Raw genomic sequence first — 115343 nt, 5'->3', positions numbered from 1 at the left:
TCGCTATTAGGCAGGGTATTTGCCTCGGGCGAGGTGATTATGACCAACGACGTTTATCGTCATACCAAACGCGGCGGTTTTCCTGCCGGACACCCGCGTATTAACAATTACTTAGGCGTACCTATTGTTAGCGGCGATCAATTGATTGGCATGTTCGCCATTGCCAACAGTAAGCAGCCACTTAATCAGGCGTTGCTCGACTGGCTTCAACCGTTTACCGACACCTGCGCGCTATTGATCAATCTCTACCGGCAAATGGCCGAACGCGAACAGGTAACGAGCGACCTAGCCAGCGCCCGCGATCTTGCTGAAAAAGCCAATCAAGCTAAAAGCGAATTTCTGTCATCGATGAGCCACGAGCTACGCACCCCGCTCAATGCCATTATTGGTTTTTCCCAACTGCTCGGTAAGGCGCGCCGCGATCCTCTCAGCGACAAGCAGCAGCGCCAAGTGGGCCAAATAGAAAAAAGCGGCCAGCACCTGCTCAGTTTAATCAATGAAGTGCTGGATTTAGCTCGAATTGAAGCGGGTCATGTACAGTTTTCAATTGAGCCTATATTGATGCAGAACGTGCTTGATGACGTGTGCAGTACGCTTGAAGCGACAATCGAAGCAGCGGGGATTACGCTCACCTCCATGCCGTTCTCAGAACCGTGGTACGTAGCCGCTGACTACACGCGCACGAAGCAGGTACTACTCAACCTGCTTTCTAATGCCATCAAATACAACCACCAGCACGGCACGATCAGGATTGCAGCCGAACCGCTTGATGATGAGCTGCGCATCAGCATTATCGATTCGGGCACTGGCATAGCCATCGAGCGTCAACACGAGCTTTTTGAACCATTCAATCGCTTAGATGCAGAACATGGTTCTATCGAGGGCACCGGCATCGGCCTCGCTATTACGCGCGAGCTGGTAGAACGTATGCAAGGGCGCATTGGTATGACTAGCCATTCCGACGTCGGCTCAACGTTCTGGTTTACACTGCCGATAACCGAACGAGACGCCTCAGAAGAACAGCCCTCTGCCTTTCAGAATGCAGGCGCCAACGCCAGCCACCAGCATCAATTTCAGCTGCTTTATATTGAAGACAACCCGGCTAACCAGCGGCTGATGGACGACATTATTGAAGAGTTCAGCCATATACGCCTTCAAACCGTTGTCAGCGCTGAGCTAGGGCTTGAAATAATGCGCCACGCTCCGCCCGATTTAGTGCTAATGGATATCCATTTACCCGGCATGAACGGCTTTCAAGCGCTAGATATCATGCAGAAAGATCCGCAGCTTAAGCATATTAAAGTTATTGCATTATCCGCTAATGCCATGGAGCGCGACCGTAGTTATGGCCTAGCCGCAGGCTTCAACGACTATTTAACCAAACCGATTGATATAGAAAAACTGACGCTCACACTTAATCATTTTCTTTATACTGCCGCTACTAAGCCCTGGAAGGCACCATGACACTCGTTCATAAACATCTACTCATCGTAGATGACAGCAGCGTTAATGTTGAGCTACTGCTTGACCTGCTGGATGAGCATGGCTTTGAAAATACGCATGGTATCAGTGACCCACGCCTAGTACTTGCGCACTGTCAGCAACAGCTTCCTGATCTCATTTTACTTGATATCCGCATGCCGCATTTGGATGGCTATGCAGTGATTAATCAATTGCACGAGCACTTTGCCCACCGCATGCCGCCGGTAATCGTGTTAACTGCTCAAGTTGACGATCAAACGCGTCATCGCGCATTAAACCTAGGCGTGCGAGACTTTATTACCAAGCCGCTTAAGCACGACGAGGTACTGCAGCGGATCCGCAACACGCTCAGCCTTGAACAGCGCTACCAAGTACGCGACCAGCAGGCGGAAACGCTTGAGCGGATGGTCGCAAAGCGCACCAAAGAACTCAACCGCCAATCGCTTACCGACCCTACTACTCAGCTCCCTAATCGCCGCGCCCTAACTCAGCGACTCAGAGAAGCATCAATGGGCGGGGGCGATACGGGGCTATTATTTGTAGCCGTTGACCAGCTTGACGACGTTGTACGGCTGCATGGTTACAGTGTTGCTGACCAGCTAATGATGCATATTAGCCACCAGCTTGCCGACTGCCTCGAGCAAGGCAGCGAGCTAGGCTTATGGGGTGGCAGCGAGCTACTGGTGATCGTGAACAGTAGCGAACCGGCGTGCCTTCAACAGCTTGCAGAACGCCTATTGGGTTGCTTTGAGTATGATCAGTCTTTCAACCACTTATTAATACCGCTGAATGCGCGTATTGGCATTAGCTGTTCGCAGGCCCGCTTTAAAACGGAGCGGCTTGTACGCATGGCCGCACTGGCGCTACCCCAGAAAGACTACCCTCCTATCCAGCATTACTGCGAAGCGCTGGAAGCCCAGCAACGCCACCGCTTGTACCTGCAGCAAGCGCTGCGCGGCGCCCCTCAGCGCGGCGAGATGTCACTGCTCTTTCAGCCGAAAATTGCATTAACCACCCAGCAAATTATCGGCGCTGAAGCTCTATTGCGCTGGCACCATCCTGAACTAGGTCATATTTCACCGGCAGACTTTATTCCGCTCGCTGAAGCCAGCGGTGATATCCTCGCGATTGGCGAGTGGGTACTTGAAGAAACCATGCAGTACATAGTGGCATGGCGCGCACGCGACCTGTTAAGCGACGATTTTCATATTGCGGTCAATGTGGCGGCTAGGCAGCTGGCGCGCAAAGATTTTACCGAGCGCCTGCTAGCGCAGCTGGCCAAACACGATATCCCCGAGCGTTTTATCGCGCTGGAGGTGACCGAATCAGGCTTAATGAGTGACATACACAACGCCAAAGCGCAGCTTTCGAAACTCTCAGAGGTCAATATTGCCGTTGCTATCGACGACTTTGGTACGGGATATTCATCGCTGGCCTACATTAAGACCTTGCCCTTCTCAACATTAAAAATTGATCGCGCTTTTGTGATGGACTTGGCCACCAGTGAGAAGGATCGCCTATTAGCGCGCACTATCACGCAGCTTGCCCACAGCGTGGGCTGCGACGTGGTAGCAGAAGGCATTGAAACGGCAGATCAAGCGGCGTATTTGCGTGCTATGGGCTGTGAAGCCGCACAGGGTTACTTTTACGCCCGCCCGCTACCTGCTAAAGAATTTGTCACCTGGTGTTCCGAATGGAAGCCGCCTTTTTCCACTACTGACACGGAGACCGTTAATGGCTCATGACTTGCTGGACCGCCTACGCGAACGACTGGAAGAACTCAACCGCTCGGAGCGCAAAGTCGCGAATGTCATTCTTGAAGATCCTACGCTAGCGACCAGTCTTAGCATCGCAAGCTTAGCTCAGTCAGCCAGCGTCAGTGAGCCTACGGTTAATCGTTTTTGCCGCAACTTTGGTGCCAAAGGCTATCCCGATTTCAAAATCAAGCTCGCTCAGAGCCTTGCAGGCGGTACACCTTATGTCACCCGTGCAGTCGAGCCCGGCGACTCTGCGACCCAGTACACGCATAAGATTTTTGGCGCCACGATTGCAGCGCTCGATGAAGCCCAGCGCGAGATCGACATCACCGCCGTTGAGCGCATGGTTGACTATCTCACCCAGGCTAAGCAAATTCATTTTTTTGGTTTAGGTGCTTCTGGCGCAGTTGCCCAAGATGCGCAGCACAAGTTCTTCCGCTTTAACCTGCCGGTAATGGCCTACATAGACGTGCTCATGCAGCGCATGGTGGCTGCTGCCTGCCATACTGGTGACGTGGTGGTGATTATTTCCTACACCGGACGCACTCGGGAACTGGTCGACATTGCTCGCCTGGCCCGCGAAGCAGGGGCAGTCGTTCTTGGCATTACGGCCCCCAAATCGCCGCTGGCTCAAGAATGCACGGCCACACTGGACGTCGCTACCCCAGAGGACACCGACCACTACATGCCGATGACCTCGCGGGTTATTCAATTAACGCTGATTGACGCACTAGCCACCGGCGTGACGTTAAGGCGTGGGGAAGACTTTTTGCCACATCTCAAAAAAATCAAAGACAGCCTGCGAGACACCCGCTTTCCAATCGAAAAAGCGGCCAAATAAAAGTGAGCGGTGGCCGTTATCAGCTCACAGCGACGGTAACGGTAATTTCAACTTTCAGCTCATCGGCCGGCATCGGTGCACACACGCAAGTGCGGGCCGGTGCGTAACCTTCTGGCACCCAGGCATCCCACACGTCGTTCATGGCGGCAAAGTCACTGCCCTCTTTTAGATAAATGGTGGCGCTCAGCAGCTGCTCACGGCTGCTCTTAATCTCTTTCAACAGTGCGTCTACACGCGCCAGCATGCTTTCTGTTTGGGCCGTAATATCGCCATTGCGAACCTCGGGGCCACATACTTGGCCACACAGATATGCAACACCCTGGTGAATAACGGCACGGCTCATGCGGGCTTTCGTATCGTGACGCTGAATAGTCATAGTGCAAACTCCTAACCGGTTGAAAAAAATCAGTTTAAACCGATGCGCTTGTCATTGACCATGGTTTATTACCCAAGATGGTCCGTCGGCACCGGCCGATGCTCAAAGACACGTCGCAGCACAAAGCTGGTATGCGCGCCCGTCACGCCCTCAATACGGTTAATCACGTGCAGCAGCAGGTGCTGATAATCGTCCATATCGCGCACTAATAACTTGAGCTGAAAGTCAGCGGCTTGACCGGTAATGATCAAACATTCAATGACGTTAGGAACCTCACGGATGTGGCGTTCGAAGTTATCAAAGCGTTCAGGCGTGTGTTGGTCCATGGAAATATGTAAGAGCGCCATTAGCTGGTAGCCAAGCTGACGCGCATCGACTTCTGCGCGATACTGGCGTATCAAACCGTTTTCTTCCAGCGCACGCACCCGGCGTAAACAGGGCGAGGGCGAAAGTCCGATACGATCGGCTAATTCCTGATTACTGATACGCCCCTCCTGCTGAACAATATTTAATATATGTCGGTCAAAACGATCCAGAGCAAGCGGCGTCACGGCCATAACCAGCATCTCCTGCCAAATAAGCATTATTTAAAGATATAAGCTGCCAATTATCCTCTCTACGTACACATCTTCGCAACAAACTATCGGCGCAGATCATTTACACTGTGTATGCTGCCAAAAGCAGTCACGACGTCAGTGCGGCTTTTCAGTACCCCCGTGATGCTTAGCACTGATGAACAACGGCTTACGTTACCCGCAGCCGATATCCATTTAACGGTTACTTTCAGGAAGATCACTATGTCTGCTTTCGATCATCGCAAATATCGCCCTGCCCCCCGCGTTCCCGCCTTCAATCGCCAATGGCCAGATCGTGATCTTGACCATGCGCCGATTTGGGTGAGTGAAGATCTACGCGACGGGAACCAGGCGCTGCTTGAACCGATGACCGTTGAGCAGAAGCAACGCCTCTGGCACCAGATCGTAAAAGTAGGCATCAAAGAGGTCATGGTAGGTTTTCCTTCGGCTAGCCAGCCCGACTACGACTTCGTGCGCTGGCTAATCGATGAAGACCAAATTCCTGACGATGTCACTATTGCGGTACTGGTTCAGTGTCGTGAACACTTAATTGAAAAGACGTTTGCTTCACTGGTGGGCGCAAAACGCGCCATTGTTCACCTGTATAATTCGACCTCGACTATTCAGCGCGAACGCGTATTTGAAATGGATCGCGCGGGCATTGTCGATATCGCCGTTCAGGGAGCTACGTGGGTTAAAACCTATGCCGATCGCTACCCTGATATTCAGTGGTGTTTTGAATATACCCCGGAAAGCTTCTCCAGCACTGAGATCGATTTCTCGCTGGCGATCTGCGAAGCGGTAATGGATGTATGGCAGCCAACGCCTGATAACAAGTGCATTCTCAATCTTCCCACCACGGTGGAGGTGGCGGGCCCTCATCACCATGCCGATCAGATTGAGTATTTCTGCCAGAACATCAGTCGTCGCGACAGCGTGATCATATCTGTACATACCCACAATGACCGCGGCGGTGCAGCGGCCTCCGCCGAGCTCGCCCTGCTAGCCGGTGCTGAACGTGTAGAAGGCACGCTGTTGGGTAACGGCGAGCGCACGGGCAACATGGATATCGTCACGCTGGCGATGAACCTTTACAGCCAGGGCATTGACCCCGAGCTTGACTTGTCTAACCCTGATGAAATCATTCAGGTAGTCAACGAATGTACGGGCATTGCGATACACCCACGCCACCCCTGGGTGGGTGAGATGGTTTACACCGCCTTTTCAGGCAGTCATCAGGATGCGATCCGCAAATCCTTAAAGCACCAAAAGCCCGACGAGCCGTGGCAAGTGGCCTACCTGCCCATCGACCCCCACGACATTGGCCGCGATTATCAGGCGGTCATTCGCGTCAACAGCCAGTCAGGTAAAGGCGGCATGGCGTTCCTGCTTGAGCGCGATTATGGCATTAACCTGCCACGCTGGATGATGTTGGCCTTGGCTCCCTATGTGCAGCAGGAAAGTGAACAGCGCGCCAGTGAGCTATCAAGCGCCATGATTCGCCAAGTAATGTTCAATCAATTCACCCAGGAAGCGCCGCTCTCGCTGGGCGATTATCGCCTTTCTAAAGGCCAACAAGAAGGCATTGAAGTCACGCTGCGCGAGGGTGACAAGCCGCTACGCCTTTCTGGCAAAGGCAATGGTGCCATGTCGGCCTTCACCGATGCGTGGCAAACCCACTCGGGTAGCAGCGTGAGTATTCTTGATTACAGCGAACACTCGCTGGGCGCCAGCAGTGAGGCTAACGCCATTGCCTTTGTACAACTGAATATCGATGGTCAGCGGGTCTGCGCCGTTGCCGAAGATAGCGATACGGTCAGCGCCTCGCTGAAAGCACTGATTTCAGGTATCAATCTAGCGGCTAATCCAGCCAATACGGCCGCCTCTCATAAAGCTGAGCGTGAATTGGCTTAGTTATTTTTCACCTGCAGGCGTTAGCGCCATGCTCTATATCAGCCGTTGCATATATAGCGGTATGCGCATGCTAAACTTAGCCATCTAACAGTTTAGGTGGCTAAGGAGGCAGTATGGGGCAGGCAATCGTAAACATGCTGCTGGTGGCACTGGGCGGTGCCGTTGGCGGCATGGGGCGTTTTGCTATTTCCAGCTTTCTCGCTAAGCATTTAGGCAGCGCTTTTCCATGGGGCACACTGGCCGTCAATCTGAGTGGCTCAATCGCCGCTGGCTGGCTACTCGGCACGCTTGGCTTGCCGGACGCTGCAGCCGACAACTCGCTATGGCTGGTCGTCGTGGTCGGCGTACTGGGCGGCTATACCACGGTATCCTCTTTTAGTCTGCAAACGCTTGAGCTTTGGCAGCGCGGCAACGTAGCTCAAGCCGCCGTTAATATTGTGGCTACAGTGCTACTGGGGTTAGTCGGGGTGTACGTCGGCTGGCAGCTAGCCGGAGGCAGCATATGAATGCCATGCTGATGTGCTATTTAGCGGTTGGGCTAGGCTGTGGCCTTGGCTGTGCGTTGCGCTACGCTGTTTCACTCAGCGCGCTGGCCACCTTGGGCAGTTACTTTCCGCTGGGTACACTGGTGGTTAATGTTGCGGGTTCTTGGTTAATCGGCTGGCTGGCAGCGACCGCTACTCGGCGTTCACATGGACGTATTGCACGCTGGCAACCCTTTCTTATTGCGGGTTTTTGCGGCGGATTCACAACCTTTTCACTGTTCAGTTTGGAAACCCTTCATCTTATCCAAACACACCATGTTACGTTGGCCTTGCTTTATGTAGCGGTGAGCGTTCCGCTTTGGCTCGGGGCGGCGCTACTGGGCGAGCGTATGGCATCACAAGGGCGCCGCTCGTAATGCGCGACCAGATGGAAAGGCACCAGTCCTGGCTATATCTGTTATTTATTGGCTTAGGATTAGCACTTGGCATCGCCACGCCAAACACGGCCAGGCCCCTTGAGCCACTGCTGTGGCCCTTGCTGGGAACACTGCTTTACGCCACCTTCACGCAAATCCCGCTGCTGCACATTTCCCGCAGTATAAAAGATAAGCGCTTTATGACAGCGCTGATGATCGGTAATTTTGTTGCTATTCCCGCTTTTTTAGCCCTTATCGTGATGTGGATTCCGCTCTCTCCCGCCGTGCTGGCGGGCATGCTGCTGGTGCTACTGGTGCCCTGCACCGATTGGTTTATTACCTTCACACATATAGGCAAGGGCGATACCGCTAAAGCGGTCGCCGCCACGCCGCTGTTGCTGCTGGTGCAAATGATCGCATTGCCTGCGTATCTGTGGCTTTTTTTAGGCCGTGAGTGGTTCCAGCTAGCACTTTCTAAACCGCTGCTCAGTGCCTTTTTCGGTCTTATCCTCCTACCGTTAGTGCTAGCCTGGCTAACCGGGCATATCTCCCAGCGCCACCCTATCGCCAAACGTGCCGTTCAATATCTTGGGCTGCTGCCGGTGCCGCTTCTGGCGCTCGTGGTGTTTATTATCGCGGCCTCGCAGATTAATACGGTGATTGGACTAAGCTCAGTGCTATTGCAGGTTGTGTTTATTTTTATAGGCTTTTTAACCTTTGCGGCACTGCTGGGTAAAGGGCTTGGCCGCCTATTTAGACTGCCAATCGCGAGCGCCAGAACGCTGGTCTTTAGCTTCGGTACGCGCAACTCTTTTGTCATGCTACCTATCGCGCTGTCGCTGCCTAATGCTTGGCAGGCCGCGGTCGTGGTAATTGTATTTCAATCGTTGGTAGAACTGTTTGGCATGGTGGCCTACCTACGCTGGGTGCCTAGTAAACTGTTGCCGGACACCAAATAGCGGGCATAAAAAAACCAGCCAACGCATACGAAGGCCGGCTTAAAAAGAATGCTTTAACGCAGTATTAAAATGGGAATGCGGCTGCCACGCAGCATGGCCGTTGTGGTGCTGCCTATCAACAAATGTCGAAGGCGTGAATGGCCGTAGGCGCCCATGACGAGCAGATCAATGCCGTGCTCTTTTTCATAGCCCTGCAGGGTTTTATTCACTTCACCCGGGCGGATCGCCCCTTGCGCTTCATGGCCCGCGTCACGCAGCGTAGCCTGCGCCCAGGTTAACTGAGCGCGATTTTCTGCGGTGTCTGCGCCAACAATCAAAATATGGCAGGCAATGCCGTTAAATAGCGGACTTTTCGCCAGCATCTCGATACCCTTACGAGCCGTTTTGCTGCCGTCAAACGCCATCAATATCTTTTCGGGCCGCTGATAGGTTTTCGGCACCATCAGAATTGGTCGGTGCATTTCACGCACTACTTGCTCCAGATTAGCGCCTAAGTGCCCGCTCGCAGAATGGCCCGCTGCGCCGCATTTACCTATCACGAGTAGGCGCATCTCTTGTTCCAGGCCGACGAGAGTGTCGACCAGCGTACCGTTCAACTGCCGAGTAACGGGCTCCGCCGCGCCACCGTCAATCGCCCGCGCTTTGGCGCTCGCTAACATTTGTTGACCCAGCTCACGATTCACTTTAGCGCGCTGCTCATCAACCGCCGAAAGCTCTTCCAGCAATCGCTCGCGGTCGCCAAGATGTAAATTACCTGAGAAATCCTTGCTGCCGGTCACCGGGGAATGATTGTCGACTACGTGTAGCAGGTTCAAAGGCGATGCCAGCGCTTGGCTCGCCCAAACGGCATAGTCGCAAACGCCCTCGGAAAACGACGAGCCGTCAATGGCGGCCATTACTTGATCAGTCATTGTGTTCTCCCTGTTGGCTTAGTGGCCGCCCATCAGCTGCTCAACGGCTACCGGATCGTTGTGAATAGCATAGCGGTCAACGACGGTTGCACTTGCTTCAGACAACCCAACAAGCGCGACGTCTGTACCCTCTCGGCGAAACTTAATGACAACCCGATCAAGCGCCTGCACAGCGGTCACATCCCAAAAATGCGCTCTAGAAAGATCAATCGTAACGCTATCAATGCTTTCCTTGAGATCGAATGCATTTGTAAAACGCTCTGAAGAAGCAAAGAACACCTGGCCCACGACCTGATACTCGCGCGACCTGCCGACCTTCGTTTCTTTGGAACCGACATACAGAATATTGCCGACTTTATTAGCAAAGAACAGCGCAGCCAGCAGTACGCCCACAAATACGCCGATAGCTAGATTATGCGTACTGACCGTAACGGCAACGGTCGCCAGCATAACGATATTGGTGCTTATCGGATTCTTGCTAAGATCGCGAATCGATTCCCAGCTAAAGGTTCCGATAGAGACCATAATCATGACCGCGACTAACGCGGCCATGGGAATTTGCGAGACCCAGTCGGCTAGAAATACCACCATCATTAACAGCACAACGCCAGCAATCAGCGTAGACAGCCGAGTCCGACCGCCGGATTTAATGTTAATCACCGACTGACCAATCATCGCACAGCCGGCCATTCCGCCCATCAAGCCGGCACCAATATTGGCTAGCCCTTGCCCCTTACACTCGCGATTTTTATTACTTGGCGTATCGGTCAAATCATCGACAATAGTGGCGGTCATCATCGACTCCAATAAGCCCACCACGCTCAGCATTAGCGCGTAAGGTAAAATAATCCACAGCGTGTCTAGCGTTAGCGGCACGTCTGGCCACAGGAATATGGGCAAGGTGTCCGGCAGTTCACCCATATCACCAACGCTGCGAATATCCATGCCAGTCAGCATATAAACGATGGTAAGTACCACAATACATACCAGCGGAGACGGGATTGCTTTGCCGATCATCGGCAAGTAAGGGAACAGATAGATAATGCCCAAGCCCGCGGCAGTCATGACGTAGACATGCCACGTCACGTTAGTCAGCTCAGGCAGCTGCGCCATAAAAATGAGAATGGCCAGCGCGTTGACGAACCCGGTGACCACCGAGCGCGATACAAAGCGCATTAGATCGGCAAGCTTTAGGTAGCCTGCCACAATTTGCAGCACGCCGGTTAGCAGCGTTGCCGCCAGCAGATATTCAAGCCCATGCTCTTTCACCAGCGTTACCATTAAAAGCGCCATGGCGCCGGTAGCCGCTGAAATCATCCCCGGCCGACCGCCGGCAAATGCAATCACCACCGCGATACAGAAAGAAGCGTAAAGACCCACTTTAGGATCGACGCCGGCAATAATGGAAAAAGCAATTGCCTCAGGAATAAGCGCGAGAGCGACCACGATGCCCGAAAGCGTGTCGCCTTTGATATTGGAAAACCATTCTTGCTTACGAAAAAGAGCCATGGGAGTCCACCGTTGAAATACTAGATAAGCCGATCCGCTGGCCGAAGTGACGCCGCAATATGCGCACAACAAACGTCGCTCGCTGGGGTTACAACGTCATTAACGACGGAATCGAATACTGAAACCCGCCCATTAGGCGGAAAAAAAACAATAGCTTGCCGCAACGCCGTAACAGCAAGATTTGCCGGGGCGTATCGCATGGGGAGGGAAACCTAGGGCGGAGTCATCAGCCCTGATGTAGGTAGCGCCAATACTATCTTTAGGCGGGTCATGTTTGAGCGGGTCATTACCGTTATGCCTGGCTGCTAAGAAAACGCCTATCCCCTGTCCATGGTACTTGTGGGTGCCTGTGGATAGACCGCGAAATCTTACCAGCAATTCCCACTCACTGCACCCAAGGCAAACATTGGCGAGCAAGCAGCGCCACCGACTTCCTCGCCCAAGCGCTAGTGGAGTATGTTAGCGCTAGCTAATGTCGTTAAAACGATAACGCAATAAGTACAGCGCGTTGAGCGTAACCAGAACAGTTGCCCCGGTGTCAGCCATAACGGCAATCCACATACCGGTGATACCCAGCGCGGTAGAGACTAGAAAAAATGCTTTAAAACCCAGTGCTAGCACCACATTGGTTTTGACATTACGCATGGTCGCCCGTGAGAGTGAGATCATTTCAGCAATCCCTCTTACACGGTTTTTAAGCAGCGCCGCATCGGCGGTTTCAAGCGCCACATCGGTGCCACTGCCCATGGCAATGCCCACCTCAGCCGCGGCGAGCGCCGGCGCATCGTTAATACCATCGCCTACTTTACCGACCGGCCCCAGCCCTTGGGCCTGCCACTGACGCACTCGCTGAGCCTTATCTTCAGGCATCAGCTCGCCTTCGGCCTCAATTCCCAGCTGCTCACCGATGGCGGCCACCGTGCGGGCATTGTCACCACTGAGCATAACGACAGACACGCCCAGGCGCTCTAACGCTTGAAGGCCGCTGCGTGCATCTTCGCGAGGCTCGTCACGCAAGGCGATTAAGCCTAAGGGCTGCTCATTCTCCAGCAGTACGGCAAGACTTTTGCCCTGGGTTTCCAGCGCCTCAATACGCGCATCCCAACCACTGGGGCGGGCAGCAAAGCGCTGCAGATAGCGCGGGCTAACCAGCATTAATTCTCGCCCTTCTACCTGCCCGGCAACGCCCTGCCCTGATAGGGCATGCCCCGCCTGAACTGCGGGCACCTGTACACCTTGATGCCGAGCATAGTTACCAATCGCAACGGCGAGCGGATGGCTCGACCCTTGCTCAAGCGCGGCGGCTAGGCGTAGAACATCGGCACCACTACTGTCAGCCTCAAGCCCTTCCACATCCGTGACAGTGGGCATTCCTGCGGTAAGCGTGCCGGTTTTATCCAACGCCACCCGCTTGAGCTTGCCTAGCTGTTCCAGTACCGCGCCGCCTTTCATTAGTAGGCCGTTTCTTGCGCCCACCGACAGCCCCGCAGCAATCGCCGCAGGCGTCGAAATCACCAGCGCGCACGGGCAAGCTATTAGCAGCAGGGCTAGCGCACGATAAATAGACTCTGACCAGAGCATCGACGAGACAAGCGGCGGCACAATCGCAACCAGCAGCGCCACGGCAACGACAGCGGGCATATAGAAAAAGGCAAAGCGATCAATAAAGCGCGCGACCGGCGCTTTAGCCGCCTGAGCTTCTTCCACTAGCTTAATCACGCGGGCGATAGTGTTATTTTCAGCGCTGCGGGTTACCTCAACTTCTAGCACGCCATCAAGGTTTACGGTGCCGGCAAACACTGACTCGCCCTGCTCCCGCTCTCGCGGCATCGACTCTCCATTCACCGGCGACTCATCGATATGCGAACGGCCATCGACAATTGTTCCATCGCAGGGCAGCCGGTCGCCAGGGCGGACTTGCACCCGCTGGCCGGGCACAAGAGAGGCAGCGGAGACCTCACGCGCTTCACCTTGCTCTAATAGGCGCGCGGTAGAAGGGGTCAGCTTTGAGAGCGCAGAAATACTGCGCCGCGCCTGGGCAGCGGCAACACCCTCCAGCATCTCGCCCACCGCAAACAAAAACACCACTACTGCGGCTTCGGCGGCGGCGTTGATCGCCAATGCCCCCAGCGCGGCAATGCTCATTAGCATTTCAATAGTGAAAGGATTGCCTAATCTGAGCGCTTGCCACGCGCGCTGCACAATCGGCACAAGGCCAACAACGGTCGCGGCGACAAAGGGCCATGTGCCTAAATCAGGCCACACAAACTTCAGCACCCAAGCCAGCGTCAGCAAGGCACCACTAACGATCACTAAACGCCCTTTGGGCGACTGCCACCAAGGAGTAGCTTCCCCAGCGTCATGAGCCGCACTCGTTTCGTCAATAATGCGGTAGCCCAAGGCCGTAATCGTAGACTCAATCTCTTGGCGCAATAAAACGTCGCCGTCTTGAGCGGTCAACTGAACCGATCCCGCCACGGCGCTCGCTGAGACCGACTCAACGTAACGTAAGCGCTTTAACGCTGACTCCACTTTACGCTCGCAGCCACCGCAGTCCATGCCTTGCACGCGTAAGGTGAACGGTTGATTTTTAGCTAGTGGAATGTCGCTCATCGCATGGTGCTCCAGATTCGTCTATCTTAAGAGCTTAATACCTATAGCGACTAGAGGGTCAAGCAATGGCAGATCAAAATCCACCACCAGCGAATGCAGAGCAATATATTGGTATTGGTGAGCTGGCACGCCAGTCAGGCTGTAAGCCCGAAACGGTGCGCTATTACGAAGGTATCGGGCTGCTGCCTTCAGCGCCTCGTAATGAAGGCAATCAGCGCCGCTATACAGCCACCGCCATCCGCCGGCTGACGTTCATTCGTCACGCCCGTGACTTTGGTTTTTCAGTTGAGGCGGTACGCGAGTTATTACAAATGGCAGACCACCCCACGATGCCATGCGAAGAAGTGGACACCCTGGCAAAGCGCCACTTAGCCGAGGTTGAGGCGCGGCTCGCGAGACTGACCGCGGTACGCGATGAGCTCACTCGCATGATTCATCAGTGCGAAGGAGGCAATATTGGCCATTGCCATATTATTGATGTACTCAGCGACCACCGCCTATGCCACCAAGCGGGACCACACGGCGGTGCCGATGTTTTACGCTAACGCTTAACTAGCCCAGCCATACATCCAAAAACAGCATAATGACGAGGCCCATTGCCAATCCAAAGGTGGCTTTTTTCTGATGGCCGCAACGGTGCGTTTCAGGAATGATTTCATGGCTGATGACGTACAGCATAGCGCCGGCGGCAAACGCTAGGCCCCAGGGCAGCAGAATTTGAGAAACGCTGATGATACTCGCGCCGAAAAGGCCGCCAATGGGCTCGATTAGACCGGTCAGCGCGGCAATCGACCAGGAGCGCCACTTCGAGTAACCCTCCCCCATTAAGGCAACCGCGACGGCAAGGCCTTCCGGCATATTTTGGAGCCCAATACCGATGGCCAGCGGCATACCGCCTTCCAGCCCATTAGCACCAAAACCAACCCCTACCGCCATACCTTCTGGCAAGTTGTGGATAGTAATAGCGAATACAAACAGCCAGACCCGGCGCAGCGATGCAGCTTCTGGCCCTTCTCGACCTTGGGCAAAATGCTCGTGAGGTAAATGCTCGTTCAGCAGCGCGATAGCGCCCATACCGAGCAAGATAGCAATACAGACAATCGCCGCCGGCACCGGGCCGCCGGAGTAGTAGATCTCGGCAGCATCCAGTGCGGGAATAATCAGCGAAAAGAACGACGCCGCCAGCATAACCCCGGCGGCAAAGCCCAACGCCAGGTCACGAAAGCCGCGACTAGGCGTTTTGCCAAGCAACACCGGTAGTGCCCCTACGGCGGTTAAAAGGCCGGCGACTAAACTACCTAAAAATCCTAACAACAACGTATTTTCCATGGACAGCACAAGCCCGGTGAGCGATCAATAAAGAAGTAGACGCGCACAATACGTTGTCGTTTAACGCAGTACCACCGTTATAGTTAACACAGCGCCACAACTCGTTAGCGCAGAGTAGTCTTACGCAAATACGGCAGCACGGCACTAAACTCACCAAACTTCTGCTTGGCATCTTCATCCGAAACGCTCGGCGGAATAATGACATCTTGGCCCACGGTCCAATCGGCTGGCGTAGCAACACCGTGTTTAGCTGTGGCCTGCAATGCATCTAGCGCACGCAGAATTTCTGCGAAGTTACGCCCCACTGACATCGGATAAGTCATTGACAGCTTTAGCTGCTTATCCGGACCAATGATAAATACTGAGCGCACCGTGGCGCTATCTGCTGGCGTACGGCCATCGGGCAAATAGGCTTCTGCGGGCAGCATATCGAACAGTTTGGAAACATTTAGGCTGTCGTCAGCGATGATCGGAAAACCGACTTTACTGCCGCTGTAGGTCTCAATATCTGTCGCCCAACGCTTATGATCTTCAACGCCATCCACCGAGACACCGATTACTTTCGTAGCGCGCTTTTCCCACTCAGCGCTTAGCTGCGCAACGGCGCCAAACTCGGTGGTGCACACTGGCGTAAAATCTTTAGGGTGTGAAAACAAGATCGCCCAGCTGTCGCCAATCCACTCATGGAAGCTGATCGGGCCTTGGCTAGAGTCCGCTTTAAAATCCGGGACAACTGCATTGATACGTAATGACATGCGCTACTCCTTAGTAGACATTTAGCTTAGGGGTATTTAGCACCTTAATTCTTTATAGATCTTTCAACACACCTAATATAGAACATTTAGCGCTAAGACAGTCAATATCTTTACAGGGTTCCTGATGTTTTCGACTAGCGCGCATACCTCGGCTCTCAATCACCGTATCCAGCATAGAAAAACGGTGCTCGAAAGCACCGTCATTACAAACACCACACATGTAACCGTCTGTTTATTTGGTTATTTTTTACTTTTATCTTCAGTTTTAATGCGCTTTAACCAGCGCTGTTTGGCATACTGGCGCAGGTTATCGACGTGGTCGGTCTCATCCACAATGTCCCGGCCGAGGATCGTTTCAATAATATCCTCTAAGGTAATCAAACCGACAAAGGTGCCGTGCTCATCGTAAACCACGCGCATGTGCAGGTGATCTTTCAACATCGATGTAAATACTTGCTCTACATTCTGCGATACATCCACGCTGCCAATCGGGTGCATCAGTTCGCGCATGGTTTTAGTGTCATCGGCATGGTACATGTCTGATTTATGCACATAGCCAAAGGCCTGCTCGCCGTTATCCATCACCGGGAAGCGGGTAAACGGCGCTTTACCATACTGCTCGTCAAACACTTCAACCGTCATGTTCGGCAGCACCGTTTGACACACCGTGCGCGGGGTCATGGCGTTGTTTACAACAATATCGTGCAAGTTAAGCACATTAATAATGGTGCGCGACTCGTCCGCATCCAGAACATTTTCTTCAAGACCTACCCGAGCCAGCACTTTAATTTCATCGCGCAGATCAACGTCGTGCTCTGACTTACCTAGCCGGCGCGTAATCTGCTCCGACATCCATATAAAGGGTAGCAAGCAGAGAATCATCGGCTTCAAAAAGCGCGGCAGAAAAGGCGATAAACCACGCCAGTAAGTCGCGCCAATAGTCTTCGGAATGATCTCCGAAAGCACCAAAATCAGCATCGTCATCACCGCAGACACCAGGGCGATTGAGGCTTCACCGAACACCACCGCGGCCTGGGCACCCACCGCCGTTGCGCCAACGGTATGGGCAATCGTGTTGAGCGTCAAAATAGCCGCCAGTGGCCGGTCAATATTCGTTTTTAGCTTCGTCAGCGAGGCGTGTAATTTCGGATTATCTTCTTTTAGCTTAGCGATATGGCTAGGCGTAATAGAGAGTAGCGCTGCTTCAAGGATGGAACATAGAAAAGAGAGAGCAATCGAAAGCGTGGCAATCGAGATCAGGAGGAACATGGGGGCCTAAAGCAAGGGGTTGTCTGGCGTTTATAAGACCAACATATTAGGAAGTCAACGATTATTTAGCGAGGCTCTGAAATGCTCAGGCCATCCCGTCATTTTCATTAAACATGCTAACATCTAACCCTGCTTAACTCGGCCCCATACCCCTGCCTCAAAGGAACCCCGTTGATGCTTGAAGCGCCAGCCCCATTGCCAGCAATGATGTCGTTAATGTGTTTATTGAGCGCTGGCAGCACACCATCGGGACCGAAAAGCTAACTATCAGCTATTTCTTGCACAGCTTTGCACACTGCTTGAGCTGCCCACGCCCGAGCCCGCCTGCAAAGACAACAGTGAGAACGCCTACACCTTTGAGCGCCGGGTGGATATTCAAAACCCCGATGGCAGCGAAAACCGCGGTATTATTGATTTATATAAACGCGGCGCCTTTGTGCTGGAAGCCAAGCAAACCGGCAAAGGGCTTGAAACCAAAGGGTGGGATAAAGCCATGCAGGCGGCCTACAACCAAGCCGACCAGTACGTGCGCGCCCTACCCGCTAAAGAAGGCCGCCCCGCCTAGATAGCCAACATATTTCTATTATCTCGCAATTTAAAGTGATGCATATTTTTCACTCAGAAAGAGCTTTGGCGGTTCGAAAAATCACCTCAATCCCCTTCGCAAGCTTATCGTAGTCGGTCCATTCCTCAGGCGCATGAGAGATGCCATCGCGGCTCGGAACGAAGATCAATCCCGTCTGCGTGATCTTCGACAAGATCATAGCGTCATGCCCTGCACCACTGGGCATCCAACGCCACTTTATTCCACTAGCATCGGCATCTTTAGTGAACTGTTTCTGAATCTCTTCGGCCATTGGCGTGGACGGAATGGTTATCTTCTCGTTGATCACGAATATAAGACCGCTATCAGAAAGTTGCTTCAACTCTGTGCGAAGCTTGTCCTTGATCTCGGCAACGTTTTCCGCCTGCGGAGACCGGATATCGACGCTGAAAGTGACACTGTTAGGAATGACATTCGCACCACCTGGTTGAGCCACTATACGCCCGACAGTGCCGACAGCTGCTTGATCAACCTCTGCAACGATACCAGGAACCCGAGCGATAACAGTTGCTGCCCCGACCATCGCATCTTTTCGGGCATTCATGGGAGTTGTTCCCGCATGGCCCGCCGCGCCGGTCACGGTCACCTCTATCTGCGACAGCGAGACAACCTCTGTGACGATGCCAATGTCTTCCTGATTTTGCTCAAGAACCGGCCCCTGCTCGATATGCAGCTCCAGAAAGGCGTGAAGGGAACCTGCGGAAAGCACCACCTCACCAGACCTTGAAGGATCTAACCCAAAGTCCGACATCGCCTGCGCGACGGAGATTCCATTTTGATCTTTCAGTTCATGCAATTCCTGCTGTTTGACCTGCCCCGTCAGAAGCCGAGACCCCAACAGTCCGCTACCGAAACGGCCACCTTCCTCCTCAATCATCGCAATAATTTCGACAGGCCGTTCAGGTTTTATGCCAAGTTCTTGAAAAACAAAAGCGGTCTCAAGTCCGGCGACCACCCCAGCCGGGCCATCAAAGCTACCGCCGTTCGGAACAGAATCGAAGTGCGACCCCACTAACACAGGCGGAAGATCTGGTTTTTTACCTTCAATCCGTCCAAAAATATTTCCAACGGCATCTTCTCTCGTCTTAAGCCCTGCCTCTTTCATTTTACTCAGTAGATAATCGCGGACATCCCTATGCTCTGCACTGTAGGTAAGTCGAGTAGTTCCCTTACCAGGTATCGAGGTGAATTGCGCTATACATTCGATCATATCCTGGACTCGGGATTCATTAATGTGCTGCTGTGTCATTAGATCAATCCTGTGAAAATACCTGCTATAACAACGGACACCATAGTCACCGTAACGAATCCGGCGACCAGCATAGAAGGCATCATATGTGCAGAAAGTGCTGCGCGCTCCTTCTCATCGTCGGTAAGTGTGTTGACTACTTCATTAGTAATAACGTAGTCCGCGGGGAACCCATAAAGCGCTGTCAGTGAGCAGGCAAAGGCCATAGCTGGCGTCATCCCAAAAATTTTGCCCGCAATGTATGAAAAAATATACATGCCAACGATGCCGATAATAATCGCCCCAAACATGGGCCCTGCGAGATCAAGCAACATTTCAGGTGTTGCCCGATTAAGGCCACCGAAAATAAACAGCATCAACACCATGATGATAAAGCCGAAAGAGTTTGCCGACTGCAGAGGCTGGCGTTCGAGAAAGCCAAATGAAGATGCGAGTACGCCACCAATCAGACAAAGTACAAAGGGGCTGATATCGAAAAAAGGTTGAAGCAGTTGAGCTACACCCCACGCCAGAAAGGCAACAACCCCTAGCCGGAAAAGCTTGAAGTAAACCGTGTTATAAGCAGGCGGCAGCTTTTGAAAGAGGCGCGGCATCGGATTTTCATTCGATGTCGAACTGGTTGCAGCATCATTGACTGTCCATTGACCGGCGCGATAAAGGCTGAGAACGCGACGCCCTTCTCGTTGTAGCATCATCGACGTTAGAGGATAGCCGATGAACCCCTGCATCACGTATATCAGGATAGCAAGCACCGCAAGGCTTTCGAGACCGGCCTCAGAAGCCGCCTGCGACATGATCAGTGAGGACACAATGCCGCCGGTTAGTGGAGGAGTTGCTACAATTACTGTTTGGTAATCAAGGAAAAGCCGTCCCACAGTGAATAGAATTGCTGCTATGCCGGCGATACCGGAAAGCGCAATGACGACCGTTCGCCACTGGCGCTTCAATTCATCGATCGACAGCAACGTTCCCATATTGGTAATTAGCAGATATATAGCGAGATAAACTACGGGTGTTGGAATGCCCGCAATCTCAACTATATTTTCGGGAAAAAAAGTCCAATAACCGATCAAAAATAAGACGGCGCATACAAAAACGGAAGGCAGCTTGGATTTGGTACGTAAAGCGACAACATCGCCAATGTAAAGAATGAACACAAGTATTGCGAAGGCTGCTAGTTGTGGCATGAGAACCCCTCCTCTCGGTTTGAACGCAGCCCGCTGAGTAGCCTTCAACTTGTAATATGCTGCGCGCTAAAACTCAATATAGATCCACATGGATTTATATTGCAAGAGTATGGTGGTATGAGGTGGTATTAATACTGTTGAAAGGGGTATCAAGGATGACTGACAAAGGGTTTTCAATGCTTGAGGAGGTCTTCTCCTCGGATCTGTGCTACCTGATGGCGATGAGTCACATAGTACTGGCTAATAACCAAGTGACGAGCCGCTTCATCGAAAAAAACTACGATATGCCAGTAAATGCGTGGTCAACGCTTTATGCAGTCACTTATTTCCCAGGCATTCTGGCAAAAGACGTACAGATTCTCTTCCCGCGACCACAGAACTCAATCAGCCGAGCTATCAAACTTCTTGAAAATCGTTGCCTGATCAAACGCGAAGTCGATAATAATGACACGCGGGCGAAGCAGCTCTTTCCTACCACCGAAGGCGTCGCCTTGCTTTCAGAGATCAAAAATAAGGTGGTTCGGCGCCAAGAAGAGGTATTTGGCGCGCTAACAGACTTAGAACGAAAAACGTTTCTGAGCCTCTGCCGAAAGATCATTAATAGTGGCGCGTTGAATGACTCCTCAGCGCTCGAAGTATTTTAGGATCGGCCCAGAATAGAGCTAAATCACAACTGCGTAAGCGCCGGCGATATTAAACAGCGTTTTACGGCTGACGTGTATGGCGCACTGGGTCAGCTCCGACACATCGTTTGGCCCTGGCGAAAGCAATAGCCACGCGCATTAACACAAGCTTTAAGCCAAGCGAAAAGCAGCTTATTAAAGCCTCTCTCGCGGGAAAATGCGTTCCCTCTACCAGCATGTCACCGTGGGTGGGCATTTTTGTATCCGTTAATGTACAGATAATAAAAACGCCTCCTGGCTTATATGCTCAGAAGGCGTTCAGCTTACTGCTTTTCTGGAGTTAGCTAGAGCTTAAGCAAACACTTCGGTCCATTCGCTGCGTTTGGCCAGCAGGTTACGCGCAAGCTCCTGGGCGCCTTCCAAGCTATGGCTAGCGGCCCAGCCGCACTGCATTTCGTTGCAGGCGGGTACGTCGGTCGCGACGAGAACATCGTTCAGCGTTTGTTCGATGATGGCCAGCACGCCGTCGTAATCATCGTGATTAATCATCGCGATATAAAAGCCGGTTTGGCAGCCCATCGGGCTGATATCGACCACTTTATCCGTGTGATTGCGTGATAGCTCGGCCATCAAGTGCTCAAGGGAGTGCAGCGCGGGCATCTCCATGTGCTCTTTATTAGGCTGGCAGATCCGCAAATCGTATTTATGGATACGGTCGCCGTTCTGGCCTTCTTTGATATCCGCTAGGCGCACGTATGGGGCTTTCACCTTGGTGTGATCCAGGTTAAAGCTCTCGACGTTCATTTTTTTCTCAGTCATTTTGGCTCCTTTGCAGCGTTGCTGTTAGGCCTAATCTACACGCTAAAATTAAACCTTCGGCGCGTCAAAATTCAAGGGTTCATCGGTATATACGCACACGTTGGCATCTTCAATATCGCCATCCGGCGATTCAACGTGCTTAGCAAAGAAATCCTGAATCTCTTTACGCTGACAGTGGGCTTCAAACTCTTCACGGCTGGCCCAAATTTCATGAAAAACGATCGGGTAGCCAGTGCCCTGAGCGAAGGGATTGTCGATCTGACGCGTCACTGTGTAGTGAATGCAGGCGTCTTCACGGTGCGTGTTCGGCTCTAATGATTGAAGCGCTTTAAATACCGCTTCTTCTTTGCCCGGCTTAGGCTTGAAGCCAGCAACGCAGTAAATTTTCTCTGACATGTTCGTATCCTAAGACAATAATTGGGCGTCATTATGCGACTTGTTGAAGCGGGTTACCAACCTAACCAATAAGTCGATCAGCCAGTGTTTCTAAATCAGTGACTGTCATATCCGGCTCTATTCCCCATGGGTCGAAAGGCGCATCGGAGCGGCGGCGGATCCAGGCACTGCGCAACCCCGCATGGGTTGCTCCAATCACGTCAAACGGATTACTGGAAATCAGCCACGTTTGCTCGAGCCTGGTTTCTAAACGGCTACGCAAATGCGCATACACGGCGGGGTCGGGCTTAAAGCGCTTCACCTCGTCGGCACTAATGACATCGTCCATGTGGTTCTCAACGCCTGCGCGGGTGAGCAGTTTAGATACGGCGTCTGCAGTGCCGTTCGAAAATGCCACACAGCGGATGCCCGCACCGCGAAGTTGATCCAACGCTGGCACTACATCGTCGAAAGCGGGCAACTCTCCATATACGGCCATTAGGTGATCGTGGTCATTATCAGAAAGACCGGTATGCAGCGCACGATCAACGAACACTAGCGCTTCGCGCGTACATTCGGAGAACGGCACATAGGCCCCCATCAGGCCATGGCGAAAGCTGTATTCAAGCTGTTTGTCGCGCCAACGGCGGGCAAACTCATCTACTTTAGCAGCATCCTTCAAGCGCCTTTCTAGCTCAACTGTGACTCCCTGGGTATCGATCAGCGTGCCGTATACATCAAAGGCTAATACCGGTTGCATCGTTGGCTACTCCTTCACTATCGAATGGCTTACCTTACGGCTGAATTCAACATTAAGAGTATTAAGCATAGCCGCCCCCTTCAAAAATAAAAACGCCGCAGCGCTGGGCTGCGGCGTTTAAGCGGCTAAAGCAGGTTATCAAACCGTAAACGCAGCTTCTTGTTTGCCGGTTTTAAGATCACCTGAGCGCGTAAGCTCATCGGTAACGCGGTCGATGGCGCGCTTGGCACGACCAATCATCTCGTCTACTTCGCCACGGTTAATGGTTAGCGGCGGCGCAAAGCCAAGAATATCCCCTTGCGGCATCGCCCGAGCTATCAGGTTCTCTTCCATGGCAGCAGCGGCAACGCGCGGGCCGACTTTGAGCGCTGGCTCGAAATGCAGGCGCTGGCTAGCATCAGGCGAGAACTCTAGCGCGGCCATTAGGCCAACACCGCGCACGTCACCCAGCAACGGGTGGCCTTCGAAGTTAGCTTTTAGCTGTTGCTGAAAATAAGCGCCAGTTTCAGCGGCGTTACCCACCAAGTTCTCACGCTCGATGATATCCAGATTGGCAAGCGCGGCAGCACAGCCTAACGCATGGCCAGAGTAGGTCCAGCCGTGGCCGATCGGGCCGTATTCACCGGTGCCCTGTTCAAGCACTTGCCACACTTTCTCACCGACAATCACGCCAGAAAGCGGCTGATAGGCGCTAGTCAAGCCCTTAGCGATAGTGACTAGATCCGGCTTCATGTTGTAGTGATGGCTGCCAAAGTCAGAGCCGGTACGGCCAAAGCCACACACCACTTCATCGGCAATCAACAGCACGTCGTACTTATTCAACACGGTTTGAATCGCATCCCAATAACCTTCCGGCGGCGGTACGATCCCACCCGTACCCAGTACCGGCTCGCCGATAAAGGCAGCGACGGTATTCGGGCCTTCTTCCAGAATCATTGCTTCTAGCTTGTCAGCACAGTAGGCCGAAAATTCTAGCTCCGTCATGCCGTGCTGTTCGGCGGCGCGCAGATAGTAATGCGGCGCTTCGGTGTGCCGAATCGTGTCAATCGGTAAATCGAAGTGATCATGAAACGCTTTCAGGCCAGTCAACGAACCCGATGCGATACCCGAACCATGGTAGCCACGCATGCGCGAGATGACTTTTTTCTTCTGTGGGCGACCCAACACGTTGTTGTAGTAACGCACAATTTTAAGCTGGGTTTCGTTGGCATCGCTTCCGGACATACCGTAGTAAACCTTGGACATGTTCATGCCCGCGATTTTAATAATGCGCTCGGAAAGCTCGATCTGAGGCTCGTTAGAGTGGCCCACGTAGGTGTGATAGTAAGAAAGCTCTAAAGCCTGCTTATAGATCGCTTCGGCAACTTCGGTGCGGCCATAGCCAATGTTCACGCAGTAGAGGCCCGCAAAGCCGTCGATAAACTCGCGGCCATCTTTATCGACAATATTGATGCCTTTACCGCCGGTAATCACACGGCCCGGCAAATCACCGTGAGCAAAGTCACGCAGGTGGGTAGACGCATGGAAGGTAACTTTACGGTCGCGTTCGATTAAATCCTGATGCAAGCTCATAGCGTTCTCTCTGTACAGTAAGCCTCCCCGCATGACGGGGAAGGTATTTTTAAATTGTTTTCAACTTGGCGACTAGCTGCCAGACGCTGAACCCAGCGCGCCTAGGCAGTAATATTTCGTTTCCAGATATTCATCGATACCCGTGGCGCCGCCTTCGCGCCCTAGGCCTGACTGTTTTACACCGCCAAAGGGCACCGGCGGGCCGGTCATTTTTACTGAATTAACGCTGACCATGCCGTACTCCAGCGCCCGCATCAGCTTCCATATACGGCGTATATCATGGGTGTAGACATAGGCGGCAAGCCCGTACTCAGTGTCGTTGGCCATTTCAATGACTTCATCGTCCGTGCTGTAGGCGGTAATGCCTGCCACGGGGGCAAAGTTTTCTTCTCGCCACACCTTCATCTTCGCCGTGACGCCGGTTAGCAGTACCGGCATAAAGAAGTTCTCACCTGGCGCTTTGCTTTGATCACCGCCAATCATGGTGGCGCCTTTAGAAACAGCGTCATCAACAATCGCAGCGGCTTTTTCCACCGCCTGACGGTGAATTAGTGGGCCAAGATCTATCTCGCCGTGCAGGCCATTGCCTACGGTGAGTGCCGCCATACGCTGGCTGAACTGCTCTACGAACTCATCATGGATCGACTCGTGTACCAGAATGCGGTTGGCCGCCAGGCAGTCTTGCCCTGCCGTTTGGAACTTGGCGTCAATCGCCGCGTAGGCAGCCTGCTTTGGATCCATATCTGGACCAACAATAAACGGTGCGTTGCCACCCAGCTCCAAAGAAAGCCGCTTAACGGTATGCGCACTCTGTTCGATCAACAGCCGCCCCACCCGAGTGGAACCGGTGAATGAGAGCGCGCGAATACGTGACTCGGCGCAGAGGATTTTCGAGACTTCCGCAGGGTCACCCAGTACAACGTTAAAAATGCCGGCCGGAATCCCCGCGCGCTCAGCCAGCTCCGCCAACGCCAGCGCCGAGAACGGCGTTTCATTGGCAGGCTTGACGATCACAGGGCAGCCAGCCGCCAGCGCCGCCGCGGCTTTACGCGTAATCATCGCCAGCGGAAAGTTCCAGGGCGTAATCATCGCCACGATGCCGACAGGCTCTTTAATAGTGCCCAACGACGCATTCGGAATATGGCTGGGGATGGTTTCACCGTAGGTGCGCTTGCCCTCTTCAGCAAACCAGCGCACAAAGCTTGCGCCGTACTCGACCTCACCGCGAGCATCGGGCAAAGGCTTGCCCTGCTCCAGCGTCATGATCGTAGCAAGGTCTTCACGGTTGGCTTGAATCAGGTCATACCAAGCTAGCAAACGCTCGCAGCGCTCGTCGGCACGTAGCGCCCGCCACTGCACGAAAGCAGCGTCAGCAGCATCAACAGCGGCCGTAATCTGCGCGGCTTCAAGCAGTGGGATATGGCCAATAGTGTCATTGGTAGCAGGGTCATAAACCGCTTCTTCTCGACCGCCTTCGCCGTGGGTCCATTTACCGTTCACATAGGCGTACTGCCGAAACAGTCGCGAATCTTCCAGACGCTTGGCGAGCGTGGTCGATAGTGTGGTCATGGAAACCTCTCCTCATGCAGCCTGGCTAACCGAGCACTGCAATAGCTGTGTGGCATTGTCAGCAAGCGCTCATCAGCCTTGCCATCGAATGCATAGAGGTTAACGGAGAGTAGCCGCGAAGTGTTTTTGAAAACCAAGGCTTATCACGCGACTTTTTTTGTCAACGGGCGCTTAACAGAGGTTTTTTTTGGTGGTTCGCAATAAAAGTAAGCGCTTTATTAAATGACACCGTCAGTATCGATCCCAATAGGCGCGTGTTTGACGGTTTTAGTCACAATATACGTAAAATAGCGTTCTATACCTGCTTCAGACACTAGCCACTTATCCATCAGACGCTGATAACTATCGATGGTTCGGGCTTCAAACTTCACTAGGTAATCCACACCGCCGCCAACCGCCACGCATTCCGTTACGTCTGGCGTCTCCATTACCAGCGCTTCAAAGCGAGCAAAGCTTTCAGCGTTATGCTGCTTCAGTTCGATTTGAACCCATACCGGGTTGCGAGGCCCCTGCACCTCGCTATTGATACGCGCGCTGTAGCCTTCAATAATGCCAGCCTTTTCAAGGCGCTTTACGCGTTCCCAGCAGGGGCTGATCGAGAGATTAATCGCCTCGGCCAGCTTCGACTTAGTGATTCGCCCGTCTTGGGAGAGAATGTCGAGAATTTTCAGGTCAAAACGATCAAGTTTCATCATGCCGGGCGTTACGCCTCCAGGCGTTCAACAACATCGGCAATCACCGCCAGGGTGTCCCCCATATTGATTAACGAAGGCGCACGACGCGCCATTAAGATACCGTCGCGCTCTGCTTTATAAGCAACCGGATCAGTGCCGCTGCGGGTCATATCGTATACGTACGCAATCGTTTGGCCGTTCTTAACGTCATCCCCTAATGCGACCAACAGCTCTAACACACCGGAGTGCTGACTCTGTACGTAGCAGCTAGCATCGGGCATATCCAGGTAGACCTGCCCTTCTGCCGGCATATCAACCGTGCCTTCTACCAGGCCATAGTGAATTAAGAAATTACGCACGCCGCGCTCGGCAATCGCCATGCTTTGGGGCGTAGACGTACCGCCGCCGCCAAGCTCAGTGGCCACAAACACTTTGCCTTGTCGCTCGCAGGCGGTGTCGAAAAGTTTTTCCGCATCCAGCTCAAACATCACCATTGCGTACGGAGCGCCGAAGGCTTTTGCGCCTTCCAAAGCGGACTGCTGCTGGGCCTTATTATCCAGCACGTGAGAGGCGCCAAACGGTAGAATATCCAGCGTGCGGCCGCCGGAGTGCAGATCAAGCACTACGTCCGCCATCGGCACCAGTACGCGCGTGAAGTAGTCGGCAATTTGCGGCGTAACGCTACCGTTAGGGTCGCCGGGAAAGCTGCGATTCAGGTTACCTTTGTCCATCGGGGAAGTGCGCTTACCCGCCATGACCGCGGGCGTGTTCATGCACGGAACGATAATCACGCGACCCGTTACGTCTTGCGCCTGCAACGATGAAGAGAGCTTCAGCAGCGAGGTAATGCCTTCGTACTCATCGCCGTGGTTGCCACCGGTCAGCAGCGCCGTCGGGCCATCACCATTTTTCACCACAGTGATGGGGATCATCACCGCGCCCCAAGCGGACTCATCGGTGGAAATCGGGAGCTTTAAAAAACCGTGCTGTACGCCATCGGCATCAAAATCAACGGTGGCGGCAATAGGGCTTGGTCGCATCGTCATGAAAAATTCCTTTAGGTGGCGGGGTACAATTTATTTAACCGCGACGCTCATTAATAATTACTTCACAAATAGCTGGCGCGGAAAATTGGCCAGCGTTTCACAACCATCGTCGGTAATTAAAATACTCTCGGTAATTTCTAGACCCCAGTCCTCTACCCAAAGCCCCGGCATAAAGTGAAATGTCATGCCGGGCTGCAGGATAGTGTCATCCGAGGGGCGCAGGCTCATGGTGCGCTCGCCCCAATCAGGCGGATACGAGATACCGATGGGATAACCACAGCGGGCGCCGCCGCGGTCAAAGCCGTATTTATCCATCGCAGCCCCCAGCGCCATGGCGATATCTGCGGTGCGGTTACCCGGTTTAGCGACGGCGAGACCTTTCTCAATGCCTTCTAACAGCGCCGATTCAGCGCGGATAAAATCGGTGGGCGGTGTACCCAAAAATACCGTGCGTGACATAGGCGCGTGGTAGCGTTTAAACACCCCGGCAATCTCGAAGAAGGTGCCTTCGCCTTTACGAAAGGGTGTGTCATCCCAGGTTAAATGAGGCGCCGCGGCGTCTTTGCCGGTGGGCAGCATAGGAACAATGGCGGGATAATCACCGCCAAATACTTTGCCGTTTTCATCCACAAAGCCTTCAATGCCGACGCGATAAATCTCTGACACCAGTTTGCTTTTCGGCAGGCCAGGCTCTATGACTTCTAAAATACGTGAGTGCATGCCTTCCACAATCTTGGCGGCAATGCGCATGTAAGCCACTTCCTGGGGCGATTTTATCGCTCGGCACCAGTTCACCAGCGCATTGGCATCCATAAAGCGCGCGTGAGGAAGCTCTTTGAGCAGACTTAAATAGGCCTTGGCGGAGAAGTAGTAGTTATCCATCTCCATACCCACTACACCCAGATGCCAGCCGCGATCAGGCATGATCGACTGCGCCAAATACTCCATGGGGTGCATATCCGGATTTTGTACATAGTAATCCGGGTAGTAAGTAATGTTGTCAGGATCGATCCAGCAGGTACGCAGGGCGCCGTTAGCATCCATGCGCCGCCCGAACCATACAGGCTCGCCCTCAAGGCCCACCAGCACACACTGATGCACATAAAACGACCAGCCGTCGTAGCCGGTCAGCCAAGCCATATTAGAAGGGTCACTGACGATTAATACGTCAATACCACGACTGGCCATTTCGGCGCGCACTTTCCACAGGCGACTAGCGTACTCTTCGCGCGCGAAAGGCAGGGAAACCTGAGTCATCGGGCAACTCGCCATTAAAGATCACCAAGAACCAGCGCTGGGCCTAAAAAGGCATGCAACGCTGAGCCACAGGATCGACCTGACTACCGCCGCAGCAGCCCCGCCAATGTCGTCTTGACCCGATACTAGCACCCACCCTTGGTTGGCGGTCAAAGGCTTTATGACAAAAAGTGCATATGATCACATTATTCGTACTCTTCGCACTCTTCGGACTATGCGCACTCTTCGGACTATGCGAGCTTGCAACGGTATTGATCGCTCACCATGATAGCCTGAGTCATCACATGCTTAGATAACGGGAGACGAGATGAAAATTGTCGTACACATTGATGAGGCTGCGCAGTGGCAAGCAGCGCTTTCTGAAGCGTTACCCCAGGCCACCGTACTGACCAGCGAGGCGCCAGCGGAAGAGCGCAAACACGCAGACTACCTCGCCATTTGGAAAGCGCCTGCTCATTTACTGCAGGAGCAGACCCAGCTCAAAGGCATCATTAATTTAGGCGCGGGAGTGGACCATCTGCTTAAAACGCCCGGGCTTCCCAGCAACGTACCGATTGTAAAGCTGCGCGATGCAGGCATGGGCGACCTGATCGCGGACTATGCGCTGTATGGCGTGCTGCATTTCTATCGCAGCATGGACCGCTACGCAGAGCAGCAGCAAAGCGCTACGTGGCAACCACAAGGGGTCGTGGAAAAATCTCAGTGGCCCGTGGGGGTGTTAGGTCTCGGCGCGATTGGTAGCTTCGTCGCCAGCGCGCTACAGCAGGCAGGTTTTCCGGTACTGGGCTGGAGCCGTTCGCCCAAAAAAATCAGCGGCGTGCACTGTTTTCACGACGATGACGGGCTAACTGAGCTGCTTGGCCAGGTGCAAAGCCTCATCACTATTTTGCCTGACACCGCCGCCACGAAAAACATTCTCAACGCCGAGCGGCTGGCCCTGCTACCCAAAGGGGCCAGCATTATTAACCCCGGCCGCGGCAGCTTGATTGATGAACAGGCACTGCTCGAAGCGCTGGGGCACGCTGGCCAGCCGGGCCACATCCGGGGGGCACTCCTGGACGTGTTCCACGAAGAACCGCTGCCCGCCACTAATCCGCTTTGGCAGCATCCTAACGTTATCATCACGCCTCATATGGCGGGTCCTACGCCGCTTAACGATGCTATCGATCAGGTGATTTCCTATTTACATGCCTTTGAAGCGGGCGATCACCTTACAACGGTTAATCCTGATGCGGGCTACTGACGCAAGCCCCCAGCCCCGATATACTGGCGCTCGATGAACCAAGTACTAGCGAAAGGCTCTTAAGACGGTACGTTTTTTTGGAGGAAGGGCCTTTGGTCAATGTCTTAGCACGATCCGCTGCCCAACGGTTGGCAGGAGCGACACTCAGCCTGATGGGGCTTTTTTCAAGCGCTGTGGCGCTAGCGCAAAACGAGCCAACATTTAAGGATCCGCAGCCCTTTGAAGCCCAGTACCGGCTTGAAGTTCGCGGCTGGCCTGGCGCCACTATTACGCATCGGCTGTCTAACGAAGGTAGTCATTGGTTAAGCGATATGCGCTTTTCGATTGCCGTCGTGCGCGGCCAGGAACTCAGTCGCTTTTCACTCCGCGACGACACCACTCACTCACTGCTTTATAGCAGCAGCTATTCCCTGCTGGGCATGGGCGATAGCTATCAGCTAAACGAGAGTGATATACCCACCTTGGACCGTCAAACGGCGCTGTTTGACCTGTCAAGACGTGCGGGTCACGAAAACTGCACCAAAAGCACGCCCTGCGAGATTGAGTTTGTGGATAACAAAGGGCGCGATGAGCATTTTCAGTACTATGTTGAGAAGCAACTCATTACCGAACCTACTAGCATGGGATTACCTGACGGTGAGTTTGAGGCACTGGAGGTCTCTCTGATTGATATTGAGAAGCCTGATCGCCTTCTAAAACTTAGCTTTCACCCTGACTGGCCCGGCCTGATTCTCTCAGCCGTATACCAAAAAGAGGGTAGCCGCGAAACACAGCTGACATTAACTAACTTCAATCCAAATGGGGGCACGGCACCCTAAATGCTTTCGGGTTTACTGATTGTTTTACTCCCGCTGATACTGGGCTACCTGGTTCCGGTTCGTTCTACCCGCGTACAGAGCCAAATAAACCGGGCCGTTAGCGGCTCGGTTTATTTGATTCTGCTGTTTATGGGTATTAGCTTGGCGGGTCTTGAAAATCTCATCAGCCAGCTTTCTCGCTTAGGCGGCAATGCGCTGCTGCTGTTTAGCATTACCACGCTATTTAACCTATCGGCGCTTTGGTGGCTATCGCAGCGCTTGCCTCTGCATACCGCTAATTCACTGGTGGTAAAAAATGCCCCCACCAGCAAGCTAGCGGCGATGCAGGGCTCGCTATGGCTGGTCGCGGTGGTGGCCGGTGGCGTTACCGCTGGCCTATTGGCAGGCCCCTACGTTGGCGAAACGCTGTTCAACACCGCTGATTTACTCGCCGAGTGGGTGCTCTATGTGCTGCTGATATTGATTGGCTGTCAGCTGCGCAATTCCGGCATGCCGCTAAAACAGATACTGCTTAACAAGATGGGGCTGGCGATTGCCGTTACGCTAGCGCTCAGCTCATTGCTAGCCGGCTTAGTCGCCGCCCCGCTGCTGTCGCTGAGTTGGAATGAAGGCCTTGCCATGGCATCAGGCTTTGGCTGGTATTCACTTTCCGCCATTCTTATCGGTGACCAGCTAGGCCCGCTAATGGGCGGCGTGGCGTTTTTCAACGACCTCACTCGCGAGCTTCTCGCCTTTATCTTGATTCCGCTGGTGATTCATCGCCACACCGCACTTGCTATCGGCTACGGCGGTGCAACCTCGATGGACTTCACGCTGCCCGTGATCCAGCAGCACGGCGGCGTAGCCTGCGTGCCCATTGCCGTGGTCAGCGGGTTTATCCTCTCGCTGCTCTCCCCACCGCTTATTCTGTTCTTTCTTTCGCTCTCGGGTTAGCTATTCAAGCAATAGAGCAGCCGCGCGCGTTCTAAGTGTTTGCGCATTTCCTCTACGGCAGCCGCCTTATCCCCCTGCTCGATACAGTCAATAATTTTGGCGTGCTCAAGCAAAGTAATGTCCTCGTTGCCTTCCCAGTGCAGCAAACTAGCATGAAAGCGCGCTAGCCAACCCAGCATGGATTGGCTAGTTGCTATAAAAATCGGATTACGAGTAATTCCGGCAATGGCGGTATGAAACGCCATATCGATCTCGATAAAGGCTTGAGCATCTCCATTTAAATGCCCGCATTGTTGCTCTAACAACTCTCTCAAATGAGCAATGTCTGCCACAGAGGCCTGTCCTATCGCCTTCTCCACCATACCCAGCTCAAAGAATGTGCGCGCCTCTTTCAGTTGTTCAAGCGACTGAGACGAGCTAGCGAGCATATGACGAGCGGTTAAATCAATCTGCGACATCAGTCCCATCGCCGTCGGCTGCAGTACTTTAGGGCGCTGGCCGTGATTAATTTCGACAAGCCCAATACGTTCAAGCGTTTGCATCGCCTCACGAATTGCCGGTCTTCCCACACCGTAGCGATCCATCAGCTCGCGCTCAGAAGGTAGCGTATCTCCAGGCTTGTATTGGCCCGACTCTACCATTTCATAAAGCCGATCAAACACCTCATCTGACAGCTTGCGACGAGTAATTTTAGGGGCTGGTTGCACGGCAATTTCTCCTCACAAGCCACACAGCGACTTGGTTATCCAATGAACGTCAACAGTCTAGCGCTGTTGTGCTGAAAATTGGCAAAATTTACTTAAATACGACCAAAGCAGCATTTGACAGACTGATATAGATATTATGTCATCATACCAGTTGCTGAGAAAAAAACTTACCCTTTTAAACCTCAGCGAACTTATCGCTAGCGCCATACAAAACCTTCACTGGAGTCTTCTATGACCAACATTGCCCTTATCGGCGCAGGCGGAAAAATGGGTTACCGCCTGTCGAGCAACTTAAAACAGTCAGGTTACACCGTCAGCCATGTGGAATTGAGTGACGCTGGTCGCCAGCGCCTATCAGAAGGCCTGGGTATCAGTTGCGTAGATGCCCAACAGGCTGTGCCTGATGCTCAGGTGGTGATACTAGCGGTTCCAGATACGCTGGTGGGGCGCGTTGCTGAAGAACTATCGCCACTAATGGCCAGCGGCACTATGGTCATTACACTCGATGCCGCCGCCCCTTTTGCTGGCCACCTGCCCAACCGTGACGATCTGGTCTACTTCGTCACGCACCCTTGCCACCCACCGATCTTCAATGATGAAACAGATCTAGATGCCAAGCGCGATTACTTTGGCGGGGCCAAGGCTAAGCAACACATTGTCAATGCGCTGATGCAAGGACCTGAAGAACTCTATCCACTGGGCGAAGCGATTGCTAAGACCATCTATGCACCGGTTGTTCGCTCTCACCGTGTCACAGTCGAACAGATGGCACTTCTTGAACCTGGTCTTTCGGAAACGGTATGCGCCACGCTACTGGTGGTCATGCGGGAAGCAATGGACGAAGTCGTCGCCCGCGGCGTTGACCAGCAGTGCGCACGCGACTTCTTGCTAGGCCACATGAATATTCTGGCTGCCGTTATTTTCGATGAGCAGCCAGGCGTTTTCTCCGATGCCTGCAACAAGGCGATTGAGAATGGTAAACCGCAATTGATGCGTGATGACTGGAAGCGCGTATTTGAGCCTGAAGAAATTGCCGAAAGCATTCGCCGTATCACCTGACCCTGTTTGCTTAACAACGCTTTAGCAACATCACACCAACACTAATTACAACAATTTGGAGTATAAGATGATGACCTTCCGACTCAACCAAGTCTCTGCCGCCATCGCCGCCACCATTGCTCTGGCTGCTAGTACTTCGTCTTTTGCGGTACAAGAGATGAACCTTGCGTTCACACCCCCGCTTAACTCCCATTATGGCGAAGCCGGTCAAGCGTTTGCTGACGAGGTAGACCGGCTTAGCGACGGAGAGTTTAAAATCAACCTGCGCCCTGCCAGCGCCTTAGGCGGTGAACGAGACGTCCTGGAAGGGCTGCAAATCGGCTCTGTTGAGCTGACACTGACCTCAACCGGTCCTATCGGCAATTTCGTACCCTCTGTTTACGCCCTCGATTTTCCTTTCCTGTTTCGCGATTACGACCACGCCCACAAAGTACTCGATGGCGAGATTGGCCAGTCGTTGTTGGACGAGTTTGAAGACGAAGGCTTGATTGGCCTGGCATGGGCCGAAAACGGCTTTCGGCACTTGACCAATAGCAGGCGCCCGGTTGAAACACCTGGAGATATGGAAGGCATGAAGATCCGCACCATGGAAAATCAGGTGCATCTTGAAACCTTCAAGGCGCTAGGCGCTGCACCAACACCTATCTCCTGGACAGAAGTCATTACAGCCCTTCAGCAGGGCACCATCGACGGCCAGGAAAATCCGATTCCCATTCTAACGGTAAACAGCATGTGGGAGATCCAGGACTACCTAACGCTCACAGGCCATGTTTACTCCCCCACAGCATTAGTGATGTCGAAAATATATTGGGATGATCTCAATGAAGAGCAGCAGGGCTGGTTTCGCCAAGCCGCACAAGTAGCTGCCCAAACCTCACGCGATGCCGTCCAGCGCATTGAGGAGGAAGGTGTGGAGTTGCTGCGTAGTAATGGCATGGAAGTCGTCACCGAGATTGATTACGCGCAGTTCCGGGAGGCTGTTGAGCCTGCCTACGAGCGCTATGCCGAGCAGTATGGTAGTGAGCTTCTAGAGCGTATTCGCGCAACCGAATGAGTAGCCCTCTGCTGCGTGCCTCCTCACGGGGAGGCACCTCTTCTCCAACGATGAGGTTATCGCTTATGTTGTCGTTTCTGAACACCTTGACCCTGGGCCTCATTAAGCTAGCCCATAATCTTGCCGCGCTCCTTCTCGCCCTGGCAGTCGCATTAGTCGCGTACCAGGTGTTTACTCGCTTTATTCTCGGCGATCCGGCCGCCTGGTCAGAAATCCTGGCACGCGGTTTCATCATCTGGAGCGTTTTTCTGGTCAGCGCAGCTGCATTTTGGTATGGCGCCATGATCTCTATTGATCTTTTTCTGGACCGCCTGCCGCCGCGCTTACGTATCTTTGGCCAGCGTCTGGTATGTACTGCCGTCCTAACGCTGCTGACGATTCTGGTCTGGCAAGGCTATCTGATTACGCTGCGTGTTTCTGGTCAGCAAATCGCCATGCTTGCAATCCCCATGTCATGGTTTTATGCCGCGATCCCCACTGGCTGTGCCGTCGCCATCGTCGCTGTGGTGACACGCCAGCTTTGCGCCGAATATCAGCATCATCTAGGCCAACACCAAGCAAAGCCTATCTGTTCTGATGCAGGAGAAACCCCATGAATCTGGCGATCGGCTCAGCGTTGATCGCGCTGTTTGCGCTGTCGATACCTATTGCGGTTGCCATCGCCTTAACCGCAGTGATTGGTCTTTACTTCTTCAGCAGCGTTCCCCTCCTGGTCGTTCCCCAACGTATGTTTGTGGGATTAGATAGCTTTCCGCTTATGGCAGTTCCATTTTTTATCTTGGCCGGCCATATCATGAGCAATGGCGGCATCGCCGCCAGGATGGTGGAATTTGCCCGCTCGCTGGTTGGTGGTATTCAAGGTGGTCTCGCCTGTACCTGTGTAGTGACCTGCATGATGTTTGCAGCTATCTCAGGCTCCAGCGTGGCAACCACTTTTGCGATTGGAGCCATCTTGATTCCTGCCATGGTAGCTAGGGGCTATCCAGCGCCGATGGCCGCCTCTATCCAAGCCTCTTCTGCTGAGCTGGGCATTATCATTCCTCCATCAGTGCCATTGATTCTCTACGGTGTCAGCACAGAAACCTCTATTACTCAGCTATTTCTTGCTGGTTTTGGGCCAGGCCTATTGATCGGCCTTGCTCTGATAATGATGGTCATCATTTGGTGCCGCATCAAAGGCTACGGCACCCACGATGGCGATTTACGCTCGCCCGCCTGGCCCGCCTTCAAGAGAGCCTTTCTTGCTCTATTGATGCCGGTGATTATTATCGGCGGCATCTACGGTGGCATATTTACCCCCACAGAGGCCTCGGCGGTTGCAGTGTTGTACGGTCTGTTTCTAGGAATGGTGGTATACCGAACTATAAAGCCTGGCGACCTACCGCGTATTTTTCGCGAGAGTGCTCTTTCTGCAGGGTCGATCATGCTGATTATCGCCGCGGCTTCCATTCTCAGTTTTGTGATTGGACGTTCAGGATTGGCCAGTGATATTGGTGCCTGGGCACAGAGCACCTTTGATAACCGCTACACCTTCCTATTGGCTATCAACATGCTGCTGTTACTGGTTGGCATGTTTATCGAGACCTCTGCGGCCATTTTGATTCTTGCTCCCATATTGGCTCCGATCGCGATTGGTTTCGGCATCGACCCAGTGCACTTTGGGATAGTAGTCGTGGTGAATTTGGCCTTGGGAATGTTCACTCCGCCATTGGGGGTCAATTTATTTGCCGCTGCCCAGGTAGCTAAATTGCCCGTTGAGCAACTGTTCCGATTTTTGCTTCCCCCAGTATTTACCATGATCACCTGCCTGATGCTGATTACCTATGTACCGATGATTTCGCTCTTTATACGCGACCTTCTGTTTTGATCTGCCGGAGCCTTATTGATGAGCACACGCATTTACGCCCACTACATGATTGAAACTCCTTATCACGTCGAGCATGCCGCAAACGTGATGGCAGGAGAGCAGTCCTCAGGCACTTTCACCCGCCTTGCCAACGAAACAGATGCCTTACGTGAAGCTCATGGTGCAATCGTCGAGAGTATCGAGATGTTGGACGCGCTCGATGCCCCCTCGCTACCCATGCGTGCTGACCTAGCGCCTCAAGGTCATACCCTTTTCCAACGCGCTCGAGTAAAGCTCTCATGGCCACTGGAAAATATGGGGCCTTCACTGCCGAACCTAGTATCGACCGTGGCCGGTAACCTGTTTGAGCTGAAAGAGTTTTCTGCGCTGAAATTACTCGATATCGAGTTGCCCGATTCCTTCGCAAGCGTTTACCCCGGCCCTCAGTTCGGGATAACGGGTACCCGGCAACTCTCCGGCATTTCCAGCGGCCCTATGATCGGCACGATAATCAAACCCAGTGTGGGCCTCTCCGTCGCTGAAACTGCCAATATGGTGGAGCAACTCGTGGTGGGTGGCATCGATTTCATCAAGGACGATGAGTTACAGGCCAACGGACCCCATAACCCGCTGCGGGCACGTGTCGATGCCGTCATGCCAATCATCAACGCCCATGCGGAGCGTACCGGTAAACAGGTCATGTACGCCTTCAATATCAGTGGCGATATCGACGAAATGCGCGCCCAGCACGACTATGTGGTGGCTGCCGGTGGCACCTGTGTCATGGTGGCAGTGAACAGCGTCGGTTTAGCAGGTGTGACATACCTCCGCCGTCATTGCGAAGTAGCCCTGCATGGCCATCGTGCAGGCTGGGGCATGTTCAGCCGATCTCCACATGTAGGAATGGCGTTTACGGCCTACCATAAATTATGGCGCTTAGCGGGGGTCGATCATATCCATGTGAATGGCCTGCGCAACAAGTTTAGCGAAGAGGACGATAGCGTCATTACTAGTGCTCGTGCCTGCCAAACCCCCATGTTCGAGACTCCAGACGCCGGCTATCAGATCATGCCGGTGTTCTCTTCAGGACAAAGCGCTGCCCAAGTCACTGATACTTATCAAGCGCTCGGAAATAGCGACCTTATTTACTGTTGCGGAGGCGGCATCATGGCTCATCCCGGTGGCATTGCAGGCGGAGTAGCCAGTCTGCGCCAAGCATGGCAAGCGGCCATGACAGACATTCCCATGGCGACCTATGCCCGCGAACACCGCGAACTTGCCCAAGCCATAGAGGCTTTTGGCCAATGAGCACCTCTCTACTTCTCTCCTACTATGGCGATGATCTCACAGGCTCCACCGATGTGATGGAAGCACTGAGCCTGCACGGAGTAAAAACGGTGCTTTTTCTGGCACCTCCCACGGCGCAGCAGCTGGCCCCTTTCGCCAGCTATACTGCCGTAGGCTTGGCGGGCACTAGCCGCAGTGAATCTCCCGAGTGGATGGAGTCTCACCTCCATAGTGCGCTCACCTGGTTGAAATCACTCGGTGCAACGATTTGTCACTATAAGGTGTGCTCAACGTTCGATAGCGCCCCGACGATTGGCAGCATCGGGAAAGCGCTGGAAATAGGAAAATCGCTATTCAAGCAGCGCTCGGTGCCTCTGGCGATTGGCGCACCGCAGCTCAAACGCTACACCGTATTCGGACAACATTTCGCTGCCTTCGATAGCGAAGTACATCGAATTGATCGTCATCCTGTGATGTGCAGGCACCCTGTAACACCTATGAAAGAGGCAGACTTGAGGCATCACCTGGCGCAACAGACCCTGCTCTCCATCGGTCTAGCAGATGTTCTTTGTCTCGACTCAACCGATACCGACACTCGCGTCGATCAGCTCATGCAAGAAAATGACGTAGTATTGTTCGATACGCTGACCCACGACCAACAGGCTGAGGTTGGTACACAGCTATGGCGAACGTGTTCCCCTAAAGGAAGCTTCGTGGTCGGCTCCTCTGCCGTGGAGTACTCTCTAGTAAGCACTTGGCGTAGGCAGATGTTGATCCCCGAAAACCCGCCGCGCTTCTCTTCACCTGGGGCAGTTGAGCAGTTAGCAGTAGTATCCGGCAGTTGCTCAGAAGTGACGGCACGGCAAATTCGCAGCGCAGAAGCCAATGGCTTTCGCGTAATTGCCCTCGATGTCGTCCAGCTGATCAACGAACGTACCCATGCAGAGGCCATGTACCTGGCTCAGGAAGCCGCTAATGAGGCGCTCAGCCAAGGCAAAAGCGTCATTGTATATACCGCAATGGGCCCCAACAGTGATGCAGAGGCCGTGCATCAGGGAGGAGAAAGAGCGCGCCACCTTATTGGCCGTTCGCTGGGCCAGCTATTGCGCCAGATGGTGTACGCGCACGGGCTTGAGCGCGTAGTGATCGCAGGCGGTGACACATCAAGTCATGCTCTCAACCAGCTTGCGGTACATGCTTTGACCACCCGGCTGCCTCTACCAGAAACGCCGGGGTCTCCGCTCTGCACTGCTCATAGCGACCTTCCAGCGTTCGATGGTTTGGAGGTTGCCTTGAAAGGCGGTCAGATAGGCAGCGAAAACTATTTCATGTCAATTCGTGATGGAGTCGCCTAGATCTTTGATTACAAGAGTGTTGCCGCGCCCTGAATTCGGTAGGATTAACGTCATCTTCCTTACCGTAATCCAGGATGCCCGCTCGCCATGCTCAACGGAATTTGGTTAAGCTTCTTTATCGCTGCGTTTGTAGCGTCAATGTGGCAGTGGTTGGTGGGTGGCGACGGCGAAGTGTTCGCCCGCTTAGTCCAGTCGCTTTTCGACATGGCCCGGGTAAGTGTCGACATCATTCTGGTATTGCTCGGCACGATGACCCTATGGTTGGGATTTCTTTCGATTGCCGAAAAGGCAGGGCTGATTCGTCTGCTGGGGCGAGTGCTGGACCCGCTGTTCTGTCGCTTAATGCCTGAAGTTCCTCGCGGGCATCCCGCCATGGGGCTGATCAGCATGAACTTTGCAGCTAACATTCTAGGCTTGGATAACGCCGCTACGCCTATCGGCATCAAGGCCATGCACTCGCTGCAAAGCCTGAACCCCAGCTCTGAAACCGCCAGCAACGCGCAAATTCTATTTTTGGTGCTTAATACTTCATCGCTAACGCTGCTACCGGTCACCATTTTCATGTACCGCGCCCAGCAAGGCGCCGCTGATCCCACGCTGGTATTTCTTCCTATCCTGCTAGCGACGACGGCTTCTAGTCTGGCGGGGCTTTTAGCGGTGGCCATTGTTCAGCGCATAAAGCTTTGGCAGCCGGTGGTGCTGGGCTATATCGTCGTGGCAGCGCTCTGTTTAGGCTTATTACTCACGACACTTGCGGGGATGTCGGCTCAGGCGCTGGCGGCAGCTTCCACGTTAGTGGGCAACCTTACGCTCTTTAGTATTGTAATCATGTTCCTAGTGGTAGGGGCGCTACGCGGAGTGAAGGTTTACGACGCTTTTATTGAAGGAGCTAAAGAGGGCTTAAGCTTCACTGTTACGCTGCTGCCCTACCTGATTGCCATGCTGGTAGCCGTGGGCGTACTTCGCGCCAGCGGCGTATTGGATGCTGGGCTAAGCGGCATACGCTGGATCGTCGAAGGGTTTGGCTGGGACACCCGCTTTGTCGACGCCCTGCCCACCGCCTTTGTGAAGCCGCTTTCAGGGGGCGGCGCACGCGCCATGATGATTGAAACCATGGACACCTTTGGCGTAGACAGCTTTGCAGGACTCTTAGCGGCTACCCTGCAAGGCAGTACCGAAACCACTTTCTACGTGTTGGCAGTTTACTTCGGCGCGATAGGCATTACCCGTATCCGCCACGGCTTAGGCTGTGCATTAGTGGCCGATGCGGCAGGTATTATCACGGCGATAGCGGTGTGCTACTGGTTCTTTGGGTAGGTTCTCCTGCCCAGTAGCCGCGAACATCTCAAGAAGAAAATCCACCACGATGAACACAGCTTTCATGATAAAAACCGATCACCTGAAGTGCACATGCCAGCCCGAAAGCACGGGCTGGCATAATCCGTTGGTATTAATCATAATATTCTGGGGCATGCTTAAAAGTAGCCCAGGCATCCGGATCGTGACCGGTAACAACGGTTGCATTGGTTTTATCAGCGAGTGCACGTAGTTTTTGAACAGAACGGACGGTATCCACAGTCGATGCCAAAAATCCCGGCAATGCTTTTTCTTCCCAGTGATCAGTAGTGTACGCCGCATCAATTGTCAAAATCATGGGGCCGCTATTAGGCAGATTTACCTTAAACGACATATGTCCCGGCGCGTGACCAGGCGAGAAGACGGTGATCAGTGTGCCATCTCCATATATATCGTAATGATCATCTTCAGTTCCATTGAGGAACTGCCATTTCAAATCTGGCTTGTCGAAATCCTTGCGAATATACCCACCTGCTGCGAACCAATCAGGGGTAAAGGCATATTCATACTCTTCACGTTGCACGATATGCGTCGCATTCGGGAAGCGGCCAACCGCTCCTGTATGGTCCAGGTGCAAATGTGATTGCACCACATAGTGAATATCTTCCGGTTGGATCCCCATTTTTTTAAGCTGGGCGACGCAACCCTCAGACTCTTCCATCACAGGCCAATACACGTCGGTAATTCCACCCCAATGCCCAACCGGATCAGTGGCCACTTCAACGGCATTCCCACCATCAATAATGGTATGCCCCTCAGGATGGGTGATCAGAAAAAATGGAACCGGAATTTCATAATCGGCACCAGCACCTTCATTCATTTTGATATTGTGTACTTTGCATTTCAGCGAGCCGGTTTGAAACATGTAAAGTCGAATGTCAGTCATGGTTTTCACCTTTCTTGTTGTGTTGCTGGTTGAGACCAGATTTTTTAACAGTCAATTTATGAAGCCCTAATAGGCTTCGCGATAAAGTGCTAATGCGTCCTCTTCGGTCACTTCCACCGGGTTGTTCACCAAAAGACGGAGCTGTTTCATGGCATCTTTTGCCAGCATAGCCAAACTGTCTTCAGTGACATTGACATCGCGCAAACGGCGTGGAGCGCCGCTTTCATCCATCAGAGCCAGCATATGACTTACGAAGTCTTCTGAACGTGTACTAATATCGCCACCCTCGCCCGGCACGCTCATGACATCAGCCAGTTCGGCATAAAGTGGTGCCGCCACTTTAGCGTTATAACGCAAGACCGGCCCTAGCATCAGGGCGTTTGTCAAGCCATGTGGCAGGTGGTAATGTCCGCCCAGCGGATAAGCTAAAGCATGAACCGCTGCCACCGGGGAGTTGGCAAAGGCCTGCCCCGCCAGCATGGCGCCCAGCAGCATGTTTTCACGTGCTTTGCGGTTAGTACCATCTTTACATGCCGCAATCAGGTTACTGCCCAGCAGACGCAGAGCTTCGCGAGCAAGGGCATCTGACAATGGGTTTTTCTTGATTTTGGATGTATAAGCTTCGATGGCATGCACCATCGCGTCAATCCCGGTTGCTGCGGTATGTATTTGCGGCAGGCCAACCGTTAGTTCGGCATCGAGAAGGACAAAATCTGCGAAAAGTTGCCGCGAAACAACACCCATTTTAGTGGTTTCGCCAGTAGTGATGATGGAAATATTGGTAACTTCGGAGCCTGTGCCCGCGGTTGTAGGGATTAGGGCCAGCGGTAAACGTTTACCGATGACATTGCCGATTCCATACATGTCAGACAGCGGTTGTTCACTACCGACCATAACCGCCACAAGCTTGGCAATATCAAGCGATGATCCCCCACCAAGGCCAATCACAATATCAATATTTTGTGCGCGAGCCTTCTCAGCGCATTCAAGCACGACGGCCTCGGGCGGGTCGGCAACGACTTCGTCAAAAATCGAAACATCAAAGCCCAGTGTTTTTAATGTCTTTTCAACTGGCGCAATAAGCCCCGCATCAATCAGCCCACGATCCGTGACAAGCAATGCTTTGCGTTCACTAAAGCGCTCGCCGAGTAATTCACCTAGGCGAGCAGCACCGCCCCATTCGACATAAATGTCGGCAACAGTGGTGAAACCAAAAGGTGTTGTGGTCATCGTTTCCTCCATCTTGTGTTTATGTATCGGATGAACGTTTTAGGAATTGTCGAATAGCGATGCCCGTTCTAAAAGCGCTTAACACAGGCACCAACGTCTTGCCGCCATGACAGCTGTTAGCATCGTAAGAGATTAGCTTTGAAGCGAGTTCTCATTTATCTAAGATGAAGTATGCCGTTTTAAAAAGGTGTGGATGACGTTAATTTATCTTTGTTCTTTCTACAAAGTTCATCATAATGAACTTGAATCAGCAAAGTGAACTCAACAATGCATCTAAGTATCGCGTAAAGTCAATAAGGAGAAATGAGGTGAAAGGTGGTGAAGCACCCAAAGCAGGAACGACAAAGGTGCCCGCTCTGCGCCGCGCGGTTGCGATTATGGATTTTGTTTCAGCATCACCAAGGAAGCCCAAGGCTTCTGAAATAGGGCATGCTTTATCATTACCGAAAAGCACTCTTCATGGGCTTCTGTTGACGATGGTCGAAGTTGGGCTTTTAACCAAAGGCTTCGATGGAACCTTCAGTACCGGGCCACACCCTATGCGCTGGGCCAATGGTTTTTTGGCCCAAAATGATCTGGTAGACATTTTTAAAAGCTATTTTGTCGATGCCCACAGCCTTGGCCAATACACAATGACGATGACGGTGCTTGATGGAAGCGACGTTGTCTATATTGCCTGTTCCAACGCCCACTTACCGTTAGGCACAACATTTCGGATAGGCATGCGACTGCCCGCGGCCTTTACAGCGACCGGTAAAGTCTTACTGGCCGCACTTGACACATCAGCCCTGCACGAACTTTTTTCTAATCAATTTCCTGGGCCACTGACTTCGCGTAGTGTGCGCAATTTGACGAAATTACGCAGTGAACTTGATGAAACCCGTCAACGTGGTTTTTCAATTGATGACGGGCAGGTTCGCGAAGGTATGATTTGCTTGGGCACATCGCTGCATAACCATACTGGCGATACAGTTGCCGGCATGGCCATATCGCTGACCCGTAGCGAAGCAACCACCGAAGCAATTAAAGATTTAGGGCATAATTTAGTTATTGCAGGCAACGATATTTCGCGTCGTCTAGGAGCTGGATGTTAACTCCGTTGCATCACCGTATCCGCCACGGCTTAGGCTGTGCATTAGTGGCCGATGCGGCAGGTATTATCACGGCTATAGCGGTGTGCTACTGGTTCTTTGGGTAATTAATAAAGGCGGATCTAGCGTATCGTGCGAGACTCACCCCGCAAGTCGCTCTTCAGCGCTTTCTGCAAGGCGCATCCCGCTAACCCACGCCCCAATAGTACGATTAGCTTCGCTACGGCGGCTTCCAAGGTGATATCTCTTCCAGCGATTACCCCTGATTTATTTAGCTCAGAACCAGTAGCGTAAGCTCCCTGCACTACCCCACCTTGATCGCACTGTGTCACGTTAATTAATGCTACACCTCGTTCGTTGGCATCCGTTAGGGCGCTCAGCAGCTCACCTTCAAAACTGGGCGGGTTACCAACACCGTAGCTGTAGAGCACCAGTCCCCTTAAGGAGGCATCGGCCAGTAGCGCCTTGGCACGGCGCAACGACATGCCCGGATGCAGCGATAGGACAGCCACCGCATCAGGGTCAAGGTCGATAGGTACAAAACTTGGCATGCCGCTGGGAAGGGCGGCATCAACATTCAGCGTTATGCCAATGCCTAATGCTCCTAGCCAAGGAAAATTTGGTGAATCAAACGCATCTAGGCCCAGGCTGCGTACTTTGCGGGCACGGTTGCCACGCAGTAGTCTGTCGTGAAAAGACAGACTAACCTCACGGGGCGTGTCTGGATGCACCGCCAATTGCAGCGCGCTGATGAGATTATTCAGCGCATCACTGCGGGGCTCGCCCAACGGAATTTGAGAGCCGGTGAAAACCACCGGCTTGTTCAGCGCATCGAGCATAAACGAAAGTGCTGCGGCGCTATACGCCATGGTATCGGTACCGTGCAACACTACAAAAGCGTCGTAAGCCTCCCAGTGGCATTCCAACTGTGCCACCAGCCGATTCCAGGCCTCGGGCATTAGCTCTGCGCTATCAATCAAAGGCTGCATTTCAATTACATCAAATGCTGGCAGTCGGTAAGGGTCACTCAGGGCCAAATGCGCCGCTAGGCGTTCCGCCAGCCCCGCGCAGGGTACGTAGCCTTGAGGTGATGGCTGCATACCAATAGTCCCTCCGGTATAGAGTATTAGCACACGGGGCATGGGCACTCCTGATTGAGTTAATACGTGCTGAGCGAGTCCTTACTCGGCAGACGCGCTTGTTAGACGCTGCTTTAATGCTTCAGCCTCTTCAGGTTCTAGCTCCCAGGCTTTTGGATCCAGGTCGAGGTCCGGATGCTGGTTAGCGTCAAAAATCGGCTGTTTGATGCCCTGCCGACGCTGACTATCGAAGTCTTTGAGAATGCGCAAGCCGCACTTGAACAACAGGATCAGCGCAATTAGGTTGACCACGGCCAGAAGGCCCATAGTGACATCAGCAAAGCCAAACACGGTGCCCAAATCAGTGGTCGCACCCCAACACACTAAAAGCACGATCGCCACGCGGAAGGCGTTGAATAGGTTCTGATTGTCACGACTGAAAAAATTGAGGCTATTTTCGCCTAGGTAGTAATTGTACAAAATCGTGCTGAAAGCAAACAGCAATAGCGCCAGGCTAACAAAAGTGCGGCCCCACTCACCTACGTGTTCGGCCAGCGCTGCCTGGGTGAGGGCAATGCCCTCAACACCTGCGCCCGCCGCAGGATCGTATACGCCACTGAGCAGAATCAGGAACGCCGTGGCAGAACAAATAATGACGGTATCGATAAATACCGAAAATGCCTGCACGATACCTTGGTTGGCCGGGTGCGGCACGTAGGCGACTGCCGCCACATTGGGCGCACTACCCAGGCCCGCTTCGTTAGAGAACAGGCCGCGCTTCAAACCCATCATAATAGCCGCACCAATTCCACCACCGATCAGTGGTTCAAGGCCGAAAGCACTCTTTACAATGAGCGCAATCACACCTGGAATTTCCCCAATGTTCATGGCGATAACCAGTAGTGCGATAGCAATATAACTGATCGCCATAAAGGGCACTAAAATCTCGGAAATACGCGCAATACGCTTAATGCCACCGAAGATAATCAGGCCTACCAGCATCGCCAGAGCAATCCCGGTATACAGCACAGGCACACCGAAAGCGTCTCCAAATGAAGTCGCTACTGCGTAGGATTGAAGTGCAGTAAAGGCAAAGCCGAAGGTCAACAGCAACAGCACCGAGTAAAACGCTGCCAGCCAACGCCACTGTTTACCCAACCCTTTAACGATGTAATACGCCGGGCCACCGCGATATGTGCCATCGCCTTCGGCCTCTTTATATGTTTGCGCCAGGGTGCATTCCAAGAAACTGGTGGCCATGCCCATTAAACCCACCAGCCACATCCAAAAAATCGCGCCTGGGCCACCTAAAGTAATGGCCACCGCAACACCTGCGATATTACCACCACCTACACGCCCCGCCACCGAAAGCACCAATGCCTGAAACGAGCTTAAATGGCCGTGTTGGCTACGTTTAAAGACTTGCCCCGAACCTAGGATACGAAACATCTCACCGAAATAGCGAAACTGCACAAAGCGTGAAGCGAAGGTAAAACCGACGCCAACGCCCACCAGCAGCACTAGTAGAATCTTCCCCCACAGGAGGTCATTGAGCATATCGAGCATGGGATTCTCTCCGCGTTTTTGTATTAGCGTTATGTTTGAAAGCGCGTCGCTTTACTATCATCAAGCGCGAAGAACGTTTTACCAAGCGTGGAGCAGAATTAAACTTGGCGCACAGATGCAGTTGTATGCACTGACTGCACCAACGAGTGCATCATAGTGCATCAAGCGAGTTTTTAGAGATTATTGGCTATGCGGTGGGCGACTTTATGCAGAAAGGGGCCGCAGATAAAAGCGATGATACCAGCGGCCGGCCATGCTAATAGCCACGCATGCATCCAAATACCCACAAAATCAGTATGGGCACCGATATTCACGTAGGTGACCCAGGCGGACATAATCAGCGATAGTGTGAATGACATAAGAATAGCGAAGATAATTCGGTGTTTCATGGGCGGCCCTATTACGAGTGTTTGAGTGCGGATAGGCTAACAAACATCTATAAATGTAATATATGGCAATATATGAAAACCAATTTTACATAAATGCAAAATGAAAACACCTTCTCTTGATGATCTCAAAATATTTATCGTCGCTGCCAACCAGCACAGCCTGACGGCGGCAGCTGCTCAGCTTAATATGACAATTGCCACCGTTTCGCGGCGCATCAGCGCGTTAGAGGCAACGCTCGGTGTAGAGTTGCTGTATCGCTCAACCAAAGGCTTAACGTTAACGCCGCATGGGGAGTCTTATTATCGCGAGTGCGAAGAGCTAGTGGTAGCACTCGATCAACGCATTTTAAACCTGGATCAAGCACTGCATAGCCTAAGCGGTCCGTTAAAAGTAATGGCCCCGGTCAACTTGGGCAGCGGGCCGCTGGATGCGTTTTGGCGGCATTTTACGCACCGCTATCCGGACATTTCGCTGAGCATCGAACTAGATAACAACATCATCGACATTCGCGATCAGCAAGCCGATATTGCGCTGCGATCAGGCCCTCAGAAAGATACTACTCTGATCCAAAAATACCTAGGCTATATAGAGCCCATTTTGGTGGCATCCCCAGCGATGCAGCACCCTCTACCGGCCACGATTAGTGAACTTGCGGCCTGCCCTAGTGTTGCGGCCAACATGTTTAGCGATTGGCAACTGATGGATAGCGAAGGCAATCACCACGCTTGCCACAAACATCATTTCCATATCAGTAATGATATGAATGTTGTCCTAAATCTCACCCAATCAGGCGCGGGCATCGCGTTGATGCCCGCCAGCATGGTGGCTAACAGCCTACAAATGGGCTCGTTGGTGCGTGTGCTGCCTAGCTGGCAGGGTCAACATAGAGAAATCTGCTTGGTATGGCCCCACCGCCGCAGCCTTTCTGCGCGTGCCATGCTTTTCCGGACAGAGCTAATAGAATTCCTCAGCCATCAAAGCTGGTTTCATGCGGCAGAATGAAATGGCTAGCGGTATAGCGCTAGCCAATCAATCGCGATACTCGCACGCCCGGTAATGTTTACATAGCAACGTTAGCCGCCCGAGCAGCGTGAAGTTTTTTATAGCTTTCAATCAAGCGCAGGTGGCGATCTAGGCCGTCTAGCTGCATGTTGGTCGGCGTTAAACCGTAAAACCGCACATCGCCATTGACTGAGCCAACCACGGCCGCCATCGCCTCTGCACCGAACATGCGCGTGAGGTTAGGCAGGTAGTCGTCAAGCGCCAGCTCATCATCCAACACGATTTCCAATACCGCGTTAATCGCACGGTAGAAAAGCCCTCGCTCGACGGTGTTATCGTTGTACTGCAAGAACATTTCAACGCGCTCTAAGGCGTCGTCATATTGCTGAAGTGCCAAGTTCGTCAACAGCTTCAATTCCAGAATAGTAAGCTGCCCCCATACGGTGTTTTCATCAAACTCCACGCCAATCAGCGTAATGATGTCCGTATGATCATCTATCTGACTTTCTTCCAGCCGTTCCACTAAACCATTGAGCTGTTTATCATCAAGACGGTGCAGATTAAGAATGTCTTCCCGATAATCCAGCGCTTTATTGGTGTTATCCCAAATCAAATCTTCGATCGGATACACCTCTGAGTAGCCCGGCACTAGAATACGGCAAACAGGAGCGCCCAAGTCTTCGTGCACCGCCATGTAGACTTCAGCACCCAGCTCTTCGAAAATCCCAAATAGCGTTTCGGCTTCTTCCTCATTGCTGCCAGAGAAATCCCACTCGCAGAACTCGAAATCGGGCTTAGCGCTAAAGAAACGCCAGGAAACCACGCCCACAGAGTCGATAAAGTGCTCTACAAAGTTGTTGGGCTCGGACACGGTCTGGGAGTTGAAGGTGGGGTGAGGAAGGTCATTCAATCCCTCGAAGCTGCGGCCCTGCAGCAGCTCGGTTAGGCTGCGCTCAAGCGCCACTTCAAAACTTGGATGCGCTCCGAAAGAGGCAAACACACCACCGGTACGCGGATTCATCAGCGTGACGCACATCACGGGGAATTGCCCACCCATAGAGGCATCTTTAATGAGCACAGGAAAGCCTTGAGCCTCCAGTGCGTTAACGCCTTCCACAATGCTCGGATATTTCGCCAGCACGTCTTGCGGCACATCCGGCAGGCTTAATTCCTGTTCGAGAATTTCACGCTTTACCGCTCGCTCGAAAATTTCGGAAAGACACTGCACCTGCGCTTCTACCAGCGTATTACCGGCACTCATGCCGTTGCTCAGGAACAGGTTTTCGATCAGGTTCGAGGGGAAGTAGATTGTCTCGCCGTCAGAGCGGCGGACAAAGGGCAGCGAAACAACGCCCCGCGCCTCGTTACCGGAGTTGGTATCAATCAGGTTGGAACCGCACAGCTCGCCTTCGGGATTGTAGATAGCTAGGCAGTGATCATCGAGAATCTCAGCGGGCAGTTCGTCACCCGGCCCCGGCAGGAACCACTTTTCATTGGGGTAGTGAACAAACTCACTGTTGGCAATCTCATCGCCAAAAAACTGATCGTTGTAGAAAAAATTACAGCTTAAGCGCTCAATAAACTCACCCAGTGCCGAGCAAAGTGCGCTCTCTTTGGTCGCCCCTTTACCGTTGGTAAAGCACATGGGAGAGGCGGCATCGCGAATATGCAGCGACCAAACATGAGGCACGATATTGCGCCAAGAGGCGATTTCAATCTTCATGCCCAGTTCCGCCAGCATCGCGCTCATATTGGCGATGGTTTGCTCTAGCGGTAAGTCTTTGCCTTCAATGTAAGTACTGCCACTTTCCGGCGCGCCCATCAGTAGCGCCTGGGCATCTTCATCGATGTTTTCGACCGTTTCGATTTGAAAATCAGGACCGGCTTGCACCACTTTTTTAACCGTGCAGCGGTCAATAGACCGCAGGATGCCCTGACGATCTTTCTCAGAAATATTTTCCGGAAGTTCGACTTGAATTTTAAAGATCTGATTATAGCGATCTTCTGGATCGACGATGTTGTTCTGCGAGAGGCGAATATTCTCGGTAGGAATATCCCGCGCGTTGCAGTACACCTTCACAAAATAGGCCGCGCACATGGCGGATGACGCCAGGAAATAGTCGAAAGGACCCGGCGCCGAACCATCACCTTTATAGCGGATAGGCTGGTCAGAAATGACCGTAAAGTCGTCGAACTTAGCCTCTAGCCGGAGGTTATCGAGATAGTTAACTTTAATTTCCATGTACGAGCATCCGGGGGTAATGAATTTGGCTAGGCATTTGAATAAACAGGGCCGTAGGCTGATTGGCTGCCATTATCCAGTTTTTACCCTGCTTCGTCTTGTATGCGTTAACTCCCGCTCAACTTGCCCATAAAATATTAAGAAGCGTTTAAAAAATCATCTGCGAGGCGGGTTATTACCCATGCAGCATGTTTTCTGCTTCGTTTTCACTAACGCCCATCATTAGTAAAATTTGACGCTGCGTTGCCGTCAGCACCTGTTTGCTCTCGGCTTCTCCAGGCAAACTTTTGGCAATGGCCACAGCGCCTATCAACGATGCCAATATGACCCTAGCCTTATCAGCAATCACGTTACGGTCATTGGCGAAGGGCAGTTTCTTCAACTTCCCTAGCGCCATGAGGCGGGTTTCGAGCATCTTTTTCATACGTGAATAAGATGCTTCAAACAGGGTACGGATTTCTTCTTTTTCGCTGCCAATCTCATTGAAGAGTACAGCTTCCGGTCCTGGTTCATGCTTACTGACCAATTCTTGAAGGTTGCAGTAATTGGCGACCAGATCAGTCAAGTGTTGCACCGATAGCGGTCCTTTCACCAACCTTGCCGCCCGGCTTTTATCCAGCGTAAGGCGTACTGACTCGTTGTAGAGCGCTTCTTTTGAAGCAAAATGCGTATAAAAGGCGCCATGGGTCATCTTTGCGAGCGTCATAATTTGCCCAATAGATACCTTCTGAAAGCCTTTACGGCTGAATAACTCCGCAGCGGAGGCCAAAATACGCGCTTTCGTTTTCGATTTATGGCTTTGGGGATAAGGCATAGTTACCTCGTCGTATACCAATAAAATATGATCTTGATCATATCTTGTCTGGTGCTAGGGTGGCGACATCAATAACTCTGGAATCGCTATGCAATCACCTATTGTTATTACCGGCATGGGCATGGTCAGCCCGTTAGGAAACAACGTTAATACAAGCTGGGAACGACTGTTAGAAGGCCAGTCCGGCATCAGTACGATCAGCCGCTTCGATACCAGCGATATTCCCATCAAAATTGCCGGCGTCGTTCCTGAACACCTCAATGACCCGGCTGGCGGGGTTGATCTGGATAGCATTGCCGACCCGAAAGAACGCCGCAAAATGGATCTGTTTAGCCTGTACGCACTAGCCGCCGCTCAAGAAGCATTGCAACAGGCCAACTGGCAGCCATCGGAACACGCTCAAAAGCGCCGAACAGCTACGATTATTGGCTCGGGCATCGGCGGCTTCCCAACCATAACTCAAGCGCAAAAAACGCTGGTGGAACGCGGCTATCGTAAAATATCGCCCTTCACCGTACCCGCTTTTTTAGCCAATCTGGCAGCCGGCAACCTGTCGATCCGCTATGGCTTTCAAGGCCCGTTAGGTTGCCCGGTAACGGCCTGTGCGGCAGGCTTGCAAGCCATTGGCGATGGCATGCGCATTATCCGCAGCGGTGAAGCCGATGTGGCACTCGTCGGCGGCGCAGAAGCATGCATCGACCCGCTTTCGCTGGCCAGCTTCAACGCGTTAAAAGCACTTTCCACTGAATCTATCACACCTGAGCGCGCCTCTAGGCCGTTCGACAAGGACCGTAACGGCTTTGTGATGGGTGAAGGGGCGGGCGTTATAGTGATAGAAACGCTTGATCATGCCCTTGCGCGTGGCGCAACCCCGCTGGCAGTCATTAGCGGCTACGGCACCAGCGCGGATGCACATCACATTACCGCCGGGCCAGAAGATGGCGCAGGGGCAGCCCTAGCAATTCAAGCAGCTCTTGGCATGGCAGGTCTTTCCAAAGATGCCATTAGTCATATCAATGCCCACGCGACGTCCACGCCGGTTGGCGACCGTGCTGAAATCGCCTCGTTACGCAACGTGTTTGGTCCCCTGCTGCCCAACATACCGATTTCAGCCACTAAGTCGTCTACAGGCCACCTGTTAGGGGCCGCCGGAGGTATAGAAAGCATTTTTTCTGTCATGGCCGCGATGACTGACCAACTGCCGCCGACCATTAACCTTGAGCACTGCGACGACGGGATGCAGGACTTAAATTTTGTCACCGCCAGCCCACTCGATCACGACACCCAGCATGTGCTATGCAATGGATTTGGTTTTGGAGGCGTTAACGCGGCGCTGATTATCAGCAAGATTAAGGGCTAGGTTTTGAAGGGCTCAGTTTTGCAGAGCCCAGTTTTGAAGGGCTATGCCTTGAGCAAAAACGGTAATGCTTCTTCTAACAGCTGCTCGGGAAGTTCTTCAGCAATATAATGGCCGCAGGGAAGCGACTTGCCTTCAACGTGAGAGGCCACTTTGCGCCATTCACCCAAGGCATCGAAGCAAGCTTCGATTGCTCCTTCAGCTCCCCACATCACTTTCAATGGGCAGCTCAGCTTAATGCCTGAATCAATGTCCGCCTGGTCGTGCACTAAATCGATCGTGGCGCTGGCGCGGTAGTCGCCGCAAATGCCGGAGGCGGTACCGGGCAGTGACAAACAGCGTTCGTATTCCGCCAGCGCTTCGGCTGAAAAAGGCGCCATACCGGCGCTACGCGCTCCCATGACGCTCTTTAGATACTGGGCAGGATCGCTGCTGATCAGCATTTCTGGCAGCGGCTGCGGGCGAATAAGAAAGAACCAGTGCCAGTAAGAGCGTGCAAAAGCCTCTGACGTGCCACGATACATGGCCAGCGTAGGCGCAATATCCAGCAGCACCATCCGCGTTACTCGCTGAGCATGGTCAACGCCTAGCCGGTGAGCAACGCGGGCGCCTCGATCGTGGGCCAGCACTTTAAAGCGCTCAAAACCCAATGCCGTCATGAGCTCCGCCATGTCGTTCGCCATGGTGCGTTTGGCATAGTTGAGATGCTCGGTATCATCGTCAGGTTTACTGCTATCGCCGTAACCACGCAGATCAGCCGCTATCACCGTAAAATGCTCGGCAAGCGACGCCGCTACTTTATGCCAAATCACGTGGGTCTGCGGATGACCGTGCAGCAACAGCAGCGCAGGGCCACTGCCGCCCATGCGAAAAGTCATTTCGATGCCGTTAACGCGACGCTTCGTTTTTTCAAACCCATGAAACATAACACGCTCCTGATTTACTGCAAAAGTCGGCTGGCTGTATATAGTGCTAGCATAACCTTATTCACCAGAAAGCCGCTACGTTGAAGGCTTCCTGGCGGGAGGAAGCCATTGCACTATCACGCGTTAGGCATCACATTAGGCAGTCACGAAACCAAGAGAGGAAGCCGAGCTGCCCATGCATGACGACTTTGTGGCCAACCTGCGCCTGCTCTGCAGTTACTATCCGTCTATTGCAGAGATATGTCGGCGTTTAACGATCAATCGCGCCCAGTTTAATCGTTACCTGAGTGGACGTTATCGACCCAATCACGCAGCACTGCAGCGCATTTGCCACTTTTTCGGCGTCACTACTGAGGATATCGCCCTTCCCCATCATGACTTTCGTACACTGGTTCAAACCGGCCAACTAACGTCAGAAGCAAGCCCAGCAACCTTACCCTGGCCTAACGCATTGGTGCAGCGGGGCAGTGAAACCATGGAACGCTACATTGGCCGCTACTTTGAGCTTTATCATTCAATGTCTCGACCAGGCCAGTTAATGCGTACCTTAGTTTGCTTAGAAGCACGGGAGGGTGGCGTAGTCTATCAGCGCACCGAGCGGATGCAGGCCATGCTCGGCAACCGCTCATGCCACAATCGCTATGTAGGCACCGCAGTTAAACTGGCTGACCGGCTATTCTTGGTCGATCATGAAACGCTTAACGGTCATGAAATCACACAGACCATCCTGTTTCCAAGCTTTCAGAGCCAGGTGACGCGTTTAACGGGGTTAAAAATGGGCGTAGCTGATAACAGCGAACGTATGCCCTGCTGTGTGCGGGTGGTATATCAGCGTTTGGATGAACAGGTGAGTCTTCGCGAAGCACTAACGCAGTGTGGCTTAATAGCGCTGGATGATCCGTCCATTGATGATGCTCTAATAGCCGCGACTCAAAACGATGTGGCCGCTGATGAGCACCACTTTCGTGCCCGCCATTAGGACGGCACCAGCACCTGCTTAAACAAAATAGTTTCAAAATGATCCATGGGCTCGACAGATTTCAACGTTTTGGCGCGTAAAATAGCACCTTCCCAGCCGGTTAAAATAAAGCTAGCAAGCGCGTCTGGAGCAGTGTGAGTAGCAATATCACCCCGCGTTTGAGCGTCCTGCAAGCAGTTCACCAGCCGCTGTTCCCAGCGCTGAAATACAAGGTTTAGCGCATCACGGAAGGTATCGCTTTGGCCTGAAAGCTCTTGTCCAAGATTACCAATCAAACAGCCAGTGGCGTGATCACACTCATGCATATAGTCACGACCTGATGCAAAATAGCGCCTCAGGCGCTCTAAAGGCGGCGTGTTGCTATCTTCCAACAGCGTCACTAGCGAGGCGTCATACGTGGTGGCAAAGCGTTCAATCACTGCCAGCCCAAAATCTTCTTTACTAGAGAAGTAATGGTAAAAAGAGCCCTTAGGCACGCCGCACGTTTTTAAAACAGCATTGATGCCCGTTGCGTTGTAGCCTTGCTGGCTGATCAGTTGGGCACCACTATCAATCAGCTTGTCGCGCGTTGCGGTATTTTTCATACGTTTAAAGTAGACCAGTGAGTCTATTGATACCAAATGAATATGAATTAGATATCAATTGCATGGTATTTGCACATTGCTTGACTAATCGCTGCGTAACAATGCGTGATGCTAGCATCATACGCTCATTTTTCTGGAATTTTCGCTCTTAGCACATGGATAACGCGCGGTAATGACCTCAATACGCTCCTTCTCGTCGTCTCACTCCTCTTATCAGCAAGGCCGTATTCGTCTGGGTGCAGTAGTTGCGTTATTGATTCTTATCGGCACGTGCATGCTCGCCTGGTGGATTATGACTCAGCCACCCCGCATTGAGCGTACTGCACCACCAGAACCACTGCCCAGCATGGTAGACGTGATGAGCATTTCTGCGAGCACCCAGGCGCCCCATCTATATGGATTTGGCCGCGTCGAGGCAGAGCAAGAAACTATGCTGGCCAGCCGTGTGGCGGGCCAGCTTGAGCGCTTTGCACCAGGCGTTGTGCCGGGACAAGTCGTCGAGCAGCAGGCGCCGGTCGCCTATATTGATCAGGCCGATCTCGCGCTTACTCTTGAGGATGCGCAGGCGCAGCTAGCCAATGCCCAAGCCCTGCTGGCACTAGAGCAGGCAGAGCAGCAGCGCGCACGCAGCGAATACGAGTCTTTTGGCCGCCAGCTTTCTGCCGAGCGCCGTGCGCTGGTTCTGCGAGAACCGCAGTTGCGCCAAGCCCAGGCCCAAGTGACCCAGGCGCGAGTGGCCCGAGATCAGGCAGCGCTTAACGTTGAACGCGCCACCCTGGTGGCTCCATGGCGCGCCATGGTACAAGCGCGCTTAGTGGGTGCTGGCAGCCTGCTTAGCCAGGGAACGGAAGTAGTGCACTTAGTGGGCGTTGAGCAATTTTGGGTACGCGCCTCCCTGCCCAGCGAGTGGACCGAGTGGTTGGAAATGGGCAGCCAGATTACCTTAACCAGCCGCGGCTGGTCTGAAGACGCGACGCGTGAAGGCACGCTGGTATCGATGTTACCCAGCCTGGAAGAAAACGGTTTACAGGCACAGCTGTTAATCGCCGTTAGCGACCCGCTCGCACTAGAAAGCGATGGCCCTGCCCTGCGCCTGGGTGATGTTCTGCGTGTTTCATTCCAACCAACCATTCAGCACCAGCTCATTTCAGTACCCTCTGCCGCGCTGCGCCCAGGCGACATCGTTTGGCAGGTAGATGAGGAGAATCGCCTGCGCCGTACGCCGGTGACCCTGGCTTATCGCGGAGAAGATGATGCCTTGATCCGCAGCGGCCTGACCGCAGGTCAGCGGGTCGTTACCGCAGGCTTAACCCAGCCCCGCGAAGGCCAGCTCGTGCGCATCCGACGCCCCAGCGATACACCGGCTCAAGAGGGAGACGGGTCATGAAGACACCGCGTGGCCCACTGGCATGGATGGTCGATCACGGGGTAGCACCTAACCTACTCATGGTGCTGTTTATTGTGGGCGGCTTAATGGCCTCGCTGGCGATTAAGAAAGAAGTCTTTCCTGAGTTTGATATTGAAGTGGTGCAAGTGTCTATCAGCTACCCGGGTGCGACGCCTGAAGACGTTGAACAGAGCCTGCTGCTGCCGATGGAAGCCGCGATTGCCAATGTAGAAGGCATTGATGAGCTGACCGCGACGGCCAGTGAAGGGCGCGCCAACGTCAGCGCCTCGCTGATTGATGGCGTTGACGTGATGCGCGCCTATCAGGATATCCAGCAGGCGGTAAATGCTATCACCACTTTGCCCAGTGCCGCCGATCCACCCCGCTTTACACTTGCGGGGCGCTCGCGAAGCGTACTGAGCCTGCAGGTATATGGCCAAGTAGGCCTAGAGGCGCTACACGACGCCGCTGAAGAAATACGCGGTGAGCTCCAGGCGACCGACGGCATATCTCGCGCAGAGCTATCGGGTAACCGCGAACGAGAGATTCAAGTTCATCTGGATGAAGAAGCTATCGAGCGCTATGGCTTGGATCATCAGCAGCTGGCTACTCGCATTGGCGAAGAGGCTCTTGACCTTGCCAGTGGTCAGCTGACGACGGCAGAAGGCGAATGGCTTATTCGCTATCAGGGCCGGCGTAACAGTGCCGAGGCCTTCGCCGAGCTACCCATTCTGACCAGCGCACAAGGATCGCCCATTATGCTGGGCGACATCGCGACAGTCAGCGACGGCTTCGCCGAGACCGACCGCGAAGAGTTTTATAACGGTCAACCCGGGCTCTCAGTGGATGTTTATCAAATTGGCGACCAAACCCCGACCAGCATCTCTGAAGCGGTCAACGGTGAGCTTGAGCGGTTACGCTCAGGCCTGCCAGAGGGCGTTAGCCTTGATATCTCCCGAGACAGTTCAGAGGTATATGAAGCCCGCCTTAGCCTGTTGTTGAAAAATGCCTGGATGGGGCTAGCGCTGGTATTAGTACTCATGGCGCTGTTTTTGGAAGCCCGTCTGGCATTCTGGGTCACGCTGGGCATCCCAACAGCGTTCCTAGGCGCAATGCTGTTTCTGCCCTGGATTGGCGTGTCGCTGAATATGATGTCGATGTTTGCCTTTATCATCGCCCTGGGCATTGTGGTGGATGACGCCATCATCGTCGGCGAGAATATCTATAGCTACCGTGAAGAAGGCTATTCACTGCGCGATGCAGCGGTTAAAGGGGCTAGCGAAATTGCCACGCCGCTGACGTTCGCCATTCTTTCTAATATCGTCGCGTTCCTGCCACTACTGTTTTTACCCGGCTTTCTGGGGCTTATTTTTGCGACGGTACCGGTCGTTGTGGTCACGGTATTTTTAATTTCCTGGCTGGAGGCACTGGTGATTCTTCCCGCCCACCTCGCACATAGTCGCAAGCCGCGCAATACGCCTGCGTGGCAGCGCCCATTAGAAGCACTTCGCCAACGCCTTCAAGGTGGTTTACACCATTTCACATACCATCAGTTTGAGCCATTCCTACAGCGTGCCCTTAACCAGCGTTTGCTCAGCATTGCGCTGGGCATTGCGGTGCTGTTGGTCGCCCTTTCCTGGGCAATGAGCGGGCGCTTGGGGTTTTCCCTCATGCCCCGCGTCGAATCAGACCAGGTGCAGGCGACGGTCACACTGCCGATTGGTAGCAATATCAGCATCAGTCGTGAACTCAGCCAACAGCTTCTTGACGCCGCAGAGCAGCTTAGCGAACGCGAAGAAACGCTCAGTTTTGGCAGCTCGCGCAGCCGCCTGGATGGTGAAAGCCTAGAGGTTCGCCTCGACATTGCCAGCGAAAGCCTGGAAGCATGGCCGCCATCGCGAATTGCCCGCGAGTGGCGCGACCTAACCGGCGATTTATTAGGCGCCCAATCAGTGCGCTTTGAAGCCGATGTAGGCGGCCCCGGCAGCGGTGCGGCACTGAGTCTGCGACTTTCACACCCCAATACACAGGTGCTTGAAGCCGCCGCTGAACGGTTAGCCGAAACGCTGAGCGGCTATGGGCTTACCGATATCGATAGCGGCCTGGGCGACGGTAAACCCCAGTTAGAAATACGCCTTTCATCAGAAGGACGCTCGCTGGGCCTAACCGGCAACAACTTAGCACAGGCGCTGCGCGGCCCCTTACAGGGCGCGACCGCTCTAGAGCAATACGTAGGACGTAGCGAAATTAGCGTTGAGGTACGCTTACCTAACAATAATCGCGACAGTTTGAACGCCCTCTACCGCATGCCGGTACGCACCCCTGACGGGCTGAGCGTGCCCCTGTCTCGCGTTGCGGATATCACCATTAGCCAAGCCTCCAGCAGTCTTGAGCGCATTAACGGGCGACGTATTATTACCGTCACTGCGGACTCTGAAAACGACCTTGCCATTAACCAGGTGCTCGCCACGTTACAAGACGAGGTGTTCCCCACGCTGGAAGCGACCTGGCCGGGGCTAGAGGTCAGCATGGGCGGTCGCCAGCAGGACACCGCCGACAACTTAGCCACGTTAAAAACCTCCATGTGGTTAATGATTGCCGCGCTCTATGCGCTGCTGGCTATCCCGTTTAGAAGTTATTCGCAGCCGCTGCTGGTACTGGCAGCGATCCCCTTCGGTATCGTCGGCGCGGTGGCCGGTCATATGATCATGGGTTTTGGGCTTTCCATTATCAGCCTGCTGGGAATGCTCGCGCTTTCCGGCGTGGTCATCAACGATGCGCTGGTGCTGATCGACTACGCCAACCGCAAACGCCGCGAGGGAATGGCAGCCAGAGAAGCCATTGTGGCCGCAGCAACGCGTCGACTCCGCCCCATTATGATGACCACGCTGACGACATTTCTAGGGCTGGCACCGATGATTCTAGAGACGTCACGGCAGGCGCGCTTCATGATTCCGATGGCGATTTCACTAGGCTTTGGCATGCTGTTTGCCACCGCTATTTTGCTAATTCTGGTGCCCTGCCTCTACTTAGGCATGGAAAATGTTCGAGAACGGCTGAGCGCGCCGCGTCAGCCTAACCAAGAAGGAAGCGCTCAGTGATGGCGCTGCATGGGCCACTACGTCAATGGCGCCCTTCCCGGCTGGGGCTCAAACTATTTGCGACTATCCTGAGCGTCAATGTGGCCATCTCAGTAAGCATGTTTATGGCGGTTTCCTACAGCATTGACCGCGGCTTTTACGATTATCTCAACCAAGCGCAAGAGCGTCGGGCAACACTGCTGGCAGACGGCCTCGTCACGCGCTGGGAGACTCAAGAGAGCTGGGAGTGGTTGGAGCAATCCCCGGAACGCTGGGCATCTATTGTGCGTTTTGAACTAGGCCAAGAACATCAAGATTCTCCCTCTCCGCTAGGTGAAGCGCGAGATTTTGCGCTACGTGATGCAGAGGGCCGTTTTTTAGTGCCTGCCAATGGCGGTCGGGCAGGCTCGGGCAATTGGCATTGGCTGAACCTGCACAGCGGCGAGGAAACGATCGGTTCGCTGGGCTTTCGACCTCCTCGCGAGATGATGGAGCGTATGGAAAGCCGCTTCCTTGAGCGCCAACAGCGCAATCTTACCCTGATCGTAATATCGCTATGTGTGGCTTCTCTCCTGCTCGCGGGCGGCTTGTCCTGGTGGTTAGGGCGGCGTACACGGGCACTCGCGGGCGCCACGCTGCGATTGACAGAAGGTGACTATACGACTCGATTGCCTGAGCGTGGCCGCGACGAGCTGTCGCGTTTGGCGCGAGATTTCAACGTACTTGCCGCAACGCTCGAAGCTAGCCGCGATGCCCGAGCACGCTGGGTGTCCGACACGGCGCACGAGCTGCGCACGCCGTTGGCCGTTCTACGTGGGGAAATTGAAGCGATGCAAGATGGCATCCGACCTCTCAACCAGGAGAACCTCAGCTCGCTTGCTCAAGAAGTTAGCCAGTTGGAACGCCTAGTCACTGACTTACGCCTGCTGTCACAAAGCGATGCAGGTGCGCTGGATATCCAACTTGCGCCGATGGACCTTAGCGACTGTCTTGTCAGCCGCCTCGCCGACGCAGACCGCTGGTTAATGGACAGCGGCTTAACGCTGACGGAGCAGATCGCTCCTGGCATAATGGTACGTGGCGATGCCCAGCGCCTGCATCAGCTATGGAACAACTTGTTGGATAATAGCTGCGCCTACACCCAACCACCGGGAGAGCTGCGCGTTACGCTTACCGCGCAGCAGGGCTTTGCAGTCGTTACCTGGGAAGACAGCTCGCCCGGGGTGCCCGAGGGAGAACTGGCGCGCTTAACCGAGCGGCTGTACCGTGTAGAGGGTTCACGTAGCCGGTCCAGTGGCGGTAGCGGCTTAGGTCTGTCAATTGCCAGTGCGCTAATCAATGCGCACGGAGCAACGCTAGCGCCCTCAGTTTCTACGCTGGGCGGGCTGCGCTGGACGCTGCGCTTTCCTCTGCTGACATCTCATTAATAGGCTTTCACCCTCACTGCTAAGCGAGTTCCTTATGTCTCACGATGCGTCTCACGCGGCCTCTTTGCTGATTGTTGAGGATGAACCAAAAATTGCTCGCCTGATGGCGGATTACTTAACCACACATGGCTTTTCGGTCACGACGTTAGCCCACGGCGATGAGGTTATGCCGTGGCTAGCACAGCACTCCCCGGCACTTGTGCTGCTCGACATTATGCTGCCAGGCAAAGACGGCCTGACGCTTAGCCGTGAGATTCGCCAGCACTGGCCAACTATTGCGATCATTATGGTGACCGCCAAGGTAGAAGAGGTCGACCGCTTGTTAGGCTTAGAGTTAGGCGCTGACGACTATATCTGCAAGCCTTTTAGCCCCCGTGAAGTGGTCGCCCGTGTCAAAGCCGTGCTTCGCCGTAGCCAGGCAGCAGCAAACGCCCCTGCCGACGTTCAGCATGCACCGGTCGTATTAAATGAAGATGGCTGGCAAGCGCTCGCTTACGGCAAAGACCTAGGACTCACCGCGGTGGAATTTCAATTACTGCGCGTGATGATGCAGGCACCGGGACGTATTTTCAGCCGCGAGCAGTTAATGGATCACATGTACCGCGATAACCGCATCGTCTCAGAGCGCACCGTGGACAGCCACATCAAGAAGCTGCGTAAGAAAATCCACGAAGCGCTGCCAGAGCTAGAAATTATTCGTTCAGTCTATGGCGTCGGCTATAAGTATCAGCCAGAAGGTTAACAACGAGATGACCTATGAAAGCGCTAGTAGTAGAAGATAACCTCAATTTAGCGCGCTCTATTGCAGCTACACTTAGTGAAGCCGCCTTTAGTATTGATGTTGCCAACGATGGCAGAAGAGCGCTGCACATGCTCGAACAAGGTGATTATGACCTACTAGTGCTGGATCTTGGCTTGCCTGAAGTGGATGGAATCACACTTTTACGAGAGCTGCGTCACGCTCAGAATACCATTCCGGTATTAATTATCTCAGCGAGAGATAGCTTGGATCAGCGCATCCTCGGTCTTGAAATAGGTGCCGATGATTATCTATGCAAACCTTTTTCCCTGGAAGAAGTCACGGCGCGGGCGCGGGCGCTAGTACGTCGCGCCAAACACTTCGGCGGTGAAACACTCCAATGTGGACGCTTAGAATTTCTGCCCGATGCGATGGAGCTGCGTCTAGATGGCAAGCCTCTGCTATTACATAGACGAGAGCTTGAGGTCATGGAATACCTCATGATCAATCAGAACAGGCTGGTCAATAAGGATCAAATCATCGACCGGCTGTCTAACTCTGATGACTCAGTGAGCTACGCTGCCGTGGAAACCTACATTTCACGTATTCGCAAAAAAATCGGCTACGATTTCGGCTTAAAAACAGTACGTGGGCTGGGCTACTATTTAGAATCTAAAGATACCAAAGACTTACCCCATGAATAAAAGCCAGTCGATCCGCAGTCGACTGCTGATTTGGATTGGCGTGCCCTTTACAGCACTAGCAGTGCTTGCTTTGGTCTCGAGCCATCTACTTTTATCACGTCAAATCAACGAAACCTTTGACAATATGCTCTTAAATGCCGCACAACGGCTAGAGCGTCGCCTTTATACTGTCAATAATGATCTGCGTATCAACATGCACTACTTCAGCGTTAGTACGCTGGGTAGCCGAGGTGAAGGCAAAATTTTTTATCGCATAAAAGACACACAAGGCCGCATGATCGCAGGCTTTAGCGGCCTAACCGACCCTCCAAGCTATTCCTATGAACCGATTTTTTATGATGTGGACTATGCAGGTAATGAGCTACGAGCGGTAGCGCTGACACTTCCCTTTAGCCGGGGCCGTGCGCAGACCGACATTGAAGTGATCGTTGCCGAGTCAAAAGAAGCTCGCTATACACTCACCAACGATTTTATGATAACGCTCACAGGGTTAATGGTTGTTACCGGGCTATTAGCAATCTCCATTGCCTTAATGGCGATACACTGGGGGCTGGCACCACTTAATGCAGTCAGTCAGGCTCTACGTCAACGTTCACCGAATGATTTGCATGCTCTGGATGACAACGCCCCTAAGGAAATTCTGCCTCTTATTCAAAGCATTAACAACTTGATGCAGCGCATGCGACGTAGCATTGAAAGCACACAGCAACTGAATGCCGATGTCTCCCATCAGCTCAGAACGCCTATCTCTGAAATTCGCGCTTTAACTGAAATGTCGCTTAAGACTCCTTCCCAAACACCAGCGCATACTAGCCTGCGGGAAATTCAGCGCATTGCTGAGCATGCCAGCCATACCGTCAAACAACTGCTCAAATACGCCAAAACACGCAGTGAATTAATAGACACCTCGCACCTAGAACATGTTGATTTAATCGCTATTTGCCACGATGCCTGTGCACAGACCGCTCCTAATATTTATCAAAAAAACCAGGAGCTTGCTTTTGACCAATATACAGCGATACCCAGCATTCTTGGCGATCCCATTATGCTGAGATGGCTCGTGACAAATCTCATCGAAAATGCCAGCCTGCATGCTGGAGGCAGCGTGGTCTACGAAGGTGTTATCACTGTCGCATTAGCCACAGACAGCGATAAGGTGACGTTAACGGTCAGTGATGACGGTACTGGTGTCGATGAAGAACAGCTCCCCAAACTAACCGAACGTTTTTTCCGCCACAATAAGCACTTCCCAGGTAGCGGCCTAGGTCTCGCCATTGTGGAGCAGATCGCAACCACCCACTCTGCACGGCTTTATCTTGGCAATAGGCCACAGGGAGGATTTGAAGTAACCGTCGCCTTTCCTATTGCTTAGCCGACCCATTGGCTATGCGTATCATTAGAGGGGTCATAAATATTAGTAGCAGTAGACGCAGTATATGATGAGAAACTACATATACTGGATCTATATCTAACACCATTGCTATAACCGCCATTTCGCCTACCCCACCGGGAATCAACGCAAGCAGTACTGCCAAAAATGAGAGGTGCGTGAAACTGGATACTAGCCATGCCATTAGCGCAGCAACCAACAGTGCAAATAGGGCAAACGCAATGCCATAACGGCCCATGCTGATCACCTGTGACCACTGAGTTCCCGAAAAGCGCGCACCCACCGACGCTCCTAATACCAGAAATGCCGTTAGCACGATCCAAGTAGGTAGCGAGTAATCGAACCCAAGGTTGGCAACAATGGCACCTGCCGCCATTGGCCCAAGAAACTCAGGCAAGGGAATCTTCAATAAACGCCCCAGCCACCAACATAGCGTTGCCAACACCAGCGGCAAACCATCCATGATGGTGAAGGAAGAAGTCGAACTGCGTAGCGTAACATCGTCGACAAAAAAACTTGCCACTATCGCAGCTCCCGAAACCACAGTCACTAGACGCAGAGAGTGCGAGATAGCGATCCAGCGCAAATCACCGTTAGCCCGTTCGGCCAGCACCAACGCTGAATTCATGCTCCCCGGATAAGCGCAAAACATGGCGTTCATACGCCCTACGTTGGCGTGATTAAAAATCCAGTAACCGCCGAATAACATCAGCGCCATGTATACCAACATGGCCAGTACGCTGGGATACCAAAGTACTAATCCTAACAATTCGTCAGCCTGAATACGGCTACCAATAAAAAGCCCTAGCAGTGCAATGGCCGTGCGGTGTAAGCGCTTATCGATGCCAGTATTCACGCCCATCAGTGATAAGCACAGCACCATAAAAAGAGGGCCCAGCATCCATGCCAAAGGCAACGATAAAAGGGTGGCAAGCCAGCCACCCAAAAATCCCAAGCCAACGGTAATACCAGTGCGTTTCAACATTTCAAATCCTGAACTCAGGAATCATAGTTGGGCAGCCTCTTGGCGAGCTTTAAGCTTTTTCATCAATGGCTGGCTAAACAAAGAGACTAGCAGCAATGCAAAGATAGCTAGTGTCACCGGACGCTCAAACACATACATAATGTCCCCCCCGCTGATTTGGTAGGAGTGGAGTAGCGACTTTTCGGCCAAAGAGCCGAGTAGCATGCCAATCACAGCCGCGGGTACCGAGTAGCCGTAGTGACGGAAGATCCAGCCAATAACGGCAAAAATAAGTACAGTGGCCGGACCTGTCATATTTCCGGTTAGTCCGAACGAGCCCATAACGGCCAGCACTAAAACCGATGGAATTAAAAATCGCATGGGAACTTTGACGATATTAGCCAGCAAGGGAATAAACAGCAGCCCGATGATCACCAATAAAAATACTTGGGCAAAATTGGCGAAAATGATCGCGTAAACTACGTCCGTCTGTTGACGAATAAACTGCGGACCACCGGTAATGTTATGCATGGCAAATGCCGCCAACATAACCGCTGTGGCACCGCCACCGGGAATGCCTAACGCTAGCAGCGTTGCCATTGAGCCACCTTCGGAACTGCTATTTGCCGCTTCTGACGCTACGACGCCCTTTGGGTTACCTTTTCCAAAGGAATCAGGGTCACGATCTCGCCGCTTTGTTTCTATGTAAGAGAGCAAGTTAGAAACCGATGAACCGACGCCAGGCACTGCACCCACTAACACACCAATCAAGCCCCCGCGAATCATAACCACCGGATACCGCATCGCCATCTTGCAACCTTCGAAGATTTCACTAATTTTCACCTTGCGGGCATCAGCAGATTCTACGATGAAACCTTTGTTGGCTAGTTTGAACAGCTCAGAAGCAGCAAACATACCCATCATCGCCGGTATAACCGGTACGCCATCTAAAAGATAAGTTTGCCCCATCGTGCCACGTGCTAAACCTATTTCACTAAACCCTATAGTGCCTACCAGGAGGCCTATAAATCCGGCTATTAAGCCTTTTAAAACCTGTTCACCTTTCAAGCTAGCAATGAGTGTCATGCCCCAAAGGATAACCACGAACATCTCTGCAGGGCCTAGTCTCAACACCATGTAGGAAAGAGGCTGGATCATGAAGAAAAGCACAACGTAGCCCATCAGGGCGCCAATCACCGATGAGGCTAATGCGATACCTAGCGCCTGATTATGCTGCCCCTTCCGCGCCATAGGATAACCATCAAAAGCAGTGGCAATGGCTGAAGATGTACCGGGTATATTCATTAAAATCGCAGGGATACCGGCACCAAAAGAACCGCCTGTAAAAATAGCGGTAAGAAACAGCATGGCTTGGATAAAATCCATATACATCGTCATGGGCAAGAAAATAGCCATGGCCATAGAAATTTGCAGACCTGGAGTAGCCCCGAAAATCAGTCCTAGTACGATCCCAGGCACTACCACCAACCAAGGGCCAAAGCTGGAAAAAAGCAGATCTAAACCCTGCCCAATCGCGCCAAAATCAATCATATTTTTTCCTCAGCTCGGTAGTAGTAGTAGCGTCATGGGATACGGCAGCATCTGCGAGAAGAAGAACGCGACACTAAGCCCAAAAGCAACGCTATAACCACTTAATAGCAGCCAATTACGTTCACCTTTAAGTATCAAAAAGAGCGCCAGGAAGATCACCGTAGCAATATCAAAGCCTAGGGTTTCAAGCGATAGGACATAAGCGGCAAATAGCCCTACAACAGGTAATGTACGGTGCAGTGGCTCTTCTTCAGAGCCCTGGAATAGCGAGCCATGCTTTATCCGGAGGATCAATTCAAGCGCAATTATAACGAGTACAATAATGGCAAGCGGTAGAATCAGCAGCAGATTCTGCGGAGTAGCAGATACACTAATGGCGTCTAATAAATACCACAATGTAAAAGCACCCAGGCCCATGAGAACTGAAAAGTCCCCATAGTCGCGTTTATATTCAGACATGGTAAAACTCCATGCTGGCTCTTCATTAACTTGAAGAGCCAGCAATCATGGAAGGGCCAGTTAGAAAAATTAGCTTGGAAAAATCAGTTAAGCAGGTGGGCGTATTGTTCGAACACTTGATAGTTTTCGCGCATCAATTCATTGGAACGCTCTGGGCCAACCCAAATACCGCCCATTTCATTGCTCTCAAGCTGTTCTTGTACATCTTTACGAGCCAGAGCACTTTGAATAGCTGAAGACAGTTTTTCAAAACGTTCAGGGTGTTGACGTTCCATTTCACTAGTCACTGCAAAGCCACGCATAGATCCCTGCAGAATAGGCACTTCAATATCCATGGGCGCCAATGCTTCATTGATAGGCTGGGCATCCCACTGATCAATGCGCTCATCACTCACAATTGCCAACGGAGTAAGAAACTCTCGGATACCCTCACTGCCCTGAGCGCTAATAGAGACAAAGTCAACTTGCCCTCCTGCAACGGCTGAGCGTGCTTCACCGCCGCTGTTATAGGTCACTAAGTTCAGGTTTTCTTGCGGTATGCCCGCTTCGTCAAGCAACAAACGCACCATCAAGTGGCCAGCAGAACCCTGAACGACCGCGCCACGTACCTGTCCTTTTTCCTCTCGGATTGCCTCAAGCAAGCTAGGCAGGTCTTCATAACCACTGTCTTTATTCGCTGCAATAATGTCTAAATCGAACCACTGAAAGTTGATATAAGAGAAATCATCGACACTAAATTCAGCGCCTCCGATCAGAATAGAGTTAGTTAAGTAAGGCGCGAACGTTGAGGCGTAAACCGTGTAACCGTCATCAGGAACGTTCAGAACGTAGTTAGAAGCGACTTGCGTTCCCGCACCAGGACGATTGGTGACTTGTATCGGCACACCTATCTCTTCTGAGAGAGGCCCAGACATAATGCGGGCAAGGCGATCGGCACTTCCCCCGGTACCGAATCCCACCACCATATTGAGCGGGCGAGAGGGAAAGTCTTCAGCCGCGGCAGGTAGTGCAATGGCCAGTGCAGCAATGGTAGCTGTTGCTCCAACCAGCAAGGATTTCATCGTAAGCGATAGTGAAGCGCGGTAAGTGTTAGGCATAGCGGGCTCTCTCTTTTTTATAAGATTATTTAACCGTAGAAACAGGTATTGACCTGTAAGCCTAAGACGCTAACCCACGAAACTGTCACCAGCCTTGCATGCAGCAAGAACGCAACTAAAGTCTAATCCGCAGTGAATACCTGACGATTAAGAAACTTAATGCCTGCATCAATAGCGCCGCCACGCAGTAAGAAGCTGGCAATGTGGCCTCTAAAGCTTTGCAGATAAAGCTCGCTCTCGACGTTGTTATCCTGCAGCGCTTGATAGAAGTCCGTGGCATGGTCTACCGGCACGAGGCGATCCCACTTGCCGTGGAATATAAAAAACGGCGGAGACTGCGGGGTAATATGGTAAATGGGCGACGCTAGGCGATATGCCTCGGTTTCTTCAGCTCGCGTGCCGCCGATAAAGTCGACCACTAAGGGCCCGTCATCGAATTTAAGCAGATCACTTGGCAACCCACCCGCCAACACCGCCGCTAGTCGGCTCTGCTCGCCGCCGTAAGGCTCGGCCAGCGGCCCTTCGACGCCAGCCAGTGCCAGCAGGCTCACCAAGTGCGCCCCCGATGAATATCCAACGCCTACGATGCGGTTAGTATCTACCTGCCACTCTTCAGCATTGGCATGGATCCACGCCATTGCCTGCTGCAAATCATGCAGCTGGGTAGGAAAGCGATACTCCGGCACAAAACGATGCTCAATATTAACCGCCACGTAGCCTTGCCCTGCCAACTGTTCGGCAATGCTCTGCATGTCTTCTGGCGTACGGTTTCGCCAGCCTCCACCGTGAACCAATAAGGCAGCAGGGCGTAGGGCGCTAGTCGACTCATCAGGCAAATAGACATCGGCCTTTAGCGCCTGCGGCCAATCATCAGGCGTGTAGGTCCGTGGCGCCAAGCGCGTAAAGGGCTGGGGTTCATGCAACGTACCACTCTTAACCGCGGACTCATTTTGGCCCACATGCTGAGCGGCGCTACAGCCACTCAGCATCAAAGCAAGAGCACCCAATCCGGTTACTCGGCGCAAAGTGGTGAACGCGCAGCGCGGCTGCCACACGCGAGATAGCTCGATTCGCGACATTATGTTTCTCCTTAATGAATAGCGTCCCTGTCTACTATTGACGAACTACCCTTAGCTACGATCTGCAGCAAGCCAATAAGACCATGATTGTTGCACACTAACTGCAAGCAGTTTGCACTGCACCTAGCGATAATGACATCGTCAACTTACCAGGAGAGATGCTATGAACATTTCAGGTACTCAGAAAATGTCAATTCGCCAACTGTTTGCCCCGGCATTACTCGCTGCTGCGTTAGCATCGATCACATTAACGGCCCAAGCAGACAGCCACGGTGACCATGAGGCTTCCGGTGCTGATCGTCAGCGCATGGAAGAACGTATGGAAGAGCGTCGCCAAGAGGTGTATCAGCGCGCCGAAATCTCAGCTGATAAGCAGGCTGAGCTCAATGAAGCACACGCTGAACATCGCGAAGCAATACATGCGCTGCGTGAAGAGCATAAAGAGCGAGTCGCTGGCATTCTCACCGAAGAAGAGCAAGAAGCACTTCACAACGCCATGCGTGAAGTGCATGAAGAACATCGGGGCAAACGCGGCCACCACGATAATAGCGACGAACGTGCCGATAGCGAATAAACATTCGCCGCGTCGCTACTTTCTTGACAACGCCCGGTTTTCCGGGCGTTTTCACGTCTGCAAGTTACCCAATCCGCACTAACTCAAGCAGTTTCAGGCACTCGTAAACTTGAAGGGTAGCAGTTATTCACGTATTTTATTTGAACGTTCATTCAAAATAAAATCTTACCTCCACCTTTCAACCACAGGAGTACGCCTGCATGGCGAAAGACAACCCTATTCATCCCTCCCGAGACCGCCTCAATCCCGTCGTATTTCACGGCAGTGTGGCTGGCATCCTGATCTTTCTGGTGCTTACCATGTTATTCACCGAGCAAGCTGGCGCCTTCTTTGATGCCGGACTCGCCTGGGTAAGCAAAACGTTTGGCTGGTATTACATGCTGGCCATAGTGGCCTATTTGGTATTTGTGGTGGCTATTGGTATGTCGCGCTTTGGCAGTATTCGCCTGGGGCCTGACCACTCACGACCAGAATTTTCACTACTCTCTTGGTCGGCCATGCTATTTGCTGCAGGGATCGGCATTGATCTGCTGTTCTTCAGCGTTGCCGAGCCTGTCGCCCACTATTTGGCACCACCGGATTTAACCCCGGAAAGCCAAGCAGCGATGCGTAACGCCGTCGTTCAAACCTATCTGCACTGGGGGCTCTCCGGCTGGGGGCTGTACGTGTTGATGGGTATGGCGCTGGCCTACTTCAGCTACCGCCATCGCTTGCCGCTGGCGATCCGTAGTGCGCTCTATCCGATCCTAGGCAAACGTATCCACGGCCCGATTGGCAACGCGGTGGATATTACCGCAGTGATCTCCACCGTCTTCGGCATTGCTACGAGCCTCGGGATTGGGGTAATACAGCTTAACTACGGCCTCACCTACATGTTCGGGGTGCCGGAAAACCTCACCGTGCAGGTGATCTTGATTGTCTTGGTGGTCATATTAGCGACGATTTCCGTGGTTACAGGCGTTGAGAAAGGCATTCGCCGGCTGTCAGAGTTTAATATGTTACTGGCATTGGCGCTGTTGCTGTTTGTACTCTTCTCAGGGGACACGCTGATGTTGCTGGATAAAGTGGTCAACAACGCTGGCGATTATCTATCGGGCTTTGTAGGTGCCAGCTTTGACACTTACGCCTTCGCCGACGAGGGGGCTCAAGAGTGGAAAATGTGGTGGACGATTTTCTTCTGGGGCTGGTGGATTGCCTGGACCCCGTTCGTGGGCCTATTCCTGGCACGTATTTCCCGTGGTCGTACCATTCGTGAGTTCGTCGCCGGTGCACTGTTTATCCCCCTCGCCTTTATGATGGTTTGGATGTCGATATTCGGGAATAGCGGTATAGAACTGGTCGCTAATCAAGGCGTTGTCGAGCTAGGTGAGCAGGCGCTCAACACCCCCCAAACCACGATCTACACGCTGCTTGAGTACTTCCCTTATGTCGGCATTACCGCGGCAGTCGTCACCGTTCTGGGTATTGTGTTCTTTATTACCTCAGCGGATTCTGGAGCGCTGGTGCTGGCCAACTTCACGTCTATTCTGAGCGACGTGAACCACGATGCGCCGGTGAAGCTGCGTATTTTCTGGTCAGCCATGATCGGTTTGATCACCATTGCTCTGCTGATGGCCGGCGGCTTAAATGCACTGCAAAGCGCCGTGGTCATCACCGCTCTGCCCTTCTCGCTGGTTATTTTTGCGGTGATGGTGGGCATGTACAAAGCCTTGAAATTAGAAGGTAGCAAGGCAGATGCACGTCGCATGATTGCCGGTAGTGCGCCTGGCGGCGATTGGAAAGAACGCTTAGACCGCGCCCTTGACACCTCTAATCGCGCCGGTGCAGCCGCCACCATTGAACATGCAATTCGCCCAGCGATGACACAGTTTGCTCAGGAGCTTGAGCGCCGTGGCCAAACTGCCAACGTAAGTGAAGAAGCGATTGAGGGGGAAACGCTTCCCAACCTGATGTTGCAGGTCGACTTTGGCGACGCCACTAGCTTTGTCTACCAAGTATGCCCTCACCGCATGCGCACCCCTAGCTTTATCCAAGCGGATGATGACTTCTATGTTCGCCTGGACGTGTACCTAGCGGAAGGGGGGCAGGATAAAGACCTTAACGGCTATACCCGTGGACAAGTGATTGGCGATTTGGTAGCAGAGTATGAGCGTCACCTGCATTTCCTTACCCTGACGGGTAAGCAGATGGGCCACGTACAACCGATGCCCGGCACGATAGGCGAGCCGCCTGAAGACTCTCAGATGTAAGTCAGCCAAAACAAAAATCCCGACCACACATGGTCGGGATTTTTTGCACGCATACGCGCGTCGCTAGCGTCTAAGCGTTAGAAAAAGCCTAACGGGTTTATATCGTAGCTAATCAGCAGGTTTTTGGTTTGCTGATAGTGCTCAAGCGCCACCTTATGCGTTTCGCGGCCAACGCCAGATTTCTTGTAGCCACCGAAAGCCGCGTGAGCAGGATACTGATGGTAGCAGTTGGTCCATACGCGACCGGCTTGGATACCACGGCCCATACGAAAGGCAACGTTAATATCGCGGCTCCACACGCCCGCGCCCAGACCAAACTCGGTATCGTTGGCAATCGCTAACGCCTCTGCTTCATCTTTAAACGTGGTGACCGCCACCACCGGCCCAAAAATCTCTTCTTGGAAGACGCGCATCTGGTTATTGCCTTTCAACAACGTGGGCTGAATGTAGTAACCGCTGTTGATGCTGTCATCAAGAACTTCTTTCTCACCGCCGGTGAGGAACTCGGCGCCTTCATCGCGAGCAATATCCATGTACGACATGATCTTGTCGAACTGCTCTTGAGAAGCCTGCGCACCTACCTGTACATCGGTATCCAGCGGATTGCCGCGCTTAATAAGCTTGGTGCGTTCCAGCACCTTGGCCATGAACTCGTCGTACATACTCTCTTGGATAAGCGCACGTGACGGACAGGTACACACTTCGCCTTGGTTGAAGAATGCCAGCACTAGACCTTCTACCGCCTTATCAATAAACGTCGGTTCGGCATTCATGATATCGGCAAAATAAATATTCGGTGACTTGCCGCCCAGCTCTACGGTAGAGGGAATAATATTTTCTGCCGCGCATTTAAGAATATGTGAGCCAACGGGGGTAGAGCCGGTAAAGGCAATTTTAGCGATACGCTTACTGCTCGCCAGCGCCTGCCCTGCCTCTGCACCAAAGCCGTTAACAATGTTCAACACACCGGCGGGCAGCAGATCGCCAATCAACTCCGCCACTTTCAAAATCGACGCAGGCGTTTGCTCCGCGGGCTTCAATACCACGCAGTTACCTGCGGCGAGTGCGGGCGCCAGTTTCCAAACAGCCATTAGAATTGGGAAGTTCCAGGGGATAATTTGCCCTACAACGCCTAGTGGCTCGTGGAAATGATAGGAAACAGTATTGGCATCAATGTCTGCTGCCGAGCCTTCCTGGGCGCGAATACAGCCTGCAAAGTAGCGAAAATGATCAACGGCCAGAGGAATATCGGCATTGAGCGTTTCCCGGACGGCCTTACCATTATCCCAAGTTTCGGCCACCGCCAGCATTTCAAGATTTTGCTCAATGCGATCGGCGATTTTCAGCAAAATGTTACTGCGCTCTTGGGCGGACGTTTTCCCCCATGCAGGCGCCGCTTTATGGGCCGCATCAAGCGCTTTATCAATATCTTCTGCAGTAGAGCGAGGAATTTCGCAAAACACCTTGCCGTTGACGGGGCTAATATTATCGAAGTACTGGCCTTTCACCGGGGCGACAAACTCACCGCCGATATAGTTGCCGTAGCGTTTTTCAAATGACACCACTGAACCAGTGTCACTAGGGTTGGCGTAGATCATTGAAAGGCTCCTGAGCATTATGATTATTCAAAACAAGCTTACAGTGTTATTCAGTATGGCCCGTAGCGATATACAACAATGGCAGTACTAGCCCTCACTGTTACAGGCTCAGCCTGATAGGTGCTCACGGCACCATTTCTCCATCGCTGCATGAGTGTGCGACGCCGTTAAGCGTAACGCGCTAAATATCTCATCTCGTTTGCTTTGCGTGAACGGATCCGTTGTCATTAATGTTTCCAGCTGCTGCGCCTGGTCGGCCAGCTTGTCGGCTCCCATACTCACAGATTCGCCGCGCAGCTGGTGCGCCAAACGTACGACCTGCTGTTGCTGATCATCGCTGAGAGGGGCCTGCGCTAGGCAGGCCGTTAGCTGCTCGCAGTAATCACTTACTTGCTGGTGATAAAGCGTGATCAGCTGCGTCAAGCTCACATCGCCTAGGGTCGCTTTTAGCATGTTCAGCGTGTCGGTATTGAGTAATGACTGCGCGCCGAGCTGCGTTTGCAAGACCGGCAGCGCTGGCAGAGAAGCCGCGTCGGGCGTGGCAAAAAGCTGCGATGCCAGCAGGCTACTTAGCGCAGATAGCGACAGCGGTTTGGTAAGGTAATCGCTCATGCCCGCCGCAAGACAGCGTTGGCGGTCATCCTCCGCGCCACCCGCCGTCATAGCGACGATAGGCACACTGTCAAGCCAGCCACCCTGCTCGCGCATAAGCTGTGCGACCGTAAGGCCATCCATATCGGGCAGCTGGATATCCATAAAGATAAGATGCACCTGTTGAGACTGAGCCATGGCAAGTGCATCCTGGCCATTTTCAGCCCACACGACATCGCAACCTAAACGGGATAATAAACCAATCGCCACTTTGCGATTCACCGCGTTATCTTCGACTAGCAGCAACGTTATGCCAGTAAAGTCCTGTTGAGGTGCGCTGGGCAATGACACTGACACCGGATCAGCCTCCACCAAGGGCAGCTCACACCGAAAGATACTGCCTTGGCCAAGATGGCTCGACACGACTATTCGTCCTTGCATCGCCTCGCTTAGGCGTTTGCAAATCGCCAGGCCCAATCCGGTTCCACCAAAACGCCGAGTCACGGACTCATCGGCCTGCTGAAAAGGCTCAAAAAGGCGGGCCTGCTGATGTTCACTCAGCCCACATCCCGTGTCGCTAATTTCAAATACTAGCTGATCGAACTTAGTGGAGACTTGAACGCTGATCCCACCGTAGTCGGTGAATTTAATCGCATTGGCGATAAGATTAAGTAATATTTGCCTGAGCCGCCCTGCATCGACCATCACCCAAGCGGGTACCCGTGTGTCCACGTCAACGCTAAAGGTTAATTCCTTCATTTTTATCCGCGGCGTAAATAGTTCCACCACGCTGTCGACCAGTAAACGAATAGCCGTGGGCGATGTTTGAAGGGCTAAGTGCCCGGCCTCAATTTTCGAGAAATCGAGAATTTCATTGATCATTGATAGCAGCTGATTAGCGCTATCGTGGATCGTATAGGCGTAGTCTTCTACCTGTGCAGGACTTACAGATTCACGCAATAGCTCGCTCATACCAATGACACCGTTCAAAGGCGTGCGAATTTCATGGCTAACGATCGCTAAAAAATCCGATTTTGCTTGGTTCGCCGCCTGCGCCTGTTTAGCGGTCACTTCCAACTGTAGAGCAAGCTGTGCCTGCTCGCGCCTTATCGCTGCACTTTCGCGTGTTTCACGCACTAAAAAAGCGACCACCAAAAAGGCCGCTAAACTCATTGCGACGATCAACGTCATAAGAAGTCTGTAGAGCAGGCTGAGCTGTTCTCGCTCTGCCGTCGCCGACTCCGCTAAGTAGCCGTTAATAGCAATAACAAGACGCTCGGTACTTCGCGTCAGTGTCTGAAGTTTATCTCCCAATGCCGCCAGCGGGAGTGGCTGTGACACGCCTCGGTGGTCAGGCACCCCAAAAGCCCTGAACATCATATCCAGCCCATCTACCTGCGTTTGGATCTGACTAAACAGCTCGCGTGCAGTCGTGATATTTTGTAATAACGCGCTGACGTCTCCCTCGTTGAGTAACGTTATTCGGCTATACAGCAGTTCAAAGCGAAGGGTAAGCGCATAGCGCTCCGCTGGCGTTAGCGGTTGATGATCCAATGTCAGTACATGATTGACCAGTTGAACCGCATCACGGTCCAGCTTATAAACAACCCAAGCAGTATCTTCGCGCAAACTTTGGGTAAGATTATCCTGTCGCCAGGCTGCCAGCGTTGCCACCACTAACGCACCGGCGAATAATAGTACGGCAATGATTGCTGCAAACTTAAGGCGCCGCGGGTAGCGCAGTAGGCTTGATACCTGCGTGGTTAAACCGCTAACGGACATTGATGTGCATAACCTGCCATACCGATCGAAAGCGCATTTTTTCGCTTAGCAGCGCATCATCCTGGTCAAAAGGATAAAGTATCCACAGCGGGCCGAGCTCGCGAACCGGAATAGCGGCGCCGTCTTTTGTTAATGCCAAAATAACCTCGTATTTCTCAAAATCACTGACTGGTATATCGGCTTCATAGCCATCCAGCGCTGCGACGTGCACCGTATCGGTATCGGCGTTTAAATGTGATAGAAGATCACGCATTAACGGTCCACGATAATGATTAACCTCGGCAGTCCATGGCGTATTCGTTGCAAACTCATACTGCGGTAGTGCCTCTAACGTAGCGAGATCAAGCTGCACTTCATGCCCCGCGTTCTCAAGCGCAATATTGCCACTCACCGTCAGAAGCACGGGGGCATTCGACAAATTCAGCGGCTCTGACGCGCTAGCCCACCCCACAAGAGGTACGCCAAGCATCAGTATTGCCCAACCTATTAAAGATGCTTTCACCGCCGTCACCTCAATCTGATTACTGTGTAAATAAGCCGTCAGCGCGTAATGAGACATGAATTCAATACCGTTGTAACATCGCGTTATCTTGTGACAAAAAAACTCCGAGCTATTCGCCCGGAGTTTATAAGATGTACCACTTTATCTATGTCTTCAAGGTCAATGTCTTCAAGGTCAATGTCTTCAAGATCTATGTCTTCAGATCTGTGCCTTCAAGGCGCGCAGTTCATCCGCACCTTTCTAGCGCACAATCATGACAGACACTTTGGCGTGATGGACAACATGTTCGGCGTTAGGGCCTAGCACATAGTCGACAAACTTTCGCTTGGTGTGAGATGCCATCACAATCAGATCAACGTTGAGTTTTTTACCCACCTTGATGATGGCCTCCCAGGGAGATCCATCTACGATGATGCTCTGCGTTTTAATACCCTCAGGAACATTGGCCTGAATGAACGCATGCTGGGTTTCTGTCATGGCTTCATGCGCTTTTTTCGAAAAGTCTTTGGGGAAATAAGCGCCAACCATAGGCAGCTTAAATTCCGGCAACACCGTTATTACATGTAGCGATGCTCCAAAGGTTTCACACAACGTAATCGCTGTCGGCAATGCTTTCTTCCATGAAGCCTCTTCGTTGAGATCCACAGGCAGTAGGATTTTCTGATACATGATGACCTCCTTTAGACCGTTGCTGCTGGTTTACTGTCAGGCTCGTCGGTTTGTTTTACTCGCCGACGGCGCTGAAGCAATACCACCAGGCCAAAGATAATGAGCGCCGGAATCCACAGCCACTCTTTGGTCCAACGATTCACGGGCGCCAGCACTTCAATGATCTCTTGATCAAAATCAAAGCCTAACTCAGCCGCCTGGCTGCCAAACTCAATGAAGTCGACCATGGCTTTATCGCCATCCGCGACGAGCTCCATGCCCAGTGCCTCCATGCGTTCTTCACCCGAATCACCGCTAGGAACAGGAACCAGAACGTAGGTCGTCATTGGATCACCGTAATCATTGACGCCGGCGATTTGCACGCGCAGGTTACTGCCATCCTCGACGTTGCCTAGCGCTTCGGCAAACTGAGTTGGCGGAATTGACTCGTAAGGATTGTGAATTCTGTCCATCCAGAAACCTGGGCGGAACAGCGTAAAGGCCACTAGCAGCAGTAACAGCGATTCATACCAGCGGCTGCGAACAAGCATGTAGCCTTGCGTACCCGCCGCAAATATCAACATGGCGCTGGTCGCGACAATAAACACCAAAATGCCTTGCGTCACCGTGACATCGATCAGCAGCAAATCGGTATTGAAGATGAACAGGAACGGCAGTGCCGCCGTGCGTAGGCTGTAGTAAAACGCCTGGAAACCGGTGCGCAAGGGGTCGCCTCCTGACACCGCGGCCGCAGCGAATGAGGCTAACCCCACCGGGGGCGTTACGTCCGCCATGATGCCGAAGTAGAACACGAATAGATGCACGGCAATCAGCGGTACAATCAGTCCATTCTGCTGACCCAACAATACAATCACCGGCGCCATGAGCGCGGAAACTACAATGTAGTTGGCCGTGGTCGGTAAGCCCATGCCCAAAATCAGGCTTAACAGCGCGGTAAGCAGCAAAATCATCATCAGGTTGCCGCCGGAAAGAATCTCCACGACGTCTGCTAGCACTAAGCCCACGCCGGTCTGAGACACGGCGCCTACCACAATACCGGCGGTAGCGGTGGCAATACCAATACCAATCATGTTGCGCGCACCGGCCACAAGACCGTCCCAAAGGTCTTTAAAGCCCTCTTTGACATCCGCCGCGAACTTGCTGTGGCCACGGAAAAAAGCGATCACGGGCCGCTGAGTGAGCATAATAAAGATCATAAACATGGTTGCCCAAAATGCTGACAGCCCTGGAGACATGCGCTCAACCATCAAACACCACACCAGTACGACAACCGGCAGGATGTAATGCAGCCCCACCATGACCGTCGGCCGCGTTTGTGGCAGCGTTAACACCGCAGTATTCGGGTCATCCATCTCAAGTTCTGGGTAGTTCGAACTAACTTTCAATAGCCCGACATAAATGACCGCCAAACCCACAGACACGACCCAGGGGGCCGCATCACCTAATACCGGCTTGAGCCAGCCAAGGCCGTAATAAACGACAAACGATAGCGCCATCAACAAAATCAGGCCGGTCATAAAGCCAAGAATCTTGTTCAGCAAAGGGCGTTTAGGATTGCTTGAAGGCAGCCCCTTCATATCCGCCTTTAAGGCTTCAAGGTGAACAATATAGATAAGGGCAATATAGGAAATGATCGCAGGCAAAAAGGCATGCTTAATAACTTCGACGTAAGAAATGCCCACGTACTCCACCATCAAGAACGCAGCGGCGCCCATGACCGGCGGCATGATTTGGCCATTCACCGAGGAGGCAACTTCAACAGCGCCCGCTTTTTCTGCACTGAAGCCAACGCGCTTCATCATCGGGATCGTAAACGTACCGGTGGTTACCGTATTGGCAATCGACGACCCAGAGATCAAGCCAGTCAACCCAGACGCCACGACGGCGGCTTTGGCTGGCCCGCCTTTCAAATGGCCCAGCATGGAAAAAGCGACTTTAATAAAATAGTTACCCGCACCGGCTTTCTCAAGCAACGCACCAAACAAAACAAATAGGAAAACAAAACTGGTAGAAACGCCCAGCGCAATACCAAACACCCCTTGGGTACCCAGCCACTGGTGATTAATCAAACCGCCCAAACTCACACCGCGGTGGGCCAAAATGCCCGGCATGTAAGGGCCAAACACCGAGTAGGCAATAAACAATCCTGCCACGATCATTAACGGCGGCCCCAGCGCACGCCGGGTGGCTTCTAACAACATAATGATGCCAAGCACGCCAATCACGATATCTTGAGTGATAGGACGCCCAGGGCGCTGTGCTAAATCGGCATAAAAAATAAATAAGTACAAACCGCAAAAAGCAGCTACCGCTGCCAACGCCCAGTCTTGAAGCGGAATGCGGTCACGCGGTGAGCGCTTAAATGCGGGGTAAGCCATAAAGGCAAGAAACAGCGCGAACGCTAAATGAATCGAGCGTGATTCAGTGGCATTAAATACACCGACCCCCACCATATACGGCAGCGGTGAAGCTATCCAAAGTTGAAACAGCGACCATATCGCTGCAATGCTTACCAACAGTTTCCCCGGCACGCCTGCGGGCTTTCTTGCCCCCGAGTCGCTGGAAGCAACCATATCCTCTAGGTCACTTTCAGCGACCGCCGAAGGTTGTTTGTCATCACGCATACGCTTGCCCTGCCTATGGTCAGCGCTGACAATCAGCGCTTTCAACAAGAAGCGCGGACACCCAGGGTGCCCGCGCTTTACTACTCGAGGTGAATACTACTCACCGACCTATCTTTACGCTGGTGCTTAAACTTACTCGATCCAGCCACGCTCACGGTAATAACGCGCTGCGCCGTCATGCAACGGGGCGGTTAAGCCGTCAGAGATCATGTCTTCTTCGTTAAGATTTTCAAACGCTGGGTGCAGACGCTTGAAGCGATCAAAGTTTTCAAATACTGCTTTCACTGTTTCATAGACAATGTCTTCATCAACATCGGCTGAAGAAACGAAGGTAGCGGCAACGCCAAAGGTTTCAACGTCTTCGTCGTTACCACGGTACAGGCCACCCGGAATCACAGAGCGGGTGTAGTACGGGTACTCTTCAATCAGCGCGTCGATTTCATCACCGGTCACCGGCACTAAGCGCGCATCGATGGTAGTCGTGGCTTCTTGGATAGAACCGTTCGGGTGACCAACAACATAGACCATCGCATCGATGTTGTTATCTGACAGGGCTGCAGACTGCTCGGCGGCATCTAGCTGAGACGCCAGCGCAAAGGTGTCTTCGTCCCAGCCAAACGCCTCCATGACCACATCCATGGTATTACGCTGACCAGAACCCGGGTTACCGATGTTGACACGCTTGCCAGGGAAATCGCTGATGGTCTCAATACCGGAATCAGCACGAGCAACCACGGTTAGCGGCTCACCATGCATGGTGAATACCGAGCGCATCTCTTCCCAAGGTCCTTCTTCTTCGAAGTTGGCTTCGCCATTGTAAGCGCGGTATTGAACATCAGACTGAACAACGCCCATGTCCAACTCGCCGCTCTTCATGCCGTTCACGTTAGCAACCGAACCACCGGTAGACGGTGCGTTACAGCGAATGTTGTGCTCGTCGCTGCCACGGTTAACCATACGGCAAACCGACTGGCCGACGACGTAATAAACACCGGTTTGGCCGCCGGTACCGATGGTGATGTAGCGTTCTTGTGCCACCGCAGGAGACGCGAAGGTCGCTGCAGCAATGAGCGCACCCGAGAAGGCGGCAGTGGAAAATGCATGGCGTTTCATGAACATACCTCTTTATCTTGATGTTATTAGCGTAGTTTATGTTGTGAACATCGCGCGTTTTGGTTTCACCCTGTGAACCGTTCCCTAAGGTGTTCGTGCCCCAAAACGATTTCAAGACATTCTGCTCTGCAGGCCTCCTGTTCTAAAGGCGTGCTATATCTGCAGATAATCTATTGCTTAGACAATCTGTGACAGGCACCGGCATGGCTACCTGTTATTACTACTTTAGCGAAAAACAAAACGTTTGGCGAAAAACAAAATGCTTAACGAAAAAGCACGCTTGGCAATGAGTCGTCGCCTCATCATCCATTTAAAGCGCATATGACCGCGGAAGATAGTAGTTTAACGGCCGGTAACGTTTAGTAAGCGTTAAACCCCATACCGTTTTCGCATAGGGAATAATGATTTTCGCAGTTTGCTCGACCTCCAGGGTTCTTATGTGCCAGGGGCTAAGCGCTTATTAAACGTTATAGCCCAGCACAGTGGGTAGCCACAGCGCGATTGCGGGGAACAGTGCGACCAGCGCCAGCGCACAGCCCATCGCGACCACAAACAGCAGCGCCCACCCAATCGTTTGTTCCAAGCGAATTTTTGCCACTTCGGTGGTCACCATTAAATTGACCGCAACCGGCGGCGTAAACTGCCCGATCGCAATATTCATCGCTAAGAGAATGCCAAACCATACCGGATTCCACTCAAAGTGCTGCATCACGGGAATCAGAATGGGCATCATGATTAAGTAAATCGAGATGGCATCCAGCAACATGCCCGCCACCAACACCGCCAGCATCACCAAAACAAGCAGTAATACGCCGTTGTCGGTCAGGCCAATCACCCATTCCGCTAAATGACGGAAGGTGCCCAGCATTGTCCCCGCCCAGGCAAAAATACCCGCCAGGGCGATAATTAACATCACCACACCGGAAATAATCGCCGCTTCGCCGAGCAGCTCCCACAAATCGCGAAGCGATAGCTCGCGGGTGAAAAACAGCCCAACTAGTGCCCCATATGCAACCGCGACAACGGCGGCTTCTGTCGGTGTAAATAGGCCCGAGCGCAGGCCGCCTAGAATCAGCACCGGTGCAAATAGCGCCGGTATCGCCTGCTTAAACGTGGTGCGCACGCTGAGCTGCTCAGCGCCTTCCACCGGTGTTCCGCCTTCCCAGCCATAGCGTTTGGAAACAATCATCGCAGGGACTAACAGCGCGATGCCCGCCAAAATCCCTGGAAACAAACCCGCCGCAAAAAGAGCACGTAGATCAACGCCAGGCACGACAATCGAGTAAAGAATCAGCGCCACTGAGGGTGGAATAAGAATCGCGGTAGAAGCCGATGCTGCGATCAGCGTGGCTGAGAAAGGTTTGGGATAACCGGCTTTGGTCATACTGGGTAGCATCACCATCGCGACAGCCGCCGCATCGGCGGGCCCTGAACCGCTCATGCCCCCCATAATCATGCATACCAGTACCGCCACTAACGCCAAGCCACCATGGCGGGGGCCAATCAACGCCTGAGCAAAGCGCACAAGCCGCAGTGCCACGCCTGAGCGTTCAAAAATAAGCCCGGTTAAAATGAACAGCGGAATCGCAATCAGGGGATATTTAGCGATGCTGTTGTAGGTATTAGTGCCTAACGTGGCAAGCATATCCGGCGACAGTCCAATTACGATGCCCACCGCGCCGGAAAGCGCCAATGAAAATGCCACCGGCACGCCAGCAATCAATAACCCTGCAAAGGCCAGAATCATCCATACATCAGGGCTCATCGGAGAGTCTCCCCGTCAAACGGTCATGCGTCTGCTGTACCAACCGCCAGAGCATGGCGGCTGTCAGGACCGGTAGCCATACTAAATACCACCACTGGGGCAACCCAAGCCCTGGCGAAAGTGACTCCCACTGATACTCTTGCCAGGCTAATTTACCGCCATACCAAGAGATCAAACCCAGCACAATGGCAACGCACAGCGCTTGCAATACGATCAGTCCGCGGCGGTACTTCGGCGGCAATGCGCGCTCTAAAAAGCTAATGCGGATGTGCCGGTTACGCCGCAGCGCCACCGAGGCGCCGGCAAATGTCAGAATCACTAGCAAAAAAACGGAAAACTCTTCGGTGAACGAAAAAGAGCCGCCGGTTAAGTAGCGAGTAACAACATTTCCAAGACTAATCAAAGAGATAATACTTAATGCCAGCGCGCCCAACCAGCGTTCAAGGCGGGCATCAGGAAAGCCTTTCATGGCAGCCTCACAGCAACAAAGCTACCGGCCGTTGGGGCCGGTAGTAAACGGTCATGGAGATCGCTTAGCGGGCATCAATGGCCGCTTGAGCAGCGTTGACGACGTCTTCACCAATCCGTGGCACCCATTTCTCATAGACCGACTGCGTGGCCTCAACAAACGCCTGATACTGCTCATCGGTAAGCTCGGTTACCGTCACGCCGCGCTCCTCGATGGCGGCCAAGCGTTCGCTCTCTTCTTCACGGGTCATCGCGATTTCCCACTCACCGGCTTCTAACGCAGTTTCGCGCAGCATGGTTTGCTGCTCTTCGCTCAGCGACGCCCATACCTGCTGATTCACCGCAAAAATCAGCGGATCATTCATATAGTTCCAAAGCGTTAAATGCGCCTGGCCAACTTGGTCTATACGCGCCACGTCAAATACAGACAGCGGATTTTCTTGACCGTCGACAGCCCCGGTAGTTAACGCCGGCTGCGCGTCGGTCCAGCTCATTTGCGTGGGGTCCGCACCGAGTGCCGAGAACGTATCCTGGAACAGCGGCGAACCCACCACGCGAATCTTCAAGCCGTCTAAATCATCGGGCTGAGTAATCGCCTCGCGTGAGTTCGAGACTTGGCGGAAGCCATTCTCGCCCCACGCTAATGGAATAACACCACGCGATTCGATCGCTGCAAACACCAAGTCGCCCGCTTCACCACCGGTCACCGCATCGACCGCGGCTTCATCTGGAATGAAAAACGGCAAAGAAAAGAGGTTAAGTTCTGGCACCTGAGGCGACCAGTTAATCGTCGAGCCCACCGCGGCGTCGATTAAACCCGAGCGCATGGCGGAAAACTCGCGCGTCTGATCGCCAGAAACCAGCTGGGAGTTGGGATACACACGCAGCGTCAGCTCACCGTCGCTGCGCTCTTCTACTAACTCAGCCCACTTCTCGGCGGCCTGCCCCCAGGGAAACGCGTCAGACAACACGGTAGAAACCGAAAGTTCGCGGGCTTGAGCAGAAAGGGAGGCAGAAAGTAGTGCCGCACCGGCCAAGCCGGCAGTCAAACGAGCCATTGAGCGTGTCAGCGTCATGGTGATTCCTTTTTTATCTATTTTTATGATGTACATTTAGGATGCGTGCGGATAGCCGTGGCGAGGCTTTTCGTTGAAGCCACACTTATTGTATTCACTTAGCGCGCGAAAGAAAGACGCCTAAGGTCGGCATGGCAAAGATAGTCTCTATCGCTGTATTATTTTGGCGCTCTCTCAAGCTGTTACAATGGCTATCTGTTTCCTTCCTGCCATGGACATCAACGTGCCCCTACGCGACCTGCTGCTCGGCCTCTTCGTTATCGCTATATGGGCGTTAAACATCATTGTTATCAAGGTAGGCGTGGAAGAACTACCGCCGCTATTGATAACCACCATTCGCTTTATGCTGGTCGCAGCGTTGCTAGTACCCTTCTATCCCGTCGCACGCGCGCAGCTGCCGTTTTTACTGCTACTATCAGTGACGTTCGGCAGTCTTCACTTTGCACTGCTATTCATTGGTTTAGAGCACGCGGAAGCGGGTACCGGCGCGCTGCTCGTGCAAATGGGTACACCGTTTGCCACGTTATTGGCCGTGGTGTTTTTTAAGGAACGGCTGGGGCCTAAGCGTATCGTCGGGCTGCTGCTCTCCTTTGCCGGCATAGCCGTCATTGCGGGAGGGCCAACGCTGCCGTCGCCTTTGCCATTAACTATCTTGCTGCTGAGCGCATTAGGCTGGGCAATCTCGCAGCTGTTAATTAAGCGCGGCCCACCGATTGCCCCACTGGCACTCGCAGGCTGGGTGGCGCTGTTTGCAGTACCTCAGGTAGCGCTAGGGTCGTGGCTATTTGAAAGTGGTCAATGGCAGGCAGTTAAGCAGGCAAGCTGGGTGGGCTGGGGAGCAATCATTTACACCGCCGTCATGTCATCGATTGTCGCTTACGGGATTTGGTACACACTGTTGCGGCGCCATCCGATCAATCGCGTCATTCCCATGACGCTTCTAACGCCCGTATTTGCGGTGGGCCTAGGCGCGCTGCTGATGGGCGACAGCCTAGGCATTCACAAACTGATAGGTGGAGGATTGGTGGTCTCAGGTATCGCGCTGATTGTGATTAAATTCCGCCGCGCACCCCGTCTAGCTTAGGGTGCGGGCTGGCAGAAACCTGCATCATCAGGGACCGATACACAGTCGCCCACTTTAATACCGCGCTCGGCAAAGTATCCGCCGTTAACCTCTAGCGCCGAGTAATACGCGGCACCGGCCGGATAGGAAGGGCAACGACTGGGCTCAGAGGACTCGCAAGGCGGCATGGTATTGATGGCGACAATCTGCCCATTGCCATCGATAAAGGCAATATCGAGGGGAATTAGCGTGTGATACATCCAAAAGGCATTGTTAGCCGACTGTTCTCTCTCAAACCGAAACAGCATGCCACTGTTTGCTGGCATGCTCTCACGCTCCATCAAACCACGCTGACGCTGAGCAATCGTTTCCGCCACTTCAACGTCTACACGATGCGGGCCATCCTCGCTATGAATAGCAAGCGCCAGCGTTTGCAGGCCGGCTGGCTTCGCCTGCCCCCACGCCACAGCACTAAGTAACGACATCGGCAACAGTGCCGCCAGCGGTAACAGTAACGACGCCTTAAGCAGCGTGCGACGCGTAGAGTTCATGCGTACTTCCTTTTATGATGCGCGTAACTCCCCAACATATGGGGAACCTATCAGCAGCAGGCCAGCATCCAGCCACGTCGTCTATTAGCCGTTATGCTCAGCGTGCTGGTCGGTAATCTCCATCACTTTCATCGTATTAGTGCCCCCATGAGCGTTCATGTGATCGCCGCGGGTCAGAATCACGTGATCTCCGGCTTTTGAGATACCGGTTTTCACCAGCAGTTCAAGCGCACGTTCATTTAGCTCGGTGGGTGACATTTCAGATGTATCAAAAGGTAGCGACACCACCCCGCGATACAGGGCCATGCGGCGCTGTGCGATAGGGTTGTGTGCCAGACCCACGATCGGCAAACCAGAACGAATACGCGATGCAATCAGCGGCGTGTAGCCAGAAGACGTCATGCAGGCAATCGCGCTAACGCCAGTCATATGATTCGCGGCATACATCGCTGAAAGCGCAATGGTTTCATCAGGGCGAGCAAAACCTTCATGAATACGGTGGCCGGATTCTTGGGCTGATTTTTCACGCTCAGCGCCTAAACAAACCCGCGCCATGGCTTCTACGGTTTCAAGCGGGTAGTCGCCTGCGGCGGTCTCCGCTGAGAGCATCACTGCATCGCTGCCATCCAGCACGGCGTTAGCCACATCGAACACTTCTGCCCGTGTGGGCAGCGGCGCCGAAATCATGCTTTCCATCATCTGTGTAGCAGTGATCACCGCGCGATTAAGTGAGCGAGCACGCTTGATCATGCGTTTTTGAACGCCGACTAGCTTCGCATCGCCAATTTCAACGCCGAGATCACCCCGCGCCACCATCACCGCTTCCGATGCTTCAATAATACCGTCGAGGGTGGCATCATCCGCCACGGCCTCAGCACGCTCAACCTTCGCGACTAAGCCAATATCTTTGCCCGCCTCGCCCAGCAAGCGGCGCGCCTCCAGCATATCTTCGGCGTGGCGGGGGAAAGAAATGGCCAAGTAGTCCACGCCAATCTCGACGGCAGTTTTCAGATCTTCTTTATCTTTTTCAGTCAACGCTGGGGCAGAAAGCCCACCGCCCTGCTTGTTGATGCCTTTATGGTTGGAAAGCTTGCCGCCCACGACCACAACGGTATGCACCTGCTGGCCGCTGACGCGAACAACGTCTAGAACGACGCGACCATCATCCAGCAACAGGCGATCACCTGCTACGACATCTTGCGACAGCGTTGTGTAGTCGCAGCCCACCTGGTGAATATCACCTGCATCGCCGTCTAGCGCCATATCGAGAATAAACGGCTGGCCTTCTTTGAGCACCACCGCGCCATCACGAAAACGGGCAATACGGATTTTGGGACCTTGAAGGTCGCCCAAAGCGGCAACGCTACGGCCTAGCTTCGCGGCGATTTCACGTACCTGCATTAAGCGTCGACGGTGATCATCGGCGGTACCATGAGAGAAATTTAAACGCACCACATCCACGCCCGCAGCAAGCATGGCCTCCAATACGCCCTCACGATCACTGGCAGGGCCAAGAGTGGCGACAATTTTGGTACGACGGATCGAAGAAAAGTGCAGTGCGCTCATAATATTCCCACCATGCGAATTAGCCTGTAGTGACGCTATTGGATAACGAGACTCTATTGAATAACACTAGCTTATCAGTTTAACGCGCTCTATATGACAGCGGTACCACTCACAGGCACGGATTATTCCAAGGTCACGGTTATCGCCAGGGGAAACTCTTCGCAGTTATTGCCGTCACCGCCTCGATCTACCACCAAAAACTCGCCTTCTCGTTCCAGCACCGATTGAACGGCATGCCAGGTGCCTGCGCGGTAGTTGACGCCTTGATGGCCGTCGGTCACAAAGGCACGCACGTCATCTGAGTTAATATGCTCGCCGGGAGTGGCCACCACCACGATAAAGCGCTCTTCATGCAGCGGCATAAACGCCTGGCTGCCTTGAGGGTGGCGCTCTAAAAACGTCAGTTCAAGCGGCAGTGTGATCGGCTGACTGACAAAAATGTTGATCAGCGTGTGGGCGTTTTCACCCAGCGTTTCCACCTTAGCGAGGTCATGATAGCGCTGGGTACGACCAGCGTTGATAGGGAACGACGCGGCGTTGCGCGCATCAATCACATCGCCAAAGGGGGCAAACGCCTCTGCCGTTAGCGGTGTGGCAGTGAGTTTAAGCATTGCGTTGTCCTTACACGTTATTTCAGACGAAGGGCGGGATGACGATTAACGTCTTTATATAGCAGATAGCGGAACGGCCCTGGCCCACCGGCATAACAGGCTTGGGGGCAGAATGCGCGCAGCCACATAAAGTCGCCGGCCTCTACTTCAACCCACTGCTGATTAAGGTGATAAACCGCCTTACCTTCCAGCACGTAAAGGCCATGTTCCATCACGTGGGTTTCATCGAAGGGAATAACGCCGCCCGGCTGGAACGTTACAATGGTCACATGCATATCGTGGCGCACGTCATTAGGATCAACGAAGCGTGTCGTCGCCCAGCTTCCGTTGGTGCCCGGCATTTCAACAGGGGCAATATCTTGCTCATTGACCACAAACGCTTTAGGCACGTCGAGCCCTTCGACAAACTCAAAGGACTTACGAACCCAATGAAAGCGCACTGCTGCTGCTGATTCGTTACGTACCTGCCAATCACTGCCAGGCGGTATAAACGCATAGCCACCGGGCACCATGGTATGGCGCTCGCCCGCTAATGTCAGCGTTAACTCACCCTCCACCACAAACAGCACGCCTTCAGCTTGAGGGTCCAGCTCAGGCTTATCGCTACCGCCGTTGGGCTGCACTTCCATAATGTACTGTGAGAATGTTTCAGCAAAGCCTGATAGCGGCCGCGCGAGCACCCACAGGCGCGTGCCTTCCCAGAACGGTAAATTGCTTGTCACTATGTCACGCATCACGCCTTTAGGAATCAGCGCATAGGCTTCGGTAAAAACAGCGCGGTCAGCGGTTAACTGCGTTTGCGGCGGATGACCGCCCGTGGGAGCGTAGTAAGTAGCTGGCATGATTGGTCCTATCTGATTTTATTAAAATTAAAAAGACATCTTGTATACAAGATTCGTCACACACATTAAAGAGATCTTTATCAAGCCCCTTGTGAAACACTCCTCCCAATAGTAACTTCTTTAGAAACTTTCGTTTCATAATTCTAAAACCATACGAACCATGCTTCAAATGGCAATGTTTCAAATGACAGTGTCTCAAATGACAGTGGTTCACCGTTTGGCCCTTGTTGATCTAGTGGCTAGACGATGTCATTGCTCGGCTCACACTAGGCATTTATAACTAAGCATTTATAACTAGGCATTTATAACAACGGCCGCCCTCAAGGGTGGCTTTAAATAACGCGAGGCAACGCATGTCCCAACAAATCCCCCCTTCGCCCTCCCCTGAACGCCCAGTGCCTAAGAAAAGCTGGTGTAGAATCCCCGATATCTACGCCGTTTTGTTCATATTTATTGCGCTAGCGGCGATCGCCACGCACTTTGTGCCCGCAGGGCAGTTCGAGCGCGTTCCAGGCCCGGCTGGTCGTATCACCATCGACCCGACCTCTTATGAACAAATAGCCCCCTCTCCGGTGGGCATTGTCGATTTCATGCTGGCGATTCCCAACGGCTTGATGAGTGCCGGGGAAGTTGTCTTTTTTACCTTCATGATTGGCGGCATGTTCATGGTATTGAGGCATACCGGCATTATCGAGATTGGTGTCGATAAGCTGACTAGGCGCTTTGCCCGACAAAGCCTGCTGACCATTCCAGTGCTGATGACAGTATTTGCCCTCATCGCGACCGTTATTGGCACCCAGGAGCTGGCGCTGGTTTACGTCCCGGTAATCCTGCCACTGATGATTGCATTACGCTTTGACTCAGTGACGGCGGCGGCGGTGGCTTTATGTGCCACTACTGTCGGCTTCACTACCGGCGTACTCAACCCCATCAATACCGGCCTGGGCCAGCAGCTTTCAGCACTCCCGCTTTATTCAGGCTACGGGCTGCGCATCTTGGCGTTTATTGTCATGCTGGCGGCGGCCATTTTCTTTGTCATGCGCTACGCCCGCAAAGTGCATAACGAACCATCCTTTAGCCTGCTCAGCAGTGACCCGGGCGAGTCTGAAAAGCGTTCGCTCTATCAGCATGCCGATAATGGCCGCGCACTGGTGGCCAACGGTCGTCAAAAGCTAGCCGCAATCGCGGCCTTTGCCTTCTTCGGCGTGCTAATTTACGGCGTGTTACAGCAAGGCTGGTTCATGATGGAGATGGCCGGGCTTTTCATCATTATGGGGATTGTGGTGGGGCTGATCGCGGGGCTTAACACCGACGAAATATGCGCAGGCTTTAACCAGGGCTTCCGTGATGTGCTCGTGGGAGCGATGATCGCAGGGGTTGCTCGCGGTGTCGCCGTGATGCTGGAAGATGGTCAGATCATGGATACGCTGGTGTTTGGACTGGGCAATCTGGTTGGCGGCCTGCCCACGTTACTGTCGGCTATTGGCATGTTCTTCGCCCAGCTAGGCTTTAACTTCATCATTCCTTCCGGTAGCGGTCAGGCCCTGGTGACTATGCCGCTGATGGCACCGCTTTCCGATATTATTGGCGTCACACGACAAACCGCGGTGCTGGCTTTCCAGCTCGGCGACGGCATTGGCAATATTCTTTACCCAACGTCAGGCTACTTTATGGCCACGCTGGCACTGGCTGGGGTGACGTGGCAAAAATGGGTCAAGTTCTTCTTCCCCCTCTTTTGCATATGGGTGCTGATTGCGTTGGCGTTTCTTGTGTTCGCTCAGGCGACTCAATGGAATGGTTAACCAGTAAACAAAAAACGTTAGCCAAAATAGTCAAAACGGCCAGAAATCAAAAGATCTGCTTTCTGTCATTCAACTATCACCTTTGTTGAAGAAGATAGATGTAGCTGACCCTGCTCAGCTACATCTTATCTTCTTTGCAAAGGTTAAATAGTGATGATGAAACCGATACTCGCCACAGCCTTACTCGCCTTTGTATTTACGGATTCAGCTTATTCTCAGCAGGCCTTTCCTGCCACCTTGTCCAGTCATGCTCAACTGCCCGGCAGCACGTTTGTAGCGGCCCCATCCGGCGCCGCTGAACACTACAACACCTCAGGCCGCTTTACTGGAGAAGAAGGACGTATTGAGCAGTTATACACTAACGTACAAGCCACTGGTTTAGCGCTCCCTTTTCCCAGCCAGCCGCTGCAAGGGTTTTCAGGTATACGCTCGCTTGGCGACGATCGTTTTCTGGTCTTAACCGATAACGGCTTTGGCTCTAAGGCGAACTCTTCCGATATCATACTGATGTTTAACATCATAAACCCCGACTGGAAAACCGGACGCGTCACTATTGAGGAGACCGTTCAACTCTCGGACCCAAACCGCAAGGTACCCTTCCCTATTATGAATGAAGCCACCCCCGGGCGATTTTTGACCGGTGCTGATTTCGACATCGAATCGATCCAGCCGGTGGGTGATACCTACTGGATTGGTGATGAATTCGGCCCCTGGATTATCCAGGTCAATAAGGAGGGTGAAGTGTTGCAAGTGATAGCCACAAACCCAGGCGGCACGATGATGCGCTCGCCCGACAATGCCTTTGCCCTGACCCCAAACCCCGGCGCACCACTTTCAGATGATGTTGTCGTTTTTCGCTCCGGTGGCTATGAGGGTATGGCGCTCTCCGAAGACCACACAACGCTCTATCCATTGTTGGAAAAGCCTGTATGGGACAGTAATGATAATGCCCCGGAAACCATTGATGGCACGCCCGTCTTAAGAATGTTCGAACTCAGCACTGACACAGGCGAATGGGGCGATACAACTCGCTATTACCCACTCGCGTCAGCGGATCATGCCATTGGCGACTTCAATCTTATTGAGGGCACCCGCGGCCTGATTATCGAGCGTGATAGCCGCCAAGGAGACCCTAGAGCAGAGTGGGCGAACGATCCCGCCGAGTTCAAGCGTATCTATCTTATCGACCTCGATCGCACGAACGAGCAAGGTGTGCTTGAGAAAATCGCCTATATAGACCTCATGGACATTCAAGATCCCAACGGCATCGCACCGCGAGGCACGATCGACGGCACGTTTAATTTTCCCTTTGTGACTATTGAGAACGTGGATAGAGTCGATGAAAGAACTATCGTGGTCGCCAACGACAATAACTATCCGTTCTCGATTGGTCGCGAGCAAGGGCAGGCTGATGATAATGAGATGATACTGCTTGATGTGGCAGACTTTCTGAACGCCGAATAGCAAGAATCAGCGTGAGGCTAGGGCGCTAGCGGACATCTTCGCCTCACGTTGAAACGCCAACGATTTCTAACGTATGTGCTAATCGATACTCATGATCGGTGTTTCAAGTTCACTGAGCTCAACGTACATATCGCTGATCGCGCTGATCCGCTCTCGTCCCTCTGCCAGGCGACGGTGTAAAACGCCGTTCGCCAGCAAACAAATCAGGCTATTGGCTGCGGCGTAACTATCAAATGCCGAGAGGCTTTCAAGCGGCGTTTCCATAAACCAGGTGACTTGAGCGGCGAAATTCACCGCGGTTGGATCAGCAATTAATGCGACCTTGGCCGGCGAGCGCTCAAGCGCATCCACCAGCGCAGCAAACGCCGCGGGGCGGCGGCGAAATCCAAACAGCACCACAACATCCTGCTCGGAGAGATCGACAATTTCTTCCGCTAACGACTGGTTAGGATGTGGAACCACCCGCACCTGGGTGCGCGCTTGAATCAACTGCTGACGAAAATGTAGTGCTAACGGGTAGCTGTTACGAAACCCGATCACAACCACATGGCGTGCGCTATCCAGATGCTCTACCAGCGCAGCAAACTGTTCCGACGCTATCCCGTTCAAGCAGCGCTGCAGATTTTCCTGCTCGCGCTGCAAATGACGCTGGAACGGCGCGCCGGCCTCTTCCTGCATGGCATTTGCGTCGATCACTAGCGGCACGCCTAAGTTGCGCAGCTGGCGGGCATGGTCTTTAACGGTACGATAGCTCTCAAACCCCAGCCGTTTGAACAGACGGCTGACCGTGGATTTAGATACCCCGGTTAAGCGCGCCAAATCGGCCGCGCTATACACCGCCAGATCGTCAAAGTGGTCGAGAATGAAGCTCGCGACGCGCTGCTCCTGGGCACTTAACTCGTCAAACTGAGCGGTAATACGCTGTCCGATATGCGGCGTCATAACATCCTAATAAACTAGTTTAATGTCACGTTGATGCGGGATGATGCTCGGCCCAATGGCGGGCGATATCAACTCGCCGCGCAACCCAAACGCGGTCATGGCTTTCGATATAATCTAAAAAGCGCTGCAATGCTCGAAAACGCCCAGGCCGCCCAAGTAAACGACAGTGCATTCCAATAGAGAGCATTTTCGGCGCCTCTTCCCCTTCTGCGTAAAGCACATCAAAGGCATCACGTAGATAGGTAAAGAAGTGATCTGCGGTATTGAACCCCTGCGGGGCGGCAAAGCGCATATCATTAGTGTCGAGCGTGTAAGGCACAATTAAATGATTATGATCACTGCCCTGACTATCGGTGACACGAGTCCAGAAGGGTAAATCATCGCCGTAATAGTCGCTATCGTAAAGGAAGCCGCCCTCGTCCAGCACTAACTTGCGCGTATTAGGGCTATCGCGGCCGGTGTACCAGCCTTGCGGCTTCTCACCATAAAGCCGCTGAAAAATCTCCATGGCCTGCTGAAGATGCGCCCGCTCAACGTGCTCCGAGACTTCTTGATAGTGAATCCAGCGATAGCCATGGCAGGCAATTTCGTGGCCTAGCTCTTTAAACGCCTGAGCGACGTCAGGATTACGCTCCAGCGCCATCGCCACGCCAAATATTGTGAGCGGTAAATCACGTTTTTCAAATTCGCGCAGAATGCGCCACACCCCGGCCCGCGAACCATATTCGTAAATCGACTCCATGCTCAGGTGACGATCAGGATAGGCTGGTGCGCCGATAATCTCAGATAAAAACTGCTCTGAGCCTGAATCACCATGCAGTACGGAATTTTCGCCGCCCTCTTCGTAGTTGAGCACGAATTGGACGGCAATCTTTGCCTTTCCGGGCCAGTTAGCGTGGGGCGGATTTCGTCCGTAACCGATTAGGTCACGAGCGTAGAGGTTCGAAGGTGATGACGACATGCATAGCTCCTTGATTCCAATTCTTAGCTATCGCTGGATAAAACATAGCCGAGATAGCGCGCTTAGAGAACCTGCAAACAATTTGTATACAAAATAGCGGCATTGACGATCAACCGCAACGCGCCCACAGGCTAGTAGACTGGAATCCACAGGTCTTTTTCACACTAACAATGAATCTATCAGCCGCACCCATAGCCACTAGCCGCCATTTCTGGCTGTCTTTTTTATGACCAGCTCAATTTAGTTACTTGCACTACGCTGAAAATCGCCCTATTTTCGTATACAAGAAAATAAATATTGTTTACATGCGGATTACTTATCATGCATATACGAATTATCAACCCCAACACCACCGCCTCCATGACCGCTGCTATTTATAATGCAGCGCTGCAACAGGCAGGTGCTGGCACTCAGATTAGCGCCTCGCAGCCGGACGCGGGGCCCGTTTCAATTGAAAGCCACTTTGACGAAGTTATTAGCGCGGTCGGCGTGGCAGAAGAGGTTCTTAAAGGCGAGCGCGAAGGCGGTATTGATGCCTACGTGGTGGCTTGTTTTGGCGACCCTGGCCTACTTGCCGCAAGGGAGCTGACCCGTGCGCCGGTCATTGGTATTGCCGAAGCAGCGTTCCATCTTGCCACGCTGATCAGCACTCGCTTTTCGATTGTCACCACGCTGGGGCGTACCGGCATTATCGCTGAGCACTTGCTTCAGCAGTATGGTTTCAGCCACCACTGTCGGCGCATTCGCGCAGCTGAAATTCCGGTCTTGGACCTTGAGCATCATCCTGAGGCGGCATTTGCCCGCATTGTCGAAGAGTGCTGCCGTGCGCGGGATAAAGATGATATCGGCGCCATCGTTTTAGGCTGCGGCGGCATGGCTAATTTGACCCAACAGATTAGTCGCGAAGTAGGTCTGCCGGTGATTGAAGGCGTCAGCGCAGCGCTGAAACTAGCTGAATCACTGATTAGCTTAGGGCTGCACACCAGTAAGCATGGCGACCTTGCCTACCCACGACCAAAAGCATTCACGGGTAAGTTTGCGGCGCTTTCTGATCTTTCACTGCCGCTTAACTCATAGTCTTCCGATATGACGGACAGCGCCTTAACTGACAGACATCACTAACTGACAACGCTCGCAATATTGCTAATAATAATTAATATTATACAAGATAAGCAACACGTCCATTAGCACGCCACGCCGCAAGCGTTGCTTGGGTATGAAAATACTCAAGCTACCAATAAAACCGATAATCTTGCGAGGACTACATCATGAGCACTTCAACTTCGGCTCTTGCGTCAAAGAATCAATCTCCTGCGAACGACACGGTGGGAACAAAAAGCATGGGGGCTGAAAGCCTGGCCCCTCAAGACACCCGAATAATGGGGCGTAGCTCCTACTTTCTGGCGTGGTTCGGCGGCTGCGTTTCCATTGGCACCTTTGCCATGGGTTCAAGCGTTGTCGGCACGTTAAACCTGCTACAAGCTACGCTGGCCATTGCCATCGGATGCTTTGTCATCGGCATTGCCCTGGCCATTAACGGGGCCGCAGGCTACAAGTACGGCATACCGTTCATGGTTCAAGCACGTAGTGCGTTCGGCTTTACCGGCACGCGGTTGCCTGGATTAGTTCGCGCGGTGCCTGCGGTAGTGTGGTACGGCTTTCAAAGCTGGATTGGCGCAGGGGCACTGAATATGGTGTCGGCTACGCTGTTCGGTTTTGACAACCTTATTTTCTACTTTATTACCTTCCAGTTTTTGCAAATCGGCCTATCGGTCATGGGGTTCCAGGGCATCAAATGGCTAGAAAACATCGGCAGCGTTTTTATCCTAGCCTCACTGATGTACATGTTTTACGCCACGGTGCAGCGCTATGGCGATGAGCTTTCAGCCAGCCTGCTAACCATGGAAGGCTCATGGGGCATGCCCTTCTGGGGTGCGACCATGCTATTTCTTGGCATATACAGCACCATGATGCTCAACGTTAGCGACTACTCACGTGAGCATAAAAAAGGCACGGCCCAAAGCCTGCTGACGACCATTTATGCCATGTCGATTCTGCCCTGCACGCTATTTATGGGTTTGATTGGCTACATGGTTTCGCAAGCCACCGGCACTGCAGACCCTATCCAAGTATTTGCTAACGCCGTCGACAATACGCCGCTGTTGATGACCACCCTACTATTCATCGCCTTCGCACAGGTCACCACCAACGTACTCAATAACGTGGTGCCGCCGACCTACGTATTGATGGACGTCTTTAAGATCAAGTTTCCGATCGCCACGATCATCGTTGGGCTACTGGCGTTTGCCACATTCCCTTGGAAGCTTGTCCAGCCAGGCTCTGCAGCGGGCCTACAGATGTTTGTGCAGACCTATTCAGCATTCCTCGGCCCCATCTTTGCCATCCTCGTCGTCGACTACTACATCATTCGCCGTCGCACTCTAGATATCAGCAAGCTGTATGACCCGGAGGGGCCTTATAAAGGCGTTAACGCGGCGGCACTGATTGCCACGGCGATTGGCATTGTGGCGGCGCTTTCTTTCTCGGCGATCTCCTGGTACGCCAGCCTTATCCCTGCAGGCATTAGCTATTACCTGCTGATGAAGTACTGGGCACCTTGCCAACGTTTTAGCCAGTAACCCCACTCGCCAACCTTGAGCCAATAAAATGAAAGAGAGCAACGACGTGAGTGATTTAGACATTAGGCACATCGACCCGACGCTGTATAACGAGGACCTTGCGCCGCTTAAACCTCAAGATCGTAACTGGGGCGCGTTTGAGATCTTTAACGTCTGGTCGAACGATATCCAAAGCCTATTTGGCTATACCCTAGCCGCTTCGTTATTTTTGAGTTATGGCCTGAACGGCTGGGCGGTAATGGCTGCCATTATACTGGCGGGCGTGATCGTGATGTTTTTGGTCAACCTTACCGGTAAGCCCAGCGTTAAATACGGCATTCCGTTTCCAGTGATGGTACGTGCCAGCATGGGTGTTCGCGGCGCGAATTTGCCCGCCATACTACGTGCCATCGTCGGTATCTTCTGGTACGGCGTACAAACCTACTTCGCATCAACCGCGGTAACGCTGCTTATTACCGCCTTTATTGGTGCGGGCAGCGGGAGTACTTTCCTCGGCCTTTCCGGCGTGGCGTGGGTGTCGTTTGTGATTGTTTGGCTGTTCCAAATCGCGATTTTCTGGCAGGGCATTGAGCGCATCAAACACTTTCTAAACTTGGCAGGCCCACTGGTCTATGTGGTGATGCTGGTGTTAATGGCGGTTGTTTGGTATCAGGCGGGCAGCGAATTACTACCTGCTATTGGCACTATTTTTAGCGGCGATGGTGAAGCCAGTGGCAGTTCGATTGCCGCCTTTATGGCCATTGTCGGGACCATGGTGGCGTATTTCGCAGCAGTGGTAATCAACTTTGGCGACTTCACGCGATTTGTGAAAACCGAGCGCCAGATGAAGCTTGGCAACCTGCTAGGCTTACCGCTTAACGTGGCTTTCTTCTCTTTTATTGCGCTAATTATTACGGCAGGCACACTGGTGCTGTTTGGCGAGGCACTGACCAACCCCGCCGATATCGTTGAGCGGGTTGATTCGCTGCCGCTGACGATTGTCGCTGCCCTCACCTTCTTCGCCGCTACGGTAGGCATTAACTTAGTGGCCAACTTTATTCCGCCCGCCTACGACCTGGCCAACCTGTTTCCCAGCAAAATCAGCTTTAAGACAGGCGGCCTGATTACCGCCATTATTGCTTTCTTTGTCGGCGCGCTTTGGATCTCCGTGATCAGTCAAATAGGCATTCCCGGATTCGTAAACGCACTCGGTGCAATCGTCGCGCCGTTCTACGGCATCATCGTGGTCGATTACTACCTGATCAAGCGCCAGCATTTGAATATGCAGGAGCTGTTCTCATCAGCGCCGGGCGGCGCCTACTATTACGTGAATGGTTGGAACATCCGCGCCCTTATCGCCTTTGGCGCCGCTGCGATGTTCTCTCTTTCTACCGTTCTAGTTCCCGCACTATCAAGCCTAGGCGGCTACGGCTGGCTGATAGGCGCGGGCTTAGGCGGGCTATTCTACTACGGCTTAATGCGTCAATTTAAGGCAGCGTCTGCGTTTGCTGAGCATACGGTAAGTTGAGAAATTTTAACTGCTAGAACAAACGCCATCGGCCAGAGCCGGTGGCGTTTGTTTAGGACATAACGCGTCAGGGTGCTCTAATCATCTGGAGTCTGCGTGAAATCACCGACGGCTTTATGAGAGTTGCCATTAATTACTGCGGCTGGGATGTTTTTAACTGATGAAGCGCACCTAACCTAACCCCCAAATATCTGCTGCAAATCCGGTGCGCTCTCTTGCTCTTCAACCATGGAAAGCGAAGCTTCGATGGCTTTTAGGTGGCGGCTCATAAAGGCTTTAGCGCGATCTCCGTTGCCTGATTCTAAATGCCCGATTAGGTCATCGTGGTCGTGGGATTCGCAGCCCAGGTGGCCGCGATGACCGTAAACGGCGAGTATCAGCGAAGAGCGCGAGCACAGGCGCTCAACAAACTCCGCCAGGGTGGCGTTGCCTGAAAGCTGCGCTAAGCGCAAGTGAAAATCCGCTGAGAGACGAATAGCCACACTTTGCTGGCCACTGCGCAGCGCTTGGCGCTCTTGGCGGGCCATTTCGCGAAGCTCAGCGGCTTCTTTGTCGCTCATGTGTCTTGCCACATCGGGCATTAACCCGCACTCGATTAACTGACGAGCATCGAAAACGTCTTTGGCTTCATCAGCGGTTGGCCGGGTAACACTAGCGCCGCGGCGTGGCGTGAGTGTGACTAATTGCTCCAGCGCTAAGCGCTGTAAGATTTTACGAATCCCGGTACGGCTAATACCAAATACTTCCGACAACGCATCTTCACGCAGCCGGGCACCAGGCTTTAAACGTTGCTCCACAATCGCATCGCTGATAGACCGGTAAATCACTTCGTGGCGCTCATCGCCCTCTTTGCTATTTTTATTAACGGAAGCGCGCCGCTTTACCGGTGCCTGCGCATCACTCATAGCTAGCCTCTCTGATCATTCCTTCCAAGCCGCAATGATATCGTGCTCTTCATCGCGCATGTTGGTTATCACGTAATAGTTAATCGGAGATTTTAGCTACCGCGGTAAGTTGAGTAGCCATAGGGCGATAGCAGCAGCGGCACATGATAGTGCTGGCTGACATCAGCAACACCAAAGCGCAGTGGAATCATATCTAAAAAGCGGGGCTCATTAGCCTCTACGCCCTGGGCTCTCAGGTAGTCACCGGCATGAAAAACCAGCTCATATTCAGCTGCAGTCAACGCATCGCCCTCTAAAAGAGGTGCATCACAGCGCCCGTCACTGTTAGTGATGACGGTGCTTAGATGCTGGCGTTCACTGCGGGTCAAGCGAAACACCTCAATAGTAATCCCCTGCCCGGGCTGTCCCGTGGCGGTATCCAGTACGTGGGTAGTTAAACGCCCCATAGCCGCTCCTATTTTATAAGGTTATTGGCGATACTTGATCGACATCCATGCCGTTGTACCGTTGAGCCTATCGGTCAAGGAGTACCGCTGCCGTTCTTTATTGTATACATTAAGTCTATCGCTTTACGCTTTGAAAAACTGCATGCCTAGGAGAATTTCAGTGTCGACCCACCGCCCATTAGTACTTTCACCAGCGCCTAGCCGATGCAGCCTTGAAATGCTGACGCTTCACTATGGGGACGTGTATGAGCACTCGCCTTGGGTCGCAGAAGCCGCCTGGCATCACGGCCTAAATGAAGAGCATGACGCCCCTGATGGGCTGGCACAGCTTATGGGCCTAATGCTGCAGCAGGCCAGCAGCGAGCAGCAAATCAATGTCATTCGTGCCCACCCCGATTTGGCTGGCAAAGCCGCTATCTCAGGCGAATTAACGCAGGATTCCACCAGCGAACAGGCCGGAGCAGGTCTACATCATTGCAGTGCCGATGAGTTCGCTCAGTTTGAATCTCTTAATGAAGCTTATAAAAAGAAATTTGGTTTTCCTTTTGTGATTGCCGTTAAGGGGTTAGATCGTGGCGCAATTTTAGCCGCCTTTGAAGAACGCTTGAACAACGCTGCGGCAGCCGAACGGCAAACGGCCATTGAACACATTATCCGTATTGCCTGCCTGCGCTTAATCGATCGTGCCAGCAAAGCGTAAAAAAAAAGCGCCGACCCCATAGGGAGCGGCGCTTTGAGCCAGATCAGCTAACTTACTGCTTAGCCGTTTCTACTGCTTTCTTGGTGGTTTCTTCAGCCTGCTTTTTGCTATCTTCAGCAAAGCTTTGACTGATGGACGTCACTTTTTCAGTGTCACCTTTAACACGCTCCATGAAATCACTGGCTGTTTTCTGCTGGCTTTCGAGCGCTTTTTTGAAACTGTCAGTGTCTTTTACATCAAGCCAAGTCCGCGCTTGTGAAATAGCCATATCGGAGTAAGCGCGGGCAGCATCCACCTGCGCACTGAATAGCTGTTCATAGTAATCAAGTGCGGTCAGCGTGTAAGAGCGCATTAGCGATACAAACACAGATTCAAGCTGTTGCGCGGTTTGATCAGTACTCGATTTAGTAGCCATCTTCATATCCCCATAAGTGAGCTAGCACATCAACACGCCTTGATTAGGCGGTTCTAAGCTAGGCATTTGCCTCTGCTGACTATAAAGTTAACAGTGCTTTTTGTGCAGCGCAACATGATTTTATCTCATGCTGCGCCTGCTCACTTATAGCGTATTTTTATTACCGCCGATAACCCGCGACTAGCGGTTATTGAACAAGTGCTTACGCGCTTGCTCATCCATTTCAACGCCCGCCTGTGGATTAACATCTTCGACCAACGCGTAAGCGCGGCGCACGGCTGGGCGCGCTTTCACCATATCGAACCAGCGCTCCAAGTCAGGAAACTCTTCTAGCGTTTGGCGCTGTTTTTCCCAGGGAACAATCCAAGGGTAGATCGCCATATCCGCAATCGAGTAGTCATCACCACCTACGAACGTATGGTGCGCTAGACGCTGGTCCAGCACGCTATAGAGCCGATTGGTTTCGAGCACGTAACGTTCAATGGCGTACTCAATTTTTTGCGGCGCATAGTTGCAGAAGTGATGATTTTGGCCGGCCATCGGGCCTAAGCCGCCCATTTGCCAGTGCAGCCACTGCAAGACGATATAGCGCTCGCGGCCTTCCGAGGGCAGGAACTGCCCACTTTTATCGGCGAGGTACTCAAGTATCGCGCCAGATTCAAATATCGATAGCGGCTGGCCACCGTCCTGCGGGGAGTGATCGACAATGGCGGGGATGCGATTATTGGGCGCGATCGCGAGAAATTCAGGGTCAAACTGCTCGCCCCGCCCAATGTTGATCGGCTTCACTCGATACGCAAGCTTGGCCTCTTCGAGCATGATGGAGATTTTGTGGCCGTTCGGGGTTGTCCAGTAATACAGATCAATCATTGCCATCTCCTTAATGAAAGCGTTGATTCACTCACTGAGCAAATTAAGGCTTTCTTAATGCATCAGGCGGCCGTGGCTGCACCGCCCTGTGCGTTATATGTCGCGTACGGTCAGGGCATTACTTGCCACCCCATCGTGAACGCTAAGCATGCGCTGGAACCATTCGTCGACCGGATCGCCCGGTTCTACAATCGCCTGTGTTGATACGATGTAAGCCCACATCATGCTGCCAAACAGCAAATAGTCTGAACCACTGGGGGAGTCACCGTCGAGAAATGCGCTTTCACGCAGTAAATCGCGCACCGGTGCCAACACCTGCTTGAGCTGTTGTTTACCCTGCTCTGGCTGGCTGAATTCTTCTAGCGTGCAGCCGAACCGCGCTTCACGCGTTTCGCGAAAGTAAGCGCGATCATCCGGGTGTACCGCCGCGAGTAAATCCAGACCCACGATACGAAATAACGCTGGTGTCACACTGCGCTCAACAAAGTATTTGAACAGCAGCACGCGCTGATAGCTGACGCCGTCACCCAGCACGGGCGCGTCGGGATACGCTTGATCCAAATAACGCATGATGTCGAAGCTATCGGTGACGACTTTATCGCCGTCGCAAAGTACGGGTACTTTGTCGTAGTCGGCAAACTCCAGCGCCTTTTTATCGAGAAAGCGCCACGCCACGGTGGTAAATTCCAAACCTTTATGGGCAAGCGTCATGCGTACGCGCCAGCAGTAAGGTGAGAAACGAAGCTGTTCATCTCGACCACATAAATCATAGAGTTTTAGTGCCATCAGTACTGCCCCATGGTGAGGAAACGAGTGGTTATCAAACGTGCGAATGCGCTTGGCGTGGTTCAACAATGAGCTTAAGAAACTATGCGTGCAATAGGCACCGCTAAACGGTGTCTATTAGTCTAACGAGAGCGCTATACCCCTCACTTTACAGGTTATTAAAAAACACATTAAAAACATCATGTTAGGCAAAAAAACCAACACTTAACTCGCCTTTAAAAATGGCTTTAACAGGTAAGACCAATTTTCCAATGTAGTCATCTTGTTAACCTAACCGTATCTTTCACTTACACCCGGCTGGTAACACACAATCCAGGCGGTTTTCGCGGAGCGTACCAAATCAATAACAAGGGGCAGTTCCTCTCATGAATGAAACGACACTTGCACTTCTGGCCTTCTTGCCGCTGCTGCTGGCCGGCATTCTACTCGTAGGCTTTAAAGTACCCGCTAAGATAGCGATGCCTCTCGTTTTCCTAACGGCTGCCATTATTGGCCTAACCGTTTGGAATATGTCCTTTACCCGCGTCGTGGCATCGACTATTCAAGGCTTGATTCAGACAGCAGGCCTTCTATGGATCATCTTTGGCGCTATCCTGCTGCTTAATACCCTCAAGCACTCCGGGGGCATTACCGCGATTCGCAACGGATTCTCGGGCATTAGTCCTGACCGGCGCGTTCAGGCGTTGATTGTGGCCTGGCTATTCGGCTGCTTCATCGAAGGCGCTTCTGGCTTCGGTACGCCAGCCGCCGTTGCGGCACCGCTGATGGTGGCTCTCGGCTTCCCGGCGCTTGCCGCGGTCGTTGTGGGTATGATGATTCAGTCAACGCCCGTCTCTTTCGGCGCCGTCGGTACACCTATTGTGGTGGGCGTTGGTAGCGGTGTGGATCGCGTGGGCATTACCGCTCAGCTTGATTCGGTCGGCTCTAGCTGGGACGTATTTTTTCAACAAATCACTAGTTCGGTCGCCATTACTCACGGCATCGTGGGCATTTTAATGCCACTGATCCTAGTGCTGGTAATGGTGCGTTTCTTCGGCGCCAACCGCTCCTGGAAAGAGGGGTTGTCGATTACCCCTTTCGCTATTTTTACCGGCATCTGCTTCGTCGTGCCTTACATGCTAGTCGGCGTGCTGCTAGGGCCTGAGTTCCCGTCTATGATAGGCGCTATGGTGGGCTTAGCGATTGTGGTGCCTGCCGCCAAGCGAGGCTTCTTGCTGCCTAAAGATACCTGGGACTTTCCTGAATCTTCGTCTTGGCCCGATGAGTGGATTGGCAATCTACAAATCAAGCTGGAAGACGTTGCGGGCAAAGCGCCTATGTCGACCTTTAAAGGCTGGGTACCTTACGTATTGCTGGCGCTGTTCTTAGTCGCATCACGGACCATTGAGCCGCTGCGCGTCGCGTTAACGTCAATCAGCCTGGACTGGAACAACATTCTTGGCGAAGCGGGCGTTAGCGGCGGCGTGCAGCCGCTGTATCTACCCGGTGGAATTATTGTAGCAGTGGTGATCATTACCTACTTCTTGCACCGCATGAATCCACAAAAAATTAGCGCCGCCGTCTCAGAGTCCACCAAAACGATTTTTGGTGCAGGCTTCGTGTTGGTCTTCACCGTGCCGATGGTACGTATCCTGATCAACTCGGGTGTTAATGGCGCAGACCTTGTGTCTATGCCGGTGATGATGGCGCAAGCGGTGGCCGATGGCGTAGGTGGCATTTACCCCTTCTTTGCACCCGCTGTAGGGGCAATGGGCGCCTTCATTGCAGGCTCCAACACCGTGTCTAACCTAATGCTGGCAGAGTTCCAGTTCAGCGTCGCGCAATCCCTTGGCCTTTCGACGGCGATGATGATTGCACTGCAAGCGGTAGGTGCGGCGGCGGGTAATATGATCGCTATCCATAACGTGGTCGCAGCGTCGGCAACGGTCGGGCTATTGGGCCGAGAAGGCACGACGATCCGCAAGACGATCCTACCCACCATTTACTATCTGATTTTTACCGGCATCATCGCACTGGTTGCGTTCTACGTGATCGGCGTGACCGACCCGTTAATGTAAAAGTGGCGGTTGTTGTAGCAGAAACGTAAACCCCCAGGCCTTGGCCTGGGGGTTTACGTTTGGAGCGGGACAAGTGCAGTCAGTCTATTCGCTTGAGTTCTTGGCGATGGCGCTTGCTACGCTCTACGTAGCCCTGAGCATTTTTCTTCAGACCCGCCACCGCTTCCTCGGAAAGCGTTCGCACCACGCGAGCAGGTGAACCAACAATTAAGGAGTTAGCTGGGAACACCGCGCCTTCCTTAATAAAGGCACCGGCACCTACTAAGCTATTTTCACCAATCACCGCGCCATTGAGCACCACCGCCTGGATACCGATTAGGCAGCCATCGCCAACCGTGCAGCCGTGCAGCATGGCCTGGTGCCCTACCGTTACGCCTTTACCTACTTTAAGCGGAAAGCCTGGGTCTGCATGCAGCACTGCGCCATCCTGAATATTGCTCTCTTCGCCAACCTCAAGGTGATCCGAATCACCGCGCAATACCGCCTGATACCACACGCTTGAATGCGCTTTTAAGGTCACTTGGCCGATAACATCTGCCGTTTCGGCAACGTATACGTCGTCGTGAATATCCGGGCGGTGCTCGCCGTATTGATAAATGGCCACGTTGACCTCCTAGGTTGTTATTGATGTACAGCCTTCAGGCTAGCGCTTGTTCCAGCAATCGAGCAACGTGTATCGCTTCGCGACCGCTGCCGTCATGGATTTGATGGCGACAGCTTGTGCCGTCAGCAATAAGTACGGCATCTTTATCAGCGTTGCGAATAGCGGGCAACAGCGAGAGCTCGGCCATTTTTAGCGATGCCTCATAGTGCTCCGCTTCATAGCCAAAGCTGCCCGCCATACCGCAGCACGAGGACTCAATTGTTTTGACCTCAAGGCCGGGAATCCAGCCTAGCACTTGCTCGACGGGGCGCAGTGCATCAAACGCCTTTTGGTGGCAGTGGCCGTGCAGCATAGCGTGCCCGTATGGCAGCGCTTTAAGTTCCAGCGGAAGCTGATCCGCCGCACGCGCGTTGACCAAAAACTCTTCAAACAAATACGCCGATGACGACAGTGCTTTCGCTTCTTCACCAAAGCCGTACTGCAGAAACTCATCGCGCATGCTGAGTAAGCAAGAAGGTTCTAGCCCCACGACGGCCACACCACGCTCCACAAAGGGCATCAGATGCTCAAGGGTGCGCTTGGCTTCTGCTTTGGCCTTATCGAACTGGCCCGACGATAGATAGGTTCGCCCGCAGCAAAGGGGGCGCTGCCCTTTCGTAACATTCAGATGAACGCGGTAGCCCGCTGCTTCCAGCACCCGTTTGGCCGCCTTGGCATTATCGCCTTCCATATAGTTATTAAAGGTATCAACGAACAGCAGCACTTCCCGCGCAGCGTGCGGGGACGCCTCGGCACTGGCAAGGAAGTTGCCGTTAAATAGAGGCAGCGAACGCTGGGGCGCAAGCTTAAGCGCCTGTTTGATTTGCTTGGCTAAAAAAGGGACTCGCTCAACGCCGTTGACCAATGCGGAAAACTTGCTGGCCCACGGGGCGTAGCGCGGCATTTCCCCCACCATACGGTCACGTAGAGAGATTCCTTTAAGACGCGCGCGGGCGGTACGTGCCTCTATTTTGAACTTGGCCATATCCACGCCCGTGGGGCAATCGCGCTTGCAGCCCTTACACGAAACGCATAGATCCAGCGCCTCTTTGACATCGTCACTGGCAAGCCCTTCATCACCCAATTGGCCGGAAAGCACCAGACGCAGCGTATTAGCGCGGCCCCGGGTCAAATGCTGTTCATCCTTAGTAATGCGAAAACTTGGGCACATGGTTCCCGCGTCAAACTTACGGCAGTGGCCGTTGTTGTTGCACATCTCCACGGCCATAGCCAAGCCATGGGTGGCATCGCCGCCGCTGCCTGGCGACGTTTGCTCGCCGGTGAGCGGGTCACGCTTTACATTCCAAGCGGACCAGTCAAACACCGGGGTTAGCGGGATGGTTTTATAGGCTTTAGGAAAACGAAAGTAGCGTTCGTCGTCCATTTTGGGAGTATCGACAATCTTGCCCGGATTGAACAGATTGTGAGGATCAAACAGTTGCTTTATTTCACGAAAGGCGTCGTTGATCGTCTCGCCGAACTGCCACGCCACCCATTCGCCACGGCAGATACCATCGCCATGCTCACCGGAGTAGGCGCCTTTATATTCGCGCACTAGCGCGGAGGCTAGCTCGGCGATTTCACGCATTTTCTCTGCGCCATCCCGGCGCATGTCGAGAATCGGGCGCACGTGCAACGTGCCGACGCCTGCGTGGGCATACCAGGTGCCTTCCGTGCCGTAGCGGTTAAACACGTCGGTCAGCTTTTCGGTGTACTCCGCCAAATGCTCTAGCGGCACCGCGCAGTCTTCAATGAAGGAAACCGGCTTACCGTCGCCCTTCATACTCATCATGATGTTGAGCCCAGCTTTACGCACGTTCCACAATGCTTTCTGCTCAGCGGCTCCTGGCATGTCGACCACGCTGCCAGGCAGGCCTAAATCAGCCATCAGCTCACTAAGGCCACGCAGTACCTCCATCTGTGCCGCGTGGTCTTGGCCGGCAAACTCCACGAGCAAAATCGCTTCAGGCTTACCAATTAGCGCCTTTTCAATGACAGGCCGAAACGCAGGATTTTCCAGCGATAGCTCAATCATCGTGCGATCAACCAGCTCAACCGCCGTGGGGCCAAGCTTGACGATATGTTGAGTGAAGTCCATCGCCTGATAAAACGTCGGGAAATTCACCACGCCCAGGACTTTTTGCTCGGGCAGCGGTGACAGCCTGAGCTTAATACGCTGGCTAACGCCTAGCGTCCCTTCAGAGCCCACCAATAAGTGGGCGAGGTTCGCACGCCCGTCAAGATCATAGGGAATAGGATTTTGGCAATCGAACAGATCCAGATTATAACCACCTACCCGCCGCAACACCTTGGGGAAGTGGTCACGTATTTCAGGCGCGACACGCTGCGCGATGGCCTTGATCTGCTCAGCAATGCGCTGCTCCTGGGAGCCTTGAGCGACACTGTCCACGAAACCGAAGTTGGCCGCGCTGCCGTCGGCTAAAAGCGCCTCGACGCCCAGCACGTTATGCACCATATTGCCGTAGTAAATCGAGCGAGACCCACATGAGTTATTGCCCGTCATTCCGCCAATCGTGCACTGCGCGCTGGTAGAAACATCCACCGGATACCATAGCCCATGCGGCTTAAGCCACGCATTCAGGTGGTCAAGCACAATGCCTGGCTCGACCACCACGGTGAGTGCCTCGGCGTCGAAATCGACGATCTGATTGAGCCAGCGCGTAGTATCAATCACCAGCGCCTCGCCAACGGTTTGGCCACACTGGCTAGTCCCCGCTCCCCGCGCCAATATCGGCACGCTAGCATCTCGGGCGATATCCAGCGCTATTTTCAAATCCTGCTGGTGGCGCGGGATGACCACGCCTACCGGCGTCACCTGATAAATAGAGGCATCGGTTGAATAGCGCCCCCGCGTTGCCCGATCAAACCGTACTTCACCTTCCATTTCGCGGGATAGCCGCTCGGCAAACTCGCCGAGCGGTCGAATCTTGGCATCACCGGGCAGGCGATGATTGGTCAGAGACGTCATGTGGCTCTCCCCCGTCATTTAGCGCTCTGCTGCGCCTGCATTGAGCGGATTAGCTGCAAAGTAATCCAGCGCGGCAAGCACACCGCTTCCCTTCAGCTTCACGCCAGCAAGCTTCATGCCCGCCTCACAGCCGCCCAGGGTGGCAATCAGGGTTAGATCGTTGCAGTCGCCTAAATGGCCAATCCGGAACATCTTGCCCTTGGCCTTACCCAGCCCCATGCCAAGTGAAAGATCAAATCGCTCATAAATGATCTTGCGCACCGCATCCGAATCAACGCCTTCGGGCATCACCACACCCGTCAGTACCGGCGAATACACCGCAGAGTCCTGGCACTGAATTTCTAGCCCCCACGCTGCTACCGCTGCGCGCACGCCGGCTCCCCAGCGCTGATGGCGAGCCAGCACATTGTCGAGACCTTCGTCCAACAGCATATCCAGCGCTTCATTCAGGCCGTAAAGCAGGTTAGTGCTTGGCGTGTAGGGCCAGTAGCCGTTCTTATTGGCCTCTAGAATTTCATCCCAAGCCCAAAAACTTTTTGGCAATGTCGACTGCTTACTCGCTTCGATTGCTTTAGGTGAGAGCGCGTTAAAACTGATGCCTGGCGGCAGCATCAGGCCCTTTTGGGAGCCGGAAACAGTAACATCTACGCCCCATTCATCGTGACGGAAGTCGGCGCTGGCCAAGCCTGAAATAGTATCGACAATCAGCAATGCAGGGTGGCCCGCCGCATCAATAGCCTTACGCACGGCCGCAATGTCACTGGTGACGCCGGTAGAGGTTTCGTTATGTACAACGCACACCGCTTTCAGCTCGTGACCGGTATCTTCTTTTAAGCGCGCTTCGATCATGTCTGCCTGCACACCCTGGCGCCAGCCTTCATAGCCAGGCAGGCTCAGAAATTCGGGCTGAATGTCCAGACGCAGAGCCATTTTTTGCCATAGCGTGGCAAAGTGGCCGGTTTCAAACATCAGCACACGGTCGCCAGGTGACATGGTATTGGCTAACGCGGCCTCCCAGGCACCGGTACCTGACGCTGGGTAAATAATTACCGGGTTCTCGGTCTTGAATATTTTTTTAACCTTGCTCAGCAGTTCGAGACCCAGCGCGCCGAACTCCGGCCCACGGTGGTCAATGGTGGGCAGGCTCATCGCGCGTAAGATGCGGTCTGGCACCGGTGATGGGCCAGGAATTTGCAAAAAATGACGACCGGATGGGTGAAAATTAAGTTTTAACATGATGACGCTCCTGTTTGTTGTTGTACGGCTCGCGGCTGGATCTGCCGCTTAGCGTTATTCAAAATGGATAATGAATGCAATTTATCACATCAAAAAAGCGTTACTTGATGCATCCTTCAGCGCGTAAAGCATCAAGCTCTTCACCAGAAATACCCAGGCTATCAAGTACTTCATCAGTATGCTGAGCAAACAAAGGTGCAGGGCTACGAATTTGCGAGGGCGTTTCCGAAAACTTACTGGGAAAGCCTATCGTCTTCATTTTGCCTATCACCGGGTGATCCATCTCCTGCACCATGCCTCGCGCTACGTAGTGCTCATCCTGCATGGCTTGAGCGAAATCGTTAATAGGCCCTGCCGGTACACCCGCGCGGTCACAAAGCGTTAGCCACTCATTCACACTTTGGTCGGCCATCAGCTCTTCAAGCAACGCTTCCAGCTCTTCAACGTGCTGACCGCGCGTCTGGTTAGTGATAAAACGCGGGTCTGCCATTAACTCCTCGCGTTTTAAGACATCCTGACAAAAGCGTTCCCAGGTTCGTTGATTGGCACAGCCGAGCATCAAATAGCCATCGCTGGCTTTGACGGCCTGATAAGGCGCAGACACGCGATGGCGCCACCCCGTTGGCTTAGGCACGGTGCCTTCAGAAAAATACGCTGCCGCCTCCCAGGTAAACCAGGGCAAGCCACACTCGGTAATGGCGATATCAATATACTGGCCGGCGCCCGTCTTCATCTTGTGAATGCATGCCGCCAGGATTGAATAAATCGCGGTGAGTCCCGCCCCAATGTCGTAAACAGCAATGCCGGTTTTCAGCGGGCGTTTGCCCTGCTCACCGGTCATCGACATCAATCCCGTCATGCCTTGCGCCACCAGGTCGAATCCACCTTTGTGGCTATACGGCCCGGTTTGTCCGTAGCCTGAAATGGAGCAGTACACGATGCCAGGGTTGATGGCCTTAATCGTGTCGTAATCAATGGCCAGCGATTTTGTGACGCCAGGCCGGTAGTTTTCGACAATCACATCGGCATCAGCGGCTAAGCGATAGAAAATTTCTCTAGCGCGTTCATCTTTTAGATTAAGCGATATGCTCTTTTTATTACGATTAATCTGTGAAAAGCAGGTCGATTCGCCGTTGACGTAAGGCCCCATTTGGCGGCTGTCATCACCGCCATTGAGCTTCTCCACCTTAATCACCTCAGCGCCCATGTCAGCCAACACCATGGTGCAGTAGGGACCGGCCATAATTTGCGATACATCCAGCACTTTTATGTCTTGTAGGGGAAGCACGGGCTTTCCTCCTAGTTAGTCGATGTAAGCTCTGGCCGAAAACTAATGGCCAGACCACTTAAACGGCGTTTTATTGACGAATTTATCCACTGCCGAGGCAAAATCTTGGCTCATATAGCAGGTGGTTACCCAGTCATCACTCGCGTCGGCGGGAAGACGTCGCTGCTCCAGCGCACGTCCAATCAACGCCTTACTGGCCTTAAGCGTTAGCGGCGCACGCTGAGCAAAGGCCTCTGCGAGTATCGCCACGTCGGCATAGATGGTGCCTGCGCCGAACTGCTGATTGATTAATCCCGTCGCGAGTGCCTCATCGGCACCAAACAGGCGCGCCATCATCAGCGCCTCTTTTGTCCGCGCAACGCCGAGCATATCGATCATGCGCGAAACGTTATTAATCGACAGCGTATTGCCCAGCGTTTTAGCAATGGGTACGCCAAACTTGAGCGTCGAGGTGGCGTAGCGAAAATCGCACACTAGCGCCAGTGCCGCCCCGCCCCCCACACAGGCACCTTCTATCAGCGCCAGCGTGGGCTTGGGAAAGGCCTCAAGTTTGCCGACAACACGATCAATACGCCGCTCGTAGTCAATGGCATCGCTCGCCTTGTTAAAGGTTGCAAACTGACCGATATCGGTGCCGGCTACAAACGCTTCACCGCCTACGCCGTGCAAGACAATCGCATGAATATCGTCGTTGTCGACCAGCTGATCGCAGTGCTTTTCCAGGGCGTCGTACATCTCCCAGGTCATGGCATTGCGGCTCTGGGGCCGATTAAAGCCAATCCAAGCCACCCCGTTACGCTGCTCAAAGCGAACGCTATCGACGTGATTGGGTTCGTTTACGTTGCTCATCTGCTACTCCTGTTAGGCATGTCGTGTTCGAGTATTACCTTTCAGCTCTCGACCAACGGTCACGTTATCCGTAGACAAAATTCACTAATGCCAGCGCAAACGCCGGAATATAGGTATTAATCATCAGGATCGTAAACAGCACGGCAATGAACCACAGGTTGGTTTTCGAGGTTGCCCATATGTCCGATTTAGCAATGGAGCACGCCGCAATGAGCACGCTGGCCACCGGAGGTGTTTGCTGGCCGATCGCTAAGTTTAACGTCACGATCAGGCCGAAGTGCAGCGGATCGATACCCACTTCAAGCACTAGCGGTAAAACAATGGGCACGACCAAAATAATCGCCGCGGCAGAGTGCAGGAAAATACCCAAAATCAAGAAGATGATGTTGAGTAGTGCCAAAATCATGTACTTGTTGCTGGTAAGCTCGCTAATCTGCATCGCAATCTGCTGGGGAATACGCGTTTCAGTCAGATACCCACCGACGACCGCTGACGCTGCCACCAGTAGCATCACCACCGCGGTTTGCACGCCGGCACTCTTACAAGAGTCGATGAAATTTCTAAAGGTGAATTCGCGATAGATCACCGCACTGATAAAGATAGCGACACATACCGCCAGCGCTGCGCCTTCGGTCGCAGTAACGAACCCACCAAAGATACCGCCTAGAATGATGATCGGAATCAACAGTGCCCAGATCGCTTCTTTGAAAGCGATCCATAGCTGCGAGACCCGAAAGCGCCCTTCAGAGGGGAAGTTATATTTGCGTGCCAGGTAGTAGCACATCCCCGCCAAGCCCATTGCACCTAAAAGTCCTGGGAAGATACCGGCAACAAACATTTGTACCACCGATTCACCCGACATGACCGCATACAGAATCATCGGAATAGAAGGCGGCAGGATGATGGCCAGGCTGGCAGCCGAAGAGGAAATTGAAGCGGCAAATTCTTTGGTGTAGCCCCGCTTGCGCATCGCGGGAATCAAAATACTGCCTATGGCCGATACGCCTGCAACGGAAGATCCTGAAATTTCAGCGAAAAACACCGAAGCGCCGATGGTAACCATCGCTAAACCGCCTTTAATAAACCCTACCATTGCCATGGCTAAGTCAATCAAGCGCCGCGATATACTCGAGGCGTTCATAATGGCACCGGCGAGAATAAACAGCGGAATCGCAATCAGCGGAAAGTTGGTGGCGCCCTCAAACATCGTCATGCCGACCGTCGGCATTGCCAAGCTGCCATACGACATGAACGTTGCAACGGTTCCCACCAATGCTAATGCCACCGCAACAGGCACATTGATAAGAATCAGCAGAATTAATGCGATAAAGATATACAGTATGACCATGGTGTCTGCTTACCCTCGCTGCTGTGTGCTGACGGCTTCGACGGCATCTGCGTCAAGGCCTGCTTCTTCAAGTTCATGATCAATAAAGCCTTTACCTCGAGCACTTTTGATCACGTCGGGGAGCCGCAGCAGTTCAGCAATAATGAACAGTACGGAAGCAACGGGAATAGCCGACTGAGTTATCTGCATTGAGATGGCGGGGAGGCTGACCATATTGACGCCATCAAGAATCAGCATCACCTGATAGCTTGCTAAGCCAAGGAAGATAAAGAAACCGATGGTGATAGCCTCGGCTAGCAGCGCGACCGGCACACGAATGACAGGCGGGCACATATTAAGCACGCTGGGGCAGGTAATATGCGCGCCTTTCGCGGCGGCCAACGCCGCACCGTAATAGGTCACCCAGGCCAGCAACACAGCCGCCAGCTCGTCATACCAGCTTAAGGGAAAACCTAGATAGCGGGTCACGAAGCCGACGGTGACCACGCCCGCAAGCGCAATTACCAAAATCACGACGATACCTTCAAGAAACGAAAAATAGGCGTTCTTGAATTTTGTAAAAGTACTCATTGAGACCTCCGAGAGACGAGGTGCCGCGTATCGAGCGCTGCACCTCTGATAGATTGGCGCGGGACTTACTCGCGTAGCGCAGCCACTGAGTCAATCAAGTCCTGACCACCGTCTACTTCATCGGCAAACTTACTGTAGATAGTTTGTGAGGCCTCAACGAAAGCATCGAAATCGACGTCGTTGACTTCCATTCCCTCTTCTTTCATTTTCGCCAGGGTTTCATCATCGAGACGCTGACCTTCTTCTAACACGAAGTCTTCCATTTCAACGGCCACTTCTTCGAGCACTTGCTGCACTTCTTCCGGTAGACGGCTCCAGCTAGCACCAGCGGTTAGGTAGGCAGGGGTGTAAACGTGGTTGGAAATGGAGAGGTAATCCTGCACTTCCTGGAAGCGCGAGGAGTAGGTTTGAATTAATGGGTTTTCCTGGCCGTCCATTGCCCCGGTTTGTAGCGCCACGAACACTTCAGAAAGCGACATCGGGGAAGGCGCCGCACCGTAGCTACGGAACATTTCAATACGCCATACACCGCTGGGCGTGCGCAGCTTTATGCCTTCAAGATCGCTAGGAACAACAATCGGCCGAACGTTGTTAGTGATCTGACGAAAACCGTTTTCCCATACCCCGATAATTTTAAAACCACGGGCTTCAGCGGCGTCATACATGGGCCCACGTACGACCTCATCGCGCACGCGCTTCATGTGCTCGCGGTCAGCGATTAAATACGGCATTTCAAACAGCGCAAACTGATCTGATTCCGAACTCATGACCGTGGAGGGTATCGAGAGATCCAGTGAACCCAAACGCAAACGACGCATCATTGATTCATCGCTGCCCAGCTGGCTGTTGCCATAAACGTTTACTTCGGCAACGCCTTCTAAGCGTTCGTTGGCGAGTTCAGCAAAACGGTTGGCGCTAATTTCAAATAACGAGCCAGGGCCACCCACATGACCAAGGCGCACTTCAATAGCGGCGTTAGCGGCGGCGGCCTGCAAGCCAAGCGATACAATGGCCGTTGCCAGCGCTGTTTTGAGCAGTTTCATAGTGAACTCCAAGTGAAGCATTTGTTGTTGTTGGCTATGTCGCCACCGCAGCGTTAGCTCACGATGGAACCTGCATGGGAAGCTGTTTGAATAGACCAACGCGTTGCTAATAGGCATCTACAGCAAAGGCTTTCCCCACATCAATTTGAATTCAAAATTCAAAATTAGGTATTAAACTTTCGTCTTGTCGCAAAAACAAAACTGCAACGCGTTGTTTTTTAAGCTCTCTCTAATAACCTTCACACATAAAAAAACGGGCAGTGGCTCGAATAAGCCACACAGCCCGCTCTTGAATCACAATTATCCCGCTATATTGCTAGCTAGGCTCAAGCCCCCAACGTAAACCTGCTAGCTCAATACCCGCTATAGCGGCCTGCTGGTCTTCATCAGACGAGGCACCGCTTACGCCTACCGCGCCAATCACACATTGCTGATCATTCAAAATGGGGACTCCGCCCGCCACGGCCACAAAATGCCCCTGGGAAGCCGCCGAAACGCTGGCAACAAACGCCGTGCGTTCAGCGTTGCGAACTCCTAACACGCCGCTGGCAACCCCGATGCCAAGTGAAGCATAGGCTTTCCCCTGCGCCACTGGAAAACGCAACGGTGCACAGCCATCTTCCCGTTCTGCTGCCACTAAATTACCGCCGCCATCTAATACCACGATGGTTAGCGGCGGGAGGCTGGCTTCGCGGGCCAGCGCTATAGCGCCTTCGATTACTTTTCTACTTTGTTCCCTAGGAAGCTGCACGCTGCAGTGGAATACTTGTCCGGCCATCGGTTTTACCTTTGTGATTGTTAAGATGACAATATCGCCAGCAAAATGCTGACATCGTGAATACTGAATTCATAATTACTTTTGCAGATCATGCAAATAATAGCCACTATGCAAAGACGGTTTTAAGCAAAGTCGGCTGTACTCGGCGCTAGGTTTAAGCAAATGGTATCGTGCTCAAACGATCCAAGTGGTCTGGGTAGCTTGGCAACAAGTCAAGTGCGCCACTGACAAGGAACTGAAGAATGACAAAGATATTGCAGCGCAACTTGTATCGCGAAGTGGCCGATAGAATTGGCGAACTCATTGAGCACGGCGAGCTTTCCCCCGGAGAACGAATATCTGAAAAGCAGCTGTGTGATCGCTTCGGCGTATCGCGCACGCCTTTGCGTGAAGCGCTGAAGGTGCTCGCCACCGAAGGCCTTATCGAGCTGCTGCCCAACCGAGGCGCACGGGTGGTACAGCTGACCTTCAAAAAGGTTAAAGACACTTACGATTTAATGGCGGCCCTAGAAGGGCTATCCGGTGAACTTGCCTGTGAGTACATAAGTGACGCTGAAATTAGCGCCATTCGAAAGCTCCACGATACGATGCTAGAGCACTACCGTAATCGCGATCTATTGCCCTATTTCAAGGTCAATCGCCAGATTCATGAAAGCATTCTGGCCGCGGCGAATAATGACGTTTTACAAGAAACCTATAGCAACTTAAATCAACGCGTTAAGCGCGTGCGTTACTCCAAGAAAATGACCGAGCGTTACTGGAGCCAGGCGGTCAAGGATCATGAAAACATGATGGCGGCGCTCGAAAAGCGTGACGGTGCGCTGTTAGGCCAAATCCTGCGTGACCACTTGTGC

General features: G+C 53.0%; 103 protein-coding genes (2 of these 103 cut by a window edge). 41 read left to right on the top strand and 62 right to left on the bottom strand.

Annotation, left to right across the window (positions count from 1 at the left end; translation table 11 throughout):
* The 3 genes in view from ACT3RP_RS05450 to ACT3RP_RS05440 are tightly spaced (each overlapping or abutting the next) and all read left to right on the top strand, a layout consistent with a single transcriptional unit that may run on beyond the window.
* On the top strand, positions 1-1464 hold the 3' portion of the coding sequence (locus tag ACT3RP_RS05450; protein ID WP_483393413.1) for a GAF domain-containing protein. It extends 1158 nt beyond the left edge of the window; 1464 of the gene's 2622 nt are visible here — the last part of the coding sequence; its start codon lies beyond the left edge, outside the window; the stop codon is at positions 1462-1464.
* Positions 1461-3227: an EAL domain-containing response regulator gene (locus ACT3RP_RS05445; RefSeq protein WP_483393412.1), complete on the top strand. Its 1767-nt coding sequence runs from the start codon at positions 1461-1463 to the stop codon at positions 3225-3227. Before ACT3RP_RS05450 ends, ACT3RP_RS05445 begins: the two co-directional genes overlap by 4 nt.
* The gene (locus ACT3RP_RS05440) at positions 3217-4080 is read left to right on the top strand and encodes a MurR/RpiR family transcriptional regulator (RefSeq protein ID WP_096278465.1); all 864 of its coding nucleotides are present in this window, start codon (positions 3217-3219) and stop codon (positions 4078-4080) included. Before ACT3RP_RS05445 ends, ACT3RP_RS05440 begins: the two co-directional genes overlap by 11 nt.
* A 19-nt stretch (positions 4081-4099) precedes the next feature.
* On the opposite strand, the gene ACT3RP_RS05435 is transcribed toward ACT3RP_RS05440, so the two are convergent.
* Entirely contained in the window at positions 4100-4456 is a 357-nt protein-coding gene (locus tag ACT3RP_RS05435; protein ID WP_441669875.1) for a RidA family protein, read from the bottom strand.
* A 68-nt stretch (positions 4457-4524) separates the two neighbouring features.
* The gene (locus ACT3RP_RS05430) at positions 4525-5013 is read right to left on the bottom strand and encodes an Lrp/AsnC family transcriptional regulator (RefSeq protein ID WP_096282301.1); all 489 of its coding nucleotides are present in this window, start codon (positions 5011-5013) and stop codon (positions 4525-4527) included.
* A 240-nt stretch (positions 5014-5253) separates the two neighbouring features.
* Here ACT3RP_RS05430 and ACT3RP_RS05425 point away from each other — a divergent pair, with 240 nt between their 5' ends.
* The 4 genes from ACT3RP_RS05425 (at position 5254) to ACT3RP_RS05410 (ending at position 8805) form a co-directional block, all read left to right on the top strand.
* A complete protein-coding gene (locus ACT3RP_RS05425; protein ID WP_096278461.1) occupies positions 5254-6945 on the top strand; it encodes a 2-isopropylmalate synthase in 1692 nt (563 codons plus the stop codon).
* 113 nt (positions 6946-7058) lie between these two features.
* Entirely contained in the window at positions 7059-7451 is a 393-nt protein-coding gene (crcB, locus tag ACT3RP_RS05420; protein WP_096278458.1) for a fluoride efflux transporter CrcB, read from the top strand.
* Positions 7448-7846: a fluoride efflux transporter FluC gene (locus tag ACT3RP_RS05415; protein WP_096278456.1), complete on the top strand. Its 399-nt coding sequence runs from the start codon at positions 7448-7450 to the stop codon at positions 7844-7846. The genes crcB and ACT3RP_RS05415 overlap by 4 nt, the downstream gene beginning before the upstream one ends.
* A complete protein-coding gene (locus ACT3RP_RS05410; RefSeq protein WP_483393411.1) occupies positions 7846-8805 on the top strand; it encodes an arsenic resistance protein in 960 nt (319 codons plus the stop codon). Before ACT3RP_RS05415 ends, ACT3RP_RS05410 begins: the two co-directional genes overlap by 1 nt.
* Positions 8806-8858: 53 nt before the next feature.
* On the opposite strand, the gene ACT3RP_RS05405 is transcribed toward ACT3RP_RS05410, so the two are convergent.
* From ACT3RP_RS05405 to ACT3RP_RS05395, 3 genes are all read right to left on the bottom strand, one after another.
* The gene (locus ACT3RP_RS05405; RefSeq protein ID WP_441684279.1) at positions 8859-9716 is read right to left on the bottom strand and encodes a universal stress protein; all 858 of its coding nucleotides are present in this window, start codon (positions 9714-9716) and stop codon (positions 8859-8861) included.
* Between the two features lie 18 nt (positions 9717-9734).
* A complete protein-coding gene (locus ACT3RP_RS05400; protein ID WP_483393410.1) occupies positions 9735-11225 on the bottom strand; it encodes a SulP family inorganic anion transporter in 1491 nt (496 codons plus the stop codon).
* A 465-nt stretch (positions 11226-11690) separates the two neighbouring features.
* A complete protein-coding gene (locus ACT3RP_RS05395) occupies positions 11691-13838 on the bottom strand; it encodes a heavy metal translocating P-type ATPase (protein ID WP_483393409.1) in 2148 nt (715 codons plus the stop codon).
* A gap of 65 nt (positions 13839-13903) precedes the next feature.
* Here ACT3RP_RS05395 and ACT3RP_RS05390 point away from each other — a divergent pair, with 65 nt between their 5' ends.
* Complete coding sequence (locus ACT3RP_RS05390; protein WP_096278445.1) at positions 13904-14383, top strand: MerR family transcriptional regulator; 480 nt, start codon at positions 13904-13906, stop codon at positions 14381-14383.
* Positions 14384-14390: 7 nt separating this feature from the next.
* Here the strand turns inward: ACT3RP_RS05390 and ACT3RP_RS05385 are convergent, their stop codons facing one another.
* The 3 genes from ACT3RP_RS05385 to ACT3RP_RS05375 all read right to left on the bottom strand — a co-directional run bounded on the left by ACT3RP_RS05385 (position 14391) and on the right by ACT3RP_RS05375 (position 17191).
* Complete coding sequence (locus tag ACT3RP_RS05385; RefSeq protein ID WP_441684281.1) at positions 14391-15167, bottom strand: ZIP family metal transporter; 777 nt, start codon at positions 15165-15167, stop codon at positions 14391-14393.
* A 104-nt stretch (positions 15168-15271) separates the two neighbouring features.
* Entirely contained in the window at positions 15272-15922 is a 651-nt protein-coding gene (locus ACT3RP_RS05380; protein ID WP_483393408.1) for a peroxiredoxin, read from the bottom strand.
* A 240-nt stretch (positions 15923-16162) separates the two neighbouring features.
* On the bottom strand, positions 16163-17191 hold the full coding sequence (locus tag ACT3RP_RS05375) for a CNNM domain-containing protein (protein ID WP_096278439.1): 1029 nt from the start codon (positions 17189-17191) through the stop codon (positions 16163-16165).
* Between the two features lie 232 nt (positions 17192-17423).
* Here ACT3RP_RS05375 and ACT3RP_RS05370 point away from each other — a divergent pair, with 232 nt between their 5' ends.
* The gene (locus ACT3RP_RS05370; RefSeq protein ID WP_318781522.1) at positions 17424-17756 is read left to right on the top strand and encodes a type IIL restriction-modification enzyme MmeI; all 333 of its coding nucleotides are present in this window, start codon (positions 17424-17426) and stop codon (positions 17754-17756) included.
* A gap of 49 nt (positions 17757-17805) precedes the next feature.
* Here the strand turns inward: ACT3RP_RS05370 and ACT3RP_RS05365 are convergent, their stop codons facing one another.
* Entirely contained in the window at positions 17806-19044 is a 1239-nt protein-coding gene (locus ACT3RP_RS05365; protein WP_483393407.1) for a Zn-dependent hydrolase, read from the bottom strand.
* Positions 19044-20231, bottom strand: coding sequence for a hypothetical protein (locus ACT3RP_RS05360; protein ID WP_096278435.1), 1188 nt, complete (start codon positions 20229-20231; stop codon positions 19044-19046). Before ACT3RP_RS05360 ends, ACT3RP_RS05365 begins: the two co-directional genes overlap by 1 nt.
* A gap of 155 nt (positions 20232-20386) precedes the next feature.
* Here ACT3RP_RS05360 and ACT3RP_RS05355 point away from each other — a divergent pair, with 155 nt between their 5' ends.
* Positions 20387-20875: a MarR family winged helix-turn-helix transcriptional regulator gene (locus ACT3RP_RS05355; protein ID WP_096278433.1), complete on the top strand. Its 489-nt coding sequence runs from the start codon at positions 20387-20389 to the stop codon at positions 20873-20875.
* Positions 20876-21205: 330 nt separating this feature from the next.
* Here ACT3RP_RS05355 and ACT3RP_RS05350 read toward each other — a convergent pair whose 3' ends face one another.
* From ACT3RP_RS05350 to doeA, 8 genes are all read right to left on the bottom strand, one after another.
* Positions 21206-21673, bottom strand: a complete 468-nt coding sequence (locus ACT3RP_RS05350; protein ID WP_096278431.1) for an S-ribosylhomocysteine lyase — start codon at positions 21671-21673, stop codon at positions 21206-21208.
* A 48-nt stretch (positions 21674-21721) separates the two neighbouring features.
* Complete coding sequence (locus ACT3RP_RS05345; protein WP_444625147.1) at positions 21722-22069, bottom strand: putative quinol monooxygenase; 348 nt, start codon at positions 22067-22069, stop codon at positions 21722-21724.
* A gap of 61 nt (positions 22070-22130) precedes the next feature.
* Complete coding sequence (locus ACT3RP_RS05340) at positions 22131-22808, bottom strand: haloacid dehalogenase type II (RefSeq protein ID WP_483393406.1); 678 nt, start codon at positions 22806-22808, stop codon at positions 22131-22133.
* A gap of 138 nt (positions 22809-22946) precedes the next feature.
* Entirely contained in the window at positions 22947-24380 is a 1434-nt protein-coding gene (locus ACT3RP_RS05335; protein WP_444625145.1) for an aspartate aminotransferase family protein, read from the bottom strand.
* Between the two features lie 72 nt (positions 24381-24452).
* On the bottom strand, positions 24453-25949 hold the full coding sequence (locus tag ACT3RP_RS05330; RefSeq protein ID WP_096278422.1) for an NAD-dependent succinate-semialdehyde dehydrogenase: 1497 nt from the start codon (positions 25947-25949) through the stop codon (positions 24453-24455).
* Between the two features lie 218 nt (positions 25950-26167).
* A complete protein-coding gene (locus ACT3RP_RS05325; protein ID WP_096278420.1) occupies positions 26168-26644 on the bottom strand; it encodes an Lrp/AsnC family transcriptional regulator in 477 nt (158 codons plus the stop codon).
* 8 nt (positions 26645-26652) lie between these two features.
* Positions 26653-27669: a N(2)-acetyl-L-2,4-diaminobutanoate deacetylase DoeB gene (gene doeB, locus ACT3RP_RS05320; RefSeq protein ID WP_444625144.1), complete on the bottom strand. Its 1017-nt coding sequence runs from the start codon at positions 27667-27669 to the stop codon at positions 26653-26655.
* Between the two features lie 57 nt (positions 27670-27726).
* On the bottom strand, positions 27727-28926 hold the full coding sequence (gene doeA, locus ACT3RP_RS05315) for an ectoine hydrolase DoeA (RefSeq protein WP_096278416.1): 1200 nt from the start codon (positions 28924-28926) through the stop codon (positions 27727-27729).
* Positions 28927-29233: 307 nt separating this feature from the next.
* Here doeA and ACT3RP_RS05310 point away from each other — a divergent pair, with 307 nt between their 5' ends.
* The 3 genes from ACT3RP_RS05310 to ACT3RP_RS05300 all read left to right on the top strand — a co-directional run bounded on the left by ACT3RP_RS05310 (position 29234) and on the right by ACT3RP_RS05300 (position 31920).
* Positions 29234-30169, top strand: a complete 936-nt coding sequence (locus tag ACT3RP_RS05310) for a 2-hydroxyacid dehydrogenase (RefSeq protein ID WP_096278414.1) — start codon at positions 29234-29236, stop codon at positions 30167-30169.
* Positions 30170-30261: 92 nt separating this feature from the next.
* Entirely contained in the window at positions 30262-30987 is a 726-nt protein-coding gene (locus tag ACT3RP_RS05305) for a hypothetical protein (protein WP_483393405.1), read from the top strand.
* Positions 30988-31920, top strand: a complete 933-nt coding sequence (locus ACT3RP_RS05300; RefSeq protein WP_483393404.1) for a LysO family transporter — start codon at positions 30988-30990, stop codon at positions 31918-31920.
* On the opposite strand, the gene nanR is transcribed toward ACT3RP_RS05300, so the two are convergent.
* Positions 31917-32627: a transcriptional regulator NanR gene (gene nanR / locus ACT3RP_RS05295; RefSeq protein WP_096278410.1), complete on the bottom strand. Its 711-nt coding sequence runs from the start codon at positions 32625-32627 to the stop codon at positions 31917-31919. The two genes, ACT3RP_RS05300 and nanR, sit on opposite strands and share 4 nt — an antisense overlap.
* A gap of 231 nt (positions 32628-32858) precedes the next feature.
* Between nanR and ACT3RP_RS05290 the strand changes: the two genes are divergently transcribed.
* The 7 genes from ACT3RP_RS05290 (at position 32859) to ACT3RP_RS05260 (ending at position 40545) form a co-directional block, all read left to right on the top strand.
* Entirely contained in the window at positions 32859-33686 is an 828-nt protein-coding gene (locus ACT3RP_RS05290; RefSeq protein WP_217990275.1) for a phosphogluconate dehydrogenase C-terminal domain-containing protein, read from the top strand.
* A gap of 67 nt (positions 33687-33753) precedes the next feature.
* Entirely contained in the window at positions 33754-34740 is a 987-nt protein-coding gene (locus ACT3RP_RS05285; protein WP_441685723.1) for a TRAP transporter substrate-binding protein, read from the top strand.
* Positions 34741-34805: 65 nt separating this feature from the next.
* A complete protein-coding gene (locus ACT3RP_RS05280) occupies positions 34806-35336 on the top strand; it encodes a TRAP transporter small permease (protein ID WP_441685724.1) in 531 nt (176 codons plus the stop codon).
* Positions 35333-36607, top strand: a complete 1275-nt coding sequence (locus ACT3RP_RS05275; RefSeq protein ID WP_483393403.1) for a TRAP transporter large permease — start codon at positions 35333-35335, stop codon at positions 36605-36607. The genes ACT3RP_RS05280 and ACT3RP_RS05275 overlap by 4 nt, the downstream gene beginning before the upstream one ends.
* An 18-nt stretch (positions 36608-36625) precedes the next feature.
* A complete protein-coding gene (locus tag ACT3RP_RS05270) occupies positions 36626-37894 on the top strand; it encodes a ribulose-bisphosphate carboxylase large subunit family protein (RefSeq protein WP_483393402.1) in 1269 nt (422 codons plus the stop codon).
* Positions 37891-39228 (top strand): four-carbon acid sugar kinase family protein, encoded by a 1338-nt coding sequence (locus ACT3RP_RS05265; protein WP_483393401.1) that lies wholly within the window; start codon positions 37891-37893, stop codon positions 39226-39228. Before ACT3RP_RS05270 ends, ACT3RP_RS05265 begins: the two co-directional genes overlap by 4 nt.
* 87 nt (positions 39229-39315) lie before the next feature.
* Complete coding sequence (locus ACT3RP_RS05260) at positions 39316-40545, top strand: nucleoside recognition domain-containing protein (protein WP_096278396.1); 1230 nt, start codon at positions 39316-39318, stop codon at positions 40543-40545.
* A gap of 133 nt (positions 40546-40678) precedes the next feature.
* Here the strand turns inward: ACT3RP_RS05260 and attM are convergent, their stop codons facing one another.
* Together attM and ACT3RP_RS05250 are read right to left on the bottom strand one after the other, a co-directional pair.
* Positions 40679-41470 (bottom strand): AttM family quorum-quenching N-acyl homoserine lactonase, encoded by a 792-nt coding sequence (attM, locus tag ACT3RP_RS05255; RefSeq protein WP_483393400.1) that lies wholly within the window; start codon positions 41468-41470, stop codon positions 40679-40681.
* Between the two features lie 66 nt (positions 41471-41536).
* Entirely contained in the window at positions 41537-42700 is a 1164-nt protein-coding gene (locus tag ACT3RP_RS05250) for an iron-containing alcohol dehydrogenase (RefSeq protein ID WP_444625139.1), read from the bottom strand.
* 308 nt (positions 42701-43008) lie between these two features.
* Between ACT3RP_RS05250 and ACT3RP_RS05245 the strand changes: the two genes are divergently transcribed.
* Positions 43009-43794 carry an IclR family transcriptional regulator gene (locus ACT3RP_RS05245; protein WP_444625138.1) on the top strand — a complete coding sequence of 262 codons (786 nt, stop codon included), beginning with the start codon at positions 43009-43011 and terminating at the stop codon, positions 43792-43794.
* Positions 43795-43913: 119 nt separating this feature from the next.
* Here ACT3RP_RS05245 and ACT3RP_RS05240 read toward each other — a convergent pair whose 3' ends face one another.
* The 3 genes from ACT3RP_RS05240 to ACT3RP_RS05230 form a co-directional block, all read right to left on the bottom strand.
* Entirely contained in the window at positions 43914-44933 is a 1020-nt protein-coding gene (locus ACT3RP_RS05240) for an asparaginase (protein ID WP_441685737.1), read from the bottom strand.
* Positions 44934-44972: 39 nt separating this feature from the next.
* Positions 44973-46436 (bottom strand): alanine/glycine:cation symporter family protein, encoded by a 1464-nt coding sequence (locus ACT3RP_RS05235; RefSeq protein WP_096278390.1) that lies wholly within the window; start codon positions 46434-46436, stop codon positions 44973-44975.
* A 173-nt stretch (positions 46437-46609) separates the two neighbouring features.
* Entirely contained in the window at positions 46610-46825 is a 216-nt protein-coding gene (locus tag ACT3RP_RS05230; protein ID WP_441685739.1) for a DUF2798 domain-containing protein, read from the bottom strand.
* A 100-nt stretch (positions 46826-46925) separates the two neighbouring features.
* On the opposite strand from ACT3RP_RS05230, the gene ACT3RP_RS05225 reads away from it, so the two are divergent.
* Positions 46926-47828 carry a LysR family transcriptional regulator gene (locus tag ACT3RP_RS05225; protein WP_441685741.1) on the top strand — a complete coding sequence of 301 codons (903 nt, stop codon included), beginning with the start codon at positions 46926-46928 and terminating at the stop codon, positions 47826-47828.
* 58 nt (positions 47829-47886) lie between these two features.
* On the opposite strand, the gene ACT3RP_RS05220 is transcribed toward ACT3RP_RS05225, so the two are convergent.
* Positions 47887-50070: an OsmC domain/YcaO domain-containing protein gene (locus ACT3RP_RS05220; RefSeq protein ID WP_441685743.1), complete on the bottom strand. Its 2184-nt coding sequence runs from the start codon at positions 50068-50070 to the stop codon at positions 47887-47889.
* A 175-nt stretch (positions 50071-50245) separates the two neighbouring features.
* Positions 50246-50905 carry a TetR/AcrR family transcriptional regulator gene (locus tag ACT3RP_RS05215; protein WP_444671388.1) on the bottom strand — a complete coding sequence of 220 codons (660 nt, stop codon included), beginning with the start codon at positions 50903-50905 and terminating at the stop codon, positions 50246-50248.
* Positions 50906-50972: 67 nt separating this feature from the next.
* On the opposite strand from ACT3RP_RS05215, the gene fabF reads away from it, so the two are divergent.
* Positions 50973-52244, top strand: a complete 1272-nt coding sequence (fabF, locus tag ACT3RP_RS05210) for a beta-ketoacyl-ACP synthase II (RefSeq protein ID WP_441685747.1) — start codon at positions 50973-50975, stop codon at positions 52242-52244.
* Between the two features lie 41 nt (positions 52245-52285).
* Here the strand turns inward: fabF and ACT3RP_RS05205 are convergent, their stop codons facing one another.
* The gene (locus ACT3RP_RS05205) at positions 52286-53167 is read right to left on the bottom strand and encodes an alpha/beta fold hydrolase (RefSeq protein WP_096278374.1); all 882 of its coding nucleotides are present in this window, start codon (positions 53165-53167) and stop codon (positions 52286-52288) included.
* A 175-nt stretch (positions 53168-53342) separates the two neighbouring features.
* On the opposite strand from ACT3RP_RS05205, the gene ACT3RP_RS05200 reads away from it, so the two are divergent.
* Positions 53343-54146 carry a helix-turn-helix domain-containing protein gene (locus ACT3RP_RS05200; protein WP_096278371.1) on the top strand — a complete coding sequence of 268 codons (804 nt, stop codon included), beginning with the start codon at positions 53343-53345 and terminating at the stop codon, positions 54144-54146.
* Here ACT3RP_RS05200 and ACT3RP_RS05195 read toward each other — a convergent pair.
* Positions 54143-54730, bottom strand: coding sequence for a TetR/AcrR family transcriptional regulator (locus ACT3RP_RS05195; RefSeq protein WP_483393399.1), 588 nt, complete (start codon positions 54728-54730; stop codon positions 54143-54145). The genes ACT3RP_RS05200 and ACT3RP_RS05195 overlap by 4 nt on opposite strands.
* A 172-nt stretch (positions 54731-54902) precedes the next feature.
* On the opposite strand from ACT3RP_RS05195, the gene ACT3RP_RS05190 reads away from it, so the two are divergent.
* Genes ACT3RP_RS05190 through ACT3RP_RS05165 form a run of 6 tightly spaced genes read left to right on the top strand, consistent with a single transcriptional unit; the run spans position 54903 to position 63439 of the window.
* Positions 54903-56117: an efflux RND transporter periplasmic adaptor subunit gene (locus ACT3RP_RS05190; RefSeq protein WP_096278367.1), complete on the top strand. Its 1215-nt coding sequence runs from the start codon at positions 54903-54905 to the stop codon at positions 56115-56117.
* A complete protein-coding gene (locus ACT3RP_RS05185) occupies positions 56114-59218 on the top strand; it encodes an efflux RND transporter permease subunit (RefSeq protein WP_483393398.1) in 3105 nt (1034 codons plus the stop codon). Before ACT3RP_RS05190 ends, ACT3RP_RS05185 begins: the two co-directional genes overlap by 4 nt.
* Entirely contained in the window at positions 59218-60624 is a 1407-nt protein-coding gene (locus ACT3RP_RS05180) for an ATP-binding protein (protein ID WP_483393556.1), read from the top strand. The genes ACT3RP_RS05185 and ACT3RP_RS05180 overlap by 1 nt, the downstream gene beginning before the upstream one ends.
* Before the next feature lie 34 nt (positions 60625-60658).
* Complete coding sequence (locus ACT3RP_RS05175) at positions 60659-61366, top strand: response regulator (RefSeq protein WP_096278361.1); 708 nt, start codon at positions 60659-60661, stop codon at positions 61364-61366.
* A 14-nt stretch (positions 61367-61380) separates the two neighbouring features.
* Positions 61381-62067: a response regulator transcription factor gene (locus ACT3RP_RS05170; RefSeq protein WP_483393397.1), complete on the top strand. Its 687-nt coding sequence runs from the start codon at positions 61381-61383 to the stop codon at positions 62065-62067.
* On the top strand, positions 62060-63439 hold the full coding sequence (locus ACT3RP_RS05165) for a sensor histidine kinase (RefSeq protein WP_483393396.1): 1380 nt from the start codon (positions 62060-62062) through the stop codon (positions 63437-63439). Before ACT3RP_RS05170 ends, ACT3RP_RS05165 begins: the two co-directional genes overlap by 8 nt.
* Here ACT3RP_RS05165 and ACT3RP_RS05160 read toward each other — a convergent pair.
* From ACT3RP_RS05160 to ACT3RP_RS05140, 5 genes are all read right to left on the bottom strand, one after another.
* On the bottom strand, positions 63429-64442 hold the full coding sequence (locus ACT3RP_RS05160) for an AbrB family transcriptional regulator (RefSeq protein ID WP_096278357.1): 1014 nt from the start codon (positions 64440-64442) through the stop codon (positions 63429-63431). The two genes, ACT3RP_RS05165 and ACT3RP_RS05160, sit on opposite strands and share 11 nt — an antisense overlap.
* A gap of 21 nt (positions 64443-64463) precedes the next feature.
* Positions 64464-65972 carry a tripartite tricarboxylate transporter permease gene (locus ACT3RP_RS05155; protein ID WP_096278355.1) on the bottom strand — a complete coding sequence of 503 codons (1509 nt, stop codon included), beginning with the start codon at positions 65970-65972 and terminating at the stop codon, positions 64464-64466.
* 9 nt (positions 65973-65981) lie between these two features.
* Positions 65982-66431, bottom strand: a complete 450-nt coding sequence (locus tag ACT3RP_RS05150) for a tripartite tricarboxylate transporter TctB family protein (protein ID WP_483393395.1) — start codon at positions 66429-66431, stop codon at positions 65982-65984.
* 83 nt (positions 66432-66514) lie between these two features.
* Positions 66515-67528, bottom strand: coding sequence for a tripartite tricarboxylate transporter substrate binding protein (locus ACT3RP_RS05145; protein WP_096278351.1), 1014 nt, complete (start codon positions 67526-67528; stop codon positions 66515-66517).
* 122 nt (positions 67529-67650) lie between these two features.
* Positions 67651-68607, bottom strand: a complete 957-nt coding sequence (locus ACT3RP_RS05140) for an alpha/beta fold hydrolase (protein WP_483393394.1) — start codon at positions 68605-68607, stop codon at positions 67651-67653.
* Between the two features lie 163 nt (positions 68608-68770).
* Between ACT3RP_RS05140 and ACT3RP_RS05135 the strand changes: the two genes are divergently transcribed.
* On the top strand, positions 68771-69181 hold the full coding sequence (locus ACT3RP_RS05135) for a hypothetical protein (RefSeq protein ID WP_483393393.1): 411 nt from the start codon (positions 68771-68773) through the stop codon (positions 69179-69181).
* A 200-nt stretch (positions 69182-69381) separates the two neighbouring features.
* Positions 69382-71430: a choline BCCT transporter BetT gene (gene betT, locus ACT3RP_RS05130; RefSeq protein WP_096278344.1), complete on the top strand. Its 2049-nt coding sequence runs from the start codon at positions 69382-69384 to the stop codon at positions 71428-71430.
* Between the two features lie 77 nt (positions 71431-71507).
* On the opposite strand, the gene exaC is transcribed toward betT, so the two are convergent.
* The 9 genes from exaC to ACT3RP_RS05085 form a co-directional block, all read right to left on the bottom strand.
* Positions 71508-73028 (bottom strand): acetaldehyde dehydrogenase ExaC, encoded by a 1521-nt coding sequence (gene exaC, locus ACT3RP_RS05125; RefSeq protein ID WP_096278342.1) that lies wholly within the window; start codon positions 73026-73028, stop codon positions 71508-71510.
* A gap of 108 nt (positions 73029-73136) precedes the next feature.
* Positions 73137-75401 (bottom strand): hybrid sensor histidine kinase/response regulator, encoded by a 2265-nt coding sequence (locus ACT3RP_RS05120; RefSeq protein ID WP_483393392.1) that lies wholly within the window; start codon positions 75399-75401, stop codon positions 73137-73139.
* Positions 75391-75960: a putative pterin-binding protein gene (locus tag ACT3RP_RS05115; RefSeq protein ID WP_483393391.1), complete on the bottom strand. Its 570-nt coding sequence runs from the start codon at positions 75958-75960 to the stop codon at positions 75391-75393. Before ACT3RP_RS05115 ends, ACT3RP_RS05120 begins: the two co-directional genes overlap by 11 nt.
* Before the next feature lie 183 nt (positions 75961-76143).
* The gene (locus ACT3RP_RS05110; RefSeq protein ID WP_096278335.1) at positions 76144-76572 is read right to left on the bottom strand and encodes a universal stress protein; all 429 of its coding nucleotides are present in this window, start codon (positions 76570-76572) and stop codon (positions 76144-76146) included.
* Positions 76573-76583: 11 nt separating this feature from the next.
* On the bottom strand, positions 76584-79196 hold the full coding sequence (locus ACT3RP_RS05105) for a TRAP transporter permease (protein ID WP_483393390.1): 2613 nt from the start codon (positions 79194-79196) through the stop codon (positions 76584-76586).
* 132 nt (positions 79197-79328) lie between these two features.
* A complete protein-coding gene (locus ACT3RP_RS05100) occupies positions 79329-80309 on the bottom strand; it encodes a TAXI family TRAP transporter solute-binding subunit (protein ID WP_096278333.1) in 981 nt (326 codons plus the stop codon).
* 460 nt (positions 80310-80769) lie between these two features.
* The gene (locus ACT3RP_RS05095) at positions 80770-82074 is read right to left on the bottom strand and encodes a TRAP transporter large permease (RefSeq protein ID WP_096278330.1); all 1305 of its coding nucleotides are present in this window, start codon (positions 82072-82074) and stop codon (positions 80770-80772) included.
* Positions 82064-82543, bottom strand: a complete 480-nt coding sequence (locus ACT3RP_RS05090; protein WP_096278328.1) for a TRAP transporter small permease — start codon at positions 82541-82543, stop codon at positions 82064-82066. Before ACT3RP_RS05090 ends, ACT3RP_RS05095 begins: the two co-directional genes overlap by 11 nt.
* A gap of 64 nt (positions 82544-82607) precedes the next feature.
* Complete coding sequence (locus tag ACT3RP_RS05085) at positions 82608-83618, bottom strand: DctP family TRAP transporter solute-binding subunit (RefSeq protein WP_441686478.1); 1011 nt, start codon at positions 83616-83618, stop codon at positions 82608-82610.
* Positions 83619-83841: 223 nt separating this feature from the next.
* On the opposite strand from ACT3RP_RS05085, the gene ACT3RP_RS05080 reads away from it, so the two are divergent.
* Positions 83842-84702: a DMT family transporter gene (locus ACT3RP_RS05080; protein WP_483393555.1), complete on the top strand. Its 861-nt coding sequence runs from the start codon at positions 83842-83844 to the stop codon at positions 84700-84702.
* Here ACT3RP_RS05080 and ACT3RP_RS05075 read toward each other — a convergent pair.
* From ACT3RP_RS05075 to ACT3RP_RS05060, 4 genes are all read right to left on the bottom strand, one after another.
* Positions 84699-85232 carry a DUF192 domain-containing protein gene (locus tag ACT3RP_RS05075; RefSeq protein WP_483393389.1) on the bottom strand — a complete coding sequence of 178 codons (534 nt, stop codon included), beginning with the start codon at positions 85230-85232 and terminating at the stop codon, positions 84699-84701. The two genes, ACT3RP_RS05080 and ACT3RP_RS05075, sit on opposite strands and share 4 nt — an antisense overlap.
* 84 nt (positions 85233-85316) lie before the next feature.
* Positions 85317-86798: a pyruvate kinase gene (pyk, locus tag ACT3RP_RS05070; protein ID WP_483393388.1), complete on the bottom strand. Its 1482-nt coding sequence runs from the start codon at positions 86796-86798 to the stop codon at positions 85317-85319.
* A gap of 122 nt (positions 86799-86920) precedes the next feature.
* Positions 86921-87409, bottom strand: a complete 489-nt coding sequence (locus ACT3RP_RS05065) for an ureidoglycolate lyase (protein ID WP_483393387.1) — start codon at positions 87407-87409, stop codon at positions 86921-86923.
* Between the two features lie 17 nt (positions 87410-87426).
* Positions 87427-88251, bottom strand: a complete 825-nt coding sequence (locus ACT3RP_RS05060; RefSeq protein ID WP_441686476.1) for a bifunctional allantoicase/(S)-ureidoglycine aminohydrolase — start codon at positions 88249-88251, stop codon at positions 87427-87429.
* Between the two features lie 353 nt (positions 88252-88604).
* Here ACT3RP_RS05060 and ACT3RP_RS05055 point away from each other — a divergent pair, with 353 nt between their 5' ends.
* Both ACT3RP_RS05055 and ACT3RP_RS05050 read left to right on the top strand, forming a co-directional pair.
* Complete coding sequence (locus tag ACT3RP_RS05055) at positions 88605-90053, top strand: YfcC family protein (protein ID WP_096278315.1); 1449 nt, start codon at positions 88605-88607, stop codon at positions 90051-90053.
* Positions 90054-90206: 153 nt separating this feature from the next.
* Positions 90207-91517, top strand: coding sequence for an esterase-like activity of phytase family protein (locus ACT3RP_RS05050; protein ID WP_441686474.1), 1311 nt, complete (start codon positions 90207-90209; stop codon positions 91515-91517).
* A gap of 78 nt (positions 91518-91595) precedes the next feature.
* Here ACT3RP_RS05050 and ACT3RP_RS05045 read toward each other — a convergent pair whose 3' ends face one another.
* Positions 91596-92459, bottom strand: coding sequence for a MurR/RpiR family transcriptional regulator (locus ACT3RP_RS05045; protein ID WP_096278311.1), 864 nt, complete (start codon positions 92457-92459; stop codon positions 91596-91598).
* 25 nt (positions 92460-92484) lie between these two features.
* Positions 92485-93420 carry an allantoinase PuuE gene (gene puuE / locus ACT3RP_RS05040; RefSeq protein WP_096278309.1) on the bottom strand — a complete coding sequence of 312 codons (936 nt, stop codon included), beginning with the start codon at positions 93418-93420 and terminating at the stop codon, positions 92485-92487.
* A gap of 321 nt (positions 93421-93741) precedes the next feature.
* On the opposite strand from puuE, the gene ACT3RP_RS05035 reads away from it, so the two are divergent.
* From ACT3RP_RS05035 to ACT3RP_RS05025, 3 genes are all read left to right on the top strand, one after another.
* The gene (locus tag ACT3RP_RS05035; protein ID WP_483393386.1) at positions 93742-94497 is read left to right on the top strand and encodes an aspartate/glutamate racemase family protein; all 756 of its coding nucleotides are present in this window, start codon (positions 93742-93744) and stop codon (positions 94495-94497) included.
* A gap of 191 nt (positions 94498-94688) precedes the next feature.
* The gene (locus ACT3RP_RS05030; RefSeq protein ID WP_483393385.1) at positions 94689-96059 is read left to right on the top strand and encodes an NCS1 family transporter; all 1371 of its coding nucleotides are present in this window, start codon (positions 94689-94691) and stop codon (positions 96057-96059) included.
* Between the two features lie 28 nt (positions 96060-96087).
* Positions 96088-97566 carry an NCS1 family nucleobase:cation symporter-1 gene (locus tag ACT3RP_RS05025; RefSeq protein ID WP_483393384.1) on the top strand — a complete coding sequence of 493 codons (1479 nt, stop codon included), beginning with the start codon at positions 96088-96090 and terminating at the stop codon, positions 97564-97566.
* 176 nt (positions 97567-97742) lie between these two features.
* On the opposite strand, the gene ACT3RP_RS05020 is transcribed toward ACT3RP_RS05025, so the two are convergent.
* Together ACT3RP_RS05020 and uraH are read right to left on the bottom strand one after the other, a co-directional pair.
* Positions 97743-98471, bottom strand: coding sequence for a GntR family transcriptional regulator (locus tag ACT3RP_RS05020; RefSeq protein WP_444625119.1), 729 nt, complete (start codon positions 98469-98471; stop codon positions 97743-97745).
* Positions 98472-98563: 92 nt separating this feature from the next.
* Positions 98564-98917: a hydroxyisourate hydrolase gene (gene uraH / locus ACT3RP_RS05015; RefSeq protein WP_096278298.1), complete on the bottom strand. Its 354-nt coding sequence runs from the start codon at positions 98915-98917 to the stop codon at positions 98564-98566.
* 160 nt (positions 98918-99077) lie between these two features.
* On the opposite strand from uraH, the gene uraD reads away from it, so the two are divergent.
* Positions 99078-99617: a 2-oxo-4-hydroxy-4-carboxy-5-ureidoimidazoline decarboxylase gene (gene uraD, locus ACT3RP_RS05010; protein WP_441686239.1), complete on the top strand. Its 540-nt coding sequence runs from the start codon at positions 99078-99080 to the stop codon at positions 99615-99617.
* A 52-nt stretch (positions 99618-99669) separates the two neighbouring features.
* Here the strand turns inward: uraD and ACT3RP_RS05005 are convergent, their stop codons facing one another.
* From ACT3RP_RS05005 to ACT3RP_RS04995, 3 genes are all read right to left on the bottom strand, one after another.
* Positions 99670-100032 carry a phasin family protein gene (locus ACT3RP_RS05005; protein ID WP_483393383.1) on the bottom strand — a complete coding sequence of 121 codons (363 nt, stop codon included), beginning with the start codon at positions 100030-100032 and terminating at the stop codon, positions 99670-99672.
* Between the two features lie 180 nt (positions 100033-100212).
* Positions 100213-100902 carry a glutathione S-transferase N-terminal domain-containing protein gene (locus ACT3RP_RS05000; protein ID WP_096278292.1) on the bottom strand — a complete coding sequence of 230 codons (690 nt, stop codon included), beginning with the start codon at positions 100900-100902 and terminating at the stop codon, positions 100213-100215.
* Positions 100903-100995: 93 nt separating this feature from the next.
* Positions 100996-101688 (bottom strand): glutathione S-transferase family protein, encoded by a 693-nt coding sequence (locus ACT3RP_RS04995; RefSeq protein WP_483393382.1) that lies wholly within the window; start codon positions 101686-101688, stop codon positions 100996-100998.
* Positions 101689-102053: 365 nt separating this feature from the next.
* Between ACT3RP_RS04995 and ACT3RP_RS04990 the strand changes: the two genes are divergently transcribed.
* Positions 102054-103745: an L-lactate permease gene (locus tag ACT3RP_RS04990; protein ID WP_192536295.1), complete on the top strand. Its 1692-nt coding sequence runs from the start codon at positions 102054-102056 to the stop codon at positions 103743-103745.
* Between the two features lie 79 nt (positions 103746-103824).
* Here the strand turns inward: ACT3RP_RS04990 and ACT3RP_RS04985 are convergent, their stop codons facing one another.
* From ACT3RP_RS04985 to ACT3RP_RS04945, 9 genes are all read right to left on the bottom strand, one after another.
* On the bottom strand, positions 103825-104349 hold the full coding sequence (locus ACT3RP_RS04985; RefSeq protein WP_096278286.1) for a gamma carbonic anhydrase family protein: 525 nt from the start codon (positions 104347-104349) through the stop codon (positions 103825-103827).
* A 34-nt stretch (positions 104350-104383) separates the two neighbouring features.
* Positions 104384-107377 carry an FAD-binding and (Fe-S)-binding domain-containing protein gene (locus ACT3RP_RS04980; RefSeq protein ID WP_483393381.1) on the bottom strand — a complete coding sequence of 998 codons (2994 nt, stop codon included), beginning with the start codon at positions 107375-107377 and terminating at the stop codon, positions 104384-104386.
* Positions 107378-107395: 18 nt separating this feature from the next.
* A complete protein-coding gene (locus ACT3RP_RS04975; protein WP_444671380.1) occupies positions 107396-108613 on the bottom strand; it encodes a pyridoxal-phosphate-dependent aminotransferase family protein in 1218 nt (405 codons plus the stop codon).
* A 100-nt stretch (positions 108614-108713) separates the two neighbouring features.
* On the bottom strand, positions 108714-109901 hold the full coding sequence (locus ACT3RP_RS04970; RefSeq protein ID WP_441686233.1) for a CaiB/BaiF CoA transferase family protein: 1188 nt from the start codon (positions 109899-109901) through the stop codon (positions 108714-108716).
* Between the two features lie 42 nt (positions 109902-109943).
* Positions 109944-110750 carry an enoyl-CoA hydratase gene (locus tag ACT3RP_RS04965; RefSeq protein ID WP_441686231.1) on the bottom strand — a complete coding sequence of 269 codons (807 nt, stop codon included), beginning with the start codon at positions 110748-110750 and terminating at the stop codon, positions 109944-109946.
* A gap of 64 nt (positions 110751-110814) precedes the next feature.
* Positions 110815-112098, bottom strand: coding sequence for a TRAP transporter large permease (locus ACT3RP_RS04960; protein WP_176483373.1), 1284 nt, complete (start codon positions 112096-112098; stop codon positions 110815-110817).
* A 9-nt stretch (positions 112099-112107) separates the two neighbouring features.
* Positions 112108-112668 carry a TRAP transporter small permease gene (locus ACT3RP_RS04955; protein WP_096278277.1) on the bottom strand — a complete coding sequence of 187 codons (561 nt, stop codon included), beginning with the start codon at positions 112666-112668 and terminating at the stop codon, positions 112108-112110.
* A gap of 65 nt (positions 112669-112733) precedes the next feature.
* The gene (locus tag ACT3RP_RS04950) at positions 112734-113711 is read right to left on the bottom strand and encodes a TRAP transporter substrate-binding protein (RefSeq protein ID WP_096278275.1); all 978 of its coding nucleotides are present in this window, start codon (positions 113709-113711) and stop codon (positions 112734-112736) included.
* A gap of 316 nt (positions 113712-114027) precedes the next feature.
* On the bottom strand, positions 114028-114489 hold the full coding sequence (locus ACT3RP_RS04945; RefSeq protein WP_483393380.1) for a GlcG/HbpS family heme-binding protein: 462 nt from the start codon (positions 114487-114489) through the stop codon (positions 114028-114030).
* Between the two features lie 242 nt (positions 114490-114731).
* On the opposite strand from ACT3RP_RS04945, the gene ACT3RP_RS04940 reads away from it, so the two are divergent.
* On the top strand, positions 114732-115343 hold the 5' portion of the coding sequence (locus tag ACT3RP_RS04940; RefSeq protein ID WP_096278271.1) for a GntR family transcriptional regulator. It continues 72 nt past the right edge of the window; only the first 612 of its 684 coding nucleotides appear in the window; the start codon lies at positions 114732-114734; its stop codon lies beyond the right edge, outside the window.

Origin of the sequence: Halomonas sp. AOP5-B2-8 (genome assembly GCF_052376475.1) — a bacterium.
GTDB classification, from domain to species: Bacteria; Pseudomonadota; Gammaproteobacteria; order Pseudomonadales; family Halomonadaceae; genus Vreelandella; species Vreelandella casei.
The sequence above is the reverse complement of the archived record's forward strand: the minus strand, read 5'-3'. Positions and strand labels throughout refer to the sequence as shown.

Excerpts from the sequence above, each read along its gene's own strand:
- ACT3RP_RS05445 (WP_483393412.1), top strand. The coding sequence starts at position 1,461 with ATGACACTCGTTCATAAACATCTACTCATCGTAGATGACAGCAGCGTT.
- ACT3RP_RS05440 (WP_096278465.1), top strand. The coding sequence starts at position 3,217 with ATGGCTCATGACTTGCTGGACCGCCTACGCGAACGACTGGAAGAACTC.
- ACT3RP_RS05435 (WP_441669875.1), bottom strand. The coding sequence starts at position 4,456 with ATGACTATTCAGCGTCACGATACGAAAGCCCGCATGAGCCGTGCCGTT.
- ACT3RP_RS05430 (WP_096282301.1), bottom strand. The coding sequence starts at position 5,013 with ATGGCCGTGACGCCGCTTGCTCTGGATCGTTTTGACCGACATATATTA.
- ACT3RP_RS05425 (WP_096278461.1), top strand. The coding sequence starts at position 5,254 with ATGTCTGCTTTCGATCATCGCAAATATCGCCCTGCCCCCCGCGTTCCC.
- crcB (WP_096278458.1), top strand. The coding sequence starts at position 7,059 with ATGGGGCAGGCAATCGTAAACATGCTGCTGGTGGCACTGGGCGGTGCC.
- ACT3RP_RS05415 (WP_096278456.1), top strand. The coding sequence starts at position 7,448 with ATGAATGCCATGCTGATGTGCTATTTAGCGGTTGGGCTAGGCTGTGGC.
- ACT3RP_RS05410 (WP_483393411.1), top strand. The coding sequence starts at position 7,846 with ATGCGCGACCAGATGGAAAGGCACCAGTCCTGGCTATATCTGTTATTT.
- ACT3RP_RS05405 (WP_441684279.1), bottom strand. The coding sequence starts at position 9,716 with ATGACTGATCAAGTAATGGCCGCCATTGACGGCTCGTCGTTTTCCGAG.
- ACT3RP_RS05400 (WP_483393410.1), bottom strand. The coding sequence starts at position 11,225 with ATGGCTCTTTTTCGTAAGCAAGAATGGTTTTCCAATATCAAAGGCGAC.
- ACT3RP_RS05395 (WP_483393409.1), bottom strand. The coding sequence starts at position 13,838 with ATGAGCGACATTCCACTAGCTAAAAATCAACCGTTCACCTTACGCGTG.
- ACT3RP_RS05390 (WP_096278445.1), top strand. The coding sequence starts at position 13,904 with ATGGCAGATCAAAATCCACCACCAGCGAATGCAGAGCAATATATTGGT.
- ACT3RP_RS05385 (WP_441684281.1), bottom strand. The coding sequence starts at position 15,167 with ATGGAAAATACGTTGTTGTTAGGATTTTTAGGTAGTTTAGTCGCCGGC.
- ACT3RP_RS05380 (WP_483393408.1), bottom strand. The coding sequence starts at position 15,922 with ATGTCATTACGTATCAATGCAGTTGTCCCGGATTTTAAAGCGGACTCT.
- ACT3RP_RS05375 (WP_096278439.1), bottom strand. The coding sequence starts at position 17,191 with ATGTTCCTCCTGATCTCGATTGCCACGCTTTCGATTGCTCTCTCTTTT.
- ACT3RP_RS05365 (WP_483393407.1), bottom strand. The coding sequence starts at position 19,044 with ATGACACAGCAGCACATTAATGAATCCCGAGTCCAGGATATGATCGAA.
- ACT3RP_RS05360 (WP_096278435.1), bottom strand. The coding sequence starts at position 20,231 with ATGCCACAACTAGCAGCCTTCGCAATACTTGTGTTCATTCTTTACATT.
- ACT3RP_RS05355 (WP_096278433.1), top strand. The coding sequence starts at position 20,387 with ATGACTGACAAAGGGTTTTCAATGCTTGAGGAGGTCTTCTCCTCGGAT.
- ACT3RP_RS05350 (WP_096278431.1), bottom strand. The coding sequence starts at position 21,673 with ATGACTGAGAAAAAAATGAACGTCGAGAGCTTTAACCTGGATCACACC.
- ACT3RP_RS05345 (WP_444625147.1), bottom strand. The coding sequence starts at position 22,069 with ATGTCAGAGAAAATTTACTGCGTTGCTGGCTTCAAGCCTAAGCCGGGC.
- ACT3RP_RS05340 (WP_483393406.1), bottom strand. The coding sequence starts at position 22,808 with ATGCAACCGGTATTAGCCTTTGATGTATACGGCACGCTGATCGATACC.
- ACT3RP_RS05335 (WP_444625145.1), bottom strand. The coding sequence starts at position 24,380 with ATGAGCTTGCATCAGGATTTAATCGAACGCGACCGTAAAGTTACCTTC.
- ACT3RP_RS05330 (WP_096278422.1), bottom strand. The coding sequence starts at position 25,949 with ATGACCACACTATCGACCACGCTCGCCAAGCGTCTGGAAGATTCGCGA.
- ACT3RP_RS05325 (WP_096278420.1), bottom strand. The coding sequence starts at position 26,644 with ATGATGAAACTTGATCGTTTTGACCTGAAAATTCTCGACATTCTCTCC.
- doeB (WP_444625144.1), bottom strand. The coding sequence starts at position 27,669 with ATGACGATGCGACCAAGCCCTATTGCCGCCACCGTTGATTTTGATGCC.
- doeA (WP_096278416.1), bottom strand. The coding sequence starts at position 28,926 with ATGACTCAGGTTTCCCTGCCTTTCGCGCGCGAAGAGTACGCTAGTCGC.
- ACT3RP_RS05310 (WP_096278414.1), top strand. The coding sequence starts at position 29,234 with ATGAAAATTGTCGTACACATTGATGAGGCTGCGCAGTGGCAAGCAGCG.
- ACT3RP_RS05300 (WP_483393404.1), top strand. The coding sequence starts at position 30,988 with ATGCTTTCGGGTTTACTGATTGTTTTACTCCCGCTGATACTGGGCTAC.
- ACT3RP_RS05290 (WP_217990275.1), top strand. The coding sequence starts at position 32,859 with ATGACCAACATTGCCCTTATCGGCGCAGGCGGAAAAATGGGTTACCGC.
- ACT3RP_RS05285 (WP_441685723.1), top strand. The coding sequence starts at position 33,754 with ATGATGACCTTCCGACTCAACCAAGTCTCTGCCGCCATCGCCGCCACC.
- ACT3RP_RS05280 (WP_441685724.1), top strand. The coding sequence starts at position 34,806 with ATGTTGTCGTTTCTGAACACCTTGACCCTGGGCCTCATTAAGCTAGCC.
- ACT3RP_RS05275 (WP_483393403.1), top strand. The coding sequence starts at position 35,333 with ATGAATCTGGCGATCGGCTCAGCGTTGATCGCGCTGTTTGCGCTGTCG.
- ACT3RP_RS05270 (WP_483393402.1), top strand. The coding sequence starts at position 36,626 with ATGAGCACACGCATTTACGCCCACTACATGATTGAAACTCCTTATCAC.
- ACT3RP_RS05265 (WP_483393401.1), top strand. The coding sequence starts at position 37,891 with ATGAGCACCTCTCTACTTCTCTCCTACTATGGCGATGATCTCACAGGC.
- ACT3RP_RS05260 (WP_096278396.1), top strand. The coding sequence starts at position 39,316 with ATGCTCAACGGAATTTGGTTAAGCTTCTTTATCGCTGCGTTTGTAGCG.
- attM (WP_483393400.1), bottom strand. The coding sequence starts at position 41,470 with ATGACTGACATTCGACTTTACATGTTTCAAACCGGCTCGCTGAAATGC.
- ACT3RP_RS05250 (WP_444625139.1), bottom strand. The coding sequence starts at position 42,700 with ATGACCACAACACCTTTTGGTTTCACCACTGTTGCCGACATTTATGTC.
- ACT3RP_RS05240 (WP_441685737.1), bottom strand. The coding sequence starts at position 44,933 with ATGCCCCGTGTGCTAATACTCTATACCGGAGGGACTATTGGTATGCAG.
- ACT3RP_RS05235 (WP_096278390.1), bottom strand. The coding sequence starts at position 46,436 with ATGCTCGATATGCTCAATGACCTCCTGTGGGGGAAGATTCTACTAGTG.
- ACT3RP_RS05230 (WP_441685739.1), bottom strand. The coding sequence starts at position 46,825 with ATGAAACACCGAATTATCTTCGCTATTCTTATGTCATTCACACTATCG.
- ACT3RP_RS05225 (WP_441685741.1), top strand. The coding sequence starts at position 46,926 with ATGAAAACACCTTCTCTTGATGATCTCAAAATATTTATCGTCGCTGCC.
- ACT3RP_RS05220 (WP_441685743.1), bottom strand. The coding sequence starts at position 50,070 with ATGGAAATTAAAGTTAACTATCTCGATAACCTCCGGCTAGAGGCTAAG.
- fabF (WP_441685747.1), top strand. The coding sequence starts at position 50,973 with ATGCAATCACCTATTGTTATTACCGGCATGGGCATGGTCAGCCCGTTA.
- ACT3RP_RS05205 (WP_096278374.1), bottom strand. The coding sequence starts at position 53,167 with ATGTTTCATGGGTTTGAAAAAACGAAGCGTCGCGTTAACGGCATCGAA.
- ACT3RP_RS05200 (WP_096278371.1), top strand. The coding sequence starts at position 53,343 with ATGCATGACGACTTTGTGGCCAACCTGCGCCTGCTCTGCAGTTACTAT.
- ACT3RP_RS05195 (WP_483393399.1), bottom strand. The coding sequence starts at position 54,730 with ATGAAAAATACCGCAACGCGCGACAAGCTGATTGATAGTGGTGCCCAA.
- ACT3RP_RS05190 (WP_096278367.1), top strand. The coding sequence starts at position 54,903 with ATGACCTCAATACGCTCCTTCTCGTCGTCTCACTCCTCTTATCAGCAA.
- ACT3RP_RS05185 (WP_483393398.1), top strand. The coding sequence starts at position 56,114 with ATGAAGACACCGCGTGGCCCACTGGCATGGATGGTCGATCACGGGGTA.
- ACT3RP_RS05180 (WP_483393556.1), top strand. The coding sequence starts at position 59,218 with ATGGCGCTGCATGGGCCACTACGTCAATGGCGCCCTTCCCGGCTGGGG.
- ACT3RP_RS05175 (WP_096278361.1), top strand. The coding sequence starts at position 60,659 with ATGTCTCACGATGCGTCTCACGCGGCCTCTTTGCTGATTGTTGAGGAT.
- ACT3RP_RS05170 (WP_483393397.1), top strand. The coding sequence starts at position 61,381 with ATGAAAGCGCTAGTAGTAGAAGATAACCTCAATTTAGCGCGCTCTATT.
- ACT3RP_RS05165 (WP_483393396.1), top strand. The coding sequence starts at position 62,060 with ATGAATAAAAGCCAGTCGATCCGCAGTCGACTGCTGATTTGGATTGGC.
- ACT3RP_RS05160 (WP_096278357.1), bottom strand. The coding sequence starts at position 64,442 with ATGTTGAAACGCACTGGTATTACCGTTGGCTTGGGATTTTTGGGTGGC.
- ACT3RP_RS05155 (WP_096278355.1), bottom strand. The coding sequence starts at position 65,972 with ATGATTGATTTTGGCGCGATTGGGCAGGGTTTAGATCTGCTTTTTTCC.
- ACT3RP_RS05150 (WP_483393395.1), bottom strand. The coding sequence starts at position 66,431 with ATGTCTGAATATAAACGCGACTATGGGGACTTTTCAGTTCTCATGGGC.
- ACT3RP_RS05145 (WP_096278351.1), bottom strand. The coding sequence starts at position 67,528 with ATGCCTAACACTTACCGCGCTTCACTATCGCTTACGATGAAATCCTTG.
- ACT3RP_RS05140 (WP_483393394.1), bottom strand. The coding sequence starts at position 68,607 with ATGTCGCGAATCGAGCTATCTCGCGTGTGGCAGCCGCGCTGCGCGTTC.
- ACT3RP_RS05135 (WP_483393393.1), top strand. The coding sequence starts at position 68,771 with ATGAACATTTCAGGTACTCAGAAAATGTCAATTCGCCAACTGTTTGCC.
- betT (WP_096278344.1), top strand. The coding sequence starts at position 69,382 with ATGGCGAAAGACAACCCTATTCATCCCTCCCGAGACCGCCTCAATCCC.
- exaC (WP_096278342.1), bottom strand. The coding sequence starts at position 73,028 with ATGATCTACGCCAACCCTAGTGACACTGGTTCAGTGGTGTCATTTGAA.
- ACT3RP_RS05120 (WP_483393392.1), bottom strand. The coding sequence starts at position 75,401 with ATGTCCGTTAGCGGTTTAACCACGCAGGTATCAAGCCTACTGCGCTAC.
- ACT3RP_RS05115 (WP_483393391.1), bottom strand. The coding sequence starts at position 75,960 with ATGTCTCATTACGCGCTGACGGCTTATTTACACAGTAATCAGATTGAG.
- ACT3RP_RS05110 (WP_096278335.1), bottom strand. The coding sequence starts at position 76,572 with ATGTATCAGAAAATCCTACTGCCTGTGGATCTCAACGAAGAGGCTTCA.
- ACT3RP_RS05105 (WP_483393390.1), bottom strand. The coding sequence starts at position 79,196 with ATGCGTGATGACAAACAACCTTCGGCGGTCGCTGAAAGTGACCTAGAG.
- ACT3RP_RS05100 (WP_096278333.1), bottom strand. The coding sequence starts at position 80,309 with ATGAAACGCCATGCATTTTCCACTGCCGCCTTCTCGGGTGCGCTCATT.
- ACT3RP_RS05095 (WP_096278330.1), bottom strand. The coding sequence starts at position 82,074 with ATGAGCCCTGATGTATGGATGATTCTGGCCTTTGCAGGGTTATTGATT.
- ACT3RP_RS05090 (WP_096278328.1), bottom strand. The coding sequence starts at position 82,543 with ATGAAAGGCTTTCCTGATGCCCGCCTTGAACGCTGGTTGGGCGCGCTG.
- ACT3RP_RS05085 (WP_441686478.1), bottom strand. The coding sequence starts at position 83,618 with ATGACGCTGACACGCTCAATGGCTCGTTTGACTGCCGGCTTGGCCGGT.
- ACT3RP_RS05075 (WP_483393389.1), bottom strand. The coding sequence starts at position 85,232 with ATGAACTCTACGCGTCGCACGCTGCTTAAGGCGTCGTTACTGTTACCG.
- pyk (WP_483393388.1), bottom strand. The coding sequence starts at position 86,798 with ATGAGCGCACTGCACTTTTCTTCGATCCGTCGTACCAAAATTGTCGCC.
- ACT3RP_RS05065 (WP_483393387.1), bottom strand. The coding sequence starts at position 87,409 with ATGCTTAAACTCACTGCCACACCGCTAACGGCAGAGGCGTTTGCCCCC.
- ACT3RP_RS05060 (WP_441686476.1), bottom strand. The coding sequence starts at position 88,251 with ATGCCAGCTACTTACTACGCTCCCACGGGCGGTCATCCGCCGCAAACG.
- ACT3RP_RS05055 (WP_096278315.1), top strand. The coding sequence starts at position 88,605 with ATGTCCCAACAAATCCCCCCTTCGCCCTCCCCTGAACGCCCAGTGCCT.
- ACT3RP_RS05050 (WP_441686474.1), top strand. The coding sequence starts at position 90,207 with ATGATGAAACCGATACTCGCCACAGCCTTACTCGCCTTTGTATTTACG.
- ACT3RP_RS05045 (WP_096278311.1), bottom strand. The coding sequence starts at position 92,459 with ATGACGCCGCATATCGGACAGCGTATTACCGCTCAGTTTGACGAGTTA.
- puuE (WP_096278309.1), bottom strand. The coding sequence starts at position 93,420 with ATGTCGTCATCACCTTCGAACCTCTACGCTCGTGACCTAATCGGTTAC.
- ACT3RP_RS05035 (WP_483393386.1), top strand. The coding sequence starts at position 93,742 with ATGCATATACGAATTATCAACCCCAACACCACCGCCTCCATGACCGCT.
- ACT3RP_RS05030 (WP_483393385.1), top strand. The coding sequence starts at position 94,689 with ATGAGCACTTCAACTTCGGCTCTTGCGTCAAAGAATCAATCTCCTGCG.
- ACT3RP_RS05025 (WP_483393384.1), top strand. The coding sequence starts at position 96,088 with ATGAAAGAGAGCAACGACGTGAGTGATTTAGACATTAGGCACATCGAC.
- ACT3RP_RS05020 (WP_444625119.1), bottom strand. The coding sequence starts at position 98,471 with ATGAGTGATGCGCAGGCACCGGTAAAGCGGCGCGCTTCCGTTAATAAA.
- uraH (WP_096278298.1), bottom strand. The coding sequence starts at position 98,917 with ATGGGGCGTTTAACTACCCACGTACTGGATACCGCCACGGGACAGCCC.
- ACT3RP_RS05005 (WP_483393383.1), bottom strand. The coding sequence starts at position 100,032 with ATGGCTACTAAATCGAGTACTGATCAAACCGCGCAACAGCTTGAATCT.
- ACT3RP_RS05000 (WP_096278292.1), bottom strand. The coding sequence starts at position 100,902 with ATGATTGATCTGTATTACTGGACAACCCCGAACGGCCACAAAATCTCC.
- ACT3RP_RS04995 (WP_483393382.1), bottom strand. The coding sequence starts at position 101,688 with ATGGCACTAAAACTCTATGATTTATGTGGTCGAGATGAACAGCTTCGT.
- ACT3RP_RS04990 (WP_192536295.1), top strand. The coding sequence starts at position 102,054 with ATGAATGAAACGACACTTGCACTTCTGGCCTTCTTGCCGCTGCTGCTG.
- ACT3RP_RS04980 (WP_483393381.1), bottom strand. The coding sequence starts at position 107,377 with ATGACGTCTCTGACCAATCATCGCCTGCCCGGTGATGCCAAGATTCGA.
- ACT3RP_RS04975 (WP_444671380.1), bottom strand. The coding sequence starts at position 108,613 with ATGTTAAAACTTAATTTTCACCCATCCGGTCGTCATTTTTTGCAAATT.
- ACT3RP_RS04965 (WP_441686231.1), bottom strand. The coding sequence starts at position 110,750 with ATGAGCAACGTAAACGAACCCAATCACGTCGATAGCGTTCGCTTTGAG.
- ACT3RP_RS04960 (WP_176483373.1), bottom strand. The coding sequence starts at position 112,098 with ATGGTCATACTGTATATCTTTATCGCATTAATTCTGCTGATTCTTATC.
- ACT3RP_RS04955 (WP_096278277.1), bottom strand. The coding sequence starts at position 112,668 with ATGAGTACTTTTACAAAATTCAAGAACGCCTATTTTTCGTTTCTTGAA.
- ACT3RP_RS04950 (WP_096278275.1), bottom strand. The coding sequence starts at position 113,711 with ATGAAACTGCTCAAAACAGCGCTGGCAACGGCCATTGTATCGCTTGGC.
- ACT3RP_RS04945 (WP_483393380.1), bottom strand. The coding sequence starts at position 114,489 with ATGGCCGGACAAGTATTCCACTGCAGCGTGCAGCTTCCTAGGGAACAA.